At 71.1% G+C, this 111,964-nt stretch carries 112 protein-coding genes, 1 tRNA gene, 2 pseudogenes and 1 riboswitch (2 of these 116 running past the window's edge); of the genes and pseudogenes, 74 read left to right on the forward strand and 41 right to left on the reverse strand.

Translation table 11 applies throughout. The annotated features are described in order from the left end of the window. Positions 1–827, reverse strand: the 5' portion of a protein-coding gene (locus tag BLT23_RS19735) for an alpha/beta hydrolase (RefSeq protein WP_218133800.1). The gene continues 76 nt to the left of window position 1, outside the view; the window shows 827 of its 903 coding nt (coding positions 1–827); it begins with the start codon at positions 825–827; its stop codon lies beyond the left edge, outside the window. Beyond that, positions 827–1,132 carry a putative quinol monooxygenase gene (locus BLT23_RS19740; RefSeq protein WP_090051282.1) on the reverse strand — a complete coding sequence of 102 codons (306 nt, stop codon included), beginning with the start codon at positions 1,130–1,132 and terminating at the stop codon, positions 827–829. Before BLT23_RS19740 ends, BLT23_RS19735 begins: the two co-directional genes overlap by 1 nt. 209 nt (positions 1,133–1,341) lie before the next feature. On the opposite strand from BLT23_RS19740, the gene BLT23_RS19745 reads away from it, so the two are divergent. The 7 genes from BLT23_RS19745 (at position 1,342) to BLT23_RS41695 (ending at position 7,355) form a co-directional block, all read left to right on the forward strand. Continuing rightward, positions 1,342–1,968, forward strand: coding sequence for a Pvc16 family protein (locus BLT23_RS19745; RefSeq protein ID WP_090051620.1), 627 nt, complete (start codon positions 1,342–1,344; stop codon positions 1,966–1,968). Continuing rightward, positions 1,965–3,929 carry an ATP-binding protein gene (locus tag BLT23_RS19750; protein ID WP_090051283.1) on the forward strand — a complete coding sequence of 655 codons (1,965 nt, stop codon included), beginning with the start codon at positions 1,965–1,967 and terminating at the stop codon, positions 3,927–3,929. Before BLT23_RS19745 ends, BLT23_RS19750 begins: the two co-directional genes overlap by 4 nt. A gap of 20 nt (positions 3,930–3,949) precedes the next feature. Next, positions 3,950–4,627, forward strand: coding sequence for an eCIS core domain-containing protein (locus BLT23_RS19755; protein WP_090051621.1), 678 nt, complete (start codon positions 3,950–3,952; stop codon positions 4,625–4,627). A gap of 189 nt (positions 4,628–4,816) precedes the next feature. After that, positions 4,817–6,331 (forward strand): phage tail sheath family protein, encoded by a 1,515-nt coding sequence (locus BLT23_RS19760; protein WP_090051284.1) that lies wholly within the window; start codon positions 4,817–4,819, stop codon positions 6,329–6,331. A 15-nt stretch (positions 6,332–6,346) separates the two neighbouring features. Continuing rightward, positions 6,347–6,790 (forward strand): phage tail protein, encoded by a 444-nt coding sequence (locus BLT23_RS19765; RefSeq protein WP_090051285.1) that lies wholly within the window; start codon positions 6,347–6,349, stop codon positions 6,788–6,790. After that, complete coding sequence (locus BLT23_RS19770) at positions 6,787–7,176, forward strand: hypothetical protein (RefSeq protein ID WP_090051286.1); 390 nt, start codon at positions 6,787–6,789, stop codon at positions 7,174–7,176. The genes BLT23_RS19765 and BLT23_RS19770 overlap by 4 nt, the downstream gene beginning before the upstream one ends. Next, positions 7,173–7,355 carry a DUF6760 family protein gene (locus tag BLT23_RS41695; RefSeq protein WP_090051622.1) on the forward strand — a complete coding sequence of 61 codons (183 nt, stop codon included), beginning with the start codon at positions 7,173–7,175 and terminating at the stop codon, positions 7,353–7,355. The genes BLT23_RS19770 and BLT23_RS41695 overlap by 4 nt, the downstream gene beginning before the upstream one ends. On the opposite strand, the gene BLT23_RS42065 is transcribed toward BLT23_RS41695, so the two are convergent. After that, entirely contained in the window at positions 7,280–8,650 is a 1,371-nt protein-coding gene (locus BLT23_RS42065; protein ID WP_090051287.1) for a hypothetical protein, read from the reverse strand. The genes BLT23_RS41695 and BLT23_RS42065 overlap by 76 nt on opposite strands. Before the next feature lie 262 nt (positions 8,651–8,912). On the opposite strand from BLT23_RS42065, the gene BLT23_RS19785 reads away from it, so the two are divergent. The 11 genes from BLT23_RS19785 to BLT23_RS19835 all read left to right on the forward strand — a co-directional run bounded on the left by BLT23_RS19785 (position 8,913) and on the right by BLT23_RS19835 (position 21,388). Next, a complete protein-coding gene (locus tag BLT23_RS19785; RefSeq protein ID WP_090051288.1) occupies positions 8,913–9,977 on the forward strand; it encodes a hypothetical protein in 1,065 nt (354 codons plus the stop codon). 9 nt (positions 9,978–9,986) lie between these two features. Then, the gene (locus BLT23_RS19790) at positions 9,987–10,415 is read left to right on the forward strand and encodes a phage tail protein (RefSeq protein ID WP_090051289.1); all 429 of its coding nucleotides are present in this window, start codon (positions 9,987–9,989) and stop codon (positions 10,413–10,415) included. Beyond that, entirely contained in the window at positions 10,412–11,146 is a 735-nt protein-coding gene (locus BLT23_RS19795; protein WP_090051290.1) for a CIS tube protein, read from the forward strand. The genes BLT23_RS19790 and BLT23_RS19795 overlap by 4 nt, the downstream gene beginning before the upstream one ends. Further along, positions 11,139–12,908: a VgrG-related protein gene (locus BLT23_RS19800; protein ID WP_090051291.1), complete on the forward strand. Its 1,770-nt coding sequence runs from the start codon at positions 11,139–11,141 to the stop codon at positions 12,906–12,908. The genes BLT23_RS19795 and BLT23_RS19800 overlap by 8 nt, the downstream gene beginning before the upstream one ends. Positions 12,909–12,918: 10 nt before the next feature. Next, positions 12,919–13,203 (forward strand): PAAR domain-containing protein, encoded by a 285-nt coding sequence (locus BLT23_RS19805; RefSeq protein WP_090051292.1) that lies wholly within the window; start codon positions 12,919–12,921, stop codon positions 13,201–13,203. 3 nt (positions 13,204–13,206) lie between these two features. After that, positions 13,207–13,608 (forward strand): GPW/gp25 family protein, encoded by a 402-nt coding sequence (locus BLT23_RS19810; protein ID WP_090051293.1) that lies wholly within the window; start codon positions 13,207–13,209, stop codon positions 13,606–13,608. Then, complete coding sequence (locus BLT23_RS19815) at positions 13,608–15,533, forward strand: putative baseplate assembly protein (protein ID WP_090051623.1); 1,926 nt, start codon at positions 13,608–13,610, stop codon at positions 15,531–15,533. The genes BLT23_RS19810 and BLT23_RS19815 overlap by 1 nt, the downstream gene beginning before the upstream one ends. A gap of 1 nt (position 15,534) precedes the next feature. Beyond that, complete coding sequence (locus tag BLT23_RS19820; protein WP_090051294.1) at positions 15,535–16,071, forward strand: phage tail protein; 537 nt, start codon at positions 15,535–15,537, stop codon at positions 16,069–16,071. Next, positions 16,068–17,006 (forward strand): zinc ribbon domain-containing protein, encoded by a 939-nt coding sequence (locus BLT23_RS19825; RefSeq protein WP_090051295.1) that lies wholly within the window; start codon positions 16,068–16,070, stop codon positions 17,004–17,006. The genes BLT23_RS19820 and BLT23_RS19825 overlap by 4 nt, the downstream gene beginning before the upstream one ends. 2 nt (positions 17,007–17,008) lie before the next feature. Next, entirely contained in the window at positions 17,009–19,996 is a 2,988-nt protein-coding gene (locus BLT23_RS19830) for a VWA domain-containing protein (RefSeq protein WP_090051296.1), read from the forward strand. Between the two features lie 93 nt (positions 19,997–20,089). After that, complete coding sequence (locus BLT23_RS19835) at positions 20,090–21,388, forward strand: COG1470 family protein (protein ID WP_090051297.1); 1,299 nt, start codon at positions 20,090–20,092, stop codon at positions 21,386–21,388. 32 nt (positions 21,389–21,420) lie between these two features. On the opposite strand, the gene BLT23_RS19840 is transcribed toward BLT23_RS19835, so the two are convergent. From BLT23_RS19840 to BLT23_RS19850, 3 genes are all read right to left on the reverse strand, one after another. Continuing rightward, complete coding sequence (locus tag BLT23_RS19840) at positions 21,421–22,047, reverse strand: response regulator transcription factor (RefSeq protein WP_090051624.1); 627 nt, start codon at positions 22,045–22,047, stop codon at positions 21,421–21,423. Between the two features lie 101 nt (positions 22,048–22,148). Next, complete coding sequence (locus BLT23_RS19845) at positions 22,149–22,781, reverse strand: response regulator (RefSeq protein WP_090051298.1); 633 nt, start codon at positions 22,779–22,781, stop codon at positions 22,149–22,151. Then, entirely contained in the window at positions 22,778–23,422 is a 645-nt protein-coding gene (locus tag BLT23_RS19850) for a sensor histidine kinase (RefSeq protein ID WP_090051299.1), read from the reverse strand. Before BLT23_RS19850 ends, BLT23_RS19845 begins: the two co-directional genes overlap by 4 nt. A 228-nt stretch (positions 23,423–23,650) precedes the next feature. Here BLT23_RS19850 and BLT23_RS19855 point away from each other — a divergent pair, with 228 nt between their 5' ends. After that, positions 23,651–24,229, forward strand: coding sequence for a hypothetical protein (locus tag BLT23_RS19855; RefSeq protein WP_090051300.1), 579 nt, complete (start codon positions 23,651–23,653; stop codon positions 24,227–24,229). Here the strand turns inward: BLT23_RS19855 and BLT23_RS19860 are convergent. Beyond that, positions 24,192–25,178, reverse strand: a complete 987-nt coding sequence (locus BLT23_RS19860; protein ID WP_090051301.1) for a PHP domain-containing protein — start codon at positions 25,176–25,178, stop codon at positions 24,192–24,194. The genes BLT23_RS19855 and BLT23_RS19860 overlap by 38 nt on opposite strands. 35 nt (positions 25,179–25,213) lie before the next feature. Beyond that, a complete protein-coding gene (locus tag BLT23_RS19865; protein ID WP_218133801.1) occupies positions 25,214–26,161 on the reverse strand; it encodes an MASE1 domain-containing protein in 948 nt (315 codons plus the stop codon). Positions 26,162–26,275: 114 nt separating this feature from the next. Here BLT23_RS19865 and BLT23_RS19870 point away from each other — a divergent pair, with 114 nt between their 5' ends. Next, positions 26,276–28,414 carry a molybdopterin oxidoreductase family protein gene (locus tag BLT23_RS19870; protein WP_090051303.1) on the forward strand — a complete coding sequence of 713 codons (2,139 nt, stop codon included), beginning with the start codon at positions 26,276–26,278 and terminating at the stop codon, positions 28,412–28,414. A 384-nt stretch (positions 28,415–28,798) separates the two neighbouring features. Here the strand turns inward: BLT23_RS19870 and BLT23_RS19875 are convergent, their stop codons facing one another. After that, positions 28,799–29,791: a LacI family DNA-binding transcriptional regulator gene (locus BLT23_RS19875; RefSeq protein ID WP_090051304.1), complete on the reverse strand. Its 993-nt coding sequence runs from the start codon at positions 29,789–29,791 to the stop codon at positions 28,799–28,801. Between the two features lie 89 nt (positions 29,792–29,880). Further along, positions 29,881–30,765 carry a dihydrodipicolinate synthase family protein gene (locus BLT23_RS19880; protein WP_090051305.1) on the reverse strand — a complete coding sequence of 295 codons (885 nt, stop codon included), beginning with the start codon at positions 30,763–30,765 and terminating at the stop codon, positions 29,881–29,883. Between the two features lie 266 nt (positions 30,766–31,031). Here BLT23_RS19880 and BLT23_RS19885 point away from each other — a divergent pair, with 266 nt between their 5' ends. The 3 genes from BLT23_RS19885 to BLT23_RS19895 all read left to right on the forward strand — a co-directional run bounded on the left by BLT23_RS19885 (position 31,032) and on the right by BLT23_RS19895 (position 32,994). After that, entirely contained in the window at positions 31,032–31,532 is a 501-nt protein-coding gene (locus BLT23_RS19885) for a hypothetical protein (protein WP_090051306.1), read from the forward strand. Between the two features lie 206 nt (positions 31,533–31,738). Then, positions 31,739–32,290, forward strand: a complete 552-nt coding sequence (locus BLT23_RS19890; RefSeq protein WP_090051307.1) for a sigma-70 family RNA polymerase sigma factor — start codon at positions 31,739–31,741, stop codon at positions 32,288–32,290. Beyond that, the gene (locus BLT23_RS19895; RefSeq protein WP_090051308.1) at positions 32,287–32,994 is read left to right on the forward strand and encodes an anti-sigma factor family protein; all 708 of its coding nucleotides are present in this window, start codon (positions 32,287–32,289) and stop codon (positions 32,992–32,994) included. The genes BLT23_RS19890 and BLT23_RS19895 overlap by 4 nt, the downstream gene beginning before the upstream one ends. A gap of 38 nt (positions 32,995–33,032) precedes the next feature. Here BLT23_RS19895 and BLT23_RS19900 read toward each other — a convergent pair whose 3' ends face one another. Continuing rightward, positions 33,033–33,977 carry a zinc-binding dehydrogenase gene (locus BLT23_RS19900; protein WP_090051309.1) on the reverse strand — a complete coding sequence of 315 codons (945 nt, stop codon included), beginning with the start codon at positions 33,975–33,977 and terminating at the stop codon, positions 33,033–33,035. 108 nt (positions 33,978–34,085) lie between these two features. Between BLT23_RS19900 and BLT23_RS19905 the strand changes: the two genes are divergently transcribed. Then, entirely contained in the window at positions 34,086–34,874 is a 789-nt protein-coding gene (locus BLT23_RS19905) for an oxygenase MpaB family protein (RefSeq protein WP_176946832.1), read from the forward strand. A gap of 3 nt (positions 34,875–34,877) precedes the next feature. Here the strand turns inward: BLT23_RS19905 and BLT23_RS19910 are convergent, their stop codons facing one another. Then, positions 34,878–36,506, reverse strand: a complete 1,629-nt coding sequence (locus BLT23_RS19910; RefSeq protein WP_090051311.1) for a thiamine pyrophosphate-binding protein — start codon at positions 36,504–36,506, stop codon at positions 34,878–34,880. A 153-nt stretch (positions 36,507–36,659) separates the two neighbouring features. Here BLT23_RS19910 and BLT23_RS19915 point away from each other — a divergent pair. The 6 genes from BLT23_RS19915 (at position 36,660) to BLT23_RS19940 (ending at position 41,197) form a co-directional block, all read left to right on the forward strand. Then, positions 36,660–36,731, forward strand: a tRNA-Glu gene (locus tag BLT23_RS19915). A gap of 118 nt (positions 36,732–36,849) precedes the next feature. Further along, entirely contained in the window at positions 36,850–37,512 is a 663-nt protein-coding gene (locus BLT23_RS19920; protein WP_090051312.1) for an SAM-dependent methyltransferase, read from the forward strand. 75 nt (positions 37,513–37,587) lie between these two features. Beyond that, a complete protein-coding gene (locus BLT23_RS19925) occupies positions 37,588–38,214 on the forward strand; it encodes a DUF4383 domain-containing protein (RefSeq protein WP_090051313.1) in 627 nt (208 codons plus the stop codon). 87 nt (positions 38,215–38,301) lie between these two features. Then, positions 38,302–38,982: a M50 family metallopeptidase gene (locus BLT23_RS19930; RefSeq protein ID WP_090051314.1), complete on the forward strand. Its 681-nt coding sequence runs from the start codon at positions 38,302–38,304 to the stop codon at positions 38,980–38,982. Between the two features lie 65 nt (positions 38,983–39,047). Further along, positions 39,048–40,781 carry an arginine--tRNA ligase gene (gene argS / locus BLT23_RS19935; protein WP_090051315.1) on the forward strand — a complete coding sequence of 578 codons (1,734 nt, stop codon included), beginning with the start codon at positions 39,048–39,050 and terminating at the stop codon, positions 40,779–40,781. A 71-nt stretch (positions 40,782–40,852) separates the two neighbouring features. Beyond that, positions 40,853–41,197 carry a WhiB family transcriptional regulator gene (locus tag BLT23_RS19940; protein ID WP_090051316.1) on the forward strand — a complete coding sequence of 115 codons (345 nt, stop codon included), beginning with the start codon at positions 40,853–40,855 and terminating at the stop codon, positions 41,195–41,197. Here the strand turns inward: BLT23_RS19940 and BLT23_RS19945 are convergent. Beyond that, positions 41,170–41,994 carry a SigB/SigF/SigG family RNA polymerase sigma factor gene (locus BLT23_RS19945; protein ID WP_090051317.1) on the reverse strand — a complete coding sequence of 275 codons (825 nt, stop codon included), beginning with the start codon at positions 41,992–41,994 and terminating at the stop codon, positions 41,170–41,172. The genes BLT23_RS19940 and BLT23_RS19945 overlap by 28 nt on opposite strands. After that, a complete protein-coding gene (locus BLT23_RS19950) occupies positions 41,991–42,389 on the reverse strand; it encodes an ATP-binding protein (RefSeq protein ID WP_245744055.1) in 399 nt (132 codons plus the stop codon). The genes BLT23_RS19945 and BLT23_RS19950 overlap by 4 nt, the downstream gene beginning before the upstream one ends. A gap of 137 nt (positions 42,390–42,526) precedes the next feature. Here BLT23_RS19950 and BLT23_RS19955 point away from each other — a divergent pair, with 137 nt between their 5' ends. Continuing rightward, positions 42,527–43,192 carry an ATP-binding protein gene (locus BLT23_RS19955; protein ID WP_143035984.1) on the forward strand — a complete coding sequence of 222 codons (666 nt, stop codon included), beginning with the start codon at positions 42,527–42,529 and terminating at the stop codon, positions 43,190–43,192. 7 nt (positions 43,193–43,199) lie between these two features. Here the strand turns inward: BLT23_RS19955 and BLT23_RS19960 are convergent, their stop codons facing one another. Next, positions 43,200–43,562, reverse strand: a complete 363-nt coding sequence (locus BLT23_RS19960) for an STAS domain-containing protein (protein ID WP_245744056.1) — start codon at positions 43,560–43,562, stop codon at positions 43,200–43,202. A 428-nt stretch (positions 43,563–43,990) separates the two neighbouring features. Here BLT23_RS19960 and BLT23_RS19965 point away from each other — a divergent pair, with 428 nt between their 5' ends. From BLT23_RS19965 to gcvP, 9 genes are all read left to right on the forward strand, one after another. Further along, complete coding sequence (locus BLT23_RS19965; protein WP_090051320.1) at positions 43,991–44,191, forward strand: hypothetical protein; 201 nt, start codon at positions 43,991–43,993, stop codon at positions 44,189–44,191. A gap of 96 nt (positions 44,192–44,287) precedes the next feature. Further along, positions 44,288–44,869: a cardiolipin synthase ClsA gene (gene clsA / locus BLT23_RS19970; protein ID WP_090051321.1), complete on the forward strand. Its 582-nt coding sequence runs from the start codon at positions 44,288–44,290 to the stop codon at positions 44,867–44,869. Positions 44,870–44,911: 42 nt separating this feature from the next. Beyond that, complete coding sequence (gcvH, locus tag BLT23_RS19975; protein ID WP_090051322.1) at positions 44,912–45,295, forward strand: glycine cleavage system protein GcvH; 384 nt, start codon at positions 44,912–44,914, stop codon at positions 45,293–45,295. Positions 45,296–45,408: 113 nt separating this feature from the next. Beyond that, a complete protein-coding gene (gene garA, locus BLT23_RS19980) occupies positions 45,409–45,867 on the forward strand; it encodes a glycogen accumulation regulator GarA (protein WP_090051323.1) in 459 nt (152 codons plus the stop codon). A 33-nt stretch (positions 45,868–45,900) separates the two neighbouring features. Continuing rightward, positions 45,901–46,458: a MerR family transcriptional regulator gene (locus BLT23_RS19985; RefSeq protein WP_090051626.1), complete on the forward strand. Its 558-nt coding sequence runs from the start codon at positions 45,901–45,903 to the stop codon at positions 46,456–46,458. 124 nt (positions 46,459–46,582) lie between these two features. Next, complete coding sequence (locus BLT23_RS19990; RefSeq protein WP_030468959.1) at positions 46,583–47,056, forward strand: bifunctional nuclease family protein; 474 nt, start codon at positions 46,583–46,585, stop codon at positions 47,054–47,056. Positions 47,057–47,371: 315 nt separating this feature from the next. After that, positions 47,372–47,938, forward strand: coding sequence for a MerR family transcriptional regulator (locus tag BLT23_RS19995; protein ID WP_090051324.1), 567 nt, complete (start codon positions 47,372–47,374; stop codon positions 47,936–47,938). Between the two features lie 92 nt (positions 47,939–48,030). Next, positions 48,031–48,993: a Clp protease N-terminal domain-containing protein gene (locus BLT23_RS20000; RefSeq protein WP_090051325.1), complete on the forward strand. Its 963-nt coding sequence runs from the start codon at positions 48,031–48,033 to the stop codon at positions 48,991–48,993. A 56-nt stretch (positions 48,994–49,049) separates the two neighbouring features. Then, positions 49,050–49,146: riboswitch (glycine riboswitch) on the forward strand. Positions 49,147–49,297: 151 nt separating this feature from the next. Continuing rightward, positions 49,298–52,189, forward strand: a complete 2,892-nt coding sequence (gene gcvP, locus BLT23_RS20005; RefSeq protein ID WP_090051326.1) for an aminomethyl-transferring glycine dehydrogenase — start codon at positions 49,298–49,300, stop codon at positions 52,187–52,189. 52 nt (positions 52,190–52,241) lie between these two features. On the opposite strand, the gene BLT23_RS40820 is transcribed toward gcvP, so the two are convergent. The 3 genes from BLT23_RS40820 to BLT23_RS20015 all read right to left on the reverse strand — a co-directional run bounded on the left by BLT23_RS40820 (position 52,242) and on the right by BLT23_RS20015 (position 53,496). Continuing rightward, complete coding sequence (locus BLT23_RS40820) at positions 52,242–52,385, reverse strand: hypothetical protein (RefSeq protein ID WP_176946833.1); 144 nt, start codon at positions 52,383–52,385, stop codon at positions 52,242–52,244. 69 nt (positions 52,386–52,454) lie between these two features. Further along, positions 52,455–53,114 carry a maleylpyruvate isomerase family mycothiol-dependent enzyme gene (locus tag BLT23_RS20010; protein WP_090051327.1) on the reverse strand — a complete coding sequence of 220 codons (660 nt, stop codon included), beginning with the start codon at positions 53,112–53,114 and terminating at the stop codon, positions 52,455–52,457. A gap of 4 nt (positions 53,115–53,118) precedes the next feature. After that, complete coding sequence (locus BLT23_RS20015) at positions 53,119–53,496, reverse strand: DUF3224 domain-containing protein (RefSeq protein ID WP_090051328.1); 378 nt, start codon at positions 53,494–53,496, stop codon at positions 53,119–53,121. A gap of 49 nt (positions 53,497–53,545) precedes the next feature. Between BLT23_RS20015 and BLT23_RS20020 the strand changes: the two genes are divergently transcribed. Together BLT23_RS20020 and BLT23_RS20025 are read left to right on the forward strand one after the other, a co-directional pair. Beyond that, positions 53,546–54,517 (forward strand): helix-turn-helix transcriptional regulator, encoded by a 972-nt coding sequence (locus tag BLT23_RS20020; protein WP_090051329.1) that lies wholly within the window; start codon positions 53,546–53,548, stop codon positions 54,515–54,517. Continuing rightward, positions 54,505–55,317, forward strand: a complete 813-nt coding sequence (locus tag BLT23_RS20025) for an aldo/keto reductase (RefSeq protein ID WP_090051330.1) — start codon at positions 54,505–54,507, stop codon at positions 55,315–55,317. Before BLT23_RS20020 ends, BLT23_RS20025 begins: the two co-directional genes overlap by 13 nt. On the opposite strand, the gene BLT23_RS20030 is transcribed toward BLT23_RS20025, so the two are convergent. The 5 genes from BLT23_RS20030 to BLT23_RS20050 all read right to left on the reverse strand — a co-directional run bounded on the left by BLT23_RS20030 (position 55,304) and on the right by BLT23_RS20050 (position 59,971). Then, a complete protein-coding gene (locus BLT23_RS20030; protein ID WP_090051331.1) occupies positions 55,304–56,473 on the reverse strand; it encodes a glycosyltransferase in 1,170 nt (389 codons plus the stop codon). The genes BLT23_RS20025 and BLT23_RS20030 overlap by 14 nt on opposite strands. Before the next feature lie 97 nt (positions 56,474–56,570). Next, entirely contained in the window at positions 56,571–58,277 is a 1,707-nt protein-coding gene (locus BLT23_RS20035; protein WP_090051332.1) for a substrate-binding domain-containing protein, read from the reverse strand. 64 nt (positions 58,278–58,341) lie between these two features. After that, on the reverse strand, positions 58,342–59,214 hold the full coding sequence (locus BLT23_RS20040) for a 3-methyladenine DNA glycosylase (protein WP_090051333.1): 873 nt from the start codon (positions 59,212–59,214) through the stop codon (positions 58,342–58,344). A 69-nt stretch (positions 59,215–59,283) separates the two neighbouring features. Then, positions 59,284–59,529 carry a hypothetical protein gene (locus BLT23_RS20045; RefSeq protein WP_090051334.1) on the reverse strand — a complete coding sequence of 82 codons (246 nt, stop codon included), beginning with the start codon at positions 59,527–59,529 and terminating at the stop codon, positions 59,284–59,286. Positions 59,530–59,539: 10 nt separating this feature from the next. Next, positions 59,540–59,971 (reverse strand): winged helix-turn-helix transcriptional regulator, encoded by a 432-nt coding sequence (locus tag BLT23_RS20050; RefSeq protein WP_090051335.1) that lies wholly within the window; start codon positions 59,969–59,971, stop codon positions 59,540–59,542. Between the two features lie 79 nt (positions 59,972–60,050). Here BLT23_RS20050 and BLT23_RS20055 point away from each other — a divergent pair, with 79 nt between their 5' ends. Beyond that, positions 60,051–60,707, forward strand: a complete 657-nt coding sequence (locus BLT23_RS20055) for an SDR family oxidoreductase (RefSeq protein ID WP_090051336.1) — start codon at positions 60,051–60,053, stop codon at positions 60,705–60,707. A 10-nt stretch (positions 60,708–60,717) separates the two neighbouring features. Here the strand turns inward: BLT23_RS20055 and BLT23_RS20060 are convergent, their stop codons facing one another. From BLT23_RS20060 to BLT23_RS20070, 3 genes are all read right to left on the reverse strand, one after another. Then, positions 60,718–61,743, reverse strand: a complete 1,026-nt coding sequence (locus tag BLT23_RS20060) for a hemolysin family protein (protein WP_090051337.1) — start codon at positions 61,741–61,743, stop codon at positions 60,718–60,720. Beyond that, complete coding sequence (locus tag BLT23_RS20065) at positions 61,740–63,047, reverse strand: hemolysin family protein (RefSeq protein ID WP_090051338.1); 1,308 nt, start codon at positions 63,045–63,047, stop codon at positions 61,740–61,742. Before BLT23_RS20065 ends, BLT23_RS20060 begins: the two co-directional genes overlap by 4 nt. 124 nt (positions 63,048–63,171) lie before the next feature. After that, positions 63,172–64,188 carry a LacI family DNA-binding transcriptional regulator gene (locus BLT23_RS20070; RefSeq protein ID WP_090051627.1) on the reverse strand — a complete coding sequence of 339 codons (1,017 nt, stop codon included), beginning with the start codon at positions 64,186–64,188 and terminating at the stop codon, positions 63,172–63,174. Between the two features lie 123 nt (positions 64,189–64,311). Between BLT23_RS20070 and BLT23_RS20075 the strand changes: the two genes are divergently transcribed. The 3 genes from BLT23_RS20075 to BLT23_RS20085 are packed head-to-tail and all read left to right on the forward strand — an operon-like array spanning position 64,312 to position 67,275. Further along, on the forward strand, positions 64,312–65,454 hold the full coding sequence (locus tag BLT23_RS20075; protein WP_090051339.1) for a Gfo/Idh/MocA family protein: 1,143 nt from the start codon (positions 64,312–64,314) through the stop codon (positions 65,452–65,454). Further along, positions 65,447–66,487 (forward strand): dihydrodipicolinate synthase family protein, encoded by a 1,041-nt coding sequence (locus BLT23_RS20080; RefSeq protein WP_090051340.1) that lies wholly within the window; start codon positions 65,447–65,449, stop codon positions 66,485–66,487. Before BLT23_RS20075 ends, BLT23_RS20080 begins: the two co-directional genes overlap by 8 nt. After that, complete coding sequence (locus tag BLT23_RS20085; RefSeq protein WP_218133802.1) at positions 66,469–67,275, forward strand: sugar phosphate isomerase/epimerase family protein; 807 nt, start codon at positions 66,469–66,471, stop codon at positions 67,273–67,275. Before BLT23_RS20080 ends, BLT23_RS20085 begins: the two co-directional genes overlap by 19 nt. A 115-nt stretch (positions 67,276–67,390) precedes the next feature. On the opposite strand, the gene BLT23_RS20090 is transcribed toward BLT23_RS20085, so the two are convergent. After that, positions 67,391–68,425 carry a serine hydrolase gene (locus BLT23_RS20090; protein ID WP_090051342.1) on the reverse strand — a complete coding sequence of 345 codons (1,035 nt, stop codon included), beginning with the start codon at positions 68,423–68,425 and terminating at the stop codon, positions 67,391–67,393. Between the two features lie 50 nt (positions 68,426–68,475). On the opposite strand from BLT23_RS20090, the gene BLT23_RS20095 reads away from it, so the two are divergent. Beyond that, positions 68,476–69,159, forward strand: a complete 684-nt coding sequence (locus BLT23_RS20095) for an SDR family oxidoreductase (RefSeq protein WP_090051343.1) — start codon at positions 68,476–68,478, stop codon at positions 69,157–69,159. A gap of 9 nt (positions 69,160–69,168) precedes the next feature. On the opposite strand, the gene BLT23_RS20100 is transcribed toward BLT23_RS20095, so the two are convergent. The 3 genes from BLT23_RS20100 to BLT23_RS20110 are packed head-to-tail and all read right to left on the reverse strand — an operon-like array spanning position 69,169 to position 71,898. Beyond that, complete coding sequence (locus tag BLT23_RS20100; protein ID WP_090051344.1) at positions 69,169–69,975, reverse strand: alpha/beta fold hydrolase; 807 nt, start codon at positions 69,973–69,975, stop codon at positions 69,169–69,171. 10 nt (positions 69,976–69,985) lie between these two features. Beyond that, positions 69,986–70,417 (reverse strand): cupin domain-containing protein, encoded by a 432-nt coding sequence (locus tag BLT23_RS20105; protein ID WP_090051345.1) that lies wholly within the window; start codon positions 70,415–70,417, stop codon positions 69,986–69,988. After that, the gene (locus BLT23_RS20110) at positions 70,414–71,898 is read right to left on the reverse strand and encodes a GGDEF domain-containing protein (protein WP_245744058.1); all 1,485 of its coding nucleotides are present in this window, start codon (positions 71,896–71,898) and stop codon (positions 70,414–70,416) included. Before BLT23_RS20110 ends, BLT23_RS20105 begins: the two co-directional genes overlap by 4 nt. 137 nt (positions 71,899–72,035) lie before the next feature. Here BLT23_RS20110 and ruvC point away from each other — a divergent pair, with 137 nt between their 5' ends. From ruvC to BLT23_RS20145, 7 genes are all read left to right on the forward strand, one after another. Beyond that, on the forward strand, positions 72,036–72,602 hold the full coding sequence (gene ruvC, locus BLT23_RS20115) for a crossover junction endodeoxyribonuclease RuvC (RefSeq protein WP_090051346.1): 567 nt from the start codon (positions 72,036–72,038) through the stop codon (positions 72,600–72,602). Between the two features lie 32 nt (positions 72,603–72,634). After that, on the forward strand, positions 72,635–73,216 hold the full coding sequence (gene ruvA / locus BLT23_RS20120; RefSeq protein ID WP_090051347.1) for a Holliday junction branch migration protein RuvA: 582 nt from the start codon (positions 72,635–72,637) through the stop codon (positions 73,214–73,216). Continuing rightward, entirely contained in the window at positions 73,213–74,226 is a 1,014-nt protein-coding gene (gene ruvB, locus BLT23_RS20125; RefSeq protein ID WP_090051348.1) for a Holliday junction branch migration DNA helicase RuvB, read from the forward strand. The genes ruvA and ruvB overlap by 4 nt, the downstream gene beginning before the upstream one ends. A gap of 93 nt (positions 74,227–74,319) precedes the next feature. Continuing rightward, positions 74,320–74,667: a preprotein translocase subunit YajC gene (gene yajC / locus BLT23_RS20130; RefSeq protein ID WP_090051349.1), complete on the forward strand. Its 348-nt coding sequence runs from the start codon at positions 74,320–74,322 to the stop codon at positions 74,665–74,667. A gap of 129 nt (positions 74,668–74,796) precedes the next feature. Further along, positions 74,797–76,584, forward strand: a complete 1,788-nt coding sequence (secD, locus tag BLT23_RS20135) for a protein translocase subunit SecD (protein WP_090051350.1) — start codon at positions 74,797–74,799, stop codon at positions 76,582–76,584. Position 76,585: 1 nt separating this feature from the next. Continuing rightward, positions 76,586–77,740 (forward strand): protein translocase subunit SecF, encoded by a 1,155-nt coding sequence (gene secF / locus BLT23_RS20140; RefSeq protein ID WP_090051351.1) that lies wholly within the window; start codon positions 76,586–76,588, stop codon positions 77,738–77,740. Next, on the forward strand, positions 77,737–78,255 hold the full coding sequence (locus BLT23_RS20145) for an adenine phosphoribosyltransferase (RefSeq protein WP_176946834.1): 519 nt from the start codon (positions 77,737–77,739) through the stop codon (positions 78,253–78,255). Before secF ends, BLT23_RS20145 begins: the two co-directional genes overlap by 4 nt. 27 nt (positions 78,256–78,282) lie before the next feature. On the opposite strand, the gene BLT23_RS20150 is transcribed toward BLT23_RS20145, so the two are convergent. Both BLT23_RS20150 and BLT23_RS20155 read right to left on the reverse strand, forming a co-directional pair. Further along, positions 78,283–78,555, reverse strand: coding sequence for a hypothetical protein (locus tag BLT23_RS20150; protein WP_090051352.1), 273 nt, complete (start codon positions 78,553–78,555; stop codon positions 78,283–78,285). Between the two features lie 41 nt (positions 78,556–78,596). Further along, positions 78,597–78,872, reverse strand: a complete 276-nt coding sequence (locus BLT23_RS20155; protein WP_090051353.1) for a hypothetical protein — start codon at positions 78,870–78,872, stop codon at positions 78,597–78,599. Positions 78,873–79,046: 174 nt separating this feature from the next. On the opposite strand from BLT23_RS20155, the gene BLT23_RS20160 reads away from it, so the two are divergent. The 4 genes from BLT23_RS20160 (at position 79,047) to BLT23_RS20175 (ending at position 83,738) form a co-directional block, all read left to right on the forward strand. Continuing rightward, positions 79,047–80,264: an HNH endonuclease signature motif containing protein gene (locus BLT23_RS20160; RefSeq protein ID WP_090051354.1), complete on the forward strand. Its 1,218-nt coding sequence runs from the start codon at positions 79,047–79,049 to the stop codon at positions 80,262–80,264. 54 nt (positions 80,265–80,318) lie between these two features. Further along, positions 80,319–81,182, forward strand: coding sequence for a helix-turn-helix domain-containing protein (locus BLT23_RS20165; protein ID WP_176946835.1), 864 nt, complete (start codon positions 80,319–80,321; stop codon positions 81,180–81,182). After that, entirely contained in the window at positions 81,145–81,330 is a 186-nt protein-coding gene (locus tag BLT23_RS20170) for a DUF397 domain-containing protein (RefSeq protein ID WP_090051356.1), read from the forward strand. Before BLT23_RS20165 ends, BLT23_RS20170 begins: the two co-directional genes overlap by 38 nt. A gap of 122 nt (positions 81,331–81,452) precedes the next feature. Next, the gene (locus BLT23_RS20175) at positions 81,453–83,738 is read left to right on the forward strand and encodes a RelA/SpoT family protein (RefSeq protein ID WP_425434399.1); all 2,286 of its coding nucleotides are present in this window, start codon (positions 81,453–81,455) and stop codon (positions 83,736–83,738) included. 18 nt (positions 83,739–83,756) lie between these two features. Here the strand turns inward: BLT23_RS20175 and BLT23_RS20180 are convergent, their stop codons facing one another. After that, positions 83,757–86,981 carry a glycoside hydrolase family 3 C-terminal domain-containing protein gene (locus tag BLT23_RS20180; protein ID WP_090051358.1) on the reverse strand — a complete coding sequence of 1,075 codons (3,225 nt, stop codon included), beginning with the start codon at positions 86,979–86,981 and terminating at the stop codon, positions 83,757–83,759. Positions 86,982–87,136: 155 nt separating this feature from the next. On the opposite strand from BLT23_RS20180, the gene BLT23_RS20185 reads away from it, so the two are divergent. Continuing rightward, on the forward strand, positions 87,137–88,417 hold the full coding sequence (locus BLT23_RS20185; RefSeq protein ID WP_090051359.1) for an RICIN domain-containing protein: 1,281 nt from the start codon (positions 87,137–87,139) through the stop codon (positions 88,415–88,417). Positions 88,418–88,493: 76 nt separating this feature from the next. On the opposite strand, the gene BLT23_RS20190 is transcribed toward BLT23_RS20185, so the two are convergent. Next, on the reverse strand, positions 88,494–89,351 hold the full coding sequence (locus tag BLT23_RS20190; RefSeq protein WP_090051360.1) for a peptidylprolyl isomerase: 858 nt from the start codon (positions 89,349–89,351) through the stop codon (positions 88,494–88,496). Positions 89,352–89,466: 115 nt separating this feature from the next. Here BLT23_RS20190 and BLT23_RS20195 point away from each other — a divergent pair, with 115 nt between their 5' ends. The 3 genes and pseudogenes from BLT23_RS20195 (at position 89,467) to BLT23_RS20205 (ending at position 92,181) form a co-directional block, all read left to right on the forward strand. After that, positions 89,467–90,180, forward strand: a complete 714-nt coding sequence (locus BLT23_RS20195; protein ID WP_090051630.1) for an MBL fold metallo-hydrolase — start codon at positions 89,467–89,469, stop codon at positions 90,178–90,180. Between the two features lie 5 nt (positions 90,181–90,185). Continuing rightward, positions 90,186–91,436, forward strand: a pseudogene (gene hisS, locus BLT23_RS20200) (histidine--tRNA ligase); the annotation flags it as partial. Positions 91,437–91,518: 82 nt separating this feature from the next. Next, positions 91,519–92,181, forward strand: a complete 663-nt coding sequence (locus tag BLT23_RS20205) for a hypothetical protein (protein ID WP_090051362.1) — start codon at positions 91,519–91,521, stop codon at positions 92,179–92,181. Between the two features lie 3 nt (positions 92,182–92,184). Here the strand turns inward: BLT23_RS20205 and BLT23_RS20210 are convergent, their stop codons facing one another. Next, a complete protein-coding gene (locus BLT23_RS20210) occupies positions 92,185–93,021 on the reverse strand; it encodes a spermidine synthase (RefSeq protein WP_090051363.1) in 837 nt (278 codons plus the stop codon). A 48-nt stretch (positions 93,022–93,069) separates the two neighbouring features. Between BLT23_RS20210 and BLT23_RS20215 the strand changes: the two genes are divergently transcribed. Continuing rightward, on the forward strand, positions 93,070–93,423 hold the full coding sequence (locus BLT23_RS20215) for a DUF1304 domain-containing protein (protein ID WP_090051364.1): 354 nt from the start codon (positions 93,070–93,072) through the stop codon (positions 93,421–93,423). Here the strand turns inward: BLT23_RS20215 and BLT23_RS20220 are convergent. The 3 genes from BLT23_RS20220 to pnuC form a co-directional block, all read right to left on the reverse strand. Then, positions 93,344–94,645, reverse strand: coding sequence for a YibE/F family protein (locus tag BLT23_RS20220; protein ID WP_342713681.1), 1,302 nt, complete (start codon positions 94,643–94,645; stop codon positions 93,344–93,346). The two genes, BLT23_RS20215 and BLT23_RS20220, sit on opposite strands and share 80 nt — an antisense overlap. Before the next feature lie 61 nt (positions 94,646–94,706). Further along, complete coding sequence (locus tag BLT23_RS20225) at positions 94,707–95,768, reverse strand: AAA family ATPase (RefSeq protein ID WP_090051366.1); 1,062 nt, start codon at positions 95,766–95,768, stop codon at positions 94,707–94,709. Then, positions 95,765–96,337: a nicotinamide riboside transporter PnuC gene (gene pnuC, locus BLT23_RS20230; RefSeq protein WP_245744059.1), complete on the reverse strand. Its 573-nt coding sequence runs from the start codon at positions 96,335–96,337 to the stop codon at positions 95,765–95,767. Before pnuC ends, BLT23_RS20225 begins: the two co-directional genes overlap by 4 nt. Before the next feature lie 45 nt (positions 96,338–96,382). On the opposite strand from pnuC, the gene BLT23_RS20235 reads away from it, so the two are divergent. After that, positions 96,383–98,359, forward strand: coding sequence for an intein-containing Rv2578c family radical SAM protein (locus tag BLT23_RS20235; protein ID WP_090051631.1), 1,977 nt, complete (start codon positions 96,383–96,385; stop codon positions 98,357–98,359). A gap of 51 nt (positions 98,360–98,410) precedes the next feature. On the opposite strand, the gene BLT23_RS20240 is transcribed toward BLT23_RS20235, so the two are convergent. Together BLT23_RS20240 and BLT23_RS20245 are read right to left on the reverse strand one after the other, a co-directional pair. Further along, on the reverse strand, positions 98,411–98,755 hold the full coding sequence (locus tag BLT23_RS20240; protein ID WP_245744060.1) for a nuclear transport factor 2 family protein: 345 nt from the start codon (positions 98,753–98,755) through the stop codon (positions 98,411–98,413). A 19-nt stretch (positions 98,756–98,774) separates the two neighbouring features. Further along, entirely contained in the window at positions 98,775–99,506 is a 732-nt protein-coding gene (locus BLT23_RS20245) for a putative protein N(5)-glutamine methyltransferase (RefSeq protein ID WP_090051369.1), read from the reverse strand. 127 nt (positions 99,507–99,633) lie between these two features. Between BLT23_RS20245 and BLT23_RS20250 the strand changes: the two genes are divergently transcribed. The 8 genes and pseudogenes from BLT23_RS20250 to BLT23_RS20285 all read left to right on the forward strand — a co-directional run bounded on the left by BLT23_RS20250 (position 99,634) and on the right by BLT23_RS20285 (position 108,866). Beyond that, a complete protein-coding gene (locus tag BLT23_RS20250; protein ID WP_090051632.1) occupies positions 99,634–100,161 on the forward strand; it encodes a TetR/AcrR family transcriptional regulator in 528 nt (175 codons plus the stop codon). Further along, positions 100,158–100,889: a TIGR03084 family metal-binding protein gene (locus BLT23_RS20255; protein WP_090051370.1), complete on the forward strand. Its 732-nt coding sequence runs from the start codon at positions 100,158–100,160 to the stop codon at positions 100,887–100,889. The genes BLT23_RS20250 and BLT23_RS20255 overlap by 4 nt, the downstream gene beginning before the upstream one ends. 53 nt (positions 100,890–100,942) lie before the next feature. Beyond that, positions 100,943–102,414, forward strand: a pseudogene (locus tag BLT23_RS20260) (acyclic terpene utilization AtuA family protein). Next, the gene (locus BLT23_RS20265) at positions 102,411–103,523 is read left to right on the forward strand and encodes an acyl-CoA dehydrogenase family protein (protein WP_090051371.1); all 1,113 of its coding nucleotides are present in this window, start codon (positions 102,411–102,413) and stop codon (positions 103,521–103,523) included. Before BLT23_RS20260 ends, BLT23_RS20265 begins: the two are co-directional and overlap by 4 nt. Continuing rightward, entirely contained in the window at positions 103,523–105,073 is a 1,551-nt protein-coding gene (locus BLT23_RS20270; protein ID WP_090051372.1) for an acyl-CoA carboxylase subunit beta, read from the forward strand. The genes BLT23_RS20265 and BLT23_RS20270 overlap by 1 nt, the downstream gene beginning before the upstream one ends. 7 nt (positions 105,074–105,080) lie before the next feature. Beyond that, the gene (locus tag BLT23_RS20275; RefSeq protein WP_090051373.1) at positions 105,081–106,913 is read left to right on the forward strand and encodes an ATP-binding protein; all 1,833 of its coding nucleotides are present in this window, start codon (positions 105,081–105,083) and stop codon (positions 106,911–106,913) included. After that, entirely contained in the window at positions 106,910–108,049 is a 1,140-nt protein-coding gene (locus BLT23_RS20280) for an acyl-CoA dehydrogenase family protein (RefSeq protein ID WP_090051374.1), read from the forward strand. The genes BLT23_RS20275 and BLT23_RS20280 overlap by 4 nt, the downstream gene beginning before the upstream one ends. A 13-nt stretch (positions 108,050–108,062) precedes the next feature. Further along, positions 108,063–108,866, forward strand: coding sequence for an alpha/beta fold hydrolase (locus BLT23_RS20285; protein ID WP_090051375.1), 804 nt, complete (start codon positions 108,063–108,065; stop codon positions 108,864–108,866). Here the strand turns inward: BLT23_RS20285 and BLT23_RS20290 are convergent. Then, entirely contained in the window at positions 108,809–109,705 is an 897-nt protein-coding gene (locus BLT23_RS20290; RefSeq protein WP_090051376.1) for a helix-turn-helix domain-containing protein, read from the reverse strand. The genes BLT23_RS20285 and BLT23_RS20290 overlap by 58 nt on opposite strands. A 174-nt stretch (positions 109,706–109,879) precedes the next feature. On the opposite strand from BLT23_RS20290, the gene BLT23_RS20295 reads away from it, so the two are divergent. Together BLT23_RS20295 and BLT23_RS20300 are read left to right on the forward strand one after the other, a co-directional pair. Then, on the forward strand, positions 109,880–111,040 hold the full coding sequence (locus BLT23_RS20295; protein ID WP_090051377.1) for a S8 family peptidase: 1,161 nt from the start codon (positions 109,880–109,882) through the stop codon (positions 111,038–111,040). Between the two features lie 73 nt (positions 111,041–111,113). Then, a protein-coding gene (locus BLT23_RS20300) for a S8 family peptidase (RefSeq protein WP_245744062.1) crosses the window boundary here: on the forward strand, positions 111,114–111,964 show its 5' portion. It continues 241 nt past the right edge of the window; only the first 851 of its 1,092 coding nucleotides appear in the window; it begins with the start codon at positions 111,114–111,116; the stop codon falls past the right edge of the window.

The raw sequence follows: 111,964 nt of genomic DNA on the forward strand, positions 1-111,964 counted from the left end.
GCCACGTCGAACGCGTGGAAACCGCCCGCCCAGGTGTGCAGCTCGGCGTCACCGCCCGCCGCCCAGATCCGCGTGGCGTAGTCGACGTCCTCGTCCCGGAACACCTCCGCGGACCCGGTGTCGACGTACGTGGGCGGCAGCCCGGACAGGTCCCCGGCCAGAGCCGGTGACACGTAAGGGGAAACGTCGGTGGCGTCGCCGAGCACCGACCGCCAGCCGAACTCGTTCATCTCCCGCGTCCACACACCGGGGTCGCCGGAGTACTGCCTGCTCGACGTCGTCGCGTTGCGGTGGTCGAGCATCGGGCAGAGCAGCACCTGGGCGGCGATCTCCGGCCCGCCCAGGTCGCGTGCCTTCAGCGTGACCCCGGCCGCGAGCCCGCCGCCGGCGCTGATGCCCGCCACCACGATCCGGTCGACGCCGAGCGCCTCCGCGTTCGCGGCCGTCCACTCCAGACCGCGGTAGCAGTCGTCGACCAGCGTCGTGCCGGTCACCTCCGGTGCGAGCCGGTGCTCGACGGTGACCACGACGACGCCGAGCTCCTCCAGCCACTCCAACGGAATCTCGATCTGCGAGAAGCGGTCGCCCATCACCATCCCGCCGCCGTGGATCCAGTAGACGCACGGCGCGGGCCCGTCGAGGTCCTTGGGGCGAAAGACGGTCAAAGAGATCTCGCCGAGATCGACGTCCTGCCGTTCGGCGGTGGTCTTGAACGGCGTCGGCGGCATTTGCCGGATCTGGTGCAGCAGCTCGGGAGTCAGCTCGGTGAACAACGGCATCTCCGCGAGCAGCGCACCCAGTTCGGGGTCGAAAGCGGGGCGGGCCATCAGAACGCCGCCTTGCCGCCGACGGGCAGCTGGTCGGTGTACGTGGCGTCACCGGCGATCAGCGGCTGGAGCCGGGCGACGAACGCCTGCGACTCCTCGCTCCGGAAGAACTTCCCGTGCGCCTCCGCCGTCGTCCAGCCCTCGGTCACGTGCACCACGTCCCTGTCGCTCGCCGAGCGGCCGACCAGGAAGACGACGCAGTCGTCGTTCGGCAGCGATGGGGCGTTGAGCAGCAGCTCGACGACCTCGTCGCCCTTGCCCGGTCGCGCGGTCATGGTGGCGTGGAACCCGTGCTCGACACTCATCTTTTCCTGCCTCCTGTGTGGGCTGCCGTTCTGGCGTTGGCTCAAGTAGACAGACCTGAGCAGGGGTGATGACAGATCGATGCTGTCGTGCTCTTGCCTGATCCTGCCTTTCGGGTGGCGCGGCTGCCCGTTGGGGCAGGCAATGGTGTCCGTCGGGACGTCGGTGCGCCGATGGTTGGGGACGGCGGAGGCGGACCATCGTGGACGGCGTGATCCACGAGGTTGACGAGGCTTTGCGTCGCCTGGTCCGCGACGAGGCGCTGCGCGGTTCGGACCTGGAGGTCGCGTTCGACGCGCCGACCAAGGACTGGGCGGCGCGGCGCAACGCGCCCACGGTCAACATCTACCTCTACGACATCCGCGAGGATATGAAGCGCCGCCAGCGCGGCCTGCTCAACGAGTACGACGCGCGGGGGCAGGTCGCGGCCCGGCACCTGCCGCCGCGCCACATGAAGCTGTCGTACCTCGTCACCGCGTGGACACAGCGGCCGGAGGACGAGCACCGCCTGCTCTCCGACCTGCTCATCGGGTTCCTCGGCTACGACGCCGTGCCGCCGGGGCTGCTCACCGGGTCGCTGGACGAGCTGGCCCTGCCCGTGCCGATGACCGTCGCGCTGCCGCCGCCGGAGGACCGCGCGTTCGCGGACGTGTGGAGCGCGCTGGGCGGTGAGCTGAAACCGTCGCTGGACGTCGTGGTGTCGGCGCCGGTGTCGTCCGGGCGGAGGTACACCGCCGCGCCGCGGGCGAGCCAGGGCGTGGAGCTGCGCAACGGCGAGGACCGCGTGCGGCACGACGTCTCCCCGGAGGGGGCGTCGATGCGCAAGGTGGCGCGATGATCTTCGAGCGGATGGCGGGGCTGGAGCGGCGCATCCGGGTCGCCGTGGCCGCGCGCAGGGCGACGGACCCGAACCCCGACGACCCGTTCCGCGGGCTCTACCTGTCGGACGAGGTCATCGAGGCGTTGCTGGACGGCGGGAGGGAGCCGTTCGCGCCGTTCACCGAGACCGCGGCGGACGGCCGCCTCGGCCGCCTCGCCGCACGGGCACAACTGTCCGAAGTGGACGTCGAGCTGCTGCTCGTCGCGCTGGCACCGGACGTCGACAGCAGGTTCGAGCAGTTCTACGGCTACCTCAACGACGACGTCACGCGGCGCAGGGCCACCATCGGGCTGGCGCTGCGGCTGTGCGGGCTGCCGGAGGCGTCCCCGGGGGGCAGGTCGCGGCTCGACCCCGGCAGCCCGCTGGTCCGGTGCGGGCTCGTGACCGTGGAGGACTCCGAACGGCCGCTGCTCTCCCGCGCGTTGCGGGTGCCGGACCGGGTCGGCGCGCACCTGCTGGGCGACGACCGGCCCGACCCGCTGCTCACCGACTTCGTGACGCTGCCCCGCGACCCCGTGCGGATGCCGGGCGACGACCGGCTGGCCCGCGGCATCGACCGCGGCGTGCGGCTCGTCTACCTGCGCGAGCACCCCGGCGGCGGTGCGGCGGAGCTGGCCGCGGCGGCACTGGCGCGAGCGGGGTTCCCCGCGCTGCTCGTCGAGGCCGGCCGGATGACCGACCCGCTGGCGGTCACGCGCGAGGCGCTGCTCAGGGGAGCGGGGATCGTCGTCGGGCCGATCGACGCCCAGTTCACGCTGGAGAAGTTGCTGCACGACGAGATCCCGGTGATCGCGTACGGGTCCGGGGCGTGGGAGCCGCGCTGGACCCGCACGCCGCCGCTGCAGCACGACGCGGTGCAGGTGCCGTTCGACGTGCGGGTGGCGTTGTGGCGCACGGAGCTCGACGGCAAGCTCGCCTCCGGCACCGACCCGGCCGAGGTGACCGCGCACTTCGTGCTCGGGCCGACCCAGATCAGCAGGGCGGCGAGCGCCGCGGCGGTCTCGGCGCTGGCCGACGACGGGAAGGTCGGCGTCACGCACCTGCGGGCGGGCGCGCGCAGCCAGAACGCGGGCGGCCTGCAACGGCTGGCGCGGCGCATCGAACCCGCGGTGACGTGGCAGGACCTCGTGCTGCCGGTGCAGATCACCGCGTTGTTGCAGGAGCTCGCGGCCAGGGCGAAGCACCGCGACCGGGTGATCGACGAGTGGCGGATGCGTCCCGGCGGTGGCCGGGGCCGCGGCGTGACGGCGTTGTTCGCCGGTGACTCGGGGACGGGCAAGACGATGTCCGCCGAGGTGATCGCCGCGTCGCTGGGCCTCGACCTCTACACGGTCAACCTCGCGACCGTGGTGGACAAGTACGTCGGCGAGACGGAGAAGAACCTCGAACGGATCTTCGTCGAGGCGGCGGGCGTGAACGGCGTGCTGCTGTTCGACGAGGCCGACGCGATCTTCGGCAAGCGGTCGGAGGTCCGCGACGCGCACGACCGGTACGCCAACATCGAGAGCGCGTACCTGTTGCAGCGCATGGAGTCCTTCGACGGCATCGCGGTGCTGGCCACGAACCTGCGCGCGAACCTCGACGACGCCTTCACCCGCCGCCTCGACGTGATCGTGGACTTCCCGCTGCCGGACGCGGACCTGCGACGCGGCCTGTGGGACCGCTGCCTCGGCTCCTGCGTGCCGCGCTCGTCCGACGTGGACCTCGACTTCCTCGCGGAGTCGTTCGAGCTGGCCGGCGGGCACATCCGCTCGGCGGCGGTGACGGCCGCCTACCTCGCGGCCGCCGCCGGGCACGTCGTCGGCATGGTCGAGCTGATCGGCGCCGTCGCCCGCGAGTACCGCAAGCTCGGCAGGCTGGTCGGACCGCGCGAGTTCGGCCGCTACTTCGAACTGGCCACCGAACGACTGGTGGGATGACCCGGAAAGAAGGTTTCGCGATGCGCGGGCACGAACACGAGTACGAGGAGTCGGCGCGGCCGAAGGGCGACCGGCTCCCGCAGGAGGAGAACGGCCTGCTGGGCCGCGCCGCCGCCGCCGGGCGCACCGACGTGCTCGGTCCCTCGGGCGTGCTCGGCCTGCAAAGAGCCGTGGGCAACGCGAGCGTCGGCGACGTCGTCTCGTCCGGCGGCGGCTCACCGCTCGACGCGGACGTGCGGGAGGACATGGAAAGCCGGTTCGGGCACGACTTCTCCGACGTCCGGGTGCACACCGGCTCCGAGGCGCACGACTCCGCGAAGTCGGTGAACGCCCAGGCTTACACCGTCGGCTCGAACATCGTGTTCCAGCGCGACAAGTACGACCCGTCCTCCGACGACGGCAAGCACATGCTGGCGCACGAGCTGACGCACGTCGTGCAGCAGCGGTCCGGACCCGTCGACGGCACGGACAACGGCAGCGGCGTGAAGGTCAGCGACCCGTCCGACCGGTTCGAACGCGAGGCCGTGGCCAACGCGGACCGCGTCATGTCCGCGCCCGCCGCACCCGTGCAGCGCAGCGCCGACCACTCCGGTCACGCGGACGTGGCCGTGCAGCGCGAGGAGGAGACCGGTGAGGAGGAGACCGCGCAGACGTTCGTTCAGCGGTCCGAAGAGGAGGAAGAAGCCCCGGCCGAGTGAGCCCGTCCCGGAGGGCCTGTCGTCGATCCACTGGCGACAGGCCGTCGTGCTGTCCGGGGAACGCTTGGGGCGACTGCCCTTTCGGGCAGTCGCGGGCTCCCCGAAGCACCGTCGGCGGGCCGTGCCGGTTTCGCCGCCGCGGCCGGAGCATGGGTCGTACAGGGTTCCGTACGACTTGGGAGGCCGTCGATGCCCACCTATCTCTCGCCGGGCGTGTACGTCGAGGAGGTGGAGGCCGGTGCCCGCCCGATCGAGGGCGTGGGCACCGCCGTCGCCGCGTTCGTCGGGTTCGCGGCCAAGGGTGAGTACAACACCCCGACCCTCGTGTCGAACTGGGCGCAGTACTCCGAGAAGTTCGGCGACTTCGCCGAGGGCTGCTACCTGCCGCTGGCCGTCTACGGCTACTTCCTCAACGGCGGCACCAACTGCTACGTCGTCCGCGTCGGCGGCGACCGGACCGCGCCCGCCCTGCCCGCCGGTCCGTCGGCCGTGCTGGGCAGCTACCGCGTCACCGCGCGCGAGCTGGGCGCGGGCACCCTGTCCGTCGAGGTCGGCGACCCGGCGGGGGAGAACCAGCAGGAGGACCGCTTCACGTTGCTGGTCAAGGACAACGGCAAGGTCGTCGAGTCCCACCAGGTGACCGCCAAGCGCGGCAAGGAGAACGTCGTCACCGTCGTGAACACGGCGTCGAAGCTGATCACGGTCGAGGAGGTCCCCGGCGCGGCGCTGACCCGTCCCGACAAGGTGACGGCCGCCCTGCGCGAGACCCCGCCCGCACCGCCCGTGCCGCGCAAGGTCGTCGCGGACGACTACGTGGGCGACGTCGCCGACCGCACCGGCTTCGGCGGCCTGGAGGCCATCGACGAGGTCACCATGATCGCGGTGCCGGACCTGATGAGCTCCTACCAGCGCGGGATGATGACGCTGGAGGCCGTGAAGACCGTGCAGGCCGCCATGATCGCGCACTGCGAGCTCATGGGCGACCGCATGGCGATCCTCGACCCGCCGCCCGACCTCACGCCGGCGCAGGTGAAGAACTGGACGCAGGTCGAGGCGGGCTACGACTCGAAGTACGCGGCGCTGTACTACCCGTGGGTCAAGGTCTACGACCCGTCCACTTCGGACAACGTCTTCGTGCCGCCGTCCGGCCACATGGCGGGCGTCTGGGCGCGCTCCGACGCCACCCGCGGCGTGCACAAGGCCCCGGCGAACGAGCCGGTGCGCGGTGCCGTGGCGTTGCAGACCCAGCTGACCAGGGCCGAGCAGGAGCTGCTGAACCCGATCGGCGTCAACTGCATCCGTGCGTTCACCGGCCGCGGCATCCGCGTGTGGGGAGCCCGCACGCTGTCGTCGGACCCGGCCTGGCGCTACCTGAACGTCCGGCGGCTCTTCAACTACCTGGAGGAGTCCATCCTGGACGGAACCCAGTGGGTGGTGTTCGAGCCGAACGACGACGCGCTGTGGGCCCGCATCCGGCGGACCATCGCCTCGTTCCTGGTGATGGAGTGGCGCAAGGGCGCCCTGTTCGGCCTCACGCCCGACGAGGCGTTCTACGTCAAGTGCGACCGCGAGACCAACCCGGCGGAGGGCATCGACCTCGGCCAGGTCGTGTGCGAGATCGGCATCGCGCCGGTGAAACCCGCGGAGTTCGTCGTCTTCCGGCTCGCCCAGCTGCAGGGCGGCACCAGTCTGGTCAACGAGTAAAGGCGGTTCATCGACATGCCACTCCCCGATCTCGACACCTCGGTAGGCCACTCCTTCGGGCTGGAGGTCGACGGCATCGCCATCAAGCAGATCTCCGAGGTGTCCGGCCTCAAGATGGAGCAGGACGTCATCGAGCTGAAGCAGAACATGGTCGACGGCAAGTACGTCCTGAAGAAGCTGCCCGGCCGCCCGAAAGCGGGCGAGGTCACCCTCACCAGGGGCCTGACGTCCGACAACTCCTTCGAGAAGTGGGTGAAGGACGCCCACTTCGGCAAGATGGGCAACGCGCGCAAGGGCGGGGCGATCATCGTCTACGACTACGAGGGCCAGCCCATCAAGCGCTACAAGCTCACGAACGCCTGGCCCAAGTCCCTGGAGATCGGCTCGCTGAAGGCCGGCGACACCTCCGTCCTCACGGAGAAGCTCGTCGTCACCTACGAGCAGATGGAGGTCGAATGAGACGGGCCGCCGTGGAGATGCGGACGGAGTTCGCCTTCGAGCTCCCCCGCGGCTACGTCGACGACGCGGGCACCGTCCACCGCTCCGGCGTGATGCGCCTGGCGACGGCCCGCGACGAGCTGATCCCGTTGCGGGACGACAGGGTCCGCGAGAACTCCGCCTACCTGACCGTCGTCCTGCTCGCCCGCGTGGTGACGAGCATCGGCTCCGTGACGGACGTGCACGCGGGGGTCATCGAGAACCTGTTCGCCTCGGACCTCGCGTTCCTGCAGGACATGTACCGCCGCATCAACAGCGAGGGCCACACCCGCACCCCGGTCGCCTGCCCGTCCTGCGGCCACGGGTTCGAGGTGGACATAGCGGGTGGGCGCCTGGGGGAATCCTGACGTACGCGCCCGACCGGCTGTACTCGGAGGTCGCGTACGTCGCCTACCACTTCCACTGGTCGCTCGACTCGATCCTGGACCTCGAACACGCCGAACGCCTGCGCTACGCGGAGGAGATCGGCCGCATCAACACGCGGATCTCCGCGTCGTCCGCACCCGCTCCCAGCCCGTGGAGGTGAACCGTCTTGTGGCCCTTTCGCCGGCGTACCGCCCCACTGCCCGTGGTACGGGCCGACTGGCGGTCGCTGCCCCCTCTGCAACGCGTGGTCGCCCCCCACCCCCTGACCAACCCGCCGTCGGGCTTCTCGTCCCGGCTCGCCGCCTGGCAGAACCCGTCGTTCCTCGCGCCGCTGGCACACGCGGTGGGACCTGCGGAGCCGTCCGGGTCCATCGAGGACGTGGCCAGGCCCGCTCCCGCCTCCGAACCCGGCGGGGAGGAGGGGACGCGGGTGGTGCGGTTCGGGCGGGGGGAGTTCGGGCGCGGGGTGGTGTCCCGTGCCGTGGAGGCCGGGGCTGGCACCTCGGTGGGGGCTGGTGCTGCGGCTGAGGCTGCGGCGCCGGTGGTACCTGGGCCGGTGGTGCCTGAGCCGGGGGTAGCTGAGACGGTGACGCCTGAGCCGGTGGTACCCGGGCCGGTGGCACCGAGTTCTGCGGTGTCGAGCGCCGTGCCGCCGGGTCCTGTGCCGCCGGGTGCTGTGGTGTCGGGTCCAGCGGGGGCGGGGCCGGTGGTGTCGAGGGCGGTCGCGCCGAGTCCTGTGGTGCGCAGTCCTGCGGTGCCGAGTCCGATGCCGCCGAGTCCCGCGATGCCGCCGAGTCCCGCGATGCCGGGGCAGGTGGTGCCGAAGCCGGTGGAGTCGGGGCCAGAGGTGCCGGGCCCGGTGGTGTCGCGGGCGGTCGCGCCGAGCCTTGGGGTGCAGAGTCCCGCAGTGCAGAAGCCGATGGTGCAGAAGCCGATGGTGCAGAACCCGGTGGTGCAGAACCCGGTGGTGCAGAACCCGGTGGTGCAGAACCCGGTGGTGTCGCGGGCGGTGTCGGCGGGTCCTGCGCTGCAAGGGCAAGTCGTGCCGAATCCGGTGGTGCCAGGCGCAGCGGTGTCGGGTCCGATGGTGTCGAAGGCGGTCGCGCCAAGCTCTGGGGCGGAGAGCCCGATGCCGCCCAAACCGGCGGTGGCGAAGCCGGCGGCATCGGGTCCGGACGTGCCGGGCCCGGTGGTGTCGAGGTCCGCCCTGCCGAGTCCTGCGGCGCCGGATTCCACGGCTCCGGACCTTGCGGTGCCGACTCCGACGCCGCCGAGTCCGATGCCGCCGAGCCCACCGCCGTCGAATCCGGTGTCGTCGAACCCGGCTCCGGCGAATCCGGCTCCGTTGAATGCGGTGCCGTCGAACCCTGTTGTGTCGAGGCTGGTGTCGCCGAGTCCGGCACCCTTGAGTTCGATGCCTCCCAACCCGGTGGTGTCGAGGGCGGTTGTGCCCAACCCGCCACCAAGTCCTGCGCCGCCAAGCCTTGCACCGCCAAGCCTTGCACCGTCGAGTTCTGCACCGACGAGTCCTGCGTCCCCAAGCCTTGTGCCCCCAAGCGTTGCGTCCCCAAGTCCTGTGCCGTTGAGTCCTGCGGGGCCGAGTCCCGCGGCGCAGAAGGCGGTGCCGGGGCCACCGGCGGTCCAGCGGTCGGCGTCGGACCCGGCCATGCCGGTCGTGACCCCTCCGCGGGTTTCGCCGCCGCCCCCGCTCCGGGAAGTGGCCGAGCAGGTCGCGGCGCCGGAGATGCCGCAGCCCCTGCCCGCGCCGGAACCGTCGAGCCCGGAGCCGGCACCTCCGTCGGCGGATGCGCCGCTGGTCGGCGGGTCCGCGCTGCCGGAGGCGACGCCGGTGCAGCGGTCTGTGGCGAGTGAGCCGCCTCCGGTGGTGACGCGGCCCCGCAGGCTCGGCTTGGGTGAGCCGATCTCGCCCGTGCTGGCGCAGCGCGCGGCGGAACCCGCCAAAGCCGGACCTCCGGCATCCCTGACGCCTGGTGTGCCTGTCGTGCAACGCGTTGACGAACCTGCCGAGCCGCCTGGTGTGCAACGGGAGGTGGAGGTCGACCTGCCGGTGGTGCCGCTCGTCGGTGCGGCGGAGCCGATGGTGCAGCCGGTCTCACCGCAGGCCGCTCCTCCGGCCGTGCAACGTCAGGCGGAGCCGCCGGTGGTGCAACGTCAGGCGGAGCCGCCGGTGGTGCAGCGGACGACCGGGCTCGTCGGCGAGAACGCCCCGCTCCTGCCGGTGCGGTCCGCCGCCGAACCGGCGGAGGCTGCGGGAAGTGCGAAAACGGAGCCCGCGGGCGAGCCCGTCCACGTCATCCAGCGGAGTGCGGAACCGGAGCAGCTGGCGCCGCTCACGGGAGCGTCGGCGCCACTGGTGCAGCGGACCGCGGAACCGGTGCGGGGCGCACCTCAGGTGCAGCGGACACCCGAGCACGCGACGAACCACGTCGCACAACCGGTGCACCACATCGCACGGCCGACGGCCCACAGCGCCCCGCCGGTCCTCAGCCTCGTCGAACCACCCCGGCCCGTCCCGGCTCCCGCGGCGGAGCCGGTGGTCGCGCGGGTCGAGGAGGTGGTGCGGAGCGTGCCGGAACCCGTTGTGCGGCAGGAGGTCGTGCAGCGGGTCGAGGCGGCGGCACCCGAGGTCTCGGCGCCGCCGCCGGTCCAGGGCCAGAACGCCGACGAGCTGCTCCGAAAGCTCTACGACCCCCTGCTGCGCCGGCTCAAGGCCGATCTGTGGCTCGACCGTGAGCGCCGCGGGGCGCTCACCGATCTGTGAGGACAGGCCATGACCGCACCAGAGGAAGCCGTCGCCGTCTGCTTCAGCGTGTCCGTCGACAAGGACGACCTGGGGGCCTTCAACAGCTGCGAGGGGCTCGGCTGCGAGTTCGTCATCGAGCAGCGCGAGGAGGGGGGCAACAACGGGATGGTGTGGCAGCTGCCCACCCGCGTCAAGTACCCCAACGTGAAGCTGAGCAGGCCGGTCACCAGGGACAGCCAGAAGATCACCAGCTGGATCGCGGGCATGGCCTCCGGCGTCCGGCGGCGCACGGCCGTCATCGAGGCCAGGACGCTGGAGGGCAAGGTGATCGCGAGCTGGTCGCTGGCGGAGGTCGTGCCCGTGCGGTGGACGGGGCCGCAGCTCAGCGCCGACCAGGTCAAGGTCGCGGTCGAGACGCTGGAGCTGGCGCACCACGGCTTCCTGGACGCGCGATGACCGTCACGTTCACGAGCGCGGGCTCGACGACGACGTCCAAGAAGATGGAGCACGCGACCCTCACCGTGCACGAGCCGCCGAAGCCGGGCGGGTTGCAGAAGCCGGGCGCGCAGATCGACGAGATCCGGTTCCAGTTCAACCCCAAGGAGCTGACGCTCGGCAAGAACGCCAGCTGGCAGCGGGAGACGCAGCCCAACGCGGCGAAGGCGGGCGTGCCGGAGTTCAAGGGGGCCGAACCGGCCAAGCTGGCGCTGGAGATCTTCCTCGACTCCACCGACACGATGGGCGACGCGACCATCAAGAAGGTCGAGCAGCTCTTCAACCTCACCGTGCCCACGAAGGAGTCGCGCCAGAACGGCAAGGGCAGCCCGCCGTGGGTCATCTTCAAGTGGGGCACCACGACGGGCTTCCCGAGCTTCGTCTCCAGCGTCACGGCCAAGTACACGCTCTTCACGCCCGGCGGCATGCCGGTCAGGGCGCTCTGCACGGTGAACCTCGAAGAGGTCAGCGGCGAGCCGGGAGGGCAGAACCCGACGAGCGGGGCGCTGGCGGCGCGGGACGCGCACCTGCTCACGGCGGGCGACAGCCTGCAGGGCCTCGCGTACCGGGTCTACGGCAACCCGGAGCTGTGGCGGCACATCGCCGAGGCGAACGACATCGACGACCCGATGCGGCTGCGGCCGGGCACGACCGTCCTCGTCCCGGCGTTGGAGGAGATCCAGCATGGCTAACGAGAGCTTCGCCAACACGCTCGTCGTCGAGGTCGACGGCAAACCGTTGCCCGCGGACGTCAAGCCGCTGCTCACCTACGCCTACGTCGACGACAGCAGGAACCTGCCCGACATGTTCGTGCTGCGCTTCCGCGACCCCGGCCACGTCGTGCTCGCCAAGGCGGGCTTCAAGATCGGCGCCGCGGCCTCGCTCAAGGTGCAGACGGCGGACCCCGGCGGGCCGAAGCCGTTGATGAGCGGGGAGGTCACGGCCGTCGGCGTCGAGCTGGACGCGCACGGCACCTTCACCGAGGTGCGCGGCTACGACCAGGCGCACCGGCTGTTCCGCGGCAAGCGGGTCGCGGTGTACCCGAACATGACCATCGCCGACGTCGTCCGCAAGGTCGTCCAGCGCGCGGGCATCGCGCTGGGCAAGGTCGACGCCGTGCCGGGGTTCGGCGGGCGGCCGGACACCCAGCTGAGCCAGGACAACCTGAGCGACTGGGAGTTCCTGAGCCGCCTGGCACGCATCGTCGGCGCGCAGATCGCGGTGCGGGACGGCAAGCTCGACTTCACGCTGCCCAAGCCGCCCGCCTCGGCGCCGCGGGCGGGCGCCAAGGCGAAGGCGAACCCGCTCGTGCTGGAGCTGCACAGCTCGCTCGTCGCGCTGCGGGCCGGCATCACGACCGCGGGCCAGGTGCCGGAGGTACAGGTCAGGGGCTGGGACTTCGAGAGCAAGCAGGAGGTCGTCGCCACCGCCACCCCGACCACCGCCGGAACGGAGGTCGCCCAGGCGGACCCCGCGGCGCTGGCGAACAAGTTCGGGGCGCCGCCGCACCTCGAAGCCGGTCTGGCCTACCGCACGCAGGGCGAGGTGAAGGCGGCGGCGGAGGCGCTCGCGGCGCAGCTCGGCGGGGCCTGCGCGGAGCTGACGGGGGTGGCGCGGGGCAACCCGGAGCTCAAGGCAGGCACGGCGGTCGCGTTGACGAACGTCGGCGAGCCGTTCCAGGGCAAGTACACGCTCACCAGCACACGGCACCTGTTCGCCGAACACACCGGCTACACCACGGAGTTCACCGTCTCCGGCAAGCAGGAGCGCTCGCTCTACGGGCTCGTGCACAGCGCGAAGGACAAGCCGCTCAACGGACTCGTGCCCGCTATCGTCACCAACGCCAAGGACCCGCTGAAACTGGGCCGCGTGCAGGTGCAGTTCCCGTGGCTGTCGAAGGAGCTCACGAGCACCTGGGCCCGCACGGTGCAGATGGGCGCGGGGGCGAACCGCGGCACGGTGGTCCTGCCGGAGGTCGGCGACGAGGTGCTGGTGGGGTTCGAGCACGGCGACTTCGACGCGCCGTACGTGCTGGGCGGCCTCCACAACGGCAAGGACAAGCCGCCGCGGCTCGGCAAGCCCGCGGTCGACGAGGCCAGCGGCGAGATCGCGGCACGCGGGTTCGTGAGCCGCAAGGGTCACCGGGTCGAGCTCGTCGAGGACGAGGGGATCCTGATCTCCAGCGGGGACGGGAAGTTCCTCGTCCGGCTCGACCAGAAGACGCAGACCATCGAGATCACCAGCGGCAAGTCCATCGCGGTGAAGGCGCGCAACGGCATCACCGTCGACGCGGGCGCGGGCCCGCTGGAGCTCAAGGGCCAGAAGGTGTCGGTGCAGGCGCAGACCGACCTCACGGCGGAGGGCACGCTGGTCAAGATCGCGGCCAGGGGCCAGGGCGAGGTCTCGGCGACCGGCCCGCTCACCGTCAAGGGCGCCGTCGTGCGGATCAACTGAGGGGAACGCGATGCCACCCGCGGCCAGAACAGGCGACCTGACCGGACATCCCGGTGTCGTCACGGGACCCGGCGTGCCGACCGTGCTGATCGGCGGCAAGCCGGCCGTGACGGCGGGGGACCTGCACACGTGCTCGTTCCCGCCACCTCCACCGCACCCGCCGACACCGATCATCCCGCCGTGCTGCCCGACGGTGCTGATCGCGGGCAGGCCCGCCGCGCGGGTCGGCGACCTGAGCGCGTGCGGCGCGGCGATCCTGCCGCCGGGCTGCCCGACCGTCCTGATCGGAGGGTGACAGGTGGACTTCATCGGCAGGGGCGTGAGCTTCCCCGTCCGCACCGACGCGACGGGGTCGCTGGCGCTCGTCGAGGGCGACCGCGAGATCGTCGAGAGCATCCGGCTGATCCTCGCGACCGCGCCGGGGGAACGCCCGATGCGGCCCGAGTTCGGCTGCGCGATCCACGACCTGGTGTTCGCCCCCGCCGACTCCACGACCGCGGGGCAGATCGCCTACGAGGTGCGGCAGTCGCTGGAGCGCTGGGAACCCCGCATCGACCTCACCGACGTCGTCGTCGACTTCGCGGAGGTCGCCAACGGCACGCTGCTGATCGACATCCGCTACACCCTGCGCACCACCAACGACCCGCGCAACCTCGTCTTCCCGTTCTACGTCATCCCTCCGCACGAGGACGGTGCGTGATGCCGCTTCCCCTGCCGAACCTGGACGACCGCCGGTTCCAGCAGCTCGTCGACGAGGCCAAGCGCCGCGTCCAGCAGCGCTGTCCGGAGTGGACGGACCACAACGTCTCCGACCCCGGTGTCACGCTGATCGAGGCGTTCGCGCACATGGTGGACGAGCTGATGTACCGGCTCAACCGCGTGCCGAAGCTGCACTACCTGAAGTTCCTCGACCTGATCGGCGTGGAGCTGTTCGCCCCGACCGCCGCACGCGTGGACGTCACCTACTGGCTTTCCGCGCCGCAGCCCGCTCCCGTCGAGGTGCCGCGCGGCCACCAGGTGGCGACGCAGCGCAGGGGAGTCGAGGAACCGGTGGTGTTCACGGTCGACCGGCCGCTGTCGATCGTGCCCTGCGAGCTGGCCCACCTGGCCACGACGACCGCGCAGGGCCAGCCCGTGGACCGCACGGACGACCTCAGGGCGCTGAAGGAGCCGCACGCGTTCAGCGAGCAGCCGCAGCAGGACGACGCCGTGCTGTTCGGCCTGTCCGCCGCGGTGCCGGGCTGCGCGGTGCTGCTGAGGGTCGACTGCGACCCGATGGGCTCCGGCATCAACCCGTCGGACCCGCCGTGGGTGTGGGAGGCGTGGACGGACGACGGCTGGACCGCCTGCGAGGTCGACAGCTTCACCAACGGCGGCTTCAACTCCGCGGGTGACGTGGTCCTGCACGTCCCGGCCGGCCACACGACGTCGGTGCTGGGCCGCAACCGCGCGGGCTGGCTGCGCTGCCGTGCCGTCGAGCTGTGGCAGGACCAGCCGTTCTACCAGCGCTCACCACGGATCCGCGACGTCACGGCGGCCACGATCGGCGGCACCACCGAGGCCGTGCACGCCGACGTGGTGCGCGGCGAGACCGTCGGCGTCTCGGAAGGCGTGGCGGGGCAACGGTTCCCGCTCGCCAGGACACCGGTCGTCGCCGGTGCGCCGATCACCGTCGAGGTCGCGACCACCGACGGCTGGGAGACGTGGACCGAGGTGCCGTCGTTCACCGAGTCGGGCCCCGGCGACCGGCACTTCCTGGTGGACAACACCGAGGGTCAGATCATCTTCGGACCGGCGGTGCGGCGGCAGGACGGCAGCCTGCGTCACTACGGCGCGGTGCCCGCGAAGTCGGCGGCCATCCGGGTGCCCGAGTACCGCACCGGCGGTGGCACCAGGGGCAACGTGGCCCGCAACCTCGTGACGGTGCAACGGGATCCGGTGCCGTTCGTCAGCAGCGTCACGAACCGCAAGCCCGGCCGCGGCGGCGTCGCCGGGGAGTCGGTCGAGGACGCCGCCCTGCGCGGGCCGCTGTCGCTGCGGACCCGCGACCGCGCCGTCACGGCCGAGGACTACGAGGTCCTCGCCAGGGAGGCCGCGCCGGAGGTGGCACGGGTGCGGTGCGCGCCCGGCGAGGACGGCGTGCGGGTGCTCGTCGTCCCGGCGGTCCCGGCGCACGAGGAACCGAACTTCGCGGCGTTCCAGGTCGACCGCGAGACGCTCGACCGGATCGCCCGGCACCTCGACGAACGCCGGTGCGTCGGGGCGCGGGTGAGCGTGGAACCGCCGTTCTACCAGGGTGTCACGGTGGTGACCGCTTTGAAGGCGCGCACCGGCACGCCGACGGAGACGGTGCGCGCGCGGGCGATGGACGCGCTGACCGGCTACCTGGACCCGATCCGCGGCGGTGCGGACGGCGGTGGCTGGCCGTTCGGCAGGCCGGTGCACTCGGGCGAGGTGTACGCGGTGCTGCAACGGATTCCGGGGGTGGAGCTGGTGGAGGACGTGAAGCTGTTCGCGGCGAACCTGGCGACGGGGGAGCGCGGCCAGTCGGTGCAACGGGTCGACCTGCCGGTGAACGGGCTCGCGTTCTCCTACGCGCACCAGGTGCGGGTGGCGAGGAGCTGACATGCGCAGTGCCGTCGAAGACCTGCACTCCCCGCACCCGCTGGGCGAACGCATGCCCGCCGTGTACACCGACGACGACTTCACCCAGCGCTTCACCCGTGCCCTCGACGAGGTCCTGGCGCCCGTCTTCACCGTCCTCGACTGCTTCTCCGCGTACCTCGACCCGCGGCTCGCCCCCGACGACTTCGTCGACTGGCTCGCCGGCTGGGTCGCGCTCGACCTCGACGAGAGCTGGTCCGCCGGACAACGCCGCGACCTCGTCGCCAGCGCCGTGCACCTGCACCGGTCGCGCGGCACGAAGAGGGGCATCGAGGACCACCTGCGGCTCCTCACCGGGGGCAGCGCCGAGGTCGTCGACAGCGGTGGCACCACCGTCTCCACCCAGGCCCACGGCCCCTTGCCGGGGAGCTCTCCCGCCCACGTGCGCATCCGGATCCGGGTGGCGGACCCGGACTCCGTCGACAGGGCGCGGATCACCGCGGCGGTGCGCCGGATGGTGCCCGCCCACGTCGCCACGACCATCGAGGTGACCCCATGATCGTCTGTCAGACCTGCGGCGAGCACAACGCGCGGAACTCGGAGTTCTGCGGCAACTGCGGCGACTTCCTGGAGTGGACCGGTGCGCCGGTCCCGACCGGGGCGGTCCGCCCGGACGCGGCACAACCGCAGCAACAACAACACCACCGTCCACAACAGACGCTCAAGCGCGAGCCGCAGCCCGGTGACCTCATCTGCGGGCAGTGCGGCTCCGGCAACCCGGACACCCGGCGGTTCTGCGGTGTCTGCGGCCACTCGTTGCAGGACGCCGTCACGCAGGAGCAGCCGTGGTGGAAGCGCTGGCAGCCCGCCAAGGGCCCGAAGCTCCGCGAGCACGGCAGCCGCCCGCGCCGGGCCAGGAGAATCCGGCAGGGGGTCGGCAAGGCCGTGCGCTGGACCCTGGCCGTCCTGCTGCTGCTGTTCGGCGGGCTGTACGCGTTCTCCGAACCGTTCCGCTCCTCCGTGAACCACCAGGTCGTCTCGGCCAAGGACTCCGTCGCCGCCCTGTTCGTCGAGGAATGGGTGCCCGTGCGGCAGAGCTCCATCTCGGCCGCGCAGGAGCTGCCCGACCACCCCGCGAGCTTCGCGATGGACAACGACAAGGGCACCTTCTGGGCCGCCCCCACCGACCCGAAGACGGCGGCTCTGACGATCCAGTTCGACCACGCCACCGACCTGCGGCGGATGATCGTCTACAGCGGTGACCCGAAGAAGTTCCTGGGCACACAACGGCCTCAGCGCCTCACGCTGGTGTTCGACACCGGCAAGACCCACGACGTCACCCTGACCGACCAGCCGGACCAGCAGGAGCACGCCATCGCGAACGGCGACGGCGTCCGGCAGGTCCAGGTGCTCGTCGCGGGCGTCTACCCGTCGGCGGAGAGCACCGACACGGTGATCAGCGAGATCGAGCTGTTCGAGAAGCAGGTGGACTGACGGTGCGCGCACTCCCGCTGCTGCTGGTGGCGCTGCTCGTGGCGCCGGTCCCGGTGGCGCACGCCCAGCCTCCGGCGACCGAGCCGTTCGACATCGGCTTCGTCGACGACGGGGACGTCTTCACGGTCGACAGCAACGGAAGCGCGCGCACCGCCCTCACCGACGACGAGGACGAGCAGCGAGACCCGGCTTTCTCCTTCGACGGCACCAGGATCGCCTACTCCGAAGAGGGGCGGGTGATGATCGCCGACGCGAACGGCAGCGGTGCGCGGCGCCTCAACGACGAGACGCTCCGGCAGACCGAGCCGGCCTGGTCGCCGGACGGCACGCAGATCGCCCTGGTCACCTGGATGCCCGATGGCGAGGGCAGCACACCGGTCGTGCAGGTCTACCGCGTCGCCGACGGTGTGCGGACCGGGGAGATCCCCGTCCCGGAGTACCTCGTCGCCGAGGACACCCAGCCGGACTGGTCACCGGACGGCGCGACCATCGCGATCACGCGCAGGGCCGAGACGAGCTACGTGGACACACCGCAGATCACCGAACCGAGGACCGACCGGCCGGAGCGGGTCGCGGGCACGTTCGACGTCGAGCAGTTCGTCCGGACGCCCCGCGTCCCGCCGAAGCCGGACGTCGTGGTCCTCATCGACATCAGCGGGTCGATGAGCCAGGAGCTCGACAGCGTCAAGCGGACCTTGGACGACATCATCGCCGAGGTCCGCGCCCAGCAGCCCGACACGAGGTTCGGCATCGGCTCCTACGCCGGGCCGGAGAACGAGGGCAGGACCTTCACCGTGCACGTGCCGCTCACCGAGGACGTCGGGGACTGGCAGGACCGGGTGAACATCATCGTCGACGAGAACTCCACGGAGGTCTGGGCGCACGCGCTGATGCAGACCGCCACGGGCGCCTTCGGTTTCCGGCCCGACTCGAGCCGCGTCGTCGTGGTCATCGGTGACGAGGGCACGGCGGAGGGCCTCATGCCCGGCGGCACGGACACGGTCACGAACGCCATCGCGGCGCTGCGGGCCGCCAACATCCGGTTCGTCGGCATCGACAGCGGAGGGCTGGACCAGTTCGGCCAGGCCACCCGGTTCGTGGCGGCCACCAACGGCTCGCTCAAGACCTACGACGAGAACCGGCCGGGCGAGATCAGCACCGCGATCCTCGACGGCATCAGGGACCTCGACGTGAAGGTCACCCCCGTGCCCCGCTGCGACGGCGGGCTCGGCCTCACCTTCGACCCCGCGGAGGCGGTCGTCCGCGGTGGCGAGGACGCCCGGTTCACCGAGCGGTTCGAGGTTTCCGCGAACGCCGTGCCCGGCAGCACTGTGCGGTGCACCGTCGAGTTCCGTTTGAACAACGAGCAAAGCGCCCGTTCCGGTTACGTCCAGGACGTGGAGATCCAGGTCGCCGACCGGACACGGCCGTTGGTGCGCATCGACGACGTCACGAGCGGCGCCCGTGACGGCAACGGCACGAACATCACCTACAAGGCGACCGCCACGGACGGTCAGAACCAGCCGCTCACCCCCACCTGCACACCACCGTCCGGCACCACGTTCCCCATCGGCGTCACGACGGTGACGTGCACGGCGACGGACGAGGCGGGCAACACCGGCACCGACACGGCCGTCGTCACGATCACCGCGGAGTCCGACGGAGTGGCCCAGATCTGGCTCGTCACCCCGGACGGCCGGAACCAGGTCAACCTGACCCCGCGCTTCGAGGGGCCCTGCGGCGTCTCCTCGGTGCCCTCCTTCGCCAGGGCCGCGGTGCTGGCGCTCATCGACACCAGGGACCCGGCGTGGGCGCCGGACGGCAGGCATCTCGCCGTCACGCAGGACGGCCGCGTGTGCGAGGTCAGTTCCGACGGCACCCTCACCCGCGTCCTGGTACAGGGCGACGACGAGGTCATCCGCCCGCGGAACCCGGTGTGGGTACCTGACGGCAGCGGCATCGTGTTCGAGTCATCGCACGTCGAGGCGCCGCCCGAGCTGTGGACGGTGCGGGGTGACGCCGCCCCGAGACTGCTCACCAGGGACGCCGCCCAGCCCACCGTGCAACGGTTGCCGCGGCTCACGGTGACCACCACCGCGACACCGCGGGAGATCCCGTTCAACGGCGAGACCACGATCGAGGTCACCGTGGCGAACACCGGCTTCGCCACCGCGCCCGCCGTGCTCACCGTGACCCTGCCGCCGGGCCTCACGGGCGGGCCGCGGGGAGCCGACCTCGGTCCGATCCCGCCGGGGCAGCAGCGGGTCGTCAGCGGCGAGGCCACCGGCGTCACGGCGGGGGAGCACGTGGTGACCGCCGCGGTCGGCGCGATCACGTCGGCCACGACCGTGACGGTGCTGGAGCGCACCGGGTCGCTGTCGCTGAAGGTGACCGCGGCCCCGCAGCCCGCCTACGTCGGCGGTGAGGACGTGGTGGTGAAGTTCGCGCTGTTCAACAGCTCCGGCTCGACGCTCACCGACGTGCGGGTGATCGCGTCCGGCTTCGGCTGCCTGCCCGACTGCCCGGTCGGCACGCTCGGCCCCGACGCCGGCGCCGAGGTGGAGCTGCGCATCCCGGCGACCGAGGCCGTCGACCGAGAGCTGGTCGCGGTCGTCGTCGCCACCGGGCCGGACGAGGACTCGCTCGACAACGTGTCCGCCACGCGGGTCGTGGTGCGGCAGCCCGTGCTGACGCTCGACCAGCAGGCAGGACCGCTCGGTGGCGTGGTCTCCGTGCAGGGCAAGGACTTCCCGCCCGGCGCGAAGGTCCGGCTCGACTGGAGTCCCGGCATCGCCGAGACACCGGGCGAGCTGACCACCGCGGACGGCACGTTCACCACGCAGATGCTGGTCTTCCACAACGACATCGAAGGGGTCAGACAGGCCACGGCCACCTCCGCGGAGGGCACGAGGTTCGGCGAGGTCCGCTCCGGCGACTTCCTCGCGGTGCCGAACACCGTGCAGCCGCTGGACTTCGTCGAACGGGGGTGAGCCGGCGCCTGCCCGGACGGGCAGCGCCGGGCGCACCCGGCCACGCCTTCACCGCCGCTGCCTCCCGGCAGCAGAACGAGGAGACTCGGAGACATGGGAGCAACCGCGACGCTGTCCGCTTCGGACCTGTCGGTCGTGCCGGGCGGGGACATCACCTGCCAGGTCGTGGTGCGCAACGCGGGCGAGCTGGTGGACCAGTTCACCGTCGACGTCGTCGGCGACGCCGCGCCGTGGAGCCACGCCGAACCGCCCGTGGTGAACCTGAACCCCGGTGAGTCCGCGCCCGTGCTGATCCGGTTCGCACCGCCGCGCGAGTCGTACGTCCACGCCGGCGCGGTGCCGTTCGGCGTCCGCGTCATCTCCCGAGAGGACCCGCACGGCTCGGTGGTCGAGGAGGGCGTCGTCACCGTCGGCGCGTTCACCGACGTGGCCGCGGAACTGGTGCCCGCCAAGGCGGAGGGCTCCCGCTCGGCCAAGTTCGAGGTCGCCGTCGACAACGTCGGCAACGCGCCCGCGATGCTGCGGCTGCGGGCCGTCGACCCCGAGGACGACCTGGACCTCCGGCTGGACCGCACGGAGGTCGTGCTCCCGCCGGGCAGCACCACGTTCGTGCGGCTGCGGGCCAGGCCCCGCAAGACGTTCCTGCGCGGTGAGCCGCAACGCCACCCGTTCCAGGTCGAGGTGGCACCGGAGTACGGCGAACCGCTGCTCGCGCAGGGCACGATGGTCCAGCGCCAGCTGCTGCCGAAGTGGTTGCTGCCGTTGCTGGCCGCCCTGCTGCTGCTCGCGGCCGCCTTGGCGGCGCTGTGGTTCACGGTGCTCGCCCCCGCGGTGAAGTCCGCCGCACGCGAGGCGATGCAGCAGGAGGCCAAGCAGATCCAGGAGAAGGCCGACGAGGCGGCGAGTGCCGCCGGTGCCGCGAAGAGCGAGTCGCAGCAGGCCGCCGCGAACGCAGGTCAGGCGCTGGAGGCCCTCGGCCTCACGCCGGGTGACACGTCGGCCACCCCGACCCTGCCGAAACCCGCGGGGGCCGAGGGCGACCCGTTCACGTTCCGGATCGACTCCACCTCGGCGATCGTTGCCAACGCGGCCACGTTCACCGAGGTGACGTTCACCCCGCCGGATGACAAGAAGACGTTGTTCGTCAAGGACATCTTCTTCGAGAACGCGAAGGGCGACACCGGGACCGCCCAGCTGGTCCGGGACGCGGACGGGACCCGCAGCGTCATCAGGGTGATCGGGCTCGGGAACTTCCGGGACCGCGACGAGCACTTCCAGGAACCGCTGAGGATCCAGCCCGGCGAGAAGATCGTGTTCCGGGTGAGCTGCCAGAACCCGCAGCCCAAGGGCGCGTGCACGCCGTCGGTGGTGCTCAACGGGCGTGCCCAATGAGAGTAGGACAAGTGAGAGTGGGGCCGGGTGGGTCAGATCAGGCCCTCGCGCAGCGCGAACGCCACGGCGTGGGCGCGGTTGCGCAGCTGGAACCGGTTGGTGATGTCGTGCAGGATGGACTTCACGGTCCGCTGCGAGTAGCAGAGCTTCTCCGCGATCTCCTTGGTCTCCAGGCCGTCGGCGATCATCCGCAGCACCTCGGTCTCCCGGCTGGACATGCCGGCGAGGTTGAGCCCGTTGGGGCGCAACACGTTGCGTTGCAGCTGGGACACGCGGCCGAGCAGCCGGCCGAGCAGGTCGGCGGGCAGCGAGCCCTCACCGGCGTGGGCCGCGCGGATCAGCCGCACGAGCGTGTCCGGTGTGGCGTCCGCGCGGCGCAGCACCGCGGACACGCCGCTGCCGACCACGTCCAGCAGCTCGGAGTCGGCCACGTCACCGGCGATCAGCACGATCCCGGGGTTGGGCCGGCACTGGAGCTTTCTCAGCAGTTGCAGGACGTTGTCGTCGAGGCGCTCGGCGACGACGAGGGCCACGCAGCCCTCCGCCGTCTCCGGTTCGACGAGCCGGATCTCGGGGCGGGCCCGCAGGGCGACGGTGACGCCGGCGCGGGTGATGGAGTCGGAGGCGTGGAGTGCGACGGAAACTGGTTCGGCGTTCATCAGCTCCCCTTCTGACTTCGGCTCCTCCATCATCCTGCCGGGACTGTCCCGGAGCACATGGGCACCTGTCCCGATTCGTCCCGAAGTGGTTTAGGGCGTGCCTAGCCGCCCCACCCGGCCTGCCTCGCCCTGTGGACGGCCTGGGCGCGATCGGCCACCTGGAGCTTGCGCAGGATGTTGGACACGTGGTTGCGCACGGTCTTGGTGCTGAGGAACAACTCCCGCGCGATGGCCGCGTTGCCCTTGCCCGCGGCCATGAGGTGGGCGATCTCGCGTTCGCGGCCGGTCAGCTCCGGCAGCGTGCTCGGCCGCGGCGCGGAGGCGAAGAAGGACAGCAGCCTGGTCGCCACGGCGGGGCTGAAGATGGCCTCGCCGTCGCCGACGACGCGCACGGCGTCCACGATCTGTTCAGGACGCGAGGACTTCACGAGGTACCCGCGGGCGCCCGCGCGCATCGCCGCGAACAACGACTCGTCGTCCTCGAACATCGTCAGCACGAGCACGCGGGCGGACGGGCGCGCGGTGACGATCCGCTGGGTCGCCTCGATGCCGCCGAGGTCCGGCATGTTCAGGTCCATCACGACGACGTCGGGCAGCAGCCGTGCGGCCAGCTCGACGGCGGCGAGACCGCCGGACGCCTCGCCCACGACGTCGATGCCGCCGTCGAGCAGCGCCGTCATCACCCCCTGCCGGAAGAGGGGGTGGTCGTCGACGACCAGGACGCGCAGGGTCATGAGACCGGGAGCGCGGCGGCGAGGCGCGTGCCGCCGTCCGTTCCCCGTTCCACCCGGCAGTTCCCGCCGAGGTCGCTCGCCCGCTGCCGCATCGACGCGAGCCCCACGCCCGCGGACTGCTCCGCGCTCGTTGCCCCCACGCCGTCGTCGACGACCTCGACGTGCAGCTCGGCGTCGAACCACATCCGCACCCGGCACGTGCGGGCGTCGGCGTGGGTGACGACGTTGGTCAGCGCCTCCCGGACGATCCGGTACGCCGCCACGCTCACCGCGTCGGGCAGCTGCGGGATCTCGCCGAGCACCGCCACGTCGATCGCGATGTGCAGCCGGGACGTCAGGTCGGTGACGAACCGTTCGACGGCCCCGACGAGACCGAGCCTGGTCACGGTGGCCGGGTTCTCGCTCGCCACCAGCGCCTTGATGTCGCCGATCGCCGAGTGCACCTCGTCCTCCAGGGTCGCGAGCAGCCGCGCCGCACCGGCCGGGTCGGAGGCGAGCAGCCGCCGCGCCGACCGCAGTCCGAGAGCGACGGCCGCCAGTGACGGGCCGATGCCGTCGTGGAGGTCCCGTAGCACCGTGCGGCGAGCTTCAGCCGCACTTCTGGCGCAGGTCTCCGCTGGCACGATGAACTGGCGGCGCATGCTTGCTCCCTCCCACCAACCATGACTTCGCTCGCCCTTATCCTCCCGTTTCCGCCATTCCCGATTGTGTTACTTCAAGTCCCTCGATCGGCCTATAGGCGCTGCACAGGGCGATCGTTCGTCCTCCGATGGGACTCGAACGGGCAATGATGCGGACGGACGGAAAATCAATGCGGAGCACTGAGCGGAACGGAGGTATTTCTTCGCCGAATGGGTGCTCTTACAGGTATGGGAGTCGAGGTTCGCGACCCTCGCTGGCTCGCGGCGGTGCCGGGGGCCGAGCTCGTGGTCGGACTGGAGGACGTGGGGGAGTGCGCCGCCGCCGGCCACCGGGTGACGGCGCTGCTCGACCTCGTGCCGCGCACCGTGGCGTCGATCGGGGGGCTGGCCGCCGACGCCGTGGCCGAGGGCGCGCGCAAGGTGCGGGTGCGGCCACGCGGTGTCGACCGGGTCGACCTGGTCTACGCGGCCGTGGAGCTGAACCGGGTGGCCGAGGAGGACGCCGTCGAGGTCCAGTTCGACGTCACGTCCGCGGCGTTGCTGCGGGCGGACCCGTCGGCGTTCGTGCGGGCCGACCCGCTGGTGGTGAAGCGGGACGGCACGGTCGTCCCGATCTGCCCGGGGCTGGAGCGGTACGCGCTCGGCGCGCTGGGGTCGTTCGACGACCTGGTCGCCGCCTGGGACCCCGGGCCGGTGCTCGAGCTGTGCCGGGTCGCGCTGGACAGGGCGCTGGCCGACACCGGTCCGCTGGTGTCCTGGTACGAGCACCTCACCCGGACAGCAGCCGGTCCGCGGGCCTCGTGTTGATCACGCGGTCCGGGCTGACACCGCACTCCTCCGCCCGCGCGCAGCCGTAGCTCAGCCAGTCGAGCTGGCCGGGCGCGTGCGCGTCGCTGTCGATCGAGAACGAGCACCCGGCGTCAACGGCCAGGCCGAGCAGCCGCCGCGGCGGGTCGAGGCGCTCCGGCCGCGAGTTGATCTCCACCGCGGTGCCGTGCTCCGCGCACTCCTCGAAGACCCGCTCCGCGTCGAACAGCGACTCCGGCCTGCCCTTGCCCACGACGAGCCGGCCGGTGCAGTGGCCGAGGACGTCGACGTGCGGGTTGCGGACGGCGTTCACCATCCGCCGGGTCATCTCGGGCTCCGGCATCCTCAGTTTCGAGTGGACGCTCGCCACCACGACGTCGAGCCGGGCCAGCAGGTCCTCGTCCTGGTCGAGCGAGCCGTCGTCGAGGATGTCCACCTCGATGCCGGTGAGGATCGTGAACGGCGCCAGCTCGGCGTTCAGCTCCGCGACCACGCCGAGCTGCTTCTCCAGCCGTTCCCGGGAGAGTCCGTTCGCGACGGCGAGACGCGGCGAGTGGTCGGTCAGCACCATGAACTCGTGGCCGAGGTCCCTGGCCGCCTCCGCCATGTCCCTGATCGGGCTGCCGCCGTCGGACCAGTCGGAGTGGACGTGGCAGTCGCCCTTGAGCCGGGCGCGCATCTCCTCGCCGCCGGTGAGGTCGACGTGCCGGAGCTTGGCCAGGTAGGCGGGCTCGCGGTTCGCCAGCGCGTCGGCGACGACCCCCGCCGTGGACTTCCCGACGCCCTTGAGGTCGGTGAGGGTGCCGAGCTTCGCGCGCTTCTCGACCTCGGCGGGGTCGAGGCCGGAGAGGACCGCGGCGGCCTTGCGGAACGCCTGGACGCGGTAGGTCGGCTCACCGGCCCGTTCGAGCTGGAAGGCCACCTGCTTGAGCGCCTTGACCGGGTCCATACCTCTTCCTACCCCATCGGCCGCCCGCCCGCGGATCAGGCGGGCGGCACGACGCGGCCCAGCCTGGCCCTGGCACCGTCCTCCTGGTAGCGCGCCACGGTCTCGGACAGCTGCTCGCACGCGCGCTCGATCGACCGCCTGGCGGCGTCGCGCTCGCTGGTGACCGCGCTGAGGATCAGACCGGTCAGCGCCACGGTGCCGTTGAACGCCTGCAGCACGATCATCGTCTTCAGCAGGTCGCCGGGCGCGAAGTGGCCTCCGGCGGCGGACAGCACGGCCGACACGGAGACGATCGCGGCGCACGGCGCGGCGACCACGTGCTGGAACCGCAGCGCCGCCCAGATCAGCATCGGGAACACCAGGAACAGCAGCCGCGACCCCGTCACCGTCACGTACGGCGCGAGGACCGCGGTGACGAGCAGCAGCACCCCGCCCTCGGCCAGCCGCCGCGGCGGGACGCGCCACCGCCGCGGCACCGTGAGGAGCAGTGGCGTGAACACCAGCACCCCCATCGCGTCACCGGTCCACCACACCGAGACGACCGCGGGCACCTCGCCCCAGCCGATCACGCCGCCCGCCTTCAGCGCCGCCGCGCCGGTCACCGCGCTCACCAGCATCGCCCCGAGCGCACCGGCGAAGACGAGCAGCAGCGCGTCCTTCAGCCGGTCGAGCGCGGGCCGGAAACCGAAGCGGGTCAGCAGGTACCAGGCCACCAGCGGCGCCGCGGTGTTGCCGATCGTGATCACGACGACCGAGCCGAGCCCGGCGTTGAGCGAGACGTTCGTGGCGAACGCGCCCAGCGCGATGCCCGGCCACAGCCGCGGGCCCTTGAGCAGCAGCACCGCCACGGAGATCCCCGTCGGCACCCACAGCGGGGTGACCTGGCTGTTCACCAGCGCCAGCACCAGACCGAGCCGCGCGGTCGCGTAGTAGACGAGCGCGAGCGCGGCGACCGTGACGGCGGAGCGGAGTGCGGCGTTCACCGAACCATGCTCCACCCGGCCCGGTACGACCGCCAGACCCCGTGACCGGCCGTACCCGGCTGGACTCACCCCGTAGGTTCGACCCACCACCGGTGCCGGCCTTCGGAGGACCGCATGAGGACCGCGTTCACGACCTGCCCGCTGTGCGAGGCGACGTGCGGGCTGGAGCTGACCGTCGAGGGGGACCGCGTCACGAAGGTCCGCGGCGACCGCGCCGACGAGTTCAGCCGGGGCTTCCTGTGCCCCAAGGGAGCCTCGCTCGGCGCGCTGGAGGCCGACCCCGACCGGCTCACCGCGCCGCTCGCGCGCCGCGACGGCGAGTTCCGGGAGGTCACCTGGGAGGAGGCGTTCCGGTTCGTCGACGAGCGCCTGAAGGACTTCCCCGACCGCGACTCGGTGGGGCTCTACCTCGGCAACCCGGTCGTGCACTCGCTCGCGGGCGGCCTTCACGCCGGGCCGTTGCGGCAGGCGCTGGGCAGCCGCAACGTCTTCACCGCGAGCACCGTCGACCAGATGCCCAAGCACGTCCAGGTCGGCCACATGTTCGGCGGCGCCTTCTCGATCCCGGTGCCCGACATCGACCGCACCGACTTCCTGCTGGTGCTGGGCGCGGACCCGTTCTCCTCCAACGGAAGCCTCTGGACCGTCCCCGACGCGCCGGGCCGGTTCCGGGAGCTGCGCGAGCGCGGCGGCCGGTTCGTCGTCGTCGACCCGCGGCGCAGCCGGACCGCCCAGGCCGCCGACCAGCACGTCGTGATCAGGCCGGGCACCGACGTGTTCCTGCTGCTGGCACTGATCCACGAGCTGTTCGCGCAGGACCTCGTGCGGCTGCGGCACCTCGCGGAGCACGTCACCGGCCACACCGAGGTCCGCGGCCTGGTCGAGGCGTTCGGACCGGACGCCGTCGCCGGCCGGACCGGTGTCGAGGCCGCCACCATCCGCGACCTGGCGCGGCGGCTGGCCACCGCCGGGCGCGCGGCCGTGTACGGGCGGATCGGCACGACGACGGTCGAGTTCGGCACGGTCGCGTGCTGGGCGGTGGACGTGCTCAACGTCCTCACCGGCAACCTGGACCGGCCCGGCGGCGCGATGTGGCCGTTGCCCGCGCACGCCCGGCGCGGTCCCGGCCGCGGCAAGGGGTTCACGACCGGCCGCTGGCACAGCCGCGTGCGCGGCTATCCGGAGGTGCTGGGGGAGCTCCCGGCCGTCACGATGGCGGACGAGATCGAGACTCCCGGTGACGGCCAGGTGCGGGCGCTGGTCACCATCGGCGGGAACCCCGCGCTGTCGCTGCCGAACTCCGCCCGCGTGAGCCGCGCACTGTCCTCCTTGGACTTCATGGTGAGCGTCGACCCGTACCTGAACGAGACCACCCGGCACGCGCACGTCGTCCTGCCGCCACCGCCGCCGTCCCGCCGGAACCACTACGACATCGCGTTCCTCAACAACTCCGTGCGCAACGTCGCGAAGTACTCACGCGCTGCGATCCCGTTGGAGGAAGGCAGGATCGACGAGGCGGACATCTTCTTCCGGCTCATCACGATTTTCGATGGTGCCGGTCCGGAGGCGGATCTCGACGCGATCGCCGCGGCTCAGCTCGAAGCGCTGCGGGGCAAGCTCGGCGCCGAGTTCGACCCCGAGGGCGAGACCCGCGAGGAACGCCTGCTGGACCTGAAGCTCCGCACCGGCGCGCACGGGATCTCCTTGCGGCGGTTGCTGGACCACCCGCACGGAGTCGACCTCGGTCCGCTGACCCCGCGCCTGCCGGAGATCCTGCGCACGCCGTCCGGCAAGATCGAGCTGACCCCGCCGCCGATCGTCGGCGACCTGCCGCGCGTGCTCGAAGCGCTGCGCACGCCGGAGACGGGGATGCTGCTCGTCGGCCGCAGGCACCTGCGCAGCAACAACTCCTGGATGCACAACGTTCCCGCGCTGGTGAAGGGCAAACCGTTGTGCACGTTGCTCGTCAACCCCGCCGACGCTGCCGCGACAGGACTCGCGGATGGCGGCACAGCCCGGGTTTCCTCGCGCGTCGGCGAGATCGAGGCGCAGGTGGAGGTGACGGACGACATCGCGCCCGGTGTGGTGTCGCTGCCGCACGGCTGGGGCCACGGTCAGGCGGGCACGCGGATGCGCGTCGCGGGGGAGCACGCGGGCGTGAACGTCAACCTGCTCACCGACGACGTCCGCCTCGACCCGTTGTCGGGCACCGCGGTGCTGAACGGGACCCGCGTGGAGATCGCGCCCGTGTGATCGTGCCGTTCGACCCGGAATCTTTGGTGGGTCACCCGGAAGTGGTGGCGCGGGCGCCCGCGGCGTGGTTTCCGCGCCCCGGCGGCGATCAGGGCGCGTCGCGGTCCGTGCTGCTCAGCGATGATCTGTCCACGAAGGAAGGTCGGCACGCACCGGTCGGCGCAACCTCCTGCTGTACCTTCACTCTGGGTTGTGCGGAGGCTTCCGCGCGTAACCCGTACGTACGGACTTCCAAAAAACAGGTACATCCACCCTGGCGGTTTCCGTCCGCTCAGGGCAGAGTAGGTCAGCAAGCGGCGCCAGTGCCCCCTCCCCCCTCGGGCCCAGCCGCTGCGCGGCCCCGGCTCACGGCGTACTCCCCCCAGACGCCCAGCCGGGGCCGCCTCATCTTTCCCGTCCTCGCGGGGGTGCGGTCGTGCCGCGCACGACGAGCCGCGTCTCCGCCACGACCTGCGGCACCTCCGGGCTGCCGGAGCCGAGCCGGTCCAGCAACAGGTCCACGGCCGTGCGTCCCGCCCGCGCCACCGGCATCGCGACGGTGGTGAGCGGGGGACAGCACAGCGCCGCGTAGGTGAGGTCGTCGAACCCGGTTACCGACACGTCGCCGGGAACCGAGACGCCGAGGTCCCGCAACCGCGCCAGCACGCCGAGCGCCATGATGTCGTTGTAGGCGATGATCGCGGTGGTGTCCGCCGCCACGGCGAGGTCGGCCGCCTGCAGCCCGCCCTCGTACCGCGGCGCGAACGGCCCGAGGTCGGTGAGGTCCACGCCGTGCCGCGCGACGGCCGTCAGCAGGCCGCGGCGGCGTTCCTGGTTGGACCACGACGTGCGCGGCCCGTTGAGGTAGGCGATCCGCCGGTGCCCCAGTCCGGCGAGGTGGTCGACCACCGCCCCCATCCCGCCCGCCGAGTCCATCAGCGCCGCGGGCACGCCGGGCAGCCGGCGGTTCAGCAGCACCAGCGACGTCGCCGCCGCGACCTCGTGCAGCCGGGAGTCCTCCAGGCCGGGCGCGCACAGCACGACGCCGTCGACCTGCTTCGCCATCGCGTGGACGAGCTTCGCCTCGGCGACGGGGTCCTCGTCGCTGTCCGCCACGAACACCGAGTGGTCGGCCTGCGCCGCCCGTGCCTGCACGGCCTTGAGCACGCCGGTGAAGAACGGGTTGCCGAGGTCGGGCACGACGATGCCGATGTTGCCGGTCCTGCCGGTGATCAGCCCGCGGGCGGCCCTGTTGGGCTGGTACCCGAGCTCCGTCGCCGCGGCCAGCACCCGCGTCCTGGTCTCGGGGCGCACCAGGTCCGGCGACGTCAGCGCCCGCGACACGGTGGCCACCGACACGTGCGCCCTGCGGGCCACGTCGCGGATGGTGACTGCCACTTCTACCTCACCCTCGCAGCTCGTGGACGGCCAATCATGCCGGGTGGGGTGTCAAGGGCGGGTGTTCGCGGGACGGGTCCGAGCGTTCGTCAGAGCAGGCTCCACGAGCGCAGCACCGCGCCGACGGCGGACCGGCCGGCCTCGCTCAGCCCGGCCGCCGGTGGCCGCACGTCCGGGCGGCACAGCCCCAGCTGTGCCAGCGCCTCCTTGACCGCGGCGACGCCGTCCTCCGCCCGCAGCTCCTCGAACGGGCGGACGAAGTCCCAGAACTCCATCGCGGCCCCGAACTCGCCGGCCTCGAGCGTGTTCAGCATCTGCACGGACAGCTGCGGCGCCACGGCCGCGAGCGCGGACGTGAACCCGGTGGCGCCGACCGCGAAGTAGCCCGGCGCCGACAGCTCGCCCAGGCCCGCGACCCACCTCAGCCGCTCCAGGCCCACGTCCCGAGCCACGGCCGCGAACCAGACCGGGTCCGGCACCGAGCACCGCACGCCCACGACGTTCGGGCAGGAGTCCGCCACGGCCGCGATCTGCGCGCCGCCGATCCTCGGGTCGCGGACGTCGAGGACCACGCTCAGCTCGGGCACCGCCTCCGCGACCGCCCGGTGGTGGTCGACCCACTCCCGCGGCGGGACGTGCGCCGGCGGGTGGACCAGGACGCCCCTGGCGCCCGCCCGGTCCGCGAGCCGCGCGGCGGTGGTCGCCGTGGCCACGTCGTGCCCGACACCCGCGATGACCGCGGCACGGTCGCTCACGGCGTCCACGGTGATCCGCAGCGCGCGCCCGGCCTCGGCGGGGGACAACGCGGAGAACTCGCCGGGGCCGTTCGCTACGACGACGGAGACGCCTCCGTCCACGATCCGCCCGGCGATGGCGGCGCAGCCCTTCTCGTCGATCGCCCCGTCCGCGCCGAACGGCGTCACGGTCACCGCCACGACGGACGCCAGCTGGTCGGACAGGTCGTCGAACGACATCGGGAAGCTCCTCGTGGACCGGTTTCGGAATTTCGTGGGGAATCGCTTCTTGGAGCGGTTCCAGAACGAGGTACCGGCAGCCGGACGCGCTGGTCAAGCGCGTTCTGCCACCGGCGGAAATCTTTTCAGCCGATTTGAACCGACTTCCTGCCGGGCTCGTTCTGAAGGTGCCGGCCGCCTCGCCGCACGGGGCGGTCGTGTCCATCACCGCGTCCGCCAGCGAGTGGCACCGATCGTCTGGGCACCACCGAGTTGAACGAGAACACATGCTGATGGAAGAACTGCCACCGGAGGCCGAGCTGGACGGGCCTCCGCCGAACGCCGACCACCTGCTGCGGCGCACGCTGGGCACGGTCCGCGAGGAAAGACATCAGGCCGTGCGACGCCGAGGACGTGTCACGGCCGTGACGTCGGTCTTCGTGGCCGCCGGAGTGCTCGCCGGTGGCTTCTGGATGGGCCAGGAACCGGAGCAGGACGACGACGCCGCGCTCTTGCGGGGGACCTCGGCCGCGGGCGCGCACATGGCCGTGCGGGTCACCGACACCGAGGGCGGGCTGCGGCTCGTCGCCACCGTCGACGGCGTGCGGGACGGGGAAGCCTGCTGGCTGGTCGTGCACACGCGGGACGGCAGGACGTTCACCGCGGGCTCGTGGAGGGCGCACGCGGGCGAGGTGACGCTGGCCGGCTCCGCGATGGTCAGGGCGGGGGACGTGGCCGGGGTCAGCGTGGTGGACCACCACCGGCAGCCGCTGGTGACCGCCGGGTAGGACGCGGCGGTCACCACGCGATGTTCGTCAACGCCGTGCCGGAGCCGTTCATGGCCGATCTGACCCGGCGTCTCGACAGCTCCCGCTAGCATTCGCGGATTCTTTCGGATTTCCCGTTGAACCAGGACCCGCGCCCGCTCGTGTGACGGCCGAGGTCTTGAACAGGACGCCCGCAGAGGTGTTCGCGGGCGGGGAGGAGTGGGTGGATGGCGGCTTTGTTCTCCCGGAAACGGGAGACCGCGGCCGACGAGGCGCTGATCCGATCGCTCTACGAGGAGCACGGTCGGGCTCTGCTGGCCTACGCGACGCGGTTGACCGGCGATCGGGCGGCTGCCGAGGACGTGGTCCAGGAGACCCTCGTCCGGGCGTGGCGCCACCCCGACGCCCTCGTGAACGGCAAGGGATCGGTGCGCGGCTGGCTGTTGACCGTGGCGCGCAACATCGTCACGGACCGGGTGCGGGCGAGGGCGGCGCGGCCGCAGGAGGTGGCCGAGTCCCCGGCGACCCCTCCGGTCGAACGCGACCACGCCGACCAGGTCGTCGACTCGATGGTGGTCCTGGAGGCGCTCGACCGGCTTTCGGCCGACCACCGGGACGTGCTGATGGAGATCTACTTCCGCGGACGTAGCGTTGCGGAGGCGGCGGCGGCCTTGGGGGTCCCGCCGGGCACGGTGAAATCGAGATCGTATTACGCGTTGCGAGCCTTGAGGGAGACCTTCGGCGGTCAGAAGGTCGCACTGAAGGGGGTGGCCGGATGACCACGCAGCACGACCCGCAGCTGCTCGGTGCCTACGTTCTCGGAGCGTTGGACGAGCAGGAGGTGCGCGCGATGGACCAGCACCTGGCGTCCTGCCGGGACTGCGCGCGCGAGCTGGCCGAGCTCCGCGACATGGAGGCGTTCCTCGGCGAGGTGCCACCGGAGGCGATGCTGGACGGCCCGCCCGAGGGCGGCGACCTGTTGTTGCAGCGCACCCTGCGCCAGGTGCGCGCCGAACGGGGCGGCGTCACACGCCGCCGTCAGTTCGCGCTCGGAGCCGCGGCGGCCGTGGTGGCCGCGGTGGTGCTGGGCGCCGGAGTCTTCGTCGGCAAGGCCACCTCGCCCGATGCGAACACGGCCCTTCCCACCCCGACGGTGGCGCCGGACCCGGCGGGTACCAAGCTCGCCACATTCACCGACCCGGCCACCAAGGCGTCGATGACCGTCAAGGTCGTCCCCGCCGCGGGCTGGGTGCGGACGAACATGGCGATCAGCGGTATCCCCGAGGGCGAGAAGTGCCGGATCTTCGTCGTGGCGAAGGACGGCAGCCGTCAGGAGGCGGGTTCCTGGGTGGTGTCCAAGAAGGGCGCCGCCGAGGGCACGAACCTCGACGGGTCTGCGCTGGTGGCCCCGGAGGACGTCAAGTCCGTCGTGGTCGAGAACTTCGCGGGCAAGACGTTCGTCGAGGTACCGGTCCAGGCGTGAACGGACGAGGGGCTGTCCTTTCCGGACAGCCCCTCGCCTCACGGCTTCAGCACCACTTTCCCCACCACAGCACGTGTTTCGAGCGCTTCGTGCGCCCGCGCGGCGTCCCGGAGCGCGAAGGGCGGGTTGACCAGCGGCCGGAACCGCCCGCTCGCCAGCCCCGCCAGCGACTCCTCTTCCAGCTCCCGCAACCCGCGCCGCATCATACCCGGTCCCAATGCGACAGTCGCGGTGAGACTCTTGGCGAACAGCGCTTCCGTGCTGATCGGCGTCATCGTCCCGGACGCCCAGCCGTAGATGATCTGCCGCCCGCCGACCCCCAGCGTCGTCAACGCCTGCGCTCCGGCCTCACCCCCGACGCCGTCGAGCACCACCGTGAAGTCGTGCAGCCCGTCGGCCCACCCCGGCCGCGTGTAGTCGATCGCGCCGTCCGCGCCGTTGTCCACGACGTGGTCGAGCTTCGAACCACTGGCCAGCCCGACGACCTGCGCCCCGACGTTGCGCGCCTCCTGCACGAACAACGTCCCCATCCCACCCGCCGCGGACGTCACGAGCACCACGTCGTCACCGGTGAGGTTCGCCCGGTCCAGCACCGCGACCACCGTCCGCCCGGTGCCGATCATCGCCACCGCCTGCTCGAACGACACGTCGTCCGGCAGCGCGTGCAGCGAGGCGGCGTTCACCACCGCCAGCTCGGCGTAACCACCGTTGGCCTGCCCCAGATGCGCCACGACCCGCCTGCCGAGCCACTCGGGTCCGGTGCCCGGCCCGAGCGCCGTGACCACCCCGGCCACCTCGCGTCCCGGCGTCATCGGGAACTCGACCGGGCCGAACCCGCCCTGGCGGATCGTGGTGTCGACCAGGTGCACCCCGCAGGCCGCGACCGTGACGCGGACCTGCCCCCGCGCGGGCTCCGGGTCGGGGACCTCCTCGTGGCGCAGGACGGAGGCGGGGCCGAACTCGTACTGCCGGATCGCGAACATGGTGCCGACGCTAGGAACTCCACCTAACTGGAGGTCAAGCACCGCGGGAGGTAACTCCTTCGGGTGGCGATCCGGTACGGGCGCCGCTCGCCGGGTAATGATCATGACGTGACGCTGGGACCTGATTCGGTGACGTGGCGGCTGGGCTGGTACACCCGGTTCGAGCTGGTGGTGCTGGGCCGCGCGGTGCTCATGCAGGTCGCGCACCCGGTCATCGCCGCCGCCGTGCGCGACGGCTACCGGGCTGACCCGTTCGCGCGGCTGACCCGCACGATCACCTCCTCGCAGCTGCGGCTGTTCGGCGGCGAGCAGGCGGCGCAGGAGGCACGGCGGCTGATCCGGCGGCACGCGACCATCCCCGGTGCCGGCGAGGAGCTGTTCCGCTGGGTGCACGCCACCAGCTTCGACTCGCTGCTGACGGCGTACCGGCTGCTCCGGCCGCGGCTGCCCGCGATCCACGAGGAGCGCCTGTACCGGGAGTGGCGCGACACCGGCCGTTCGATCGGCATCGAGTCCATGCCGGAAGACCTGGCGGCGCTGCGGCACTACCTCGACGACGTGGTCGAGACCCAGCTGGCCCGCACCGACGGCGTCGAGGAGCTGCTCGACGCGTTCCGCCTCCGCACCGGCCGCGCACCGGGCGGCGAGCACGTGCCGAGGGCGCTGTGGCCGCTGGTCCGCCCCGTCGCGGCACAGGTGCTGCCCGACTTCGCGGTGGGAACGCTGCCACCCGCCCTGCGCGACCGCCTCGGTCTGAAGTGGACGAACGCCGACGCGCGCCGGCTGCGCCGCTGGATCCGGCTGATCCGGGTGGTGTCGGCGTTCGTGCCGGCGAGCCTGCTGCACTACCCGATGCCGTACCGGGCGATGCTCAGCGCGCGGGCCGCCCGCGCGTGACGGTCACGGCTGCTCCGAATGGGTGGGGGCGAACGTGCGCAACACGGTGGGTAGCACCACGACGTGCGGGCCGCCGGAGGCGAACGCCGTGACGAGGTCGGCGTGCAGCGCCTCGGGTGTGGTGCGGGTGGCGGGGACGCCGAACGACTCGGCCAGTGCGGCGAAGTCGGGGCGGGTCAGCTCGGTGCCGGTGGCCTCGCCGAACGCGTCGGTCATGTACTCGCGCAGGATGCCGTAGCCGCCGTCGTCGACGATCAGCCAGACGACCCGTGAGCCCTGCTGGGCGGCGGCGGCCAGTTCGGAGATGCCGTACATCGCGCCGCCGTCGCCGGAGACCGCCAGGACCGGGCCGTCGACGGCCGCCGCGACGCCCAGCGCGGCCGGGAAGGCGTAGCCGAGGCCGCCGGCTCCTTGGGCGGAGAGCTGCGGGCCGCCGCGCGGGTCCCACGCGGGCCACGCCCAGTACGTCAGGATCGTCATGTCCCAGCACGTCGGCGTGTCGTCCGGCACGGCCGAACGCAGCGCCGAGAGCACCTGCCACTCCAGGTCGCGGTCCTGCTCGGCGAACCTGGCGCGGACCCGTTCCAGCAGCACCCGCACGCGCTCTTCCGCGACGCCGTCCGGGACGCGGGCCGTCACGCCGGAGACCACAGCGCGCAACAGGAGACGTGCGTCGGCGTGCACCCCCAGAGCCGGGTAGTTCGACTCCAGCACGGCGAGGTCGGCGTCGACCTGGATCACGGTGCCGGTGGGGCGGAACGTGCGGTAGTTGGTCGACATCTCGCCCAGGCCGGAGCCCACGACCAGCAGCACGTCCGAGTCGGCCAGGAACGACGTGGTGTGCCGGTCCTCCAGCCACGACCGGGCGGACAGCGGGTGCTCCCACGGGAACGCGCCCTTGCCGCCGTACGTCGTCACGACCGGCGCGCGCAGCTTCTCGGCCAGCTCCAGCAGCTCCGCGGACGCCCGCGCGGCACCACCTCCGGCGAGGATGACGGGCCGCTGCGCGCCGTCGAGCAGCCGCACGGTCTCGGCCACCAGTTCCGGGCGCGGGTGCGGGGGGCGCGGTGACCACGACACGGACGTCACCGGCGGCACGGTGGCGGGCGCGAGCAGGACGTCCTGCGGGATCTCCAGCCACACCGGCCCGCACGGCGCGGTCAGCGCGATCTCCCACGCCTCGGTCAGGGCTGGCTCGATCTGCGCGGCGTGCCGGACGAGCCGGGCGTGCTTCACCACGCCGCGGAACGACGCGAGCTGGTCGGGCAGCTCGTGCAGGTAGCCGTGCCGGACGCCGCCCAGTCCCGCGGACGGGATCTGCGAGGAGATGCCGAGCACCGGCACCGAGCTGGCGGCGGCCTCCTGCAGCCCGGCGAGCGTCTGCAGGGCGCCGGGACCGGTGGACACCAGCAGGGGAGTGGCGGTGCCGGTGACCCGTGCGTGCCCGTCGGCGGCGAAGGCGGCGTTCAGCTCGGTCCTGGACCCCGCGTACCGCAGCCCGGAGCGCCGCACGGCGTCGAACAGCCCGAGCGCGTGCTGGCCGGGGATGCCGAACACGGTCGTCGCGCCGAGCGCCTCCAGCGTCTCGGCGACGACGTCGCCTCCGGTGCGGGCGGGCGTCGGCACGGGCATGGATTTAATTCCTTTGCGGGTTGTCCGGGCGGTCGGTCATCATTGTTCCATGATTCACGCAGACGAATGGACCGGAGCGCCCTCGAAGCGCTGACCTGCAAGTTCCACTTATCACTATTCTCTGCGAGCATTTGCTGATGAATGCTCGTACCTGGCGTGTTCGTCCAGTGGTCAGGACACCGGATTCTCGCTCCGGAAACACGGGTTCGACCCCCGTACGCGCTGCGCGGCCCGGTCTCAGTGGGGTGGACCGGGCCCCTTCTTGAGCGGTCCATGTCAGACGGACCCAAAGAATCTTCGAAAACTTCGCCCGAATGGTCTAGGCGCCAGTTACGCTCTGCGAATGGCCGCGGTCCCCGCCTTCGAACGCTACGAGGTCGACGTACGTCGGCCGAACGCCGCGCGGATCCATGACTTCTATCTGGGCGGCGCGCACAACTACGCCCCGGACAGGGCGTTCGCCAAACAGGCGGTCCGGATCGACCCGGAGCTGCCGCTCGTCACCCGCGCGCACAGGATGTTCCTGCGCCACGCGGTCCGCCACTGCTGGGCGGCGGGCGTCCGGCAGTTCCTCGACCTCGGCGCCGGCATCCCGACCTGCGGGTCGACCCACCAGACGCTGCCGGAGGCGCGGGTCGTCTACGTCGACTCCGACCCGGTGACCGTCGCGTTCGGCCGCGGGCTGCTGCGCGGCGAGCCCCGCGCGTGCGCGGTGGAGGCGGACCTGCGCCGGCCGGAGCAGGTGCTGCGACATCCGGGGGTGCTGTCTCACCTGGACCTGCGCGAGCCCTACGCGGTGCTCATGGTCGACGTCCTGCGCTACGTCGACGACTCCACCGGGCCGGGCCGCGTCGTGCGCCGGTACCGGCACGCGCTGCCCGCGGGCGGCTTCCTCGTCGTCTCCCACCCGGCTCCGGTCGAGCAGCTGATGGAGGGGCTCACGATGGAGGCGCCGTGCGTGGTGCCCGGCGCGTACGCCGGAATCGGCCGCAAAGGCGCCCTCTGACGGGTGCCCGGCCGGTTTGCCCGTGGTGGACGCGGGGTAGTCAGGCGACGACAAGAACGGAGCCTGGAGGGCGTCATGACCCACCGCGTCACTGTCAAGGTCGCCGGTGTCCAGCCGGTGCAACTGCTGGCCGCACTGGCCGGCGTCGCGTTCATCGTCTTCGGCGTCGTGGGCTTCACACGCACCGGAGTCGGCGACTGGGCCGCCCAGTCGTCTGTGCTCGGGTTCTCGGTGAACCCGCTGCACTGCCTGGTGTTCGTGGCCGCCGGTGTGCTCGGGCTGCTCATGGCCCTCGGGTCCGGTCTCGCCCGCCTCTACGGCTGGCTGCTGTTCGCCGGCTTCGCCGCTCTCTTCGTGTGGGACCTGATGATCACCGGGATCCTCGCGCGCAACCCGGCGGACGAGTTCGGCAACCCGCTCGCGGTCAACACCAACGACAACTGGCTGCACCTCGGCATCGCGATCTTCGGTCTGCTGCTCGCGGTCGTGCCCGCGCGGCGCAAGCTGATCGAGGAGGAGGACCCGGTGCTGCCGGAGCCCCGCTCGGAGGCGTTCCGCGACGAGCGGGACACGGTCACCCCGCGCGACGAGCGGGTGGAGCCGGCCGTGAGCCCGGTCGCCCCCACCGAGCCGATCACCAAGCAGCAGGCCGCCGTCGACCCGCACACCGAGCGCGTGCACACGGACCGGATCAAGCACTAAACCCCCCGGACCGACCCCCTGTCCGGAGCCGACGCGCCGTGAGAGCCCTTGATGTGGCTCTCACGGCGCGTCTGTTTCGATGTCCCGATGCCTTCCGACCTGCTGACCGACGAAGTGCTGATCACGTGGGGCACCGCGCTGGCCGCGTTCCTGGCGGTCGCCGTGCACGGCCTCTGGCGGGTCACCCGCAACGTCATCACCATCGCCCACGAGGGCGGCCACGCGCTGCTGGCCGTGCTCACCGGGCGGCGCCTCAGCGGCATCAAGCTGCACTCCGACACCAGCGGCCTCACGGTCTCCCGCGGCAAGCCGCGCGGGCCGGGCATGGTGCTCACCGCGCTCGCGGGCTACGTCGCGCCGTCGCTGCTCGGGTTCGGCGCGGCCGTGCTCATCACCACCGAGCAGATCCAGCTGATGCTGTGGATCAGCATCGGGTTCCTCGCGGCGATGCTCGTCATGATCCGCAACGTGTTCGGCGTGCTGTCGATCATCGTCACCGGCGGGGCGTTCTTCTTCGTCTCCTTCTACGCCTCGCCGGAGGTCAGGGACGCGGCCGCGTACGTGTTCGCGTGGTTCCTGCTGCTGGGCGGGGTGCGGCCGGTGTGGGAGCTGCAGGTCAAGCGCTGGCGCAGGCAGGCCCCGAGGTCCGACGCCGACCAGCTGGCGTGGCTGACGGGGGTGCCCGCCCTCGGCTGGGTCACCTTCTTCGGCGCGGTCAGCCTCGCGGCGCTCGTCGGCGGGGGAGCGCTGCTGCTCGGCCGGTGGTGAGCGCGACCGGCTCGGCGGAGGGTGAAATACTGAGCTGAACAAGCCGCGGGTGAAAGGTGTGTTCAGTGCTGCGTGGAGATGTCGGGCTCGAACTGGGCCAGCGGGTCGCGGACGCCTTGCGCGCCGCTCTGGACGTGGACATCACCGCGGAGGAAGCGCTGATCCGACCGTCCAACCGAGACGGTGCCGACTACCAGTGCAACGTGGCGATGAGCCTCGCCAAGAAGGTCGGCAGGAACCCGCGCGAGGTCGCCGGCCTGATCGTCGAGCACCTCGACGCGGCGGACGCGGTCGAGCAGCCCGAGATCGCCGGGCCCGGCTTCATCAACCTGAGGCTGCGCCGCGAGTGGCTGGAGGCCGAGACGGCGAAGCTGCTCGGCGACGACCGGCTCGGCGTGCCGGCCACGCCCGCACCTCGCCGCGTCGCCATCGACTACAGCAGCCCCAACGTGGCCAAGGAGATGCACGTCGGCCACCTGCGGTCGACCATCATCGGCGACGCGCTGCGCAGGCTGCTGAGCTTCGCGGGCCACGAGGTCGTCCCGCACAACCACCTCGGTGACTGGGGCACGCCGTTCGGCATGCTCATCGAGCACCTCACCGACCTCGGCCGCGGTGCCGACCACCAGATCGGCGACCTCAACGCGTTCTACCAGCAGGCCAGGCAGAAGTTCGACAACGAGCCGGGCTTCGCCGACAGGGCCCGCCGGCGGGTCGTGCTGCTGCAAGGCGGCGACGAGGAGACGCTCGCGCTGTGGCGCGAGCTCGTCGGGGAGTCGCAGCGGCACTTCAACCAGGTCTACGAGATGCTCGGGATCGGGCTCACCGCCGAGGACAACTACGGCGAGAGCTTCTACAACCCCTACCTCGCGGACACGATCACCGAGCTGCAGCAGAAGGGCCTCGTCGAGGTCAGCGACGGCGCGCTGTGCGTGTTCCCGCCCGGCTTCACCAACCGCGAGGGCGACCGGCTGCCGCTGATCGTGCGCAAGAGCGACGGCGGCTACGGCTACGCCACCACCGACTTCGCGACGGTCCGGTACTGGGTGCGCGACCGCGAGGTCGACGACCTGATCTACGTGGTCGGCTCGCCGCAGGCGCAGCACTTCCAGATGATCTTCGCGACGTCGAAGCAGGCCGGCTGGCTCGACGACGCGCACTCGGCCGTGCACGTCGGCTTCGGCACGATCCTCGGTGCCGACGGCAAGACCATCCGCACCAGGGCCGGCGGCACCATCAAGCTCATCGACCTGCTGACCGAGGCGGTCGAGAACTCCTACAAGGTGATGCCCGAGACGTCCGAAGTGGACGGTGCGGAGAAGGAAGCGCTCGCCAGGACGATCGGTCTGGGCGCCGTGAAGTACGCGGACCTGTCCAACGACCGGGACAAGGACTACGTCTTCACCTGGGAGAAGATGCTCGCGACGACGGGCGACACGTCGGTGTACATCCAGTACGCCAACGCCAGGATCCTGTCGATCGGCCGCAAGGTCGGCCGCACGCCCGCCGCGGACGCGCCTCTGGTGCTGCGGGAACAGGCCGAGCGCGACCTCGCGCTGAAGCTGCTGCAGCTGTCCACGGCGTTCCAGGCGGCCGTCGACGAGCTCGCGCCGCACAAGCTGACGAACTACCTGTTCGAGACGGCCACGGCGTTCTCGACGTTCTACAACAACTGTCCGGTGGCGACGGCCGAGACGCAGGAGCTGCAGGACTCGCGGCTGCACCTGCTCACGCTCACGTCACGGGTGCTCACGCTGGGACTGTCTCTCCTGGGAATCGGTGCACCGGAAAGGTTGTAAGAGGTTTACCCCCGCCTCAGCAGAGGTACGCAGTGATCGCAACTCTTTCCGCCCAGCATCAGGGAGTCGCGATGACCTGCACCACCCGTCTGCCCAAGCCGGTCACCGACGTGTGGGACTGGCAGATGGCAGGGCTGTGCCGAGGGCAGAACAGCGCTGTCTTCTTCCACCCCGACAACGAACGCGGCTACGCGCGGGCGGCACGGGAGGAGAAGGCCAAGGCGATCTGCGGGAACTGCCCCGTGCTCGCGCAGTGCCGCTCCCACGCGCTCGAGGCCCAGGAGCCGTACGGCGTGTGGGGCGGCATGGGGGAGGACGAACGGCGCCAGATCATCAACGCGGCCCGGCGCCGTCTCCGTGCCCGCTCTTCCGGGCACTCCTCCGAGCGTTACTCCTCCAGCACGTCCCGCAGCTGACGCAGCGTCTTCGCCAGGAGGCGGGACACGTGCATCTGCGAGATCCCGACCTTCTGCGCGATCTGGGTCTGCGTCATGTTGCCGAAGAACCTCATGATCACGATCTTGCGCTCCCGCTCCGGCAGCTTCTGCAGGAGCGGGTGCAACGCCTCGCGCTGCTCGATCATGGCGATCTCGGGGTCTTCCTCGCCGATCGTGCTGCCCAGCGAGATGGACGAGTCCTCCGACATCAGCATGTCGTCGAGTGACGCGCTCTGGTAGGCGTTGCCCGCCGCGAGCCCCTCGTGGATCTCTTCCCTGGTCATCCCCAGGTGCTCGGCGAGCTCCGACGGGGTGGGCGCGCGCCCGAGCGACTGCGACAGGCGCGAGGTGCCCGCGTTGATCGCCAGGTGCAGCTCCTTGAGCCGTCTGGGCATGCGCACCGACCAGCTGGAGTCGCGGAAGTACTTCCGGACCTCACCCATGATCGTCGGCACCGCGAACGACAGGAAGTCGCTGCCGCGGTCCGGGTCGAACCGGTCGACGGCGTTGATCAGGCCCACCGTCGCCACCTGCACGAGGTCCTCGTGCGGCTCGCCGCGGTGGCCGAACCTGCGCGCGATGTGCTGGGCGACCGGCAGGTGCTCGGTCACGAGCCTGTCGCGCAGCGACTCCCGCTTGGGACCGGCCGGGGTGACCGCGAGCTCCGCGAACAGCGGGGCCAGGTGGTCGTAGTCACCGCCCTTGGACGACGACGTCGTCGCCGACGACTCCTCGTCCGGCTTCGTCGTCGTGGTCGTCTCCTCCGCCCCGGTCACGCATCCACCGCCCCTGCCGTGGACTTCACGAGGCCGATGTGGACCACGGACCCTTCGGCTTCCTCGATCCTGGTCTCCACCGAGTCCACGAGCGCGGTCAGCACGCGCCAGCCGAAGCTGTTCTCGTCCGGTCCCGACGCCGCCTTGGTGGCGACCTTGGCCGACACGTGCACCGCGCCGCGGTCGTCCACCGCGAAGTGACAGCTGAGCACCGCGTCCTGCGCCGCCAGCGTGATCAGCGTCGAGCACGTCTCGTCGACGGCGAGCTTCAGGTCCTCGATCGAGTCGAGGTCGAAGTCCTGCCGCATCGCGATGTCCGCCGCGACCGCTCGCACGATCGACAGCTGCGTGGGATCCGCGGCCATCCGCAGTTCGACCCCTGACAATTGCGTCACACCCACCTCGTAGTCCGTTCTGCTGAAGGCCGGCACATCGTTGCCGTACCCGAATCGATCTCTTTTCACACGTGTATTGGTGCGTATTCCAGGGAAAACAGCCGGTGGAAGCAAGAAGGAGCACTGGGAGGAGAACTGTGCTGGTGCACGAGGACTTCCTGGACCTCCGCTTCCCGGCGGACGCGCACGAGGTGGCACCCGTGAGGAGCCGGCTCCGCGAATGGCTGGAGAAGAGCGGTGTCGGCGAGGACGAGGCGAGCGACCTCGTTCTCGCCGTCAGCGAAGCGGTCAACAACTCCGTGGAGCACGCCTACCCCGGTCCCGAGCGCGGCACCGTGGAAGTGCGGGCCTGCTTCGAGCACGACGGCTCCGTCCTGGTCGACGTGACCGACCACGGGCGGTGGCGCGTGCCGCCTCCCGCGCTCACGATGCGGGGGCGTGGACTCCTGCTCATGAGGGAGAGCGTGGACTCCGTCGAGATAGACCGCAGCGCGAACGGCACGACCGTGCACCTGCGCCGTGCCCCGGCGCCGGCCGTGCCCGCGTCCCGCAGCCCGCTGGAGTGCGACGTGCGGGTCCACGAGACCTCCTCCGGCGTCGTAGCGGTCGTGCGGGGGAACGTGCCCGCCGACGCGGGTCCCGCCTTGAGGCGGGCCCTCACGACGGCCGCCAGGGGCGGCACCGTGCCGCTCACCGTCGACCTCACCGCGACCGGTGAGGAGACGAGCGGGCTGGACCGGGCACTCCACGACGTCGCCGAGGCGTTGCGGGCGGCGGGGAACCGCCTCGTGGTCCGGTGGTAGCCGTGCGTCAGCCGCCCAGTGCCGCGTCGACCGAGTCGCTCACGCTGAGCACCTCGCCGAGCCCGGTCGCCTCCAGCGGCCGCGTCACGGCGCGGGCCTTCGCGACCACCTTGAGCGCCGTGCCGCCCTTCTGGGCCAGGCGCGCGGCCTCGACCAGCACCGCCAGCCCGGCGGAGCCGAGGAACGTCACGCCGGTCATGTCCACCACGAAGGTGCCGCCGTCGCCGAGGCCGTTCACGAGAGCGTCGCGCAGCGTGGGCGCGGACACCATGTCGACCTCACCGGACACGGCGAGCACCGTGACACCGGGCGCCGGCTGCCCGACCGACAGCTCGATGGTCTGATCCGCTCGCGGGTCCTGCACAGTCACCGATGTACTCCCTCTCGCAAAACAGGGAACCGCCACCGCAGCGGCCCCGACGCGGCTGCTGGCTCAACCGCTGCGGCCCCACCGTACGGGGGAACCGCCCGACAGGACAGGTCGAGTCACCTGTACCCGGACAATGGTTGGCTCAAACGTGCGAACTCACCCGATCGATCGGGTGCTCCCGGTGACCCGCCGGGCCTATGAGACCCCGACGCCGTGCGGTCATCGGCGTACGACGAACGGTTGCACCGGCAATCATCTGGTCTTCCGCCGCGCTTCGGGTCCGAACAGCTCGGCGCGCCGTTCGGCCCAGTTAACGCCGAGGACCCGAACAGGACACGTGTTCTGAACCACAGTCCTTCACCATTCGTGTGCAGGGATAACGCCGGAGCCCCGGTTCACGACATCCCTGATGTCACGGAAGGACTGAGATGAGAACCGCCACGGAGACCGAGCCGCAGGCCGGAGAGCTGCCCACCACGCCGTGCAGCGTGGTGTGGAGCAGGGGTCACGCGTACGTGCTCGAGGGTTTCCACGCCCGCTGGGTCGGCCGCGACGACAGAGGCCGCCCGCACGCCCTCACCGGTGCCGAGATGCAGCGCCGCGGCTGGAGCCTCACCCGCACCGCCTGAGTTCACCTGGAGGAAACGAACACCCGCGACCTGACGCACCGCCTGCCGTGACGCCATCCGGCAGCCCGTGCGCGGCCACTCGTTTAGAGTGCGGGTGTGCGTGACCCGGCTGATCGCCTGCTGACCGTTCCGAACCTGCTCAGCGTGCTGCGGCTGGCCGGTGTCCCGCTCTTCCTGTACCTGTTGCTCGGACCCCGCGCGGACGGCTGGGCGCTGCTCGTCCTCGTCTTCGCGGGGCTCTCCGACTGGCTGGACGGCAAGCTCGCGCGCTGGCTCGACCAGATGAGCAAGCTGGGCGCGCTGCTCGATCCCGCCGCCGACCGCCTCTACGTGTTCTGCACGCTGCTGGCGTTCGTGATCAGGGACATCGTGCCGCTGTGGATCGCGCTGGTGCTGGTCGGGCGCGAGGTCGTCGTCGGCCTCTGCCTGCTCGTCCTGCGGCGGCGCGGCTGGGGCACGTTCGAGGTGACCTACCTCGGCAAGGCCGCGACCTTCAACCTGTTGTACGCCTTCCCCCTGCTGCTGCTCGCGCAGGGCGACTCCGGCTGGTCGCAGGCGGCCCAGCCGTTCGCCTACGCGTTCACGGCCTGGGGCGGGGCGCTCTACCTGTGGTCGGCGCTGCTGTACGTCTACCAGTTCTTCCTGGCCCTGCGGGTCACACCTCGCACGGTCGCGTGAAAAGATCACCCCATACAGGTTCAGCACGAGGAGCGCAGTCAGTTGATTCCCGAGGAGCTTCGCTACACCGAGGAGCACGAGTGGGTTCTCGCCACCGGCGAGGACACCGTGCGCGTCGGCATCACCGACTACGCCCAGGAACAGCTCGGTGACGTCGTCTTCGTCCAGCTGCCCGAGGTCGGCCACACCGTCGCCGCCGGCGACACGTTCGGCGAGGTCGAGTCCACCAAGAGCGTCTCCGACCTCTTCTCCCCGCTCCAGGGTGAGGTCACCGCGGTCAACGACTCGCTGGTGCAGGCGCCGGACCTGGTGAACAGCGACCCCTACGGCGAGGGCTGGATGGTCGAGCTCCGCGTGGCCGACCCGGACGCGGTGGGGAGCCTGCTCGACTCGGAGGCGTACCAGGCGTTGGTGGAGAAGGAGTGACGTCGATCTTTCGCCGGATCTTCGGCCGGAAGGGGAGCCGCGCTGAGGGTGGCGACTCGGACGCGATAAGTTTTACCGGAAGTGACGGATCCAGCAGCAGGAGGAGAGCTCAGGTGAGCACGAACGACGGCCCAGGCGTTCCGCCGGAGCAGTCCCCGGAGCGGACCTCCGTCTTCCGGGCGGACTTCCTCCAGGAGATGGAGGGCGGCGCCGAGGCGCCCGCCCAGGAGCCGGCCGTTGCCGGCGTGGACGCCCTTCCCGCCGGTTCCGCGCTGCTCGTGGTGAAGCGCGGCCCGAACGCCGGTTCCCGGTTCCTGCTGGACCGCGACACGACGAGCGCCGGGCGCCACCCCGACAGCGACATCTTCCTGGACGACGTGACGGTCTCGCGCCGCCACGCCGAGTTCCGCCGGGAGGGCGGCGAGTTCGTCGTCATCGACGTCGGCAGCCTCAACGGCACCTACGTCAACCGCGAGCCGGTCGACCAGGCCGTCCTCGCGAACGGCGACGAGGTCCAGATCGGCAAGTTCCGCCTCGTCTTCCTGACGGGTCCTGGCTCCTCGGGAGCCTGACGCGTGACGGCCGGGCGGCCACGACGCGGGGTTCTGAGCATCGGGGCGGTGCTCGAACGGCTTCGCCCCGAGTTCCCCGACGTGACCATCTCCAAGATCCGCTTCCTGGAAGCGGAAGGGCTGGTCCGCCCGGCACGCACCGCCGCGGGCTACCGCCAGTTCGCCGAGGCGGACGTCGAGCGGCTGCGGTTCGTGCTGTCCGTCCAGCGCGACCGGCACCTGCCGCTGCGGGTGATCCGCGACCAGCTCGACGCGGAACCCGCCGCCTGCGCCCCCGTGACGCGCGCCGACCTGCTGGCCGGCACCGGGATGGACGCCGAGCAGCTCTCCCAGCTGGAACGCGACGGCCTGCTGCGCCCCGGCCCCGAGGGCCGCTTCACCGCCGACGACCTCACCGCGCTCCGCACGATCCGGACCATGACCGGACTCGGCGTCGAGCGCGAGCACCTGCGCGCGGTCAGGGCCGCGGCCGACCACGAGGTGGTCGCGCTCAGGTCTTTCTCGGATCCCGGGACGGTCAGGGAATTGGCCGGCCTGTTCACCTCGTTGCACACGTTGTTGGTGAGAGCGGGTCTGCGGCAATCATCTTGATCACGTTCCACCGGCAACGATTGAGCACACGGCCCGCTTGGCGGGTAGCGTCGAACGCATACGCCGGGGGATGCTCGGAGACGAACCGGGTACTCCCCAACGAGTCAGAGGGAGGCGAGACCCGATGAGTGAGATGCGCGTCGTGGGCGTCCGGGTGGAGCTGCCCCAGAACCAGCCGATCCTCCTGCTCCGCGAAACCGAGGGTGAGCGGTACCTGCCGATCTGGATCGGCTCCGTCGAGGCCACGGCGATCGCTCTCGAACAGCAGGGCGTCCGCCCGGCCAGGCCGCTGACGCACGACCTCCTCAAGGACGTCATCGGCGCGCTGGGCCGCAACCTGGAGCAGGTGCGGATCACCGACCTGCAGGAGGGCACGTTCTTCGCCGAGCTCGTGTTCGACGGCGACGTGCGGGTGTCCGCGCGGCCCTCGGACTCGGTGGCGCTGGCGCTGCGGGTGGGGGTGCCGATCCACGCGGAGGAGTCCGTGCTGGCCGAGGCGGGCCTCATCATCCCGGACGAGCAGGAGGACGAGGTGGAGAAGTTCCGCGAGTTCCTCGACTCGGTGTCTCCTGAAGACTTCCGCGGAGCGGACACGTAAACACCGACACGGAGACCACTGTCGCTCTCCGTCTCATCAGCCGCCGATGTACCCTGTTCGCAGGTCGCTCCACCGGGCTACTTCCGGCGGCATCCTCCCGCTAAACGATCACTAAACGTCACCTGAACGTCCTACTTCGGGTGACGGTCTGACCCTCACCTTGAGGTTGAGGGTCGACACTCCCCGCGCGTCGCGTTGACCTGCCCTCGGACCGGTCTTACCGTCGGATGAGAGTGGACGTCGCCGGTTCGCGCGAGCTGACGTGGCGGCTTGACGGCCATCGAGTTTCGTGGCCGTTCGCGAGGGGAGGCAGGCGTGGTCGAGGAAGCGCCCTTGAGGGCCGGATCCGGGCAGCAGGGTGAACTGTTCCCGGACTCCTCGCTGCCGGACGAGCTCGTCGGGTACCGGGGTCCCGCCGCGTGTCAGATAGCGGGCATCACGTACCGGCAGCTCGACTACTGGGCCCGCACCGGTCTCGTCGCCCCGACGGTGCGGATGGCGCACGGTTCCGGCAGCCAGCGGTTGTACTCGTTCAAGGACATCCTGGTCCTCAAGGTCGTGAAGCGGCTGCTGGACACCGGTGTCTCGCTGCAGAACATCAGGGTGGCCGTCGACCACCTGCGCCGCCGCGGCGTGCAGGACCTCGCGAAGATCACGCTCTTCTCCGACGGCACGACGGTGTACGAGTGCACGTCGCCGGAGGAGGTCGTCGACCTGCTGCAAGGCGGCCAGGGCGTGTTCGGCATCGCGGTGAGCGGTGCGATGCGCGAGATCAGCGGCACGATCCACGAGTTCCCGTCCGAACGCGCGGACGGCCTGGAGGTCGCCCCCGCGAGCGAGGACGAGCTGACCCGGCGGCGGCGCGAACGGGCCACCGGCTGAGACCTTCGTCCGATCTTCGTGGCCACCCGGCCACGGTGGGCTGGACGACTGGCAGAAGCGCGGGAGCGGTGCCGCTGCCTAGCGTCTCCGCCATGATCCCCACACCTTCCCGCCAGGCCACCAAGGTTCTCTCGGAAGCAGTGAAGCGGGCTTCCCGGCTGGGTTTCGGCCGCATCGGCACCGAGAACCTGCTGATCTCCCTCGCGAACTCCCGCGGTCCCGGCCGCAAGCTCGACGTCCAGTCGCTGTTACCCCAGGCCATGGCCCGCGGGACTACCCACTGGTTCGGTGACGACGGCGGTGTCGCGGAACCGGGCCGCGACGTCATGGCGCTGATCCACACCGCCCACCACCACGCGGGCGTCGAAACTCTGCTGCCGGTCAGCGGCGCGCTCGACCGGTGCCTGAGTACCGCGCTTGCCGAAGCAGGCGACGACGTGCTGACGACGACCCACCTCGCGCTCGCCCTGCTGTCGCTCGACTCGGCGCTGTCCGCGGAGCTGATGACCCTGCGGTACGTGGACGCCGAGGCAACGGCGCGGGCCGTGCGGGCGGCCTGCGAGCCGGAGGAGTCACCCGCGATGTGGCTGATGCACAAGACCGGGGCGCTGGAGGGCGAGACCGGCGGCGGGTACGTGAACTGGCTGACGAAGCTCATCGTGCGCGGCCGCGGCCTGGGCAGTCCCGTGCTCACGATCGTCCGCCACGAGGCCGAACGGCACGCCGTCGCCGCCGGGCGGGAGGACCCCACCGCACGCGACCTGGTCGCCGCCGTGCTGAGCATCGACCACCAGCTCGCCAAGGCGGGCAAGCGGCTCAAGCCGGAGTTCGCCTCGCGCGGCGCGGAGATCCTGCGCGACGCGGGCGTGGACGTCGCCGCGCTGCCCGTGGTCTCCACCGGCGCCGACGTCGACCGCGCCATCGAGGGCGCGAAGCTCACCGCGGTCCGCCGCGGGGACGAGGTCGTGGGCACCGAGCACCTGCTCCTCGCGCTGCGCGACGACCCGTTCGACCCGCTGCGCGGCGCGCTCGCCGGTCTCGGAGCTGAGACGTAGGTCGCGTCTGTGGCGACTGGCGGGGCTGCCTGCGGGTATTCTTCGCGGGTAGTCGCTGAACTCAGGCGGGAGAGACCGGGGCACCGAACCCGGCGCCGAAGGAGCAAGTCCCTCCCCGGGAACCTCTCAGGCATCCAGGACCGCCCGAGCGAGACGCCTCTGGAAAGTGGAGCCCCGCGAGGGGGTCCCGCCGACGGTGAAAGCCCGCTGCCACAGCGGGTGAACCTCTCAGGCGCCCTTCGGGGTACGGACAGAGCGGGGAGGGCGCCAGGACACGTGTGCCCGCAGCCCCCGGAGGCGTTTGATGACGCAGGACCGCATTCCGCTCGCCGCTCTCGAGCACGGCACCCCGTTCGCCGACCGCCACGTCGGTCCGCGGCCCGCCGAGCTCGCGCGCATCCTCGACGTCATCGGCGTCGGGTCGCTGGAGGAGCTGGCCCAGCGCGCGGTGCCGTCGTCCATCCACGAGCGAGACCTCGTGCTGGACCTGCCCGCCCCGGCCACCGAGACCGAGGCTCTCGCCGAGCTGCGCGCCCTCGCGGCCCAGAACCGGCCGATGACGCAGATGATCGGCCTGGGCTACTACGACACCGTCACGCCGGGCGTCATCCTGCGCAACGTCCTGGAGTCGCCAGCCTGGTACACCGCCTACACGCCGTACCAGCCCGAGATCTCGCAGGGCCGTCTGGAGGCGCTGCTCAACTTCCAGACGATGGTCGGCGACCTGACCGGCCTGCCCGTCGCGAACGCGTCGATGCTCGACGAGTCGACCGCCGCCGCCGAGGCCATGACGCTCGTGCGCCGCGCGGGCAAGTCCAAGTCGGACAAGTTCGTCGTGGACGCCGACACGCTGCCGCAGACGCTCGCCGTCATCGAGACGCGCGCCGAGCCGCTCGGCATCGAGATCGTCGTCGCGGACCTGTCGCAGGGCATCGAGGGACTGGGCCTCGGCGGCGACTTCTTCGGCGTGCTGCTGTCCTACCCCGGCGCGTCCGGTGTGGTGCGGGACCAGGCCGCGCTGGTCGAGGAGATCCACGCGGCCGGTGCGCAGGCCGTCGTGGCCGCCGACCTGCTCGCCCTCACGCTGCTGCGCCCGCCCGGCGAGATCGGCGCGGACGTCGTCGTCGGCACCACCCAGCGCTTCGGCGTGCCGATCGGCTTCGGCGGTCCGCACGCGGGCTACATGGCCGTCCGCTCCGGCCTGGAGCGCCAGCTGCCCGGCCGTCTCGTGGGCGTCTCCGTCGACTCCGACGGCTCCCTGGCCTACCGCCTGGCCCTGCAGACCCGCGAGCAGCACATCCGCCGCGAGAAGGCCACGTCCAACATCTGCACCGCGCAGGTGCTGCTGGCCGTGATCGCGTCCATGTACGCCGTCTACCACGGCCCCGAGGGCCTGCGCGCCATCGCGACCCGCGTGCACCGTCTGGCCACCGTGCTCGCCACGGGCCTGTGCGAGGCCGGGCTGGAGGTCGTGCACGGCGAGTTCTTCGACACCGTCGAGGTGCGCGTGCCCGGCGAGGCCGCCGCGGTCGTCGAGAAGGCCCGCGCGGCCGGTATCAACCTCCGCAAGGCCGACGACGACGTCGTGGCGATCGCCTGCGACGAGAAGACCACCCGCGCCCACGTCATCGCCGTGTGGGAGGCGTTCGGCGTCACCGGCGCCGACGTGGACGCCATCGACGCCGACACCGCCGACGGCATCCCGTCCGACCTGCGCCGCACGTCGGACTACCTGACCCACCCGGTGTTCCACTCGCACCGCTCCGAGACGGCGCTGCTGCGCTACCTGCGCGCGCTGTCCGACAAGGACGTCGCGCTGGACCGCAGCATGATCCCGCTCGGCTCCTGCACGATGAAGCTGAACGCCACCGCGGAGATGGAGCCCATCACGTGGCCGGAGTTCTCCGGCCTGCACCCGTTCGCCCCCGCGGAGGACGCGAAGGGCCTGCTCACGATCATCGAGGACCTGGAGACCTGGCTCGCCGAGGTCACCGGCTACGACGCCGTGTCGCTGCAGCCCAACGCCGGGTCGCAGGGTGAGTTCGCCGGTCTGCTCGCGATCCGCGCCTACCACCGCGCCAACGGCGACGCCGACCGCGACGTCTGCCTGATCCCGTCGTCCGCCCACGGCACCAACGCCGCGTCCGCCGTCATGGCCGGCATGCGCGTCGTCGTCGTGAAGTGCGACGACAAGGGCAACATCGACATGGGCCACCTGCGCTCCACGGTCGCAGAGCACGCCGACGACCTCGCCGCGATCATGATCACCTACCCGTCGACCCACGGCGTGTACGAGGACACCGTCCGCGAGGTCTGCGGCCTGGTCCACGACGCGGGCGGCCAGGTGTACGTCGACGGCGCGAACCTCAACGCCCTCATCGGCCTCGCCCGCTACGGCAAGTTCGGCTCGGACGTCTCGCACCTGAACCTGCACAAGACGTTCTGCATCCCGCACGGCGGCGGTGGCCCCGGCGTCGGCCCGATCGGCGTCCGCTCCCACCTCGCCCCGTTCCTGCCGAACCACCCGCTGCAGCCCACCGCGGGCCCCGAGACCGGCGTCGGCCCGATCTCGGCCGCCCCGTGGGGCTCCGCGTCGATCCTGCCGATCTCGTGGGCCTACGTGCGGATGATGGGCGGCGACGGCCTGCGCCGCGCGACCCTGACCGCCGTGGCGGCCGCGAACTACGTGGCGCGGCGGCTGGACGAGCACTACCCGGTCCTCTACACCGGCGAGGGCGGCTTCGTGGCCCACGAGTGCATCCTCGACCTGCGCGGCATCACCAAGGCCACCGGCGTGACGGTGGACGACGTGGCCAAGCGCCTGGCGGACTACGGCCTGCACGCCCCGACGATGTCGTTCCCGGTCGCGGGCACCCTGATGGTCGAGCCGACCGAGTCGGAGGACCTCGGCGAGATCGACAGGTTCATCGACGCCATGATCGCCATCAAGGGCGAGATCGACCGCGTCGGCGCGGGCGAGTGGCCGGTGGACGACAACCCGCTGCGCAACGCCCCGCACACGGCGGCCTGCGTGACCGCGGGCGAGTGGAACCACCCGTACACCCGCGAGGAGGCCGTCTACCCGGCCGGCACCGCGGCCCCGAAGATCTGGCCGCCGGTCCGCCGCATCGACGGCGCCAAGGGCGACCGCAACCTGGTCTGCTCCTGCCCGCCGCTCTCCGCCTACAGCAGCTGAGCCGGCTCACGGGGGAACGGGCGCACTCGGGGGTGCGCCCGTTCCCGGCTTCTCAGGCCCCGTTGGGGCAGGCCGGGTCGCCGCAGTCCTCGTCCTCGCGGGCACCCGGCTTCACGACGTCGTGCTCGAACGCGAGGTGGAAGCAGTCCGGGTGCATCCGCTCGAACAGCTCGAAGTCCTCCCGGTCGAGCTCCACTGGTTCACCGCACCGCTGACACAGTTGTTCGTCCGACACGCGCCAGATCGTCTCACCCGCGACGGCGAGCTACTCCTCGAACGGCTCCGCGCGAAGGCGTCCGGACAACGCCAGCGAGGAGATCCACACGTCCGGATCGCCCTCCCAGTCCAGCGCCCGGATCTGGTCGGCCGACCGGCGCCCGCCGATGGCCCGCAGCAGCTCGAACGACGTCGTGCGCACCGTCCCGGCGGGGTCGCCGTGGCCGAGCACCCGGTCGCCGTGCTCCAGCACGACCCGCAGCGCGGGCACGTCGTTCTCCCGCATCCGCTGGTCGATCTCCTGCAACGGTCGCACCAGCGCGGCCCGCACCTCGACGCCACCGCGGTCGCCGGGCACGCCCAGAGCCGTGCGGAGGTCGTGCTCGTGCGCGACCACCTCGGACACGAGCACCGGCCCCAGCGGGGAGTCGAACAGCGGCTCCGCCCGCTCCAGGTTCGCGTCCCACTCGGCGAACGCGTCCTCCAGCGAGTTGCCCCGGCGGTCGCGCACCTGCCGTTCGCCCCACTCGCCCGACTCCACCCCGTCGGACCGGTGGTCGGCGAAGTCGCGCAGACCACCGGCGAGGTGCGCCACCACGTCCTTGACCGACCAGCCGGGCGTCGCCGCCACCGGGGTGTGCGGGTCGGCGTGCGCGACCAGCGCGGTGATCCGCTGCTTGGCCGCGAGGTAGGTGGGGGCGTTGGTCATCGGCTCAGACCTCGTACTCCAGCGCATAGGTGCCGCTGCCATCCTCCGCCCACTCGATCGTCACCGCACCTTTGGCGTTCCGGTAGCGCCCGGTGCCGTCGACGACCTCGACCGAACCCTCCACCGAGGACCGGTAGGCGCCGACGTGCCGCAGCACCAGCGATCCCTCGTCCGTGACGACCTCCTCGATCGCGGTCGTCCACGCCACGTCGTCGGCGTAGTACATGAGGTACCGGCAGCTGCCGGTACCGCTGACGTCACCGCTGTAGGAGAACTCGACGTGCGCCTCGGTCAGCTTGCGCCCCTCGACCTCCTGGTAGGGACGGCCGTCCCAGGTCTTCTCGTCCCAGCTCTTCACCGCGATCGTTCCCGTTGCCTTCATGGGGACCACTGTGCTGGCAATTCCTGACAGTTCGTGTCAGGTTGGGGCGGTGAAGTCCAGCCGCCTGCTCCAGGTGCTCCTGCTCCTCCAGTCGAGGGGCCGGATGACGGCCGACGAGCTCGCCGCCGAGCTGGAGGTCTCGCCGCGCACGGTCTACCGCGACATCGACTCGCTGAGCGCCGCGGGCGTCCCCGTCTACGGCGACCGTGGCCCGTCCGGCGGCTACCGGCTGCTCGACGGCTACCGCACCCGCCTCACCGGGCTCACCTCCGGCGAGGCGCGGTCGCTGTTCCTCGCCGGGCTGCCCGGTCCCGCCGCCGAGCTGGGGCTCGCCGAGTTCGCCGCCGCCGCGCAGCTCAAGCTCCTCGCCGCGCTGCCGGCCGGGCTGCGCGACCAGGCCGAGCAGATCCGCCGCCGCTTCCACCTCGACACCCCGTCGTGGTTCCGCGGCGACGAGCCCGCCGAGCACCTGGCCGCGATCGCCGGCGCCGTCTGGGAGCAGCACCGCGTGCGGATGACGTACCTGCGCTGGGGCAACGAGGTCGTGGAACGCGAGACCGACCCGTACGGCCTGGTCCTCAAGGCGGGCACCTGGTACTTCGTCGGCAGTGGCCGCACCTACCGGGTGTCCCGCGTCCAGCGCCTGGAGGTCACCGGGGAGACGTTCGACCGTCCCGCGGACTTCGACCTCGCCCGGTACTGGGCGGAGTGGTCCGAACGGTTCGAGGCCCGCATGTACGGCGAGCGCGTCACCGTCCGGATGTCCGCCGCGGGGCTCGCGAAGGCCCAGTACCTGCTGAGCGGCCACCAGGCGCGGGTCATCCGGGAGAGGGCGCCGCGGCCGGGCGAGGAGTTCGGCTTCCCGACCGAGTCGGCCCGGCACGCCCTGGCCGACCTGCTCAAGTTCGGCGCGGACGTGGAGGTCCTCGCGCCGGCGGAGCTGCGTCGTGAGCTGGTCGAAACACTGGAGGCGATGCAGGACGTCTACAACGGTGCGAAGCTACCCGCATGGTTCCGCTGATCTCGTTGAACAACGGAGTACGGATCCCCCAACTCGGCTTCGGCGTCTTCCAGGTGCCGGAGGACCAGGTGGCCGGTGCGGTCACGACCGCCCTCGAGGCGGGCTACCGCAGCATCGACACGGCCGCCGCCTACCGCAACGAGTCCGGCGTCGGCGACGCGACCGCCGGCGTCCCCGACGTGTTCATCACGACCAAGCTGGGGAACTCCGACCAGGGCTACGACTCGACGCTGCGCGCGTTCGACGCGAGCATGGGCCGGCTGCGCCGCGACGTGCTGGACCTCTACCTCATCCACTGGCCGACTCCCGCACGCGACCTGTACGCCGAGACGTGGCGCGCGCTGGAACAGCTCCACGCCGACGGCCGGGTGCGCGCCATCGGCGTCTCCAACTTCCACACGGCGCACCTGCAGCGGCTGTTCGACGAGTTCCCGACCACCCCGGCGGTGAACCAGATCGAGCTGCACCCGTTGCTGCAGCAGAAGGAGATGCGCAAGGTCCACGCCACCCATCGCATCGTCACCGAGGCGTGGTCGCCGCTGGCGCAGGGCGCGCTGCTGCGCAACCCCGACCTGACCGCGCTGGCCGACAAGTACGGCAAGACCCCGGCGCAGATCGTGCTGCGCTGGCACGTCCAGTCGGGCATCGTCGTGATCCCGAAGTCCGTCACCCCGTACCGGGTGAAGGAGAACATCGACATCTTCGACTTCGAGCTGGCCCCCGACGACATGACGGTCATCGACGAGCTCGACAACGGCACCCGCACCGGCCCGGACCCCGACGAGTTCAACGACGCCTGAGCAGGTCCTCCACCAGATCCGCCGCCACGGCCGCGCCACCGGCCGCCCTGATGTCCCGCCCGAGCGCGCGGGCACGTTCCCGGTGGCGCGGCTCCGAGAGCACCCGGTCGACGGCCTTCCCGAGGTCGGTCGGCCGCTTCTTCACGATCCCGGCGCCCGACTGCGCGACCCGCCGCGCCACCTGCGGCTTGTCCAGCGCCCCCGGCACCACCACGAGCGGCACACCGGCCTCCAGTGCGGCGAGCACCCCGCCCCACCCGCCGTTGGTGATCATCACGTCGGTGCGCGCCAGCAGCAGGTCGTGGGGGATGAACGCGGCCACCCGCACGTTGTCCGGCACCGGCCCCAGGACTTCCGGCGGCGCACCGCCGGTGGTGCAGACGACCAGCGCGTCGTGCCCGGCGAGCGCCTCGACCGCGGGTCTGAGCAGGTCGCCCGCCCCGGTCTCCAGCGTCCCCTGGGTCACGTGCACGACGGTCCTGCCGTCGAGGTCGCCCCACCACTCGGGCGTGGCCGCGGACGGCGGTGTCGTCAGCCGCCCGACGAACCGCACCTGCGGCGGCGTCCGCGCGGGCTCCAGCGCCGGAACCCCCTGCGCCACCACGAGGTCCGGCGAGTAGAACGCCTCCAGCGCACCGGCCTTCGGCCCCAGCCCCGCCTCCGCGCGCATCCGGTTGAACATCGGGTCGGCCGTGAACGTCGACAGCGCCCGCAGCAGCGACCCGCTGGTGACGAGCGGCGTCACCGCGACCGTCGCCCACGGCACCTGCCGCAGCTCGGCCGCCATCGCCGCCCCGAACGCCAGGTGGTCGGTGACGACGAGGTCGAACTCGGTCGCCAGCACGTCCCGCGCCTGGGCGGCGCCCGTGCCCACCAGCACGTCGCGGACGTTGGCGAGGTTGGCCCGCACGCCCTTGCCGTCGCCGACGGCGGGGAAGGTCTCGGCCAGCCGGGCGTCGTCGAAGTCCCGCGACCAGGGCAGCTGCTCGACGTCCCCGAACAGGTGCCGGTACTTGGCCCCCGTGTGCACCACGACGTCGTGACCGCGCGCGACGAGCTCGTGCGACAGCGCGGCCATCGGGTGGGCATGACCGGCGAACGGCAGCGATGCCAGCAAGATCCGGGCGGGGTCCACGTGGTGCGAAACGAGCGACACACCACCGTGGTTCCCTACGGCCGCGCTACACACACACGGGCCTGGCCGGGTACCCCCAAAATCAATTCTAGTGGCGAGGTCCGACAAAGATCGCGCGTCAGCCGTTCGTCGACAGCACCTGGCCGAGCGCGGTCTCCACGCCGTCCACGTTCTCCACCACCGACACCGAACCGCCGGTGATCTGCGCGATCTCGGTCAGCGCCGCCTTGTCCACCTCGTCGCCGATCGCGATGAAGCTGACCGCGAGGTCCGTCCCGTGCAGCCGCGACTTCAGCTCGTCGAGGTCGATGCCGCCGTCGGACGGGCTGTCGGTGATCACCACGACCCGGTTGATCCGCCCCGCCACGTAGCCGTCGTGCGCGGCCTCGTAGCAGGCCGCGAGCGCGGAGTAGAGCTGCGAGCCCTCGCTGGTCTTGAGGCCGTCGACGGCCCGCCGCAGCGCGTCGCGCTTCTCCGCCACGGGACCGGTGCCGACGAGCTGCCGGTACGGCTTGGCGCCGTCGAGGGACCGCGCGAACTCCCACAGCCCGAACGAGCCGGACACCGACCTGTCGACCTGGCCGCGCAGGGCCGCCTTCACCTTGTCCAGCCGGGGTTTCATCGACGTCGACACGTCCGCCAGCACCGTCACGACCTGGCCGCCGCGGTCCGCGGACGCCCACGCCGAGGAGATCTGCTGCGTCGTCGTCGCGTCGGCGGGCACCAGGTGCTCGGTCACGGCGGGCCAGGACACGCCGGGCGACGGCGTCGGGCGGTCCTGAGTGGACTCCACCCGCAGGCCGCCGCCCGCCAGGATCTTCTGCGACCCCGGTTCGGTCATGAACTCGCGGAACGCCTGCGCCGCACGGACCTCCGCCTCGCCGACCTCGGGTCCGCCGAGCGGCACGTACGGGAAGTCCGCCACCGGTGCCGGTCCCGCGGGCAGCACGCCCACGAGCGGCTTCGACGGGGCGTCCTTGCCCGTGTTGTGCCGGAACAGGTCCACTTCGGACACCGGCGTCACGGAGAAGCCCGCCGCGTTCACCGTCGCGCTGTCACCCAGGCGCCGCAACGCGTCGCGGGTCGTCGCCGGCACCTCCGGCGGCACGGCGGCCGCGAGCTTCGTCAGCTTCGCCTTCGCCGCCTCCGAGCCGAGCGACTCCGCCGTCACCGGACCCGTGCCGTCGGCCAGCGCGGACTGGATCGCGAGCGCGGAGGCCGTGTTCGTGGCCGGGTCGGGCATGGCGACGCTGAACCGGCCCCAGTCCGTGCCGAACTTCGTCCAGTCGGTGACGTCGGGCATCTCGGTCCAGCGGAAGTCCTTGAGCACCGGCGCCGCGGCCTCGGGGGCGGCGAGCAGCACGGGGGAGGTGCCGACGGACTTCGGGGCCGACCCGACCAGCTTCGCGTCGAGCGCCGAGAGCCGGGTGGCCCACAGCGTCGAGTCGGGCACCCACGCGTGCGGCCGCTGGCCGAGCTTCTCCTCGTCCCACGTCGTGGTGAGGCCGTCCAGGACCATCGACGAGTCGGCGGAGACCACCTCGATCGCGATGCAGTGGTCGTAGACGACGGGCCTGGTCGCGGCATAGGCGCGCGCGACGTCCGCCACGGCCTCCGCGATGCTCGGCGTGGCCGAGACGCGCAGCACCGAGTCGCCCTCGCTGCAGTTCTGCGCGAGCGCCTGCGACCGCTTGTTCAGCACGTCACCGGCCCACGCCAGCACCGCCCAGCCGAGGCCGATCAGCACGACGAACACGACGATCAGCACAGGCCACTTGGCGATCCCGCGACGCACCTTCGCCCGCAGCGCGCGGTGTCGAGACATCGATCCCTCACAACTACTCAGCGGCCCCCGACGACCAGCGAGTCACGCTAACAGGTGAACCTCGTCAGCGAAGTGAAGTCACTCGAAGTATCGACTCGCACACGGACACGAGCCGTTCTCGCAACGGCTTCGCCCGATCGGCGAAGACGGACTGCCGGCGGACGTACTCGGCACGCCCCTCCGGCGTCTCGATCGGCACCGGCTCGTAGCCCAGCCCGGCCAGGTCGTACGGGGACGCCCGCATGTCCAGCTCGCGCACGTCCACCGCCAGCTCGAAGCAGTCGGCGACCAGCGAGGACGGCGTCGCGGGCTCCAGCTTATAACCCCACTTGAACAGGTCCATGTTGGCGTGGAGACAGCCCGGCTGCTCGTTGAGCACCTGGTCCTCGCGCGTCGGCAGCAGGGTGTTGCGCGGCCGTGCGGGCGGCGTGAAGAACCGGAACGCGTCGAAGTGGCCGCACTGGATCCTGCTCGCCTCGACCACCGCGTCGGTCCCGCCGCTGCCCAGGCGCAACGGCCACGCGTTGTGCCGGACCTCCTCCGGCTGCTGCCGGTAGACCATCGCCCATTCGTGCAGCCCGAAGCAGCCGAGCCGCGCCGGTCGGCTCAACGTGGCGGTGAGCAGCGCCTGGACGAACCGCAGCGTCTTCTCGCGCTGGGCGAAGAAGCTCTCCACGTCCAGCGTGACGCCCGCGTCGACCTGCTTGTAGTGCGGGAACGCGAGGTACTCGGCCGCGTCCTCCAGCACGACGCCCGGTCCGGGGTGCCAGCGTTCGAGCCGCACGGGCCGGTGGCTGTAGTAGGTGAAGAGGAAGTCCATGACCGGGTGCTTCTCCTTGCGCAGCTTCCGCTCCTGGTGCGGGCCGGTGAAGCGGCGCATGCGCGCGACGTGCGAGTCGCGCAGGTCGTGCCATTCGGCACGGGTCAAGACCTCCACGAGCGACTACCGTACGCGCATGGTGCAGAGCAAGGCCGCCGCGGTCGCCGAGTACCGGACGGCGCGAGGCTAAAGCGGCGGGACCAGTCCCGTGAACGTCCGCGCGCCGCTGCAGTGCGGGCACTCCCGGCCGTTGTCCACGGTCCTGGGCGTGCCGCTGATGATCGCGAGCGTCGGCGCGGCGATGTAGCTCGCACCCCCGCACAGGTGGCAGACGGTGCGCGGTTCGGGCGTGACGGCGAAGAGGTCGTCGACGTCGTCCTCGTCCTCGAAGTCGTCGTCCTCGGCGAACTCGTCCTCGTCGTCCTCGCTCATGCTGCACAACTTAGTGGGTCGGCTGGTCGGACGCCCTCACCAGTGACTCCCGCGTCGCCTCCTCGCCGCACGCCGCGCACACGACGCGCGGTTCCAGCACGTGGCCGCACGAGTGCTCCCACACGAGCGGGAGGGGCCCCTCCGTCACGTACGTGTCGCCCCACTCCTTGAGCATCAGCAGCACGTTGTGCAGCGCGCGTCCGGTGTCCGTGAGGACGTACTCGTGGCGCGGCGGGTGGTCGGAGTACTGCCGCTTCTCCAGGACACCGGCCGCGACCAGCTTCTTCAGCCGCACGGTGAGGACGTCGCGCGACGCCCCGGTGTGCGCGGCGATCTGGTCGAAGCGACCGTTGCCGAGGAAGACCTCGCGCAGCGCGAGCAGCGACCAGCGTTCGCCGACGACCTCCAGCGCGTTCGCGATCGAGCAGGTTCGCGGTGCCATGTGACCATCCTAGCAGTGAGTTGGATTATCCAACCGACGGCGCTATGGTAAGTTTGAGAATCCAACTCAGGAGGTAGTGATGGACTTCAGCAAGGCAGTCGTGCTGGTGACCGGTGCCAACCGCGGTCTGGGCCGCACGTTCGCCGCGGAGTTCGCGAAGCGCGGCGCCAAGGTGTACGCGGGTGCCCGCAACCCGGCGTCCGTCGAGGACCCGGACGTCATTCCCGTCCACCTCGACGTGACCGACGACGCGCAGGTCGAAGCGGTGGCGAAGGAGCTGGGCGACGTCACGATCGTCATCAACAACGCGGGCGTCCTGCTCGCGGGCGAGGACGTCGGCAGCATCAAGGCCGAGTACGACGTCAACGTGTTCGGCATCGTCCGGATGACCGACGCCTTCGCGCCCGTCCTCAAGGTCAACGGCGGCGGCGTGCTCGTCAACGTCCTGAGCATCGCGGCCTGGCTGGGCCGCCCCGCCTGGCGCGGCTACGCGTCCTCGAAGGCGGCGGCGTGGTCGCTCACCAGGTCGGCCAGGGAGGGCCTGCGCGAGCAGGGCACGCAGGTCATCGCGGTGCACTCGGCGTTCATCGACACCGACATGGCGGCGGCGCAGACCGGGCCCAAGATCACCACCGAGGACCTGGTCGCGCAGGTGCTGCGGGCCATCGAGAACGGCGACGACGAGGTGCTGGCCGACGACACCACCCGTGCCGTCAAAGCCTCGCTGGCCTCCTGACGCCCGCCGCCTAGACCCAGCGCACGTGGGTGCCGTCGCGCACGGTGCCCACGTACTCCTCCAGCAGGTCCTCCAGCGCCACCGCGCCCAGCACCGTGCCGTCCGCCGACACGGCGCGCGCGAGGTGCGACTGGGCGCGGCGCAGTGCGGCCAGCGCCTCGTCCAGGTGCGCGTCCGCCGGTACGTCCGGCAGGCCCCGCACCCGCGACCGCGGCACGAGCGTCTCCGCGCCCTCCAGGTCCAGCACGTCCTTGACGTGCAGGTACCCGATCAGGCTGCCCTCGGACAGCACGGGGAACCGGGAGAAACCGGTCGTCGCGACGACGGACTCGATCTCCCCGACGGTCGGTGACGCCGACACCGTGGTCAGCCGGTCCAGCGGCACGAGCACGTCGGCCACCGTGCGCTGGGCCGAGGACAGCGTCTGCGTCAGCCGCCGGTGCTCGGAGTCCTCCAGCAGGCCCTCCGACCGCGACTGGCCGATCAGCAGCGACAGCTCGTCGGGCGTGTAGGCCGACTCCAGCTCGTCCACCGGCTCCACGTCGAAGCGCCGCAGCACCCACCGGCCCACGGCGGTGAACCCGGCCAGCACCGGCGCGATCATCCGCGAGAACCCGTAGTGCACCGGCACCAGCCAGACCGCCGCCCGCTCGGGACCGGCGATCGCCAGGTTCTTCGGCACCATCTCGCCGAGGATCGTGTGCAGCGCGACGACGATGACCAGCGCCACCGCGAACGCCACGCCGTGCACCACGGCCACCGGCAGCCCGACGGCGCCGAGCGGTCCTTCCAGGACGGACGCCAGCGCCGGTTCGGCGATGGCGCCCAGGCCCAGCGAGCACAGCGTGATGCCCAGCTGCGCGCCCGCGATCAGCAGCGGCAGCTCCTGCGACGCCTTGATGGCGGTGCGGGCCCGCGAGGACCCCTTGTCCGCCAACGCCTCCAGCCGGTCGCGGCGGGCGGTGATCACCGCGAACTCCGCGCCGACGAAGAAGGCGTTGCCCGCGAGCAGCAACAGCACAACCAGGAAGTTCACGACGTCACCACCCTCAGCTCGGCCACGCGGTGCCGGTCCATCCGCGTCACCGTCACCCGCCAGTCGTCGACCCGGATCTCGTCGCCGACGTCGGGGATGCGCCCGAGCCGCGCCAGCACCAGGCCGGCCAGGGTCTCGTAGTCGCCCTCCGGCATCCGGAACCCGGTGGCCTCGGCCACCTCGTCGTCGCGCAGCAGGCCGGACACGAGCCAGCTGCCCTTGCCCAGCGACCGCACGGGCGGGGCCTCGCGCCGGTCGTGCTCGTCGCGCACGTCGCCGACGATCTCCTCGACGACGTCCTCCAGCGTCACCATGCCCGCCGTGCCGCCGTACTCGTCCACGACGAGCGCCGTCTGCAGGCCGGACGCGCGCAGCCGGTCGAGCAGCGCGTCACCCTCCAGCGTCTCGGGCACCGAGTACACCGGGCGGGTCAAGGCGGACAACGGGGTCGAACCGCGCAAAGCGGACGGAACGGCGAACGCCTGCTTGACGTGCACGATGCCCCGCACGTCGTCCAGCGAGCCGTCGTGCACCGGGAACCGCGAGAAACCGGTCTCCCGCGCCTTCAGCACGAGGTCCGCCACGGTCGCGTCGGCCCGCAGCGCCTCCACCCGCACTCGCGGCGTCATCAGCTCGCCCGCCGTGCGGTCGCCGAAGCGCAGCGACCGGTCCAGCAGCACCGCGGTGCCCTGGTCCAGCGTGCCGTGCTCGGCCGACGTGCGCACCAGCGCGCCCAGCTCCTCGGGGGAGCGGGCGGACGCGAGCTCCTCGACCGGTTCCACGCCGAAGCGTCTGACCAGCCAGTTCGCCGAGTTGTTCATGGCGTGGATCAGCCAGCGGAAGACGGTGGAGAACCCCGCCTGCACGCTGACGACCCCGCGCGCGGTCTCGAGCGGCTTCGCGATCGCCAGGTTCTTCGGCACCAGCTCGCCGAACACCATCGACAACGCCGTGGCGATGGCGAGCGCCAGCGCGAGCGACAGCCAGGAGGCGACCGACTCCGGCACGTTCACCGCCGTCAGGCCCGGCTTGATCAGCGACGCGATCGCGGGCTCCGCGATGTAGCCGGTGATGAGCGTGGTCAGCGTGATGGCGAGCTGAGCGCCGGAGAGCTGGAAGGACAACGTCCGATGAGCACGGTCGATGGTGCGCGCCTTCGCGTCGCCCACCTCGGCGAGGTGCCGCTCGACGGTGCTGCGTTCCAGCGCGGTCAGCGAGAACTCCGCCGCCACCGCGATGAAGGTGCCCGCGGTCAGCGCCACGACGGCGACCAGACCGAGCACGCTCAAGAGGATTCCGGTCACCTGCGCGCTCCGTCAGAACGGGCGACCGGGTTGGTATGCCAGCCTGGGCCAGACCCCATGGGGACGGCTCAACTCCTCGTGACTCAGGTACGTGTACAGCCCGACAAGCCTAATCGATGGCCAGTCAATTCTGCCCAGTCGAGGCGCGCAGCACCACCTCACCCGCCACCCGGACGGTGCGGGCCTCGTCACGCCCGGTGTCGAGCACGAGACCCGCGGCGATCTCGCCCATCTCCTCCAGCGGCAGCCGCACGGTCGACAGGGCGGGGACGGTGTCGCGCAGCGTCGGGATGTCGTCGAACCCGGCGATCGCCATGTCCTCCGGCACCCGCACGCCCCGTTCGCGCAGCGCGGCCATCGCGCCCATCGCCATGACGTCGGTCACGGCGAACACGCAGGTGGCGCGGGTCTTCGCGGCGAGCAGCTCCAGCGCGGCCTCGTAGCCGCCGTCGCGGGTGAAGGCTCCGCCGATCACGACCGGCGGGGCGATCCCGGCGTCGGCGAGGCCCGCCTTGAACCCGGCCAGCCGGTCGCGCGCCACCACCAGCTCGGGCGGACCGCCCAGCACGGCGAACCTCTTGTGCCCCAGCTCGGCGAGCGCGCGGGCGAGCGCCCTGCCTCCCGCCCGGTTGCCGGGCACGACCGTGTCGGTGCCGAGCTTCGCCTGCGACACGCACGCGACCCGCCCGCCCTGCTCGGTGAACGCGTCGATCTCCGCCGCGAGCCGCGCCTGCGCCGCCCGGTCCGTGGTCCGCGAGCCGGCGAGCACGACCGCGCGGGCCCGGTGCGCGCGCAGCGTGGACAGCAGCTCGGCCTCGCGCTCGGGACGGCGCCCCGTCGTGCCGAGCACGACGACGAGCCCGGCCTCCTCGGCCACCCGCGTCACCCCCGCCGCGATGCACGAGAAGTACGGGTCGGTGATGTCGTGCACGACGAGTCCGACGAGCGAGCTGGAGTTGCGGGCCAGCGCCTGCGCCGACGCGTTGGGCACGTAGCCGAGCTCCTCGGCGGTGCGCAGCACGCGGTCGCTGAGGTCGCCGCTCACCTGCCGGGTGCTGCCGTTGAGCACCCGTGACGCGGTCGCCAACGACACACCCGCCTGCTTCGCCACCTCGGCGAGCGTCACCTGTCGGGCGGACACGACCACCTCCGTCGAACACGCATGTGAGCGCTGAGACTAGCTCGGCAGGAGGTTGACGTCCGCGAAGCACCGCGATTAGCGTGGCGGGAAAGCGCTTTCCAGCGCTCCTACCAGGGAGGTGTGATGGCAGTTCGGACCATCGGAGTGGCGGTCAACGGCGTCACCGGGCGGATGGGGTACCGCCAGCACCTGGTCCGGTCCCTGCTGCCGTTGCGCGACGAGGGCGTGCGGTTGCAGGACGGGACCTTGCTGAAGGTGGAACCGGTTCTCGTGGGCCGCAACGCCGACAAGCTCAAGGAGATCGCCGAGCGGCACGACCTCGCGCGCTGGACGACGGACCTCGACGGCGCGCTCTCGGACCCGTCGGTCGAGGTCTACTTCGACTCGCAGGTGACGTCGCGGCACGTCGACTCGATCACCAGGGCGATCAGGGCCGGCAAGCACATCTACACCGAGAAGCCCGTCTCGGAGACGGTCGAGGAGGCGCTGGAGCTGGCGCGCCTGGCCGACGAGAAGGGCGTGAAGCACGGCGTCGTGGCGGACAAGCTGTACCTGCCGGGCATCCGCAAGCTCAAGCGGTTGGTCGACGGAGGCTTCTTCGGCCGGATCCTCAGCGTGCGCGGGGAGTTCGGCTACTGGGTCTTCGAGGGCGACTGGCAGCCCGCGCAGCGCCCGAGCTGGAACTACCGGGCCGAGGACGGCGGCGGCATCGTCTCGGACATGTTCTGCCACTGGAGCTACCTGCTGCACGACCTGTTCGGCCGGGTTGAGGCGGTCACGGCCAAGGCGGTCACGCACATCCCCACCCGCTGGGACGAGCAGGGCAACGCCTACACCGCCACCGCGGACGACGCCGCGTACGGCATCTTCGAGATCGAGAACGGCGTGATCGCCCAGATCAACTCCTCGTGGTGCGTGCGCGTGCGCCGCGACGAGCTGGTCGAGTTCCAAGTGGACGGCACCGAGGGCAGCGCGGTCGCGGGCCTGCGGGAGTGCTTCGCGCAGCCCCGCGCCGTCACGCCGAAGCCGGTCTGGAACCCGGACCTGCCGGTCACCCACCCGTTCCGCGAGCAGTGGCAGCGGGTGCCGGACAACGAGGACTTCGACAACGGCTTCAAGGTGCAGTGGGCGGAGTTCCTGCGCCACGTCGTGGACGGCACGCCGTTCCCGCACGACTTCCGCGCGGGCGCCAGGGGAGTGGCACTGGCCGCCGCCGGCCTGCGGTCCTCTTCGGAGGGACGCCGGGTGGAGATCGCGGATGTCTAGCCCCGGCGCACGCCACGGTGAACGCACCGTGTTCGCGGCGGCACACGTCGTGGCGGAGGACGAGCGCACGGTGGACTGGGACGCGACCCTCGCGTTCCGCCACCACCTCTGGTCGCACGGCCTGGGCGTCGCCGAGGCGATGGACACCGCGCAACGCGGCATGGGCCTCGACTGGCCCACGGCCGCCGAGCTGATCCGCCGCAGCGCCGCCGAGAAGGCGGGCCGGATCTGCGCCGGTGTCGCCACCGACCACCTGACCGGTGAGCCGGACCTCGACGAGGTGCTGGAGGCGTACCTCGAACAGCTGGACGTGGTGCAGCGGGCGGGCGCGCAGCCGGTGCTGATGTGCTCACGTCAGCTTGCCGCCGCGGCGAAGGGCCCGGAGGACTACGAGAAGGTCTACGGCACCCTGCTCGACAACGTCAGCGAACCGGTCGTCCTGCACTGGCTCGGCACCGCGTTCGACCCGGAGCTGGAGGGCTACTGGGGTGCGGCCGACGTCCCGCGGGCCACGGCGAACTTCCTGGAGATCATCCACTCGCGACCGGACAAAGTGGACGGCGTGAAGGTCTCGCTGCTCGACGCGGACCACGAGATCGGCCTGCGGCGCGCACTCCCGCCGGGCGTCAAGTGCTACACCGGCGACGACTTCAACTACCCGGAGCTGATCGCGGGCGACGAGCACGGGTACAGCCACGCGCTGCTCGGCATCTTCGACCCGATCGCCCCGGTCGCCGCGCAAGCCCTGCGCAAGCTCGCCGAAGGCGACACCGAGGAGTTCCACCGCATCCTGGCGCCGACGGTCCCGTTGTCCCGCCACCTGTTCGGCGCGCCGACGTACTACTACAAGACCGGCGTGGTGTTCCTCGCGTGGCTGGCCGGCCACCAGGACCGGTTCGTGCTGCTCGGCGGCCTGGAGACCGCCCGCACCGTCGAGCACCTCGCCGAGGCCAAGCGGCTCGCCGAGGCCGCCGGTGTCATCGACCCGGAGCTCGCCGGGAGGAGGTGGCGGGAGTGGCTCGCCTCTCGCTGAACCAGGCCACGGTCAAACGCGCCACCGTCGCCGAGGCCGTCGAGGGCTGCGTGCGGCACGGGATCGAGTCCATCGGGCTCTGGCGCGAACCGGTCGCCGACCACGGCCTGGAACGCACCGCCAAGCTCGTCGCGGACGCCGGGCTGCGGGTGTCCTCGCTGTGCCGCGGCGGGTTCCTCACCGCCACCGACAACCGCGCCGCGCTCGACGACAACCGGCGCGCCATCGACGAGGCCGCCGCGCTGCGCACCGGCACGCTCGTCATGGTCGTCGGGGGAGTGCAGGGGGACAAGGACCTCGTCGGCGCACGTCACCGCGTGGCGGACGCGATCGCCGAGCTGTCCGGGTACGCGGCGCAGGCCGGTGTCGTGCTGGCCCTCGAACCCATGCACCCGGTGTTCTGCGCGGACCGCGGCGTGCTGTCGACGCTGTCGCAGGCCCTCGACCTCGCCGAACGGCTGCCGTCGGTCGGCGTCGTCGTGGACGCGCTGCACGTCTGGTGGGACCCCGACCTCGACGCGCAGATCGTGCGCGCGGGCCCGCACATCGCGTCCTACCAGGTGTGCGACTGGCTCACGCCGGTACCGGCGGACGTGCTGCTGGGCCGCGGCTACCCCGGCGACGGCGACATCGACCTGGTCCGCCTGACCCGGCAGGTCGCCGCGACGGGCTACGCGGGCGACGTCGAGGTGGAGATCTTCAACGCCGCGATCTGGGCGGCGGGCTTCGACGAGGTCATCGGGGAGGTGGCACGGCGGTACCGCGAGATCGTCGAGCCGGTGCTCTGAGAACCGGTCACGGGAAGCCGGTCGTCGACGGCGGCGACGACCGACCCCTGCGTGGATGCCTGTATAGCCGAAATCCGGCTCCGGTTGGCCCGGAACGACGTAAATCTCCTGTGAATCAGCCGCCGTTGAAGAACCGGTAGACCTTCGCGCGGTGCCTCGGCCTCGTCGTGGTGATCTTGATGACCGCGTCGAACATGGACCGGCCGAGCTCCGCGCGGGCCGCGACGGCCGGGTGCGTGGTGCTGAAGTCCTCGTCGTTGACGGCCTTGTCCCCGGCGAAGGTGCCGGAGGCGAACATCGAGTACACGAGGATCGCGCGGTTGTCGGCGCTGAACATGACCCCGGCCTCGTTGCGGCCGTCCTCGTACCAGCCGGCCTTCGTGGCGACGCGCAGGCGCTCGTTGGTCGTGAGGTGCAGCCGCACGCCGTCGGTGAAGCTCGATGTCGCGCGCAGGATGTTCAGCAGGTACGCGGTGGAGGCGGCGGACAGCAGCTCGCCGTCGACGAGCTTCTGCAGCATCGTGTGGGTCTCGCGGGCCGTGGTGGTGCCGAGGAAGAACCGGTTCGGGTTCGCGACCGGGATGACCTGCGTGTGCACGAACCCCTTGGCGCGCAGGATCTCGTTGAGCTCCAGGGCCGGCACGACGAGACCGCACAGGCGGACCGCGGTGTTGTCGGAGACCGTGAGCAGGTTCGCGAGAGCGTGCCCGACGGTGACCTCGCTCGGGTACCCGCCGTCGAGCGCGAAGATGCCGTCGGTGTCCTGGATGACGATGTCGGCCGAGACCGTCACCGTCTGGTCGAGCCGGACGAGCCCGCGGTCGACCTTGTCGAGCACCGCGACGGCGACGGCGATCTTGTTCACGCTGTACGCCTCGACGATCGCGTCCGCGTTCTCGTCCACGGCGGCCTTCGCCCTGCCGTCGAGGTCGGCGACGGTGATCAGCGACGACCACGTGCCGCGCGCTCTGCGGGTCTGCCGCTTGTAGATCTGGGCGACGCGTTTGCGCGACCTGTCCGCGGTCGTCGGGAATCGTTCGACCTCTGCCTCCGCGTCTTCCTGGGCCTGGGCTGTGCCCTGGGAGCCGAGCACGGCCGTCGCGGCCGCGACGGTTCCCAGCCCGAACACGGACCTGCGGTTCAAATTCATGCCGGGTATCAAAACAGGCGGCACTGACGTTTCCCTGACTAGGGTTCCCGATCATGGAACAGGTGTTCGTGGTGACCGGCGCATCGCGCGGAATCGGGGCGGCGACCGCCTCCCTCGCTGCTCAGGCGGGGTATCGGGTGGTCAGGGCGGCGCGTTCGGTCGAAGAATCCGTCGGTGACCGAGGCTGGGACGCGAAATGTGACGTGTCCTCGTGGAACTCGGTGCAGGAACTCATGTCCCGCGTGGAATCACGTTGGGGACGAATAGATGTCGTGTTCGCCAATGCGGGCGTTTCGGTGGACACGTCCTTCACGTCCGAGGAGGGCGCGGACCCGTCCGAGTGGACGAGCATGGTCGTCACCAACGTCTGCGGTCCCGCCTTCACGGCCCGCGCCGCGATGCCCGCGCTGCGGCGGCACGGCGGCCACCTCGTGCTGACCGGGTCGGCCGCGGGCCGCGGTGTCCGGCCGGGCAACCTGTACTCGGCGACCAAGTGGGCGGTCACGGGCCTGGCCCAGGCCATCCGCGCCGAGGCGGTCGGGACGGGCGTGCGCGTCACCGTCGTCCAGCCGGGGCTCGTGGACACCGAGGCGATCCCCGCCTCCCGCGCCCACGACCCGAAGCTGGCGCCGGAGGACGTGGGCAGGGCGGTGCTCTACGCGGTCTCGCAGCCGCCCGCGGTGGACGTCAACGAGATCCTGATCAGGCCGACCGGCCAGGCGGCCCACCGCTGAGCGCGGGGCTCACCCCTCGCGGAGGAACTCCAGCAGCAGCGCGTTGACCTCGTCCGGCCGCTCCAGGTAGCCGATGTGCCCGCAGTCGGCGACCTCGGTGTAGCGGGCACCCGGGATCGCGTCCGCCACCTCGCGCGAGAGCCGGGGCGGCAGCAGGACGTCGTCGGCGAACCCGATCACCAGCGTCCGCGTGGTGATCGCCCGGTACGCCTCCAGCCGGGACTCGAAGTCGGCGAGGTCGAGCTGCGCGCGTTCGCCCGCGCTCAGCGCCGACCCGCCGAACTCGAACAGCTGCAGCCAGTCGTTGGCGGCGGTCGGGTCGGCGAGCGTCGCCGGCGACAGGTTGCGGACCACCGACGCCACCGCGTAGAACGCGGCCGGCACCTCGGTGCCCTGGTCGTGCAGCTCGGCCACCGCCCGCGACCACGCCCGCTGCACCGGTTCGACCCGCCCGTAGGTGGCCATCAGCACAGCCGACCGCACCAGCGACGGGTGCGCCAGCGCCAGCTCCTGCGTGACGCGCGCGCCCAGCGACGTGCCGATGACGTGCGCCGGTCCGCCGCCGAGGTGGGAGATCACCGCCGCGGTGTCGGCCACCATGTCGTCGATCGTGAAGCCCTCCGCGCACTCCGACGACGGCCTGATGCCGCGGTTGTCGAAGTACGCGACCCGGTAGCCCGCCTTGACCAGCGCCGGTACCTGGTAGGAGCGCCAGACGCGGCCGGGACTGCCGGTGCCCATCACGAGCACGACGAGGTCGCCGGAACCCTCGGTCTGGACGTTCAGCTCGATGCCGTTCAGCGGGACGAGTGCCATTCCGTGGATCTTAGAAGCGGCACAAGGGCCTGATCATCGCCGCGTGGGACGGATAACGGGCGCACAGGTCCTCGGCGTGCCCGAACGTCACGACGTCGTCGGTGTACGGCGGCACCACGACCGTGCCGACCAGCGACCAGTCGCCGACGGGCGCGCTGCCCTGCCACACCCCCGCCGGGACCACGACCTGCGGGTTCGACGCGCTCAGCACCGGTTCGGCGACCGAGCCGTCCGGGTGCAGCAGCAGCATCCGCAACGGCGACCCGGCGTGGAAGCTGTAGATCTCCAGGTGCTCCAGCACGTGCATGCCGGAGAAGTCGGGCCGCCGCAGCAGGTACGTGATCGCGGACGCCTCCTCCGAGCGGTGCGTCTGCGCGAAGTACCCGCCCTCGACGGGCAGCTCCCGCAGGCCGAGGTCGCTGATCAGCTGTTCAGGGGTCACGTCATCTCCGGGAGCGGGGAACCGTGCACGACGACCGCGCCGGAGCCACGCCGCTTCGCCGCGTACATCGCGGCGTCCGCGGCACCGAGCAGGTCGTCCGCCGTCACGGCGGGGTCGTGCGAGAACCGTTGGGCCACACCGATGCTGGCGTGCACCCGGTACGCCCTGCCGTGCACCTCGTGCGGGGGTGCCAGCGCGTCGCGCAGCCGCGCGCCGAGCTCGTCCGCGTCGCCGCCGTCGACCAGCACGCCGAACTCGTCACCGCCCAGCCGGGCGACCGTGTCCTCGGCGCGGACGCTGTTCTTCAGCCGCGCGGCGACGTTGCGCAGCACGATGTCGCCTTCGGCGTGCCCGTTGTTGTCGTTGACGGCCTTGAAGCCGTCCACGTCGATGAACAGCAGGACCAACGGCCGGGTGCGGTCGCGGACGGCCAGCGCGCGCTCCAGCCGTTCGCGGAACAGGGAGCGGTTCGCGACACCGGTCAACGGGTCGTGCGTCGCCTCGTGCCGCAGCTGCTCGCGCGAGACGCGGAGCTGGTCCACCAGGCGGACGTTGTCCATCAGCGTCAGCAGCTGCCGCACGATCACGAGGCCCACGACCGCGAACCCGACGTAGATCTCCACCGGCTTGAGCCGCCCGCCCGTCGCCGTGTTCCAGACGACGAAGAGGCTCGTGATCGCGAGAGGCAGGTACGGCACGAGCAGGTGCAGCATGTCCGCCATGCGCATCCGTCCCGGCGTGGGCTCGTGGTCACGCGCCGGCGCCAGCGCGCTGAGGAAGAACAACGCGGGACACAGCATGAACCCGATGTCCGCGCTCGTGGGGATCGCCAGGGCGCCCTGGGAGATGTAGTAGGCGAACACCCAGCCCGACCACGACTGCGCGACACCGGCCAGCGCGATGAACAGCATCGGCCACTGCCGCACGGACAGGTGCGTCCACGACAGCACGACGATCGTCACGAGCAGCACCAGGTACGAGGCGGGGTGCACGACGACGGTGGCGAAACCGAGGCCGCCGGTGGCCCACTTGCGGGTCAGCGACTCCAGCGCCGACACCCATGTCAGCACGAACAGCGACCCGATCACGATCAGCCCGTCGAGCACGACCACGGTGCGGCTGCGGTAGTTCGGCAGCTGGTCGTCCTTGCGCCGCCGCTGCGCCTTCACCACCACCGCGGCCAGGCACAGGTACGGCACCAGCGTGAACCCGATGGGCGCGATCGTCGTCGACGGCAGCTGCACGCCGAGGATCTGCTGCCCCCAGATCCACGCGGAGAGCCCGGTCGCCAGGCTCGCCATCGCCGCCGTCATCCATCCGTCGCGGCGGCGGGCGTAGACCACCAGCGCCGCCACGGCGAACCCCAGCTGCACCAGCTTGTCGACCGCGGTGCCGACCTGCCTCGGGGCCGTGATCGCGACGAGGATCGCGAGGGCCATGAAGGTGCCGACGCACCCCGCAACCACCCAGAACCTCTTCACCGCGACTCCCAGTGATCGAAACCCGATCACCGTAGTGACGCCGGAGCGGAATTGTCGAACCGTGTCGGTGCGGTTCGCCTATAGGTGCATTGGATAAGGTTCGAACTGTTGTTCGTTCGTCGATCCGGGGAGCTGTCGTGCGGGTGTTCGGGGTCGACCCCGGTCTGACCAGGTGCGGCTTCGGCGTGGTCGACGGAGGACCGGGCCGCGTCGTGCGCGCCGTCGCCGTCGACGTCCTGCGCACCCCCGTCGACGCTCCGCTGTCCGTGCGACTGCACGAGCTCTACGACGGCGTCTGCCAGTGGCTGGACCGTTATGAACCACAGGTCGTGGCGATCGAACGCGTCTTCGCCCAGCACAACGTCCGCACCGCGATGGGCGTCGCCCAGGCGTCCGGCGTCGTCGCGCTGGCCGCCGCCCAGCGGGGCCTGCCCGTCGAGTTCCACACGCCGTCCGAGGTGAAGGCCGCCGTCACCGGGTCGGGCCGCGCGGACAAGGCGCAGGTGACCGCGATGGTGACGAAGCTGCTCGGCCTCAAGGTGGCGCCCAAGCCCGCCGACGCCGCCGACGCGCTCGCCCTCGCCATCTGCCACCACTGGCGCGCCCCCCTGCGCTCCAGGCTGGAGGAGGCCCAGGCCAGGGCGGCCGAGCTGGCGCGCGTGCACAAGGCGAAGCTCGCCGAGGCCGCCAAGCGCGCCCACTAGTCTTCCCAGCACACCACCACCGGAGGAACCAGGTGATCTCGTCACTGCGCGGCCAGGTGCAGCACGTCGGCCTCGACCACGCCGTCGTCGAGGTGGGCGGCGTCGGGTTCGCCGTCCAGGCGACCCCCGGCACGCTCGCCGGTCTGCGCCGCGGCGAGGAGGCGCACCTCGCCACCACCCTGGTCGTCCGCGAGGACAGCCTCACCCTGTTCGGGTTCGCCGACGCCGAGGCCCGCGAGCTGTTCGGCCTGCTGCAGACCGTCAGCGGCATCGGCCCGCGCATCGCGCTCGCGACCCTCGCCGTGCTGGAGCCGGACAAGCTGCGGCACGCCCTCGCCGAGGGCAACATCAGCGTGCTCACCCAGGTTCCCGGCATCGGCAAGAAGGGCGCCGAGCGCCTGGTCATCGAGCTGCGCGACAAGGTCGGCCAGCTGCCAGCGACCACCACCCCCGCGCACAGCCAGACCCGCGACCACGTCGTGGAGGCCCTGCTCGGGCTCGGCTTCCCCGCCAAGGCGGCGGAGAGCACCGTCGACAAGGTCCTCTCCGACAACCCCGACCAGTCCACCCCTGCCGTCCTGCGCCGCGCGCTCGCGACCCTGGGGCGCAAATGACCGACGACGAGCTGAGCCCGTACGTCGCGCCCGCCGAACGCGACATCGAGACGAGCCTCCGCCCGGCCGACCTGCACGAGTTCGTCGGCCAGCAGCGTGTGCGCGAGCAGCTCGAACTGGTCCTGCACGGCGCCATGCGCCGCGGCACCGCACCGGACCACGTGCTGCTCAGCGGCCCTCCCGGCCTCGGCAAGACGTCCCTCGCCATGATCATCGCCAAGGAGCTCGGCGCCGCGATCCGCATCACCAGCGGACCGGCCCTGGAACGGGCGGGCGACCTCGCGGCCATGCTGTCCAACCTGGTCGAGGGCGACGTCCTGTTCATCGACGAGATCCACCGGATGGCCCGCCCCGCCGAGGAGATGCTCTACCTCGCGATGGAGGACTTCCGGGTCGACGTCGTCGTCGGCAAGGGCCCCGGCGCGACCAGCATCCCGCTCGACATCGCCCCGTTCACGCTGGTCGGAGCCACGACCAGGTCGGGAGCGCTGACGGGCCCCCTGCGCGACAGGTTCGGCTTCACCGGCCACATGGAGTTCTACAGCGCCGACGAGCTCGACCTCATCGTGAAGCGCAGCGCCAAGATCCTCGGCGTCGACCTGCACGACGACGGCGCGCTGGAGATCGCCGGCCGCTCCAGGGGCACCCCGCGCATCGCGAACAGGCTGCTGCGCCGCGTCCGCGACTTCGCCGAGGTCAGGGCCGACGGCAGGGTCACGCGGGAGATCGCCAGGCAGGCCCTGGAGGTCTACGACGTCGACGAGCTCGGCCTCGACCGGCTCGACCGCGCGGTGCTGTCCGCCCTGGTCAAGAGCTTCGGCGGGGGCCCGGTCGGGGTGTCCACCCTCGCGGTCGCCGTCGGTGAGGAGCCGACCACCGTCGAAGAGGTCTGCGAACCGTATTTGGTCCGGGCTGGCATGCTTGCCCGGACACCGCGCGGACGAGTGGCGACGCCCGCCGCGTGGCACCACCTGGGGCTGGAGCCGCCCGCCGGAGATCAACTGTGGTGACCTGGCACAATCGGTGAAAGCACCTGGACATATCGGACGTGCGTCGAGGCATGTCCACCTGATCGGAGAATGATGGGCAACCTTTCGTCTTTGATGTTCCCGTTGCTTCTGGTTCTGCTGGCGGTGCCGCTGTTCCTCAGCGCGCGCAAGCAGAAGCGGGCGATGGCCGAGCAGCAGCAGCTGCAGAGCTCGCTCCAGCCGGGTGACAAGGTCATGACGACTTCGGGGCTCTACGGCACCGTCGCCGACGCGAGCCACGACACCACCATCGACATCGAGATCTCCGAGGGTGTCGTCACCCGGTGGCTGCGTGCCGCGATCCGCGAGAAGGTCGCGGACACCGACGAGGCCGTCGTGGAGGACTCCGCCGACGAGACCGGCGAGCAGCCGGTGGGCGCGGCTCAGGTCGCGGAGCCCCTGGACCACAACGCCAAGAAGTAAGCGGCGAGTCGTGACACCCTGGAGTTGGCAACTGTGAACACCGCCAACTCCAGGTAGTGACGCGCGGTTCACGCGGGTCGCGTTACGCTGCGCCCTCGTAAACCATCGCTACTAGGAGACGGACGGATCGTGGCACCTCCGGCCGGGCAAATTCGCCCCGCGAAGTATCTGGCGAGTTTTGTCCTCATCGTGGTCGCTCTTTACGCCCTGGTGTTCTTGACCGGGAACGGTTCGGCCAAACCCAAGCTCGGTATCGACCTCCAGGGCGGCACGCTCGTCACCCTGACCGCTCGTCAGGAAGACGGCGCCCAGCCGAGCGAGGAAGCGCTCAACCGCGCACGCGACCTCATCGAGGTGCGCGTCAACGGTCTCGGCGTCTCCGGTGCCGAGGTCGTGCGCGACGGCAACAACCTGGTGATCACCGTTCCCGGCGCGGACGGCGAAGGCGCGAAGGGCCTCGGCCAGACCGCCCGCCTCGCGTTCCGCAAGGTCCTCGGCCAGCCGGTCCCGGCGGGCACGCCGGCCACGGCGCCGACCTCCACCAGCCCCGCGCCGTCGAGCAGCGCGAGCACGCCGCCGTCCGCGACGGGCGAGAGCGCGAGCCCGCCGCCGTCGAGCGACGCCCCGCAGGGCCGCCCCGCGCCGAACCTCGCCGCGCAGCCGTCCAGCACGGAGCCCAGCAGCCCCGCGCCGTCGTCCTCCAGCGCGCCCACCTCCACGCCGTCCGCCCCCTCCAACGTCGACCCGAAGATCGCCGAGGAGATCCAGGCGGCCAAGGCGATGCGGCAGAGCACGGACCCGCAGGTCCTCCAGCAGGCCGCGCTCATGCTCGACTGCACGCAGCCCGACCCGCTGCGCGGCAACGACGACCTGGACAAGCCGCTCGTCACCTGCGACGAGAAGGGCGAGTTCAAGTACACGCTGGCCCCGGTGAACCCTCCCAAGGAGGACACCGAGACCAAGGCCGACGACTACTCGAACTACTCCCGCCTCACCGGTGAGGACATCAACGACGCCGTCGCGAACAACAACCCGAACGGCACCGGCTACGTCGTCAACCTCGACTTCAAGTCCGAGGGCGGCACCAAGTGGGCCGCGTTCACCTCGGCCAACGTCCAGCAGGCCGTCGCGGTCGTGCTCGACGGCGAGGTCATGTCCGCGCCCACGATCCAGTCGGCCATCACCGGCGGCTCGACCGAGATCAGCGGCAAGTTCACGCTGAAGGAAGCCCAGAACCTCGCGAACACGCTGAAGTACGGCGCGCTGCCGCTGTCCTTCGACTCCTCCGAGGCCCAGACCGTCTCGCCGACGCTGGGGCTCGCCTCGCTCAAGGCCGGTCTGATCGCGGGTGGCCTCGGCCTCGCGCTGGTCTTCGTCTACTGCCTGTTCTACTACCGGCTCCTGGGCTTCCTGACGATCCTGTCGCTGATCCTGTCCGGTGTCGTCGTCTTCGGCGTGCTGGTGCTGCTCGGCCGCTGGATCGGGTTCACCCTCGACCTCGCCGGCATCGCGGGCTTCATCATCGCGATCGGCATCACGGCCGACTCGTTCATCGTCTTCTTCGAACGTCTGAAAGACGAGGTGCGCGAGGGCCGGTCGTTCCGCTCCGCCGTGCCGCGCGCCTGGGTCCGGTCCCGCCGCACGATCCTCTCCGCCGACGCGGTCAGCTTCATCGCCGCCGCCGTGCTGTACGTGATCGCCGTCGGTCAGGTGAAGGGCTTCGCGTTCACCCTGGGCATGTCGACGGTCCTCGACCTCGTCGTCGTGTTCCTCGTGACGCACCCGCTGGTCGCCCTCGCGTCGAAGTCGAAGTTCCTCTCCAACCCGAAGTTCTCCGGTCTGGGAGGTGCCGCCCGTCAGGGAGCGGCCCACCGCGCGAGCGTCGCCGGCAAGCCCGCCGCCGTGAAGGAGGTCTGACATGAGCAGCGTGTTCTCGCGCCTCTACGTCGGCAACGGCGCTTTCGACATCGTCGGCAAGCGCATCCGCTGGTACATCGTCTCGGCGATCATCCTGCTCGTCTGCATCGGCTCGATGATCTTCCAGGGCTTCAACCTCGGCATCGACTTCAAGGGCGGCACCAAGATCGCCCTGCCGTCGGTGTCCGCCTCCGGCGAGGCCATCTCGGCGGCCGCCGTCGAGGACGTGTTCGCGAAGGCCGTCCCCGGCAAGCGGCCCACCTCGGTGCAGGCCGTCGGCACCGGCGACAGCGCGACCATCCAGCTCAAGTCGAGCACGCTGGAGCAGGCGGAGGTCACGGCGCTCAAGTCGGCCCTCGTGCAGGACCTGAACCCGCGCGGCGGTCAGGGGTCGGTCTCCGACAGCCTCGTCTCCGCGTCCTGGGGCGGTGAGATCAGTGGCAAGGCCCTGTGGGCCCTGTTCTGGTTCTTCGTCCTGGTGGCGGTCTTCCTGATCTTCTACTTCGAGTGGCAGATGGCCGTGGGCGCGCTCGTCGCCGTCTTCCACGACGTCATCATCACCGCCGGCGTGTACTCCATCGTCGGCTTCGAGGTGACGCCGGCGACGGTGATCGGTCTGCTCACGATCCTCGGCTTCTCGCTGTACGACACGGTCGTCGTGTTCGACAAGGTCAAGGAGAACACCATGGGCCTGCTGGGCCTGACCCGCCGCACCTACGCGGAGGCGTCGAACCTGGCCCTGAACCAGACCCTGATGCGCTCGATCAACACGTCGCTGATCGCGCTGCTGCCCGTGCTCGGCCTGCTGATCGTCGGCGTCGGCGTCCTGGGCGTCGGCACGCTGCAGGACCTGGCGCTCGTGCAGATGGTCGGCATGATCGTCGGTGCCCTCTCGTCGATCTTCATCGCCACCCCGGTGCTGGTCGACCTGAAGCTGCGCGACCCGAAGTACGTCGCCCAGGCCAAGCGCGTGGCCGCCCGCCGCGCCAAGGCCACGGGCCCGCAGGTGGCCGAGGGCGTCGAGTCGACCGACGACGAGGCCCTCACCGCGGACCTGCGCAAGGAGAAGGCCATGGCCGCCGCCGCGTCGGTGCCGCACCGCACCGCGAAGTCCGGTGACGCGCGCCGCCGTCCGACCGGGAAGCGCCACCGTTGAAACTGGATCGTGCACTGGGCCTGCTGCGTGAGGTCCCGGACTTCCCCCAGCCGGGGGTCGTCTTCCGGGACTTCACGCCGGTCCTCACCGACCCCGACGCCCTGCGCGCCGTGGTCGACGCGTTGCAGGACAAGATCGACGACAGCACCCAGGTGATCGCCGCCATCGAGTCGCGCGGCTTTCTCCTGGGTGCCGCCCTGGGCTACGGGTGGCGCTACGGCGTCGTGCCGCTGCGCAAACCGGGCAAGCTGCCGGTGGTGGCGGACTCGGTCTCCTACGCCCTGGAGTACGGCGAGGCGTCCCTGGAGCTGCCCTCCGGCGCCATCCAGCCCGGCCAGCGCGTCGTGGTCGTCGACGACGTGCTGGCGACCGGCGGCACCGCCGAGGCCGCGTGCACGCTCGTCGAACGCGCGGGCGGCATCGTGACCGGCGTGTCCGTGGTGCTGGAGATCGCCGCCCTGGGTGGCCGCTCCCGGCTCGCGGGCCACGAGGTCAACGCACTGCTGGCGGTCTGACCCCCGCGCAGCCGGTCCGCCGCCACGTCAGCTCACCATCGGCGGCGCGGTGAACCGGCTCGCGACGACCACGGTGACCGTCCACAGGAAGCCGAAGATCGGCAGGCCCAGCAGGACCAGGCGCCACGCCTTCACGCCGTCGAGCCGCATCAGCGCCAGCGCGGAGCCCAGCCACGGCACCACCCCGATCATCGCCGCGGGCAGGACGTGGCCGTCGGTGGCGAGGTTCAGCAGGACGAGCGCGGCGTACCAGACGCCGGTGAACGCCAGGCAGTGCCAGACCGGCCGGTGTGAGTGCATGACGCCACCTTCTCAGGTCACCGGCGCCCCATGATCGGCGGTCAGGTGCCCGGTGGGGGTGCCACGAAGGCGGCGCCGACGCTGACGAACACCAGCGTCACGAGTGAGGCGGGCGCCGTGACGACCGCGATCTCCCACAGCGCGGGTGCCTTCGCGCGCCGCAGCACCAGCCAGCTCAGCGTCGTCGCGACGACCCAGCCGACCGCGGAGCCGGCGATCGACCGCGGGTCGATGTAGTTCGGGTCGTCGAGGGCGAGGTACGCCATCGTGCCGAGCCACACGAACGTCATCGCGGTGCACCAGAGCAACGTCCTCACGGTTCGCGATTCTGTCAGTTGCACGCGTGTTCTCCTATTTACCGTATGCGCTCCGTGTGTTGCCGCGAGAGAGATGCGCACTAACGAACCATACGTGTTCCGGCAATCCCATTCACTCTAACGTGTGGCCTCTGACGTGCTGTTTCGTCGTGATCTTGCGGTAATGTCGAACGCGTGATCGAACAGAACTTCTCCCTTCTCGCCACCGGCGAACTGCTGAAAGCGGTCGTCGAAGACGTGGCGGAAATTCGCGTCCTGGAGAACGCGGTGATGCGGAAAATCGCGGATCTGGAGCGGCGTGGCGCCGCGCAGGAACTGGGCTACCGGACTGTGGCCCAGCTGCTGCGCCACGCCGTCCGGTGGGACCTGAAGACGGCGCGGCAGTGGGTCGCGCGGGCCGAGGTGCTGGCCCGCGAGGTCACGCCGTCCGGCGCGGTGCTGGAGCCGGAGCTCCCGGCCACGGCCGCCGCGGCGGCCGAGGGCGCGCTGTCGGGTGAGCACGTCTCGGCGGTCGCCGAGGTGATGAAGGAGCTGCCGCCCGAGGCCGAGCAGCCCGTCGTCGAGTTCGCGCGGGAGCACGAGCCGAGCGCGGTCCGCTCGTTCGGCAAGGAGCTGGCGTACCGCCTGTACCAGCGCGACCCGGAGCCGGGCGAGGCCGGGCAGCCGGAGCCGGGCAACCGCCTGCGCCTGGCGTGGAAGGGCGACCAGCTGGAGCTGTGGGCCAGGCTCGACCGGGCGACCGGCGCCAAGCTGGAGGCGCTGATCGACCCGCTGGCCAAACCCCGCCCGGCCACCCCGGAGGAGGGTCCCGACCCGCGCACGCGGGCCGAGCGGGAGGGCGACGCCTTCGCCGACCTCGTCGACCTGGTCCTGCGCAGCGACCAGCTGCCCGAGCACGGCGGCGAGCCGGTCACCCTCACCCTGACCATGCCCTACCGCGACCTGGCCGAGCAGACCGGCTTCGCGAGGCTCGACAACCGCGAGCGCGTCCCCGCCACCCTCGTGCGCCGCCTCGCCTGCAACGCGGGCGTCATCCCGGTGGTGCTCGGCGGCCGGTCCGAGTCGATGGACATCGGCCGCAAGACCCGCACGTTCCCCGCCGCCATCCGCCGCCTGCTGGTCGCCCGCGACCAGGGCTGCAGCTTCCCCGGCTGCGACCGGCCGCCGAAGCACTGCGACGCCCACCACGTCCGGTTCTGGTCGCAGGGCGGCGAGACGTCGGTGCACAACGCCGCCCTGCTCTGCCGCCACCACCACACCCTGGTGCACCGCAGCGAATGGGAGGTGAAGCTCCGCAATGGCACCCCGACGTTCATCCCGCCGTCCTGGCTGGACCCCACCCGCACTCCGCGCACCAACACCACGCACCACGCCACCCGCACCGCCGCCTGAGTTCACCCCGTCGAGCTGGTTCGTGGAGGAGGGCCAATGCCTACCGTCGGACGAATGACTGCGATCACCTCCACCGCCTACAGCCGCGACCTGGGCGACGAGCTGCGCCGCCTCCGCGAGAAGCACACGACGCTGACCGGCGCCGCCTTCGCGGAACAGCTCGGCTGGGACCCGAGCAAGGTGTCCAACATCGAGAAGGGCAAGGCGCGCGCGAGCGAGATCGACCTGGTCCAGTACTTCATGATGTGCGGCCGCGACACTGTGGCGTTCGAGACGTTCCGCGCCCGCTACCGCCACGCGTTCGACAGCTGCGTCGCCCTCGTCCCGGAGAACCTGCGCACCCTCGCGATGGCGGAGGCGCAGGCCGAGCGCATCACCTGCTACGACGTGTTGTCGGTGCCGGGCCTCATCCAGACACCGCAGTACGCGCGCACCCTGCTGTCGAGTGGTCGCGGCACCCCGGAGCAGGTCGAGCGGGGGTTCAAGTCGCGCATGGAGCGGCAGGCGGTTCTGAGGCGACCGTTCAGGCCGCACTGCCTCTTCTACGTGCACGAGCTGGCGTTGCAGCTGCGGGTGGGGGACGAGCGGGTCATGGAGGAGCAGTACCTGCGCATGATGTTCCGCACGCACACCCTTCGGATCGTGCCGTTGTCGGCGGGCCCCGCTCCGATCAGGATGTCGGCGCGAATGCTCTTCAGCTTCGAGAAGCTCGTGCCGGTGGCGTACAGCGAAACAGACATTGCGAATGTTTTCTCACACGACGGTGCGGCTATCGCGGAATGCCGGGAGTCGTTCAAGTGGCTCGATGAGCTTGCCTTGGATGAGGGACAATCGCGGAGCTTGCTGACGAGCTACATCAGCGGACTCCGGAGGGAAGCAGATGAGCCACGGGCGGAGTTGGCGCAAGAGTTCCCATAGCGGTCCCGAGCACGACAGCGCGTGCGTGGAGGTGTCGCTCGCCGCAGCTGCTCCTGCCGCACTCGTGCGTGACTCGAAGGCGGTGCGGGGTGACGTTCTGACGTTCTCGGCTCGTGCCTGGCGGGCGTTCGTGGCGAGCGTCGCCTGATCGGCTCAGCGTAAGTTCGCGCGGCGTTCACCGTGTGAGCTGTGCCGCTCAGCGCGCTATCACAAGTTACGGCTGCGCAAACGCGTTATCCTCGGTACTCGCGAGACCCGAGGAGCGTGGGGTTGAGTCAAAACACCGAACCCGCTGCGACGGTTGTTCAACCGTCGGCTACCCGGCGTGTGCGCGCCCGCCTCGCGCGGCGTATCACCGCCCAACGTGCGGCCCCGGTGAAGCAGGTCCTCGAACCTCTCGCCGCCGTGCACCGTGACCTCCATCCCAAGGCCGATCTGGCGCTTCTGCAGCACGCTTACGACGTCGCCGAGGAGAAGCACCGCCCGCAGCGCCGCAAGTCCGGCGACCCGTACATCACCCACCCGCTCGCCGTGGCGACGATCCTCGCCGAGCTGGGCATGGACACCACGACGCTGGTGGCGGCGCTGCTGCACGACACCGTCGAAGACACCGACTACTCGCTGAACCAGCTCAAGGAGGACTTCGGCGAGGAGGTCGCCCGGCTGGTCGACGGCGTGACGAAGCTCGACAAGGTGAAACTGGGGGCTGCCGCCGAGGCCGAGACCATCCGCAAGATGGTGATCGCGATGGCGAAGGACCCGCGGGTCCTCGTCATCAAGCTGGCCGACCGGCTGCACAACATGCGCACCATGCGGTTCCTGCCGCCCGAGAAGCAGGCCCGCAAGGCCCGCGAGACGCTGGAGGTGCTGGCACCGCTGGCGCACCGGCTCGGCATGGCGACCGTCAAGTGGGAGCTGGAGGACCTCGCGTTCGCGATCCTGCAGCCGAAGAAGTACGACGAGATCGTGCGGCTGGTCGCCAAGCGCGCGCCGAGTCGCGACACGTACCTGCGCACCGTCGTGCAGGAGCTGGGCAACCAGCTGGAGGGTGCGCGGATCGTCGCGAAGGTCGAGGGGCGGCCGAAGCACTACTACTCGATCAACCAGAAGATGATCGTCCGCGGCCGGGACTTCGACGACATCCACGACCTGGTGGGTGTGCGGATCCTGGTCGACGAGGTGCGCGACTGCTACGCCGCGATGGGTGTCGTGCACGCCGCGTGGCAGCCCATGCCCGGGCGGTTCAAGGACTACATCGCGCAGCCGCGGTTCGGCGTGTACCAGTCGCTGCACACGACCGTCATCGGTCCCGACGGCAAGCCTCTCGAAGTGCAGATCCGCACGCACGAGATGCACCAGCGGGCCGAGTACGGCATCGCCGCGCACTGGCGCTACAAGGAGACCAAGGGCACGCACAACGGCAAGTCCGTCGAGATCGACGAGATGGCGTGGATGCGCCAGCTTCTCGACTGGCAGCGGGAAGCCGCGGACCCCGGTGAGTTCCTGGAGGGCCTGCGCTGGGACCTCGCCGCGCGCGAGATCTTCGTGTTCACGCCCAAGGGGGACGTCGAGACGCTGCCGACCGGGTCCACGCCCGTCGACTTCGCCTACGCCGTGCACACCGAGGTGGGGCACCGCTGCATCGGCGCCCGCGTGAACGGCCGGCTGGTCGCGCTCGAACGCAAGCTCGAGAACGGCGAGGTCGTCGAGATCTTCACCTCCAAGGCGGAGGGTGCGGGCCCGTCCCGCGACTGGCTGAGCTTCGTCGCGTCCCCGCGGGCCAAGGCGAAGATCAAGCAGTGGTTCGCCAAGGAGCGCAAGGAAGAGGCGATCGAGCAGGGCAAGGACGCGATCACCAAGGAGGTCCGTCGCGTCGGGCTGCCCATCCAGCGCCTGGTCAGCGTCGACTCGATGCAGGCGCTGGCGAAGGAGCTGCACTACCCGGACATGAGCGCGCTGTACGCGGCGGTCGGCGAGGGGCACACCTCCGCCCGGCACGTCGTGCAGCGGCTCGTCGCGCAGCTCGGCGGGGTCGACCACGCCGAGGAGGAGCTGGCCGACCGCGCCACCCCGTCCACGGTCACCCGGCGCCGCCCCACCGGCGACGCGGGCGTGATCGTCAAGGACGCGGGCGACGTGTGGGTCAAGCTCGCCCGCTGCTGCACGCCGGTCCCCGGTGACGACATCCTCGGCTTCGTGACGCGCGGTGGCGGCGTGTCGGTGCACCGCACCGACTGCACGAACGCGGACGAGCTGCTGAAGTCGCCGGAACGGCTCCTCGACGTCGAGTGGGCGCCGTCGGCGTCCAGCGTCTTCCTGGTCGCGATCCAGGTCGAGGCGCTCGACCGGCACCGCCTCCTCTCGGACGTCACGAAGGTGCTGGCCGACGAGCGCGTGAACATCCTGTCGGCGTCGGTGACGACGTCGCGGGACCGCGTCGCCGTCAGCCGGTTCTCGTTCGAGATGGGCGACCCGAAGCACCTGGGGCACGTGCTCAAGGCCGTGCGGAGCGTGGAGGGCGTCTACGACGTCTACCGCGTGACGTCGGCGTCGTAGACGCCACTGCTGTAGCGGCTAGCGGCGCGGAACCTGCCAGTTCTGCGCCGCGGTGCCGTTGCACCACCAGATCTGCAAGCGGGTGAAGTTGTCCGTCCACCCGTTGCGCACGTCCAGGCACTGCCCGGACTTGACGTTCCGCAGCGAGCTGCCCTGCACGCGCCACTGCTGCGCGGGCGTGCCGTTGCAGTCCCACAGCTGCAGCGGGGTGCCGGGGTCGGTCCAGCCGTTCGTCACGTCCAGGCAGCGCCCGAGTGCCCGCACCGAGCCGTCCGCGTCGAGCTTCCAGTCCTGCGCGCCGGTGCCGTTGCAGTCGTAGAGCCAGACCGCCGTACCCGCCCACGTGCGCCCGCCGTCGATGTCGACGCACCGGTTCGCGATGCCCTGCAACCGGTCAGCGGGCCGGGGCAGCACCCACGCCTGGGCCGTGCTGCCGTCGCAGGGGGCGAGGAACAGCTGCGTTCCCGCCGTCAGGCACCGGCCGCCCGCCACCAGCGCGCCGTTGGACTCGTGGGTCCAGCGCTGACCGGCGCACTCGGCGAGCACGGCCCGGTCGCCTTGGAGGGCGAGGCACTTGCCGAGGGCGCGGAGGGTGCCGTCCGGGGCCGCCGTCCAGCGCTGCGCCCCGGTGTTGTTGCAGCTCCAGACCCCGACGGGGGTGCCGGTGGCGGAGTTGGCACTGGCCACGTCCACGCAGGGGCCGTAGAGGTTGGTCAGCTGGCCGGTGGCGCCGTTCGGGATGCGGACGGCCTGCTGCGTGACGGTGCCGCTCAGCCGCAGGTCCCGCGAGGACGCCCCGACCGAGACCGTGAAGCCGCCGGCGGGCACCCGGAACGTCCGCTCCGCGGTGTCCCAGAGCGCGAACGCCCGCTGGTCGAGCGTCATCGTCACGCGGGTCGAGGCGCCGGGGTCGAGCACGACCTTCGCGAAGTCGCGCAGCTGCCGCGGCGGCTCACCCGCCGCGCCGGGATAGCCGAGGTACAGCTGCGGCACGGCCGACCCGCGCCGGGAGCCGGTGTTGCGGACCGTGAACGACGCCGTCACCGCGTCGGCGGACCGGGTGAGGCTCAGGCCGCTGTAGGCGAACGTCGTGTAGCCGAGGCCGTGGCCGAACGGGAACATCGGCGCCACGCCCGTCGCGTCGTACCAGCGGTACCCGACGCGCAGCCCTTCCGTGTAGGTGACGTTGCCGCCCACGCCGGGGTACTGCTCCGGTGACTGGATCGGGTTCGACCCGAGGTCGACCGGGAACGTCACCGGCAGCCGCCCGGACGGTTCGTCGAGGCCCCACAGGACGTCCACCAGGGAGTTGCCGTTCTGCTCGCCGGGGTACCAGGCTTCCAGCAGCGTCGAGACCGAGCCGAGCCACGGCATCGTCACCGGTCCGCCGGTCTCCAGCACCACGACGGTGCGCGGGTTCGCCGCCGCGACGGCCCGCACGAGCTCGTTCTGGTTGCCGGGCAGGTCGATGTCGGTGCGGTCGGCGCCCTCGGTCGTGCGGTCGCCGACGACGACCACGGCGACCTGCGCCGCCTTGGCGGCCTCCACCGCCGCCTGGATCTCCGGGTCGGCCCCGCCGGGCGCGAACCAGTCGAGGGAGAGGTTCGCGAAGCCCTCCGCCTCGCTGTAGTCGACGACGACCTGGTGCGGCACCCCGCCCTCCAGCGGCACGGACGCCCAGCGCGTCTGGGTGGCGTGGTCGCCCCAGTTGTCGATGACGTGCCGGCCGTCGATGTACAGGCTGCTGCCGTCGTCGCTGGTCAGCGCGAAGTCGTAGGTGCCGGTGACCGGGGCGGTGAGGGTGCCGACCCAGCGGGCCGACCAGTTGTCGGAGTTCACGCCCGGCGCGGGGGACCCGGTCAGCCAGTTGAAGTCGATCACGCTGTCCGTCCTGGACACCGCCGGAGCGCCCTGGAGGCCGCGGTTGTTGTAGAAGTCCGCGCGCAGGCCGGTGAGCACCCCGGCGGGCACCGTGAACGGCTCGCGGCGCGCGCCCACGTGGTAGGTCAGGCCGGTGCCGAGGCGGGCGCGCAGGGCGTCCACGGGCTTCACGGTGTGCTCCGGGTACGGCGTCACGCGGGAGCTGCCGTCGCCACCGGTGTGCGCCACGTCCGCGTAGATGCCGGACAGCGCGACCGTCGTGGTGCTGTTCGCCAGCGGCAGCAGGCCCGTGTCGTTCTTCAGCAGCACGGTGCCCGCGGAGGCTTGCCTCCTGGCGAACGCGGCGTGCGCGGCGGGGTCGAACTGCGGCGCGGGCCGCTCGTCCAGCGCTCCGACGCGCAGCAACATCCGCAGCACGCGGCGCGTCCGTTCGTCGAGGACGGACCTGACCAGCTCGCCCGACCCCACCGCGCCGGGCAGGCCCGCGTAGAACGTGGAACCGCCGAACTCCTGGTCCAGCCCGGCGAGCGCCGACTTCACGCCCGAATGGGTGGCCGGGTAGTCGGAGCCGACCGTGCCGCTGAAACCCCACCGGTCGTTGAGGACGTCGTTGAGCAAGGGGAAGTGTTCGCACGCGAACGACCCGCCCACCTTGTTGTAGGCGCACATCGCCGACCAGGCGCCGCCCTCGTGCACGGCCATCTCGAACGCGGGCAGGTAGATCTCGCGCAGCGTCCGGTCGTCCACATTGGAGCTGGCCCAGGTGCGGTCGTTCTCCTGGTTGTTGACGGCGTAGTGCTTCACCTGCGCCGCCACGCCCTGCTCCTGCACGCCCTGCACGAAGCTGGCGCCGAGCTTGCCCGCGAGGTACGGGTCCTCGCCGTAGGTCTCGAAGTTCCGGCCTGCCTGCGGCACCCGGACGATGTTGACCATCGGCGCGTACAGCACGTGGTAGCCGCGCGCCCTGGTCTCCTTGCCCATCAGCACACCCGCCTGCCGGGCGAGGTCGCGGTCGAAGCTCGCGGCCACCGAGACGGGGGCGGGGAAGGCCGTCGCGGGCTGCTCGTCGCGCACCCCCGCGGGACCGTCGGTGAGGCGCAGGGCGGGGATGCCCAGCCGGGGGACACCGGCGACGTACCCCACCTCGTGGTGACCGAGCGGAGCGGAGATCCCGCGCAGAAGGGTGACCTGCTCGTCGACGGTCATCTGTTGCAGCAGACCGTTCACGCGCTGTTCGGGTGAGACCGGCGGCTGGGCGGACGCCGTCGTGTGCACCGTGGCGGTGGACACCGCGCTGGACAGGAGGATGGCGACGGCCGCGACCCTGAACGAGGACGCGCGTCGGCCACTGTGGACGGTCATTGTCCCTGCTCCCCTCGTGACGGGGGGAGAGCTGCGCGCGCGACTCGCCGTAGTTGATCTCGATTGAATGTAAATGGGCCGAACGCGTAATACCAGCACCCGTACGACTGACTCTCACAGACAAGGAGTGCCAACCGAGACAGGAGATACCCGCAATGACGCGAGTGCTGAACGTCGTCGCCCACCACGACGACGACCTCCTCTTCCTCAGTCCCACCCTCATGAAGGACCTGCGCGACGGCAACACCGTGCGCACGATCTTCCTGGTCGCGTCCGACTACCACACCTTCCCGACCTACATGCAGGCCAGGGAGCTGGGAGTGCGCGAGGCGTACGCGGCCGCGGCCGGGCTGACAGCCTTGCAGTGGAAACCGCACGCCTACGGGGCCGGCAACCTGCCGGCGACCCTGTGGACACTCGGCAACCGGGTCTCGATCGTGGAGAACCGGTTGCCCGACACGTCCACCGCACCGGAGAACCGGCTGTGGTTGCTGTACTCGCGCAACCAGTCGCTCACCGGCAGGCCGCTGGACTTCGCCTCCGCCGCGCAGGGTGCCGACCGCGCCACCGTCGTCGCGTTCCTGCGCGCGGCGATCGCGGACTTCCAGCCGGACGTCATCAGGACCACCGACCCGTCGGCCGACCTGCAACGGCAGCAGACTCCCTCGCTCAGCACCGAGAACTTCTACTTCCACCGCGACCACGTCGCCGCGGCACGGCTGGTGCAGACCGCGGTGCTGGACGTGTCACCGGTACCGCAGGTCGTCTACTACCGCGACTACACGATCAGGGACGAGCCGGGGAACCAGTCCGGTGCCGACACCACGTTCAAACGAAACACCTTTCGCACCTACGCGGCGCACGACGTCGACATCTGCCCCAACGGCGGCGTGAACTGCCCGCCCTCCGGCGGCTTCTACGACGACCTGATGAACAAGCAGTACGTGGCGGACGCGACGTGGTTCTCCGACCACGCCATCCCGCTCACCGCGGACGACCCCGGCAAGCCGTGGCCCGTGATCGGCCAGCACTTCAACGTCCGCAACCGGGGCACGAACCTGGAGCTGGCCGTGAACAACGCGTCGACGGCCGACCTGGAGCCGATCATCGGCTGGCCGCAGAGCGGCTCCGCGAACCAGCGGTGGCGCTTCGAGGCCAACCCGCAGGGCTGGGAGCTCGTCGCGAGCCACTCCGGCAAGGCGTTCGACGTGCCGGAGTCGAGCCAGAGCGGCGGCGTCCAGCTCATCCAGTTCGCCCGCACGGGTGGCGTCAACCAGACGGTGCGGCTGCGCGGCAACCCCACGGCCGGGTGGCGGCTGCTGCTCGCCCACTCCGGGCTCGCGGTGAGCGTGCAGGGCGGCGGCAACGGGGCGCCGATCGTGCAGCAGGCGTTCACCGGCGCGGCGAACCAGCTCTGGGACCTCGTCCCCGCCTGACCCCGTGACGCGCAACGGCCCCCGGAGGTGCTCCGGGGGCCGTTGCGCACAGCTGGTTCTCGCCGAGGACCGCGGTTCAGGCCGCGACGAGCGCCGACTTGATGTCGACCGGCGTCTTGGGCTTGCCGTCGCCCTGGCCGGGCGCCTGCGAGATCGTGCCGGTCTTCGCGACCTCGTCGATCTTCTTCAGCGACTCCTCGTCGACCGTGCCGAAGACCGAGTAGTTCGGCTGCAGGTTCGAGCCGTCGCCGTAGACGATGAAGAACTGCGAGCCGTTGGTGTCCGGGCCCGCGTTCGCCATGGCGAGCACGCCGCGGCCGTAGGTGATCTCCGGGTAGGTCTCGTCCTTGAACGTGTAGCCGGGGCCGCCCGTGCCGTTGCCACTGGGGTCGCCGCACTGCAGGACCTGGATGCCGGTCACCACGAGGCGGTGGCAGGTCGTGTTGTCGAAGTACTTCTGGTTCGCCAGGCTCACGAAGTTGTTCACCGTGCACGGCGCGAGCGCGCGGTCGAGGGTGAACTTCAGGTCGCCGATCGAGGTGCCCAGCGTCACGCCGACGGTGCCCGTGGCGGGCTGCTCGCCGTTCGCGGGCGGCGTGTTCTCCTTGGCCGCCGGCTCCTGGCCCTTGGTGTACTCGCAGTTCACCTTCTCGCCCAGCGGCTGCGGGCGCGCGGGGATCTGGTGCAGGGCGGTGGGGATGTTCTCCGCCTTGTCCACCGACTCCTCCTGCGAGGGGGTCTCCGAGGCGGCGGCGTCACCGTTGCCGAAGTCGTTGGTCGCGAGGAACCACACGCCGCCTCCGACGAGCGCGACCACGACGACCGTCGACACGACGGCGATGATGCGACGCTTCTTGGCCCGCTGCTGGCGGTACGCCATCTGACGCTCAAGCTTGCGCTTGGCGGCCGCGCGTCGCTGCTCGTTGGTGGGCACGTGCTCCCTCCCCAGGGACTCATGCGAAATAGGGCGGTCGGCTCGGCAGTCTAGGGCCTGGGCATATGAGCTTTGTGTGGTGGTTAGGCTGTCTGTGAACAGGGAGGTCATTTTCGTGCTCGTGATCGGGTTCCCCACCGGTGCGCTCCAGGCGAACTGCTTCGTCCTGGCCTCGGGCGAGGGCGAGCCCTGCGTGATCGTCGACCCTGGTCAGGACGCGGTCGAGCCGATCGGGCAGGCCCTGCGCAAGCACCGCCTGGCGCCGGTCGCCGTCCTGCTCACGCACGGGCACTTCGACCACACCTTCTCCGTGACGCCCGTGTGTGACGGCAACGACGTCCCCGCCTACATCCACCCGGACGACGTGGAGATGCTCTCCGACCCGCTGAAGGGCATCAGCCGGGAGTCCGCCGCGTTCTTCGGGGGCGACCTGGAGATGCGCGAGCCGTCCGAGGTGCGGTCGCTGACCGACGGCCTCGAGCTGGACCTCGCGGGGCTGCGCATCACCGTCGACCACACGCCCGGCCATACCGGCGGGTCGGTGATGTTCCGCTCCGGCGCGCAGGAAGGCGGTCGCCTGGTGATCTCGGGTGACACGCTCTTCGCCGGTTCCATCGGACGCACCGACCTGCCGGGCGGTGACCACACGAGCATGCTGTCGTCCCTGCGGACCAAGGTCATGCCCTTGCCCGACGACACCGTGGTGCTGCCCGGCCACGGCCCGACGACGACAATCGGCCGCGAGCGTGCGACGAACCCGTACCTGCTCCAGTTGCAGGACGCCGTTCGGACGGACGACGCACCGGCCGCCCCGCACCGAGGACTCTGAGAGACGTGTTTTCCGCACCCAAAGGCGTTCCCGACTACATCCCGCCGACGTCCGCCGCGTTCACGCACGTGCGGTCGACGCTGTCCCGCGCCGCCGAGCTGGCGGGCTACGGCTACGTCGAGCTGCCGGTCTTCGAGGACACGGCGCTGTTCGCGCGCGGTGTCGGCGAGTCGACCGACGTCGTCACCAAGGAGATGTACACCTTCCTCGACCGCGGTGAGCGGTCGATCACGCTGCGCCCCGAGGGCACCGCGGGCGTGATGCGGGCGGTGATCGAGCACAGCCTCGACCGCGGCCAGCTGCCGGTGAAGCTCTACTACGCGGGCCAGTTCTTCCGCGCCGAGGCGCCGCAGGCTGGCCGGTACCGCCAGTTCCACCAGGTCGGCATCGAGGCGATCGGCGTCGACGACCCGGCGCTCGACGCCGAGGTGATCGCCGTCGGCGACGCGGGGTTCCGCGCGCTGGGGCTCACCGGGTACCGGCTGGAGCTGACGTCGCTCGGTGACGCCGCCTGCCGCCCTGCCTACCGGGAGAAGCTCCAGGCTTTCCTCGCGAAGCTGCCGCTCGACGAGCCGACCCGTCAGCGCGCCGAGCTGAACCCGCTGCGGGTGCTCGACGACAAGCGGCCGGAGGTGCGCGAGCTGGTCGCCGAGGCGCCGCTGATGGTCGACCACCTGTGCGACGCGTGCCGCGAGCACTACGAGCGGGTCAAGGGCTACCTGACCGAGCTGGGCGTGAAGTTCGTCGAGAACCCGCGCATGGTCCGCGGCCTCGACTACTACACGAAGACGACGTTCGAGTTCGTCCACGACGGGCTGGGCGCGCAGTCGGGCATCGGCGGCGGCGGCCGCTACGACGGCCTGATGGAGCAGCTGGGCGGCCAGTCGCTGTCCGGCGTCGGCTACGGGCTCGGCGTGGACCGCGCGCTGCTCGCGGCCCAGGCCGAGGGCGTGCTGCCGGAGTTCTCGCGGGTCGACGTGATCGGCGTGCCGCTGGGTGAGGCGGCGCGGGCGCGGCTCGTGGCGATCGCCGGTGAGCTGCGCGCGGCGGGCATCCGCACGGACCTCGTCTACGGCGGCCGGTCGATGAAGGCGGGCTTCAAGGCCGCCGACAAGTCCGGTGCGCGGCTCGCGCTGGTGCTCGGCGAGCGCGACCTGGAGGCCGGGGTGCTGGGGGTCAAGACCCTCGCGACCGGCGAGCAGGTCTCCGTGCCGCTGGCGGACGTCGTCCAGGCGGTGCGGGACGGGCTGAAGCCGGTCGACCTCGCCGTGCCGGGCGGCACCGAGGGGCTGGCGTCGGACGCGGGAGCCGAGGCGGCGAGCCGTGACCTCTGACGACATGCCGGCGGGCGGCGAGCTGCCGGCGGCCGGCAAGGCCAAGGGCGAGAAGCTCGGGCTGGACCTGCTCGACCGGGTGACGGTCCGCAAGCGGGCGCGCATGGTGGCGATCGGCGGCATCATGGTCGCCCTCGCCTTCGGCGCGATCGTCGGCCTGATCGGCGGGCGCTGGCCCGGTGTCATCGCGGGCGCGATCGTGGCGGTGCCCGTGGTGCTGCTGGCGCTGTCCGAGGCCCGCCGCACGGTCTGGCTGGAGGGCACGACCGTGCACGTCCGCGCGTTCGGCACCCGCAGGGTCGACCTGGCGGCGGCCGACGGCCTCGACCTGCTGGTCACCGACCTGCGCGGGGCGCGGACCGTCGGGTTGTTCGTGCGCGGTGGCAAGAAGGCGATCAACGTCGCCCTGTCGATGTACGCCGGCACGGGCGGCCGTGAGCTGGGGATCTACCAGCTGCGGCGGCTGGCCGACGCGCTGGCCGCCCGCGGCGACACGCCCGGCCTGGTGTTCTCGGAGCTGCTCGTGGCCCAGCTGCGGGCGGAGGCGCGCGGTCTCGCGGCGGCGGAACGGCCGCTGTACCGGCTGGGGTCGCTGGCCCCGGCCGGGCGGATGGCGCAGAAGCTCCACCCCGAGGCCGTGTCGAAGTTCGTGACGTCCCTGGACTGAGCCTCAGGTCCCCCAGAGGCCGGACGGCGGGGCGGGGGAGAGCTTCGCCGTCGCGTCCGTCGTCACCGGGGCGCCGCCGATGAACTTCGTGAGACCCGTGCCGTGCTCGACGCGTCCCGGGAACGGGTCGCCGGCCGTGGCGCGGGTCAGCTGCTGCAGCGGCAGGCCGTGGTGCGCGGCCATGATCACGAAGTTGCCGAAGCGGCGGCCGCGGAACACGCCCGGCTCGGCGAGCACGCAGACGTGCTCGAACACCGAGCGCACCGTCGCGCACTGGGAGCGGGCGAACTGCAGGCCGTTGCCGTCGCCGATGTTCACCGCGTAGACGCCGTCCTCGGCCAGCGCCGCGGACACCTGGTGCACGTACTCCACCGACGTCAGGTGCGCGGGTGTGCGGGCGCCCGCGAAGCAGTCCGACACGATCAGGTCGAACGAGCCGGGGCGCGCGCGGGCGAGCACCTCGCGGGCGTCCCCGGTGGTGATCCGCACCCTCGGCGGGGGCGGCAGCTCGCGCCGGACGAACGCGATCAGGCCCGCGTCGATCTCGGCCACCTGTTGAGACGCACGAGGCAGGAGGTTCGCCACGTAGCGGGCTAGCGTGAGCGCGCCACCACCCAGGTGGAGAACGCGGGAGGGCGCGGTGAGGTCGACGAGGTGACCCAGCCTCCGGACGTACTCGAACTCGAGGTAGGACGGGTCGTCCAGGTCCACATGCGACTGCGGGGTTCCGTTGACCCGCAACGTCCACGAGTTCCGCCCGCCCAGGTCGGGGACGAGCTCCGCGATTCCCGAGTCGATCGACTCGGTGACCGCCTCGGTGTCGGGCCGCTGTCTTCCCACTGCTCTATTGTCCCACCGCGTGTGTCAGTTCTGAGAGAGGAACCCCCTGTGCAGGTAGTCGCCAACGTCATGCTCGCCCTCGTGGCGTTGATCCACGTCTACATCCTGGTGCTGGAGATGTTCCTCTGGACGACTCCGCGCGGGCAGAAGGCGTTCGGCCTCACGCCCGAGTTCGCGAAGGAGTCGGCGCCGCTCGCGGCGAACCAGGGCCTCTACAACGGCTTCCTGGCCGCGGGTCTGGTCTACGCGCTCGTCCGCCAGGACTTCGGCGCGTCCGTGCTCTTCAGCGTGTTCGTGATCGTCGCGGGCATCTACGGCACGTTCACGGCGAGCCGGAAGATCTTCTTCGTGCAGGTGGTGCCGGGCGTCCTGACGCTGCTCTTCGTGCTGCTGGCCGGCTAGGGCGTTCCCACGGCCCCTTGTCGGGGTCGTAGCCGGTGTAGAGGTCGCCTTCGAAGCGCGTGGGCCGCGGCCTGGCGGGTCTCACCGCGCGCTTCACGGTCTTCGCCGCGGGCTCGGGTTCCGGCTCGGGCTCGGGGGTCTCGGCGGGGGTGGCCTCCTGGCGGACGGCGACGAGGGCGGCCAGCGCCGTCGTCACCGGCACCGCGGCCACCAGGCCGATGCTGCCGACCAGGGTTCGCACGATCTCCGACGCGATCTGCTGGGACGTCAGGATCTCGCCCATCGACCGCCCGGCGAGCGAGATCGCGAGCAGCAGCGGCAGCGCCGCGCCCGCGTAGGCCATGACGAGGGTGTTCACGACGGACGACATGTGGTCGCGGCCGATGCGCGACCCGGCGGCGAACAGTTCGCGCCACGTCAGCTTCTCGTTGGCCCGCCGCAGCTCCCACACGGCGCTGGTCTGCGTCACCGTCACGTCGTCGAGCACGCCCAGCGCGCCGATCAGCGTGCCCGCGAGCAGCAGCCCGCGGGTGTCGATGTCGGTGCCGAGCACGGTGACGAGGTTGGTGGTGTCCTCGTCGAGGCCGGTGAGCTTCGCGAACGCCGAGAACATCGCGCCCAGCACGCCGATCAGCGCGAGGCTGACGAGCGTGCCCAGCACGGCGGTCGACGTGCGCGCGGTGACCCCGTGGGTCAGGTAGAGCGCCACGAACATGATCAGTCCGGCGCCGACCACCGCGACCATCAGCGGGTCCTTGCCCGCGAGGATCGACGGCATGATGAACAGCACCAGCACCAGGAAGCTCAGCAGCAGCGCGCCGAGCGCCGCGAGGCCCTGCCAGCGGCCGAGCAGCAGCACGGCGCCCGCGAACAGCAGCGCCAGCACGACGAGCGACCAGCCGCGCTGGAAGTCCACGATCTGGTACGACTCGGCCGCCTGCGGCTGGCTGCCCGCGTAGGACAGCACGACCTCGTCGCCGACCTGGAACTTCGGCGCGCCGGGGCCGTCGATGTTCGGGATCGTGACGCTCTGCCCGCTTGCCTCGCCGTCGGTCATCCGCACGGTGACGGCGACGCACTTCTCGCCGCAGTTCGCCTGCACGCCGGTCACGACGGCCTCGACGGGCGTCTGGTGCAGCCCGACCTCGGCGCCGGTCTTCTGCTCGTGCCCGAACGGGTAGAGCAGCGCCGCGCCGACGAGCGTGGCCAGCGCCAATGGCACCAGCAGCCACATCAGCAACGTGCGAACGCGCTGAGACGCCGGTTCGTCGTTCAGTGCGTGGCTATGCCCGTGACCGTGACCCACGCGCGACATCCTGCCGCATGAGGTGTTCGACGGCCGTCACGGCCGTGGCCAACCTGTCGTGCGTGAGCTTGAGCCACGGCACGCCGCGCCGTTCCAGCTCGCGTTCGAACAGGCCGGTCATCCACTCCCGCAGGTGCTCGCCGTCGCGCCAGCCGTCCTGTTCGAACGGAACGCCCGCGTGGTCGGTCAGCAGGTAGAGGTCCGGTTCGGTGCCCTGGAAGACCTCCGGGCGGAACCCGAGGTAGCGCTCGCCCCACACCGTCGCGGCGAACGCGTCGTTGTCCGCGACGGTCAGTGGCGCCGTCGAGGCCCGGATGCGGCGTTCCTGCTCGTGCGCAACGTCTTCGAAGTCGCCGAGCGTCCACACCAGACCGTCCACGGTGGCGTCCGGGTCGAACGCGCGTTCGGCGGTGAGCTTGTGCTCGGTGTGCTCACGGCCGTACTCGGCGATCCAGGGCGCGCCGAAGTGGTCGGCGAGCTGCTTCGACAGCGTCGTGGTGCCGGTGCTCTCGGCGCCGACGACCACGACCTTCCAGCCGAGCCCGCGTTGCGTGGCGGGGGCGAGGTGGTGCCAGTTCGCGACCGGGTCGGTGCGCACCGCCGTGCCGGAGACCGGGTGGGTGAGGCGGTCGAGGTCGACGAGCACGTGCTGCGCGCCGAGCCGCCGGGCGAGCTCCTCGCCGTACTTCTCGCTGGAGAACACGGCGTCGACCGGGGTCCGGGCCGGGTCGCCGTCGGCGATGGCGCGGCGGGCGAGGACCGCGCGCGTCAGCCGGACGTGCTTGTCCCAGATCTCGTCGGAGTCGAAGTCCATCGGGATGTCGTCGAGGTCGCCGATGATCCGCACGCCGGGGGTGTGGGCGTGCGTCTCGGTCATCCAGCGCACGCGGTGTTCGAGCGGGAGGGTCTCGTGGGACGCCGCGAGCACGGTGACGGTCGTGCGTTCGCTGCGCGAGGCCGCGGTCTCGATGAGGTGGTGGTGCCCGTTGTGCGGTGGGTAGAACTTGCCGAGCACGAGCGCGTGTTCGAATTCCTTCACGCCGGCACCTCGTCGCTCTTCAGGTCCTTGAGCCAGTTCCGCAACCCCAGCACGCACAACATCATGAACCCCACGTACAACACAGCCGTCAGGTACAACTCCTTGTAGGCGTAGAGCGGTACGTAGATGACGTCGGCCGCGATCCACAGCCACCAGCACTCCACCTTCTTGCGCGCCTGACCCCAGGTGGCGAGCAGCGACAGGACCGTGGTGACGGCGTCCCAGAAGGGCACTGTGGACTCGGTGAACGTGATGAGGACCCAGTGCAGCAACGCGGTGCCGAGCACGCCGGCGACCGCGAGCCAGACCCACTGCGGGGTCGTCGTGCGGCTGACGTGCAGCGTGCTGTGGCTTTCGCCGCCCCGCACCCACGCCCACCAGCCGTAGACCGCGAGCACCATGTAGACGACCTGGAGGCCGGAGTCCGCGTACAGGCCGCTGGTCCAGAACAGCACCAGGAACGCGATGTTGTTCGCGATGCCGATGGGCCAGTTCCAGGGGTTCTGCCTGGCGACCAGCCACACGCACAGTGCTCCGGTGACGAAGCCTGCTACCTCAACGGGTGACACGGGCACTCCTTGACCGCTGTTCGAACATGTGTTCGAATCGATGTCGTGCGATGGGACGGGCAAAAACTCGAGGCAGAGCCGCAACAGGCACTACCGGGGCTACCGGGACTGGTGCGCAGCGTACGAACACCGGAGTTCGCGGACGTGGTGTTCCACGAGGTCCGCGCCAAGTCCGTGCTGAACGGGGTGCCGGGGTCGTCGCTGCCCTTCTCGTGGACGGTGAACCCGTACCGCGGCTGTTCGCACGCCTGCACCTACTGTCTGGCCGGCGACACGCCGATCCTCCTGGCCAACGGTCGCACGAAACCGTTGGCGGAGCTGCGGGAGGGCGATGAGATCTACGGCACCGAGCTCACCGGCAACTACCGGCGGTACAAGCTCACCACGGTTCTCGCGCACTGGGAGACGCGCAAGGAGGCGTACCGGCTGACGCTGGAGGACGGCACGACCGTCGTCGCGTCCGGGGACCACCGGTTCCTGACCGACCGCGGCTGGAAGCACGTGACGGGCGAGACGTCCGGCACCGGCAGGCGTCCGCACCTGACGACCGGCAACAAGCTGATGGGCACGGGGGCTTTCGTCGAGCAGCCCACCGTGACCGACGACTACCGCCGCGGCTACCTGCGCGGCGTGGTCGAGGACGAGAACGAGTTCCGCATCCCCCTGGCCGACATCGAGGCCATGGACCGCACGCAGGAGTACCTCGACTACTTCGGCGTGCGAGAAGGGAGTGGATTTCTGCACCAGGTGCGCGCGCTCGCGTCCTGGCAGATAGCCCCGAACCCGGACTGGCTCAAGGGGTTCCTCGCCGGCGCGTTCGACTACCTCGGCACCTGCTCGCGCAGCATCCTGCGGATGTCGTCGCGCAGCGCCACCGTCGTCGAGGCGATCTGCCTGGCGCTCAAGCACTTCCACTTCGACTTCGCGGTCGAGGAGCTGCGCCGCCGCCGCGGCGTGCGGGTCGTGCGGCTGCGCGGCGGGCTGCGGGAGAACCTGCGCTTCTTCCACACCGTCGACCCGGCCATCACCCGCAAGCGCGACATCGACGGCGTGGCGATCAAGTCGCAGCAGCCGCTGGGCGTCGTCTCCGTCGAGCCGCTGGGGGAGAGGACGCTCTACGACATCACGACCGGCACGGGTGACTTCATCGCGAACGGGGTGGTGTCGCACAACTGCTTCGCCCGCAAGACGCACACCTACCTCGACCTCGACTCCGGCCGCGACTTCGACACCCAGGTGGTCGTGAAGGTCAACGCGGGGGAGGTGCTGTCGCGCCAGCTGCGGTCGTCGAAGTGGAAGCAGGAGCACGTCGCGCTGGGCACCAACACCGACCCGTACCAGCGGGCGGAGGGGCGGTACGCCTTGATGCCAGGGATCATCGAGGCGCTCACCGCCTCCCGCACGCCCTTCTCGATCCTCACGAAGGGCACGCTGCTGGCGCGCGACCTGCCGCTGCTGTCGGCGGCGGCCGAGGTGGTGCCGGTCGGGATCGCCGTGTCGCTCGCGTTGCTGGACCGCGACCTGCACCGGTCGCTGGAGCCCGGCACGCCGACGCCCGCCGCGCGGCTGGAGCTGGTGCGCAAGGTGCGCGAGGCCGGTCTGCCGTGCGGGGTGTTCGTGGCGCCGGTGCTCCCCGAGCTGACGGATTCGGTGGAGCAGCTGGACTTCCTGCTCGAACAGATCGCCGCCGCGGGCGCGACCGGGGTGACGGTGCTGCCGCTGCACCTGCGGCCGGGCGCCAAGGAGTGGTTCGCCGCGTGGTTGCGGCGCGAGCACCCGGACCTGGTGGAGACGTACCGGTACCTGTACGGCAACCGGTCCTATGTGGACAAGCGGTACCGGGTCCGGCTGGCGTCGCGGGTCGCCCCGCTGGTCGAGAAGCACGGTCTCGCGCCGAGCGGGCGTTCCGCCGACGCCGTCACCGGTGTGCCCGGCGACGACGACGGCGTGTGGCCCGACGGCAGCCTGCCGGTGGGTGTGCCGGCGCCGCGCGTGGACCAGGAACAACTGACCCTGCTGTGATTTCCCGCGAAGTGGAGCGCCCTCTTCCCCGGGGTGCCCTTCGCGCTCTTCCTACGCCCAGCCGCCCTGGGCCATCGTCTGGAACTTCCACTCGCCGCCGACCTTCGTGAGCAGGTCGCCGTAGCGCACCGTGATCCCGTTGATCGTGCCGTCCGTGATCACGAAGACCAGGTTCTCGTTGATGAAGTGCGGCGTCCGCTTGGACTCCATCCGCACGTCACCGCCCAGCTGGGCCCCCATCTCCTTCAGGAACGTCTCGCGGTCCCACGACGTCGCGGACCCGTCCGTGACCGTGTTGACCGGGAACAGGGCCATGTCGGCCATCGCCTCGACGTCCCCCGCCACCGCGAGCGCGTCCCACTTCTCGAACCACTGCATGACCTCGTCGTACGACATACCGTACATTGTACGGACTTCATCGCGATCCGACCACCGCGTTGACGTCTTCGCAGGTCACGAGCTTGGCGTTGAGTCCTGCGGCGGCGAACGCGGCGAGCGCGGCCGGTGCCTGGCGCTCGCTCGTCTCGCTCAGCAGGTGACCGCCGGGCCGTAGCCAGGACACCGCCTGGGCCGCCACGCGCCGCAGCACGTCCAGGCCGTCCGCGCCGCCGTCGAGGGCGATGCGGGCCTCGTGGTCGCGTGCCTCGACGGGCATGAACCGGATGTCGTCGGTCGGCACGTACGGCACGTTGGCGACCACGACGTCGATGGTGCCCTTGAGGTGGGACGGCAGCGCGTCGAACAGGTCGCCCTCGAACACGTTGGTGAGGTTCTGACGCGCGCACGCCACGGCCACGGGGTCGATGTCGGCGGCGTAGACCGTCGCGTCCGGCAGCCGGTGCCGCAGGACCGCGCCGACCGCGCCCGACCCGCAGCACAGGTCGACGGCGACGGCGGGCTTGAGGTCGGTGGCCAGGTCGACCAGCAGTTCGGTGCGGTGGCGGGGCACGAACACGCCCTTCGTGACCACGACCCGCTGCCCGCAGAACATCGCCCAGCCGACGACGTGTTCGAGCGGCAGGCCGCCGACCCGCTGCCGCACGAGCTCTTCCAGGTGCTCCGGGCCGGTGGCGGCCTCTTCCAGGAGCGCGGCCTCGTCCTCGGCGAACACGCAGCCGGCGGCCCTCAGTCTGTTCACGGTGTTCATCGCGGAGGGACGCTACTCGGCACATTTACAAGCAGGCTTGACTGTTTGTTTGTTGCGGGGAACACTCGGCGGCGTGGAGACGAGGCAGCGCCAGGCCGACCGCACGCGGGAGACCAAGCGGAAGCTCATGGAGGCGACCGTCGAGTGCCTGGTGGAACGCGGCTGGTCGGGCACCACGACGACCGAGGTGGCCGAGCGGGCCGGGGTGTCGCGGGGTGCGCAGCTGCACCACTTCCGCACGCGCGGGGAGCTGGTCGCGGCGGCGGTCGAGCACGTCGGCGCGGAGAGCGTCGAGGTGCTCAAGCGGCGCGCGGAGGTCGTCGAGAAGAGCACGCGTGCCGTGGTGGAGCTGATCGCGGACTTCCACGCGAGCGACCTGTTCACCGCGGCGCTGGAGCTGTGGGTGGCCGCGCGAACCGATCCCGAGCTGCGCGAGCAGGTGCTCGAGCTGCAGGCGCGGCTGGGGCGGGAGACGTACCGGGTCGCGTTGGAGCTGCTCGGCGCCGACGACACCAAGCCCGGTGTGAAGGAAGCGGTGCAGGCGACCCTCGACCTCGTGCGCGGGCTGGCGCTCGCCAACCAGCTCGGCGATGACACCAAGCGCCGGGCGCACGTCGTGCGCTACTGGGCGCGGATGCTGGAGGAGCAGCTGTGATCACGGAACTGCTGGCCGACCTCGACGCGGAGTCGCGCGAGCTGGACGCGCTGGTGGACGGGGCGGACTGGACGCTGCCGACACCCGCGCGGGGCTGGACGATCGGGCACCAGATCGGCCATCTCATGTGGACGGACAAGGCGGCGGTCCTCGCGATCACCGACCCCGAGGCGTTCCAGGCCCAGCCGCTCACCGCCGACATCGTCGACCGGACGGCGGAGGAGGCCGCGGCGCTGCCGGACCTGCTGGAGCAGTGGCGGGCGAGCCGCGCCGAGCTGCGGGAGCACCTCGCCGCGGCGTCCGGGAAGATCCTGTGGTTCGGGCCGCCGATGAGCCCGGCGTCGATGGCGACCGCGCGGCTCATGGAGACCTGGGCGCACGGGCAGGACGTCGCCGACGCGCTCGGCGTGGTGCGCGAGCCCACCCCGCGCATCAGGCACGTGTGCCACATCGGCGTGCGGACGATCGGGTTCGCCTTCCTGCTCAACGGTCTCGCGGTGCCGGAGGTGCCGGTGCGCGTCGAGCTGACCGGGCCCGGCGGCGAGCTGTGGACGTGGGGGCCGGAGGACGCGGAGAACCGCGTCACGGGACCGGCGCTGGACTTCGCGTGGCTGGTGACGCAGCGGCGCAACCGCAAGGAGCTCGCGGTCGAGGCCGTCGGTGACGTGGCGCAGGAGTGGCTGCCGATCGCGCAGGCGTTCGCGGGCCCTCCCGGAGGTGGCCGGTGACGGCGCTGCGGATCGGCAACGCGTCCGGGTTCTACGGCGACCGCCTGTCGGCGATGCGCGAACAGCTGGAGGGCGGCGAGCTCGACGTCCTCACCGGCGACTACCTCGCCGAGCTGACCATGCTGATCCTCGGCAGGGACCGCATGAAGGACTCGTCGCTCGGCTACGCCAAGACGTTCATGCGCCAGATGGAGGACTGTCTCGCGCTCGCGCTCGACCAGGGCGTGAAGATCGTGGTCAACGCGGGCGGGCTCAACCCGGAGGGGCTGGCGCGCAAGCTGGACGCGAAGGTCGGCTACGTCACGGGCGACGACCTGCGGTCGCGGTTCCCGGAGGCGTTGACCGCCAACGCCTACCTGGGCGCGTGGGAGATCGCGGAGTGCCTGGAGCAGGGCGCGCAGGTCGTGGTGACCGGCCGGGTCACCGACGCGAGCCTCGTCGTCGGACCGGCCGCGGCGCACTTCGGCTGGGCGCGCGACGACTGGGACCGGCTGGCCGGCGCCACCGTCGCGGGTCACGTGCTGGAGTGCGGGACCCAGGCCACGGGCGGCAACTACTCGTTCTTCACCGAGATCGACGTGACCCGGCCGGGGTTCCCGATCGCGGAGATCGACGAGGACGGGTCGTGCCTCATCACCAAGCACGAGGGGACGGGTGGCGCGGTCACCGTCGACACCGTCACCGCGCAGCTGCTCTACGAGATCGGCGCGCCGGAGTACCTCGGGCCGGACGTCACCACGCACTTCGACACGATCCGGCTGGACGAGCACCCGCGCGGCGTCCGGATCAGCGGCACGAAGGGAAGTCCGCCGCCGGAGACGCTCAAGGTGTGCCTGAACACGTTGGGAGGCTTCCGGAACTCCGCGACGTTCGTCCTCACCGGACTGGACGTGGAGGAGAAGGCGGAGCTGGTGAAGCGGCAGCTGGTGAACGCCATCGGCGAGGACGGCCTGACATGGACGCTCGCCCGCACCGACCGTCCGGACGCCGAGACGGAGGAGCAAGCCAGCGCGTTGCTGCACGTCATGATCAAGACGACGGACCCCAAGCGGGCCAAGGCGTTCAGCCGGTCCGGGATCGAGCTGGCGCTGGCCAGCTACCCCGGTTTCCACGTCACGGCGCCGCCGAGCGACGGCACGCCGTTCGGCGTGTACCGGGCGGCGTACGTGCCGCGCGACGAGGTCCAGGCCAAGGCGGTGATGCTGTGAAGCGGCCACTGGGCACGATCGCCGGTGCGCGCAGCGGCGACAAGGGCGGGGACGCGAACCTCGGCGTGTGGGTGCGCAGCGACGCCGCCTACGAGTGGCTGAACGGGTTTCTCACGGTGGAGAAGCTCAAGGAGCTGCTGCCGGAGGCGGGCGAGGTCAGCCGGTACGAGCTGCCGAACCTGCGCGCCCTCAACTTCGTCCTGCACGGGCTGCTGGGCGACGGGGTCGCGAGCAGCACGCGGTTCGACCCGCAGGCGAAGGCGTTGGGCGAGTGGTTGCGCAGCAGGGAAGCAGAGATCCCGGAGGAGCTCCTGTGATCACGAAGGACCTGTACGAGCGGAAGGAGCTGCGGGAGCTCGTCCGCGACTTCACCCGCAAGGAGATCGCTCCGCACATCGCGCAGTGGGAACGCGACGGCGAGGTGCCGCGCGAGCTGCACAAGAAAGCCGCCGAGCTGGACCTGCTCGGCATCGGGTTCGAGCACGGCGACCTGATCGACACCGTCGTGTTCACCGAGGAGGTCATCGGCAACGGCGGCTCGTCCGGGCTGATCGCGGCGCTGTGCACGCTGGGCATCGCCATCCCGCACATCTGGCGCTCCGGCAACGAGGACCTGATCGAGCGGTTCGCGAAGCCCGCCATCCGCGGCGAGAAGATCGGCAGCCTGGCCGTCACCGAGCCCGGCGCCGGGTCGGACGTCGCGGCGATCAGGACCACCGCCGTCCGCGACGGCGACCACTACGTGGTCAACGGCGAGAAGACGTTCATCACCTCGGGCTGCCGCGCCGACTTCGTCACGACGGCCGTGCGCACCGGGGAGCCGGGCTACCAGGGCATCTCGCTGCTCGTGATCGAGGACGGGTTCACCCGCCGCAAGCTCGACAAGATGGGCTGGCACTGCAGCGACACCGCCGAGCTGCACTTCGACGACGTGCGGGTGCCGGCGCGGAACCTGGTGGGCGAGGAGAACCAGGGCTTCGTGCAGATCATGCAGCAGTTCCAGGTCGAGCGGATCACGATGGCCGTCGAGGCGTACGCGACCGCGCAACGGGCGCTGGACCTCACCGCCGAGTGGGTGCGCTCCCGCGAGACGTTCGGCAGGCCGCTGATCTCGCGCCAGGTGATCCGGCACAAGCTCGCCGAGATGGCGCAGAAGGTCGACGTCGTGCGCACCTACGCGCGCGAGGTCGCGGCCAGGATCGACCGCGGCGACGACTGCGTCACCGAGGTCTGCTTCGCGAAGAACTCCGCCGTCGACGCCTGCTCCGAGGTCGTCGACACGGCGGTGCAGCTGCACGGCGGCATGGGCTACATGCGGGAGTCCGAAGTGGAGCGTCACTACCGGGACGCCCGCATCCTCGGCATCGGGGGCGGGGCGAGCGAAGTGATGACCGAGCTCGCGGCACGACGATTGGGGTACGCCTGATGGGCAACAGGCAGGCGCTGCTCGAGAAGATCGCGCAGCTGGACGCCGAGCACGCCAAGGCATTGGCCGGAGGCGGGCCGAAGTACGTCGAACGCCACCACAAGCGCGGCAAGCTGCTCGCCCGTGAGCGGGTCGAGCTGCTGCTCGACGAGGACAGCCCGTTCCTGGAGCTGTCGACGCTCGCCGCGTGGGGCACGGACTTCCCTGTCGGGGCGTCCGTCGTCACCGGCATCGGGCGGATCGAGGGCGTCGAGTGCGTGGTCGTGGCGAACGACCCGACCGTGCGCGGTGGTTCCTCGAACCCGTACACGCTGAAGAAGTCGTTGCGGGCCAACGACATCGCGTTGCAGAACCGGCTGCCGCTGGTGAGCCTGGTCGAGTCAGGTGGCGCGGACCTGCCGACGCAGAGCGAGATCTTCATCCCGGGCGGCCGGGCGTTCCGCGACCTCACCCGGCTGAGCGCGGCCGGCATCCCGACCGTCACGACGGTGTTCGGCAACGCGACGGCCGGTGGCGCGTACGTGCCGGGCATGTCCGACTACGTGATCATGGTCAAGGACCGGTCGAAGGTCTTCCTCGGCGGTCCGCCGCTGGTGAAGATGGCGACCGGCGAGGACGCCGACGACGAGTCGCTGGGCGGCGCGATGATGCACGGCGCCACGTCCGGGCTCGCGGACTTCGTCGCGGAGGACGAGGTCGACGCGATCAGGCTGGCCCGCCGGGTGGTCGCGCGGCTCAACTGGCGCAAGCTCGGCCCGGAGCCGGCTCCCGTGGAGGAGCCGCTGTTCGACGCCGAGAGCATCCTGGACATCGTCTCCGAGGACCAGCGGGTGCCGTTCGACCCGCGCGACGTGATCGCGCGGCTGGTCGACGGGTCGAAGTTCGACGAGTTCAAGCCGTTGTACGGCAGCAGCCTCGTCACCGGGTGGGCGCGGCTACACGGCTACCCGATCGGCATCCTCGCCAACGCGCGCGGCGTGCTGTTCAGCGAGGAGTCGCAGAAGGCCACGCAGTTCATCCAGCTGGCCAACCAGAGCGACACGCCGCTGGTGTTCCTGCAGAACACCACGGGCTACATGGTCGGCGCGCAGTACGAGCAGGGCGGCATCGTCAAGCACGGCTCGATGATGATCAACGCCGTGTCGAACAGCCGGGTGCCGCACCTGACGATCACGATGGGCGCGTCCTACGGCGCGGGCAACTACGGCATGTGCGGGCGGGCCTACGACCCGCGGTTCCTGTTCACCTGGCCCAACGCCAAGTCGGCCGTGATGGGTCCCGCGCAGCTCGCGGGCGTGCTCTCGATCGTCGGGCGGCAGGCCGCCGCGGCGAAGGGGCAGGAGTACAGCGAGGAGAACGACGCCGCCATGCGCGCCATGGTCGAGGCGCAGATCGAACAGCAGTCCCTGGCGCCGTTCCTGTCCGGCAAGCTCTACGACGACGGCGTGATCGACCCGCGCGACACCAGGACCGTGCTCGCCCTCTGCCTCTCCGCTGTCCACAGCGGACCGATCAAGGGCGCCGACGGCTTCGGCGTCTTCCGGATGTGATGACCCAGTGATCAAGTCACTGCTGATCGCCAACCGCGGCGAGATCGCCCGGCGGATCATCCGCACCTGCCGGGCGAACGGCATCCGCGCGGTCGCGGTGTTCTCCGACCCCGACGCGGACGCCCCGCACGTGCGGGAGGCCGACCTCGCGGTCCGGCTGCCCGGCGCGTCGCCCGCCGAGACCTACCTGCGCGCCGAGCTGCTGGTGGAGGCGGCGGTCAAGGCCGGTGCCGACGCCGTGCACCCCGGCTACGGCTTCCTCAGCGAGAACGCGGGCTTCGCGCGTGCCGTCGAGGCGGCGGGGCTGACGTGGGTCGGTCCCTCGCCGGACGCCATCGAGGCGATGGGCTCCAAGGTCGCCGCGAAGAAGCGGATGGCCGCCGCGGGCGTGCCGACGCTGCCCGAGCTCGACCCCGAGACCGTCACCGAGTTCCCGGTGCTGATCAAGGCGTCCGCCGGTGGTGGCGGGCGCGGCATGCGGATCGTGCGCGAGAAGGCCGAGTTCGAACGGGAGCTGGCCAGCGCACGGCGCGAGGCCGAGTCGGCGTTCGGCGACCCGACGGTGTTCTGCGAGCCGTTGCTGGAACGTGCGCGGCACGTCGAGGTGCAGATCCTCGCCGACGCGCACGGCACGGTGTGGGCGCTCGGCGAACGCGAGTGCTCGATCCAGCGCAGGCACCAGAAGATCGTGGAGGAGTCGCCGAGCCCGGCGGTCGGTGACGAGGTCCGCGAACGGTTGTTCGCCGCCGCGATCGCCGCCGCCGAGTCCATCGGGTACGTGGGCGCGGGCACGGTCGAGTTCATGCTGAAGGGCGAGGACTTCCACTTCCTGGAAGTCAACACCCGGCTCCAGGTCGAGCACCCGGTCACCGAGCTGGTCTACGGCGTCGACCTCGTGGAGTGGCAGCTGCGGATCGCCGAGGGCGCCGCGTTGCCCGCAGAGACGCCGAAGCCGTCCGGGCACGCCATCGAGGTCCGGCTCTACGCCGAGGACCCCGCCAACGACTGGCGTCCGGCCAGCGGCACGCTGCACCGGTTCCACGTGCCGGGCGACGTCCGGCTGGACAGCGGTGTCGAGGACGGGTCGGTCGTGTCGGTGCACTACGACCCCATGCTGGCCAAGGTGATCGCGTACGCGCCGACGCGTGCCGGTGCGGCGCGCAAGCTCGCGACGGCACTGGAGGACGCGCGGATTCACGGCGTGATCACGAACCGGCAGCTGCTCGTGGACGTGCTGCGCGACGACGCGTTCCTGGCCGGGGACACGCACACCGGGTTCCTCGCCGAGCACGACTTCACGCACACCGTGGACCCGCAACCGTTTGCGCTCGCCGCGGCGCTCGCGCAGGCCGCCACCCGCCGCATCGGGACCCTGCCACTGGGCTGGCGCAACGTGCGGTCGCAGCAGCCCAAGGCCCGGTTCCTGTTCGGTGAGGAGCAGGTCGAGGTCTCCTACGACCCGAAGCAGGCCACCACCGGCACCGTCGTGCTGGACCTCGACGGGGTGCGCACGCCGTTCCACGTCGCCGCCTACGGCGACACGGTCGAGGTCGACTCGCCGTGCGGGTCGGTGACGCTCAAGGTCGTGCCGCGTTTTCCCGAACCGGAGGCGAAGCTCGCGCCCGGCGCCACCGTCGCGCCCATGCCGGGCACCGTCGTGCGGGTCAGCGTCGCGCAGGGCGACCAGGTCGAGGCCGGGGCGGAGCTCCTCGTGCTGGAGGCCATGAAGATGGAGCACCGCGTGCTCGCCACCACCGCGGGCACCGTCACCGAGCTCCTCGTCCAGCAGGCACAGCAGGTCAACGCCGGCGACGTGCTCGCCGTAGTGGAGGAATCGTGAGCTTCGTCGAGTCCGAAGAGCGGATCGCGCTGCGCAAGGCCGTCGCCGAGTTCGCCGCGAAGTACGGCCCCGAGTACTTCACCGGCAAGGCCAGGGCGGGGGAGAAGACCACCGAGCTGTGGGAGGAGGCCGGCAAGCTCGGCTACCTCGGCGTCGCCGTGCCGGAGGAGTACGGCGGCGGTGGCGGCGGCATCGGCGACCTCGCCGCGGTGTGCGAGGAGATGGCGGCGGCGGGCTGCCCGTTGCTGCTCATGGTGGTGTCCCCGGCGATCTGCGCGACGGTGATCGCGCGGTTCGGCACGGACGAGCAGAAGTCCAAGTGGCTGCCCGGTTTTGCGGACGGCACGGTGAAGATGGCGTTCGCGATCACCGAGCCGGACGCGGGGTCCAACGCGCACAAGCTGAAGACGCACGTCCGCCGCGACGGCGACGACTGGGTCCTCAACGGCACCAAGACCTACATCTCCGGCGTCGACGAGGTCGACGCCGTGCTGGTGGTCGCCATCCAGGAGACCGGGCCGGTGCTCGTGATCGTGCCGACCGACGCCGAGGGCTTCACCTGGCACGAGATCGACATGGACATCGTCATGCCGGAGAAGCAGTTCACGCTGTTCTTCGACGACGTGCGGCTGCCGTCGGACGCGGTCGTGGGCTCGCCGGACCAGGGGCTGCTCCAGATCTTCGCCGGGCTCAACCCGGAACGGATCATGGGCGCCAGCATGGGCACAGGCACCGCGCGGCACGCCATCTCCAAAGCCGTCGCCTACGCCCAGCAGCGCACCGTGTGGGACACCCCGATCGGCGCGCACCAGGGGATCGCGCACCCGCTGGCGAAGATCCACGTCGAGGTCGAGCTGGCGCGGCTGATGACGCAGAAGGCCGCCGCGCTCTACGACTCCGGCCGCGACAAGCAGGCGGGCGAGGCCGCGAACATGGCCAAGTACGCGGCGGGCGAGGCCGTCGCGGCGGCCGTCGACCAGGCGATCCAGACCCACGGCGGCAACGGGCTGACCCGCGAGTTCGGCCTCGCGTCGATGCTCGCGGCCTCGCGGCTGTCCCGGATCGCGCCGGTCTCGCGGGAGATGGTGCTCAACTTCGTGGCGCAGAACAGCCTGAAACTGCCTCGCTCGTACTGAGAGACTGTCGTGAATGGGGACGTTCACGACTTCCGGCGGGCTCGGCCTCGCCTACCACGGCGAGGCCGGAGACCCGGTGGTCTGCCTGCCCGGCGGGCCGATGCAGGCGTCGTCCTACCTGGGCGGACTGCCGATCGAGAACATGATCAGGCTCGACCTGCGCGGCACCGGGGACTCGGCAGGGGCCCGCGACTTCCGCGTCGACCGGCAGGTCGAGGACGTGGAGGCGCTGCGGCGGCACCTCGGCCTCGACAGGATCAGGCTGCTCGGCCACTCCGCGGGCGGCACGCTCGCCGTTCTCTACGCCACGAGGTATCCGCGGCACGTCGAGGAGCTCCTGCTCGTCACGCCGAGCCCCCGCGTGGCCGGGATCGACGTCACCGACGCCGACCGCCGCGAGATCGCGGAGCTGCGGCACGCCGAACCGTGGTACGAGCAGGCGTACGCGGCGTTCCAGCAGATCTGGGCCGGGAACTTCAGCGCGGAGGCGTTCCAGGGGATCACGCCGTTCCTGCACGGCCGCTGGGACGCCCAGGCCCGTGCGCTCGACGAGCACCCGCGCAACGACGAGGCCGCGAAGCAGTACTACGGCGACGGCGCGTTCGACCCGGCGCGGGTGCGCGAGCAGATCGGAAAGCTCGACGTGCCAACGCTCCTGCTCGCCGGTGAGCTGGACGTGTCACTGCCGCCGCGGCGCGCGCGGGAGTTCGCGGACCTCTTCCCCCGCGCGCGGCTCGTCGTGCAGGACGGCGCCGGGCACTACCCGTGGCTCGACGACCCGGAGGCGTTCTCGGCCGCGGTCCAGCGCATCCCGTAGAGGCCGGGCCCGAAGTCGGTCGCGGCGGCGTGCACGCGCCCTCCCCTGCCCACCCTGGCGGGGCGCGCGCCGCCGAACATTTCCGCACCCGCCGGGCCGGACGCGAATTGCTCGCAGGACGCGGGCTCGGTCGTGAATCTGATCTCCAGCACGTAGTCGTGCACCGGTTCGGCGAACCGCCGGAAATGCGTGTGCTCGACCGTCGGATGTGGATAGACCAATTCGTACTCGATCGCGATCGACTGTCCGGCGCGGATCGGTTCGTCGAACATCAGCTCCGCGACGAGGACGCCGTTCGTGCGTTCCCTCGCGACCCTGCCGACCCGGCAGGACCGCACCGCGGTGAGCGCGGGCTGTGTCCCGCCCGTCTCGTGGCAGAGCACCCAGCGGTCGACGGCGCCCGCCTTCGCCCGCATGACCTGGCGGGACCGGACGCCGCGCACACCGCCGCAGGGCGCCACGTCGACCTGGTCGTGCTGGGCGGTCAGGACGAGCCCGCAACCGTCCCACGGCGCCCGTGCCGACTCCTCCCGCCTGCGGGAACGCCCCCGCGGCCGCGGCGGGCCCAGCAGCCGGGACAGCGCGGCCTCCGGCAGTCCCAGCACGTCCTCCAGGCAGGCGAGGGCCGCGAGCGACTCCGGCCGCTCCGGTCTGCGCCTGCCCGACTGCCAGTAGCTCAGCGCCGTCACGCTGATCGGCGTGCCCCGCGTCCTGAGCCGGTGCTGCAGCCGTTCGAGGCTGAGGCCCCGCACCTGGATGGCGACCCGCAGCGCCTCCGCGAACGGACCCGTCACCAACAGGTCGGCGAGCTCCTCGCGGGCTGGGTGAATGGAGAGCATCACTCCTCCGTTTCCCGGAGTCAAGATCGGAAGATTATCGGCGGCAAAGACAACGCGGTACAGCCGATCGGCGGTTTCCTGCTTCCCGGGAACCCGGAAAGTTCAGATCTCGGGACTATTACGCCGCCGTGGTCCTGATCGGCTTCCTGATCACTGCGACGAACAGGACGACGAATGCGCAAGACAGCAACCCTCCTCGGTGCGGCGGTCGTGGTCTCGGCTTTCGCGGTACCCGCCTCCGCGGCCGTCGGCGAGATCCGCACCTCCGCGGGCGAGAACATCGCGGGCAGCTTCATCGTCAAGCTCAAGGACGACGCGCTCACAGCGAGCGCGCAGGGCCTCGGCGCGCGGTTCGGCGGCCAGGTCGGGCACGTCTACGACGCGGTCTTCCGCGGCTTCTCGGTGAAGATGAACGACACCCAGGCACGCAGACTCGCCGCCGACCCGTCCGTCGACTACGTCGAACGCGACCAGGTCGTCCGCGTGCAGGCGACGCAGACGAACCCGCCGTCGTGGGGTCTCGACCGGATCGACCAGCGCAACCTCCCGCTCGACCAGCGCTACACCCACAACAGCACCGGTTCCGGCGTGAACGCCTACATCATCGACACCGGCGTGCGCATCACGCACCGGGACTTCGGCGGCCGGGCGCGCAACGGGTACGACTTCGTCGACAACGACTCCGTGGCGCAGGACGGCAACGGGCACGGCACGCACGTCGCCGGGACCGTCGCGGGCACCTCGTACGGCGTCGCCAAGCAGGCGAACATCATCGCCGTGCGCGTGCTGAACAACTCCGGCTCCGGCACGACCGCCGGAGTCGTCGCGGGCATCAACTGGGTGGCGTCCAACCACGTCAAGCCGGCCGTGGCGAACATGTCGCTCGGCGGAAGCGCCAGCTCCTCGCTCGACAGCGCCGTCCGGGGCGCGATCACCCGCGGCGTCACGTTCGCGGTCGCGGCGGGCAACTCCAACGCCAACGCGGCGAACACCTCGCCCGCGCGGGTGACCGAAGCGCTGACCGTGGGCTCCACCGAGCGCACGGACGCGCGGTCGTCGTTCTCGAACTACGGTTCGGTGGTGGACGTCTTCGCGCCGGGCCGCGACATCACCTCGGCGTGGCACACCAGTGACACGGCCACCAACACCATCTCCGGCACGTCGATGGCGAGCCCCCACGTCGCGGGCGTGGTGGCGCGCTACCTGCAGGGCGGCTTCACCGTCACGCCCGCCCAGGTGGCGACCGCGATCGTCGACAACGCCACCAACGGCAAGGTGACCAACCCCGGCGCCGGTACGACGACGAGGCTCCTGCACTGGCCGTCGACCAGCTGACACCTCCTGATGTGCGGCCCCGGCTCCCGCGAGCCGGGGCCGTTTTTCCCTGCGACCGAGAGGAACCCCGCCCGTGAGGACAACCCTGCCCCTGAGAGTCCTGCCGGCAGTCGCCGCGCTCGGCGCGGCCGTCGTGGCCGCCCCGGCGTCCGCGGCCACCTCCCCGTACATCGTCGTGCTGGAGGAAGGCGCCGTCTCGTCGTTCTCCGGCACAGTGCAGCACCGGTACACCCACGCGCTCAACGGTTTCAGCGCGCGCCTGACCGCGGCCGAGGTGAAGCGGCTGAAGGCGGACCCGAACGTGTCCCACGTGGAGCGTGACGGGATCGTGCACGCCAGCGGGACCCAGGTGAACCCGCCGTGGGGCCTGGACCGGATCGACCAGCGCTCGTTGCCGCTCGACCAGGGCTACTCGTTCACGACCACCGGCCGCGGCGTGAACATCTACGTCATCGACACCGGGCTTCGCGTGACGCACCAGGACTTCGGCGGCCGGGCGCGCAACGGCTGGGACGCCGTCGACAACGACAACGTGGCCCAGGACGACAACGGGCACGGCACGCACGTCGCCGGCATCGCGGCCGGAACCACCTACGGCGTGGCCAAGAACGCCACGGTGTGGGGCGTGCGGGTGCTCAACGGCTCCGGCAGCGGCACGATCTCCGGTGTCATCGCGGGCATCGACTGGGTGACGCGCAACGCCGTCAAGCCCGCGGTGGCCAACATGTCGCTGGGCGGCGGCGCCTCCACCGCGCTGGACGACGCGGTGAAGAGGTCGATCGCCGCGGGCATCACCTACACGGTCGCGGCGGGCGGCAGCAACACCGACGCGGGGAACTCGTCGCCGCAACGGGTTTCGCAGGCGATCTGCGTGGGTGCGTTGACGCAGAACGACACCAAGGCGTCCTCGTCGAACTACGGGCC

The organism is Lentzea fradiae (genome assembly GCF_900100955.1).
In the GTDB taxonomy this organism is placed as follows: domain Bacteria; phylum Actinomycetota; class Actinomycetes; order Mycobacteriales; family Pseudonocardiaceae; genus Lentzea; species Lentzea fradiae.

Bases quoted from the DNA above. Each gene is read 5' to 3' on its own strand.
- BLT23_RS19820 (WP_090051294.1), top strand. From the start codon at position 15,535: ATGCGCAGTGCCGTCGAAGACCTGCACTCCCCGCACCCGCTGGGCGAA.
- BLT23_RS19800 (WP_090051291.1), top strand. From the start codon at position 11,139: ATGGCTAACGAGAGCTTCGCCAACACGCTCGTCGTCGAGGTCGACGGC.
- BLT23_RS19880 (WP_090051305.1), bottom strand. From the start codon at position 30,765: ATGTCGTTCGACGACCTGTCCGACCAGCTGGCGTCCGTCGTGGCGGTG.
- BLT23_RS19870 (WP_090051303.1), top strand. From the start codon at position 26,276: ATGAGGACCGCGTTCACGACCTGCCCGCTGTGCGAGGCGACGTGCGGG.
- BLT23_RS19840 (WP_090051624.1), bottom strand. From the start codon at position 22,047: ATGAACGCCGAACCAGTTTCCGTCGCACTCCACGCCTCCGACTCCATC.
- BLT23_RS19770 (WP_090051286.1), top strand. From the start codon at position 6,787: ATGAGACGGGCCGCCGTGGAGATGCGGACGGAGTTCGCCTTCGAGCTC.
- BLT23_RS19910 (WP_090051311.1), bottom strand. From the start codon at position 36,506: ATGCCCGTGCCGACGCCCGCCCGCACCGGAGGCGACGTCGTCGCCGAG.
- BLT23_RS20150 (WP_090051352.1), bottom strand. From the start codon at position 78,555: ATGCACTCACACCGGCCGGTCTGGCACTGCCTGGCGTTCACCGGCGTC.
- BLT23_RS20100 (WP_090051344.1), bottom strand. From the start codon at position 69,975: ATGGCACTCGTCCCGCTGAACGGCATCGAGCTGAACGTCCAGACCGAG.
- BLT23_RS20290 (WP_090051376.1), bottom strand. From the start codon at position 109,705: ATGCTCTCCATTCACCCAGCCCGCGAGGAGCTCGCCGACCTGTTGGTG.
- BLT23_RS19850 (WP_090051299.1), bottom strand. From the start codon at position 23,422: ATGCGCCGCCAGTTCATCGTGCCAGCGGAGACCTGCGCCAGAAGTGCG.
- BLT23_RS19940 (WP_090051316.1), top strand. From the start codon at position 40,853: ATGACCTGCACCACCCGTCTGCCCAAGCCGGTCACCGACGTGTGGGAC.
- BLT23_RS19825 (WP_090051295.1), top strand. From the start codon at position 16,068: ATGATCGTCTGTCAGACCTGCGGCGAGCACAACGCGCGGAACTCGGAG.
- BLT23_RS19860 (WP_090051301.1), bottom strand. From the start codon at position 25,178: ATGGACCCGGTCAAGGCGCTCAAGCAGGTGGCCTTCCAGCTCGAACGG.
- BLT23_RS20170 (WP_090051356.1), top strand. From the start codon at position 81,145: ATGAGCCACGGGCGGAGTTGGCGCAAGAGTTCCCATAGCGGTCCCGAG.
- BLT23_RS20250 (WP_090051632.1), top strand. From the start codon at position 99,634: ATGGAGGCGACCGTCGAGTGCCTGGTGGAACGCGGCTGGTCGGGCACC.
- BLT23_RS19925 (WP_090051313.1), top strand. From the start codon at position 37,588: ATGACCCACCGCGTCACTGTCAAGGTCGCCGGTGTCCAGCCGGTGCAA.
- BLT23_RS20270 (WP_090051372.1), top strand. From the start codon at position 103,523: ATGGGCAACAGGCAGGCGCTGCTCGAGAAGATCGCGCAGCTGGACGCC.
- BLT23_RS20045 (WP_090051334.1), bottom strand. From the start codon at position 59,529: ATGAGCGAGGACGACGAGGACGAGTTCGCCGAGGACGACGACTTCGAG.
- BLT23_RS19885 (WP_090051306.1), top strand. From the start codon at position 31,032: ATGCTGATGGAAGAACTGCCACCGGAGGCCGAGCTGGACGGGCCTCCG.
- BLT23_RS20025 (WP_090051330.1), top strand. From the start codon at position 54,505: ATGGTTCCGCTGATCTCGTTGAACAACGGAGTACGGATCCCCCAACTC.
- BLT23_RS20075 (WP_090051339.1), top strand. From the start codon at position 64,312: ATGGCAGTTCGGACCATCGGAGTGGCGGTCAACGGCGTCACCGGGCGG.
- BLT23_RS20015 (WP_090051328.1), bottom strand. From the start codon at position 53,496: ATGAAGGCAACGGGAACGATCGCGGTGAAGAGCTGGGACGAGAAGACC.
- BLT23_RS19990 (WP_030468959.1), top strand. From the start codon at position 46,583: ATGAGTGAGATGCGCGTCGTGGGCGTCCGGGTGGAGCTGCCCCAGAAC.
- BLT23_RS19965 (WP_090051320.1), top strand. From the start codon at position 43,991: ATGAGAACCGCCACGGAGACCGAGCCGCAGGCCGGAGAGCTGCCCACC.
- BLT23_RS19920 (WP_090051312.1), top strand. From the start codon at position 36,850: ATGGCCGCGGTCCCCGCCTTCGAACGCTACGAGGTCGACGTACGTCGG.
- BLT23_RS20240 (WP_245744060.1), bottom strand. From the start codon at position 98,755: ATGTCGTACGACGAGGTCATGCAGTGGTTCGAGAAGTGGGACGCGCTC.
- BLT23_RS19855 (WP_090051300.1), top strand. From the start codon at position 23,651: ATGGGAGTCGAGGTTCGCGACCCTCGCTGGCTCGCGGCGGTGCCGGGG.
- BLT23_RS20245 (WP_090051369.1), bottom strand. From the start codon at position 99,506: ATGAACACCGTGAACAGACTGAGGGCCGCCGGCTGCGTGTTCGCCGAG.
- BLT23_RS19930 (WP_090051314.1), top strand. From the start codon at position 38,302: ATGCCTTCCGACCTGCTGACCGACGAAGTGCTGATCACGTGGGGCACC.
- BLT23_RS20010 (WP_090051327.1), bottom strand. From the start codon at position 53,114: ATGACCAACGCCCCCACCTACCTCGCGGCCAAGCAGCGGATCACCGCG.
- gcvP (WP_090051326.1), top strand. From the start codon at position 49,298: ATGACGCAGGACCGCATTCCGCTCGCCGCTCTCGAGCACGGCACCCCG.
- BLT23_RS19815 (WP_090051623.1), top strand. From the start codon at position 13,608: ATGCCGCTTCCCCTGCCGAACCTGGACGACCGCCGGTTCCAGCAGCTC.
- BLT23_RS19790 (WP_090051289.1), top strand. From the start codon at position 9,987: ATGACCGCACCAGAGGAAGCCGTCGCCGTCTGCTTCAGCGTGTCCGTC.
- BLT23_RS19755 (WP_090051621.1), top strand. From the start codon at position 3,950: ATGCGCGGGCACGAACACGAGTACGAGGAGTCGGCGCGGCCGAAGGGC.
- BLT23_RS20295 (WP_090051377.1), top strand. From the start codon at position 109,880: ATGCGCAAGACAGCAACCCTCCTCGGTGCGGCGGTCGTGGTCTCGGCT.
- BLT23_RS20165 (WP_176946835.1), top strand. From the start codon at position 80,319: ATGACTGCGATCACCTCCACCGCCTACAGCCGCGACCTGGGCGACGAG.
- BLT23_RS19795 (WP_090051290.1), top strand. From the start codon at position 10,412: ATGACCGTCACGTTCACGAGCGCGGGCTCGACGACGACGTCCAAGAAG.
- BLT23_RS20205 (WP_090051362.1), top strand. From the start codon at position 91,519: ATGCCGGCGGGCGGCGAGCTGCCGGCGGCCGGCAAGGCCAAGGGCGAG.
- BLT23_RS20055 (WP_090051336.1), top strand. From the start codon at position 60,051: ATGGACTTCAGCAAGGCAGTCGTGCTGGTGACCGGTGCCAACCGCGGT.
- BLT23_RS20080 (WP_090051340.1), top strand. From the start codon at position 65,447: ATGTCTAGCCCCGGCGCACGCCACGGTGAACGCACCGTGTTCGCGGCG.
- BLT23_RS19805 (WP_090051292.1), top strand. From the start codon at position 12,919: ATGCCACCCGCGGCCAGAACAGGCGACCTGACCGGACATCCCGGTGTC.
- BLT23_RS20050 (WP_090051335.1), bottom strand. From the start codon at position 59,971: ATGGCACCGCGAACCTGCTCGATCGCGAACGCGCTGGAGGTCGTCGGC.
- ruvB (WP_090051348.1), top strand. From the start codon at position 73,213: ATGACCGACGACGAGCTGAGCCCGTACGTCGCGCCCGCCGAACGCGAC.
- BLT23_RS19895 (WP_090051308.1), top strand. From the start codon at position 32,287: ATGACCACGCAGCACGACCCGCAGCTGCTCGGTGCCTACGTTCTCGGA.
- BLT23_RS20180 (WP_090051358.1), bottom strand. From the start codon at position 86,981: ATGACCGTCCACAGTGGCCGACGCGCGTCCTCGTTCAGGGTCGCGGCC.
- BLT23_RS19765 (WP_090051285.1), top strand. From the start codon at position 6,347: ATGCCACTCCCCGATCTCGACACCTCGGTAGGCCACTCCTTCGGGCTG.
- BLT23_RS20285 (WP_090051375.1), top strand. From the start codon at position 108,063: ATGGGGACGTTCACGACTTCCGGCGGGCTCGGCCTCGCCTACCACGGC.
- BLT23_RS19845 (WP_090051298.1), bottom strand. From the start codon at position 22,781: ATGACCCTGCGCGTCCTGGTCGTCGACGACCACCCCCTCTTCCGGCAG.
- BLT23_RS19890 (WP_090051307.1), top strand. From the start codon at position 31,739: ATGGCGGCTTTGTTCTCCCGGAAACGGGAGACCGCGGCCGACGAGGCG.
- BLT23_RS20000 (WP_090051325.1), top strand. From the start codon at position 48,031: ATGATCCCCACACCTTCCCGCCAGGCCACCAAGGTTCTCTCGGAAGCA.
- BLT23_RS19740 (WP_090051282.1), bottom strand. From the start codon at position 1,132: ATGAGTGTCGAGCACGGGTTCCACGCCACCATGACCGCGCGACCGGGC.
- BLT23_RS19900 (WP_090051309.1), bottom strand. From the start codon at position 33,977: ATGTTCGCGATCCGGCAGTACGAGTTCGGCCCCGCCTCCGTCCTGCGC.
- BLT23_RS19760 (WP_090051284.1), top strand. From the start codon at position 4,817: ATGCCCACCTATCTCTCGCCGGGCGTGTACGTCGAGGAGGTGGAGGCC.
- yajC (WP_090051349.1), top strand. From the start codon at position 74,320: ATGTTCCCGTTGCTTCTGGTTCTGCTGGCGGTGCCGCTGTTCCTCAGC.
- secF (WP_090051351.1), top strand. From the start codon at position 76,586: ATGAGCAGCGTGTTCTCGCGCCTCTACGTCGGCAACGGCGCTTTCGAC.
- BLT23_RS19835 (WP_090051297.1), top strand. From the start codon at position 20,090: ATGGGAGCAACCGCGACGCTGTCCGCTTCGGACCTGTCGGTCGTGCCG.
- BLT23_RS20090 (WP_090051342.1), bottom strand. From the start codon at position 68,425: ATGAATTTGAACCGCAGGTCCGTGTTCGGGCTGGGAACCGTCGCGGCC.
- BLT23_RS19750 (WP_090051283.1), top strand. From the start codon at position 1,965: ATGATCTTCGAGCGGATGGCGGGGCTGGAGCGGCGCATCCGGGTCGCC.
- BLT23_RS20035 (WP_090051332.1), bottom strand. From the start codon at position 58,277: ATGTCTCGACACCGCGCGCTGCGGGCGAAGGTGCGTCGCGGGATCGCC.
- BLT23_RS20185 (WP_090051359.1), top strand. From the start codon at position 87,137: ATGACGCGAGTGCTGAACGTCGTCGCCCACCACGACGACGACCTCCTC.